Origin of the sequence: Roseburia sp. OM03-7AC (assembly GCF_003462625.1) — a bacterium.
Taxonomy (GTDB): domain Bacteria; phylum Bacillota; class Clostridia; order Lachnospirales; family Lachnospiraceae; genus Roseburia_C; species Roseburia_C amylophila.
Window position 1 is genome coordinate 256 of record NZ_QTZJ01000004.1, and the last position, 115,343, is coordinate 115,598.

The 115,343-nt window shown below is 41.4% G+C and carries 102 protein-coding genes, 1 tRNA gene and 2 pseudogenes (1 of these 105 running past the window's edge); 17 read left to right on the forward strand and 88 right to left on the reverse strand.

Annotation, left to right across the window (positions count from 1 at the left end; genetic code table 11):
* Positions 1-612: 612 nt before the first annotated feature.
* The 12 genes from DXB39_RS09600 to DXB39_RS09645 all read right to left on the reverse strand — a co-directional run bounded on the left by DXB39_RS09600 (position 613) and on the right by DXB39_RS09645 (position 19,354).
* Positions 613-1,404, reverse strand: a complete 792-nt coding sequence (locus tag DXB39_RS09600; protein WP_117698818.1) for a sporulation initiation factor Spo0A C-terminal domain-containing protein — start codon at positions 1,402-1,404, stop codon at positions 613-615.
* Positions 1,405-1,518: 114 nt separating this feature from the next.
* Positions 1,519-1,704 (reverse strand): hypothetical protein, encoded by a 186-nt coding sequence (locus DXB39_RS14670; RefSeq protein WP_147326048.1) that lies wholly within the window; start codon positions 1,702-1,704, stop codon positions 1,519-1,521.
* The gene (locus DXB39_RS09605) at positions 1,694-2,962 is read right to left on the reverse strand and encodes a Y-family DNA polymerase (protein ID WP_117698836.1); all 1,269 of its coding nucleotides are present in this window, start codon (positions 2,960-2,962) and stop codon (positions 1,694-1,696) included. The genes DXB39_RS14670 and DXB39_RS09605 overlap by 11 nt, the downstream gene beginning before the upstream one ends.
* Positions 2,963-3,034: 72 nt before the next feature.
* A complete protein-coding gene (locus tag DXB39_RS09610; RefSeq protein WP_117698819.1) occupies positions 3,035-3,541 on the reverse strand; it encodes a DUF2798 domain-containing protein in 507 nt (168 codons plus the stop codon).
* A 123-nt stretch (positions 3,542-3,664) separates the two neighbouring features.
* The gene (locus DXB39_RS09615) at positions 3,665-4,099 is read right to left on the reverse strand and encodes a MarR family winged helix-turn-helix transcriptional regulator (RefSeq protein WP_117698820.1); all 435 of its coding nucleotides are present in this window, start codon (positions 4,097-4,099) and stop codon (positions 3,665-3,667) included.
* Between the two features lie 65 nt (positions 4,100-4,164).
* Entirely contained in the window at positions 4,165-7,593 is a 3,429-nt protein-coding gene (locus DXB39_RS09620; RefSeq protein WP_117841838.1) for an ABC transporter ATP-binding protein/permease, read from the reverse strand.
* Between the two features lie 342 nt (positions 7,594-7,935).
* Positions 7,936-8,079: a hypothetical protein gene (locus DXB39_RS14940; RefSeq protein WP_197420839.1), complete on the reverse strand. Its 144-nt coding sequence runs from the start codon at positions 8,077-8,079 to the stop codon at positions 7,936-7,938.
* 33 nt (positions 8,080-8,112) lie between these two features.
* On the reverse strand, positions 8,113-8,544 hold the full coding sequence (locus DXB39_RS09625) for a hypothetical protein (protein ID WP_117698821.1): 432 nt from the start codon (positions 8,542-8,544) through the stop codon (positions 8,113-8,115).
* Positions 8,545-8,862: 318 nt separating this feature from the next.
* Positions 8,863-11,499 carry a cation-translocating P-type ATPase gene (locus DXB39_RS09630; protein WP_117841837.1) on the reverse strand — a complete coding sequence of 879 codons (2,637 nt, stop codon included), beginning with the start codon at positions 11,497-11,499 and terminating at the stop codon, positions 8,863-8,865.
* A gap of 360 nt (positions 11,500-11,859) precedes the next feature.
* Positions 11,860-16,128, reverse strand: coding sequence for an EAL domain-containing protein (locus DXB39_RS09635; RefSeq protein WP_117841836.1), 4,269 nt, complete (start codon positions 16,126-16,128; stop codon positions 11,860-11,862).
* A 123-nt stretch (positions 16,129-16,251) separates the two neighbouring features.
* Complete coding sequence (locus tag DXB39_RS09640) at positions 16,252-18,015, reverse strand: S8 family peptidase (RefSeq protein WP_117841835.1); 1,764 nt, start codon at positions 18,013-18,015, stop codon at positions 16,252-16,254.
* Positions 18,016-18,121: 106 nt separating this feature from the next.
* On the reverse strand, positions 18,122-19,354 hold the full coding sequence (locus tag DXB39_RS09645; RefSeq protein ID WP_117841834.1) for a CapA family protein: 1,233 nt from the start codon (positions 19,352-19,354) through the stop codon (positions 18,122-18,124).
* 210 nt (positions 19,355-19,564) lie between these two features.
* Between DXB39_RS09645 and DXB39_RS09650 the strand changes: the two genes are divergently transcribed.
* Entirely contained in the window at positions 19,565-20,131 is a 567-nt protein-coding gene (locus DXB39_RS09650; RefSeq protein WP_022244388.1) for an ECF transporter S component, read from the forward strand.
* Between the two features lie 86 nt (positions 20,132-20,217).
* Here the strand turns inward: DXB39_RS09650 and DXB39_RS09655 are convergent, their stop codons facing one another.
* From DXB39_RS09655 to DXB39_RS09670, 4 genes are all read right to left on the reverse strand, one after another.
* Positions 20,218-21,000, reverse strand: a complete 783-nt coding sequence (locus DXB39_RS09655; protein ID WP_117841833.1) for a DUF4097 family beta strand repeat-containing protein — start codon at positions 20,998-21,000, stop codon at positions 20,218-20,220.
* Entirely contained in the window at positions 20,997-21,689 is a 693-nt protein-coding gene (locus DXB39_RS09660) for a DUF1700 domain-containing protein (RefSeq protein ID WP_158564722.1), read from the reverse strand. The genes DXB39_RS09655 and DXB39_RS09660 overlap by 4 nt, the downstream gene beginning before the upstream one ends.
* Complete coding sequence (locus DXB39_RS09665; protein ID WP_117841831.1) at positions 21,686-22,009, reverse strand: PadR family transcriptional regulator; 324 nt, start codon at positions 22,007-22,009, stop codon at positions 21,686-21,688. Before DXB39_RS09665 ends, DXB39_RS09660 begins: the two co-directional genes overlap by 4 nt.
* 354 nt (positions 22,010-22,363) lie before the next feature.
* Positions 22,364-23,005: an HAD family hydrolase gene (locus DXB39_RS09670; RefSeq protein ID WP_117698828.1), complete on the reverse strand. Its 642-nt coding sequence runs from the start codon at positions 23,003-23,005 to the stop codon at positions 22,364-22,366.
* A 128-nt stretch (positions 23,006-23,133) separates the two neighbouring features.
* Here DXB39_RS09670 and DXB39_RS09675 point away from each other — a divergent pair, with 128 nt between their 5' ends.
* Together DXB39_RS09675 and DXB39_RS09680 are read left to right on the forward strand one after the other, a co-directional pair.
* A complete protein-coding gene (locus DXB39_RS09675; RefSeq protein ID WP_022244383.1) occupies positions 23,134-23,373 on the forward strand; it encodes a hypothetical protein in 240 nt (79 codons plus the stop codon).
* Position 23,374: 1 nt separating this feature from the next.
* On the forward strand, positions 23,375-24,625 hold the full coding sequence (locus tag DXB39_RS09680) for an HlyC/CorC family transporter (RefSeq protein ID WP_117698829.1): 1,251 nt from the start codon (positions 23,375-23,377) through the stop codon (positions 24,623-24,625).
* Between the two features lie 32 nt (positions 24,626-24,657).
* Here the strand turns inward: DXB39_RS09680 and DXB39_RS09685 are convergent, their stop codons facing one another.
* The 9 genes from DXB39_RS09685 to DXB39_RS14945 all read right to left on the reverse strand — a co-directional run bounded on the left by DXB39_RS09685 (position 24,658) and on the right by DXB39_RS14945 (position 32,441).
* Entirely contained in the window at positions 24,658-25,437 is a 780-nt protein-coding gene (locus DXB39_RS09685; protein ID WP_117841830.1) for a hypothetical protein, read from the reverse strand.
* A 77-nt stretch (positions 25,438-25,514) separates the two neighbouring features.
* The gene (locus DXB39_RS09690; RefSeq protein ID WP_158565986.1) at positions 25,515-28,196 is read right to left on the reverse strand and encodes an InlB B-repeat-containing protein; all 2,682 of its coding nucleotides are present in this window, start codon (positions 28,194-28,196) and stop codon (positions 25,515-25,517) included.
* 10 nt (positions 28,197-28,206) lie between these two features.
* Positions 28,207-28,842, reverse strand: coding sequence for a hypothetical protein (locus DXB39_RS09700; RefSeq protein ID WP_117841827.1), 636 nt, complete (start codon positions 28,840-28,842; stop codon positions 28,207-28,209).
* On the reverse strand, positions 28,839-29,282 hold the full coding sequence (locus tag DXB39_RS09705; protein ID WP_117841826.1) for a hypothetical protein: 444 nt from the start codon (positions 29,280-29,282) through the stop codon (positions 28,839-28,841). The genes DXB39_RS09700 and DXB39_RS09705 overlap by 4 nt, the downstream gene beginning before the upstream one ends.
* A gap of 5 nt (positions 29,283-29,287) precedes the next feature.
* A complete protein-coding gene (locus DXB39_RS14775; protein ID WP_156454680.1) occupies positions 29,288-29,431 on the reverse strand; it encodes a hypothetical protein in 144 nt (47 codons plus the stop codon).
* 116 nt (positions 29,432-29,547) lie between these two features.
* On the reverse strand, positions 29,548-29,922 hold the full coding sequence (locus tag DXB39_RS09710; RefSeq protein WP_117698834.1) for a hypothetical protein: 375 nt from the start codon (positions 29,920-29,922) through the stop codon (positions 29,548-29,550).
* An 8-nt stretch (positions 29,923-29,930) separates the two neighbouring features.
* Positions 29,931-31,193, reverse strand: coding sequence for a hypothetical protein (locus DXB39_RS09715; RefSeq protein ID WP_117841825.1), 1,263 nt, complete (start codon positions 31,191-31,193; stop codon positions 29,931-29,933).
* Positions 31,180-32,262 carry an ATPase, T2SS/T4P/T4SS family gene (locus DXB39_RS09720; RefSeq protein ID WP_330408398.1) on the reverse strand — a complete coding sequence of 361 codons (1,083 nt, stop codon included), beginning with the start codon at positions 32,260-32,262 and terminating at the stop codon, positions 31,180-31,182. Before DXB39_RS09720 ends, DXB39_RS09715 begins: the two co-directional genes overlap by 14 nt.
* 11 nt (positions 32,263-32,273) lie before the next feature.
* Positions 32,274-32,441 (reverse strand): hypothetical protein, encoded by a 168-nt coding sequence (locus tag DXB39_RS14945; protein ID WP_022244373.1) that lies wholly within the window; start codon positions 32,439-32,441, stop codon positions 32,274-32,276.
* Positions 32,442-32,674: 233 nt separating this feature from the next.
* On the opposite strand from DXB39_RS14945, the gene DXB39_RS09725 reads away from it, so the two are divergent.
* The gene (locus DXB39_RS09725) at positions 32,675-33,547 is read left to right on the forward strand and encodes a DegV family protein (RefSeq protein ID WP_117841824.1); all 873 of its coding nucleotides are present in this window, start codon (positions 32,675-32,677) and stop codon (positions 33,545-33,547) included.
* 283 nt (positions 33,548-33,830) lie between these two features.
* Here DXB39_RS09725 and aspS read toward each other — a convergent pair whose 3' ends face one another.
* From aspS to DXB39_RS09760, 7 genes are all read right to left on the reverse strand, one after another.
* On the reverse strand, positions 33,831-35,654 hold the full coding sequence (gene aspS, locus DXB39_RS09730) for an aspartate--tRNA ligase (RefSeq protein ID WP_117841823.1): 1,824 nt from the start codon (positions 35,652-35,654) through the stop codon (positions 33,831-33,833).
* A gap of 110 nt (positions 35,655-35,764) precedes the next feature.
* Complete coding sequence (locus DXB39_RS09735; RefSeq protein WP_117841822.1) at positions 35,765-37,870, reverse strand: hypothetical protein; 2,106 nt, start codon at positions 37,868-37,870, stop codon at positions 35,765-35,767.
* A 15-nt stretch (positions 37,871-37,885) separates the two neighbouring features.
* Positions 37,886-39,718, reverse strand: coding sequence for an Hsp70 family protein (locus DXB39_RS09740; RefSeq protein ID WP_117841821.1), 1,833 nt, complete (start codon positions 39,716-39,718; stop codon positions 37,886-37,888).
* Between the two features lie 292 nt (positions 39,719-40,010).
* Positions 40,011-41,267, reverse strand: a complete 1,257-nt coding sequence (hisS, locus tag DXB39_RS09745; RefSeq protein ID WP_117841820.1) for a histidine--tRNA ligase — start codon at positions 41,265-41,267, stop codon at positions 40,011-40,013.
* A gap of 108 nt (positions 41,268-41,375) precedes the next feature.
* Positions 41,376-42,869, reverse strand: a complete 1,494-nt coding sequence (hemZ, locus tag DXB39_RS09750; RefSeq protein ID WP_117841819.1) for a coproporphyrinogen dehydrogenase HemZ — start codon at positions 42,867-42,869, stop codon at positions 41,376-41,378.
* A 9-nt stretch (positions 42,870-42,878) separates the two neighbouring features.
* Positions 42,879-43,511: an MBL fold metallo-hydrolase gene (locus DXB39_RS09755; protein WP_117841818.1), complete on the reverse strand. Its 633-nt coding sequence runs from the start codon at positions 43,509-43,511 to the stop codon at positions 42,879-42,881.
* Between the two features lie 70 nt (positions 43,512-43,581).
* Entirely contained in the window at positions 43,582-45,897 is a 2,316-nt protein-coding gene (locus DXB39_RS09760) for a RelA/SpoT family protein (RefSeq protein ID WP_117699158.1), read from the reverse strand.
* 172 nt (positions 45,898-46,069) lie between these two features.
* On the opposite strand from DXB39_RS09760, the gene DXB39_RS09765 reads away from it, so the two are divergent.
* Entirely contained in the window at positions 46,070-46,444 is a 375-nt protein-coding gene (locus tag DXB39_RS09765) for a DUF3783 domain-containing protein (RefSeq protein WP_158552127.1), read from the forward strand.
* Between the two features lie 52 nt (positions 46,445-46,496).
* Here DXB39_RS09765 and DXB39_RS09770 read toward each other — a convergent pair whose 3' ends face one another.
* From DXB39_RS09770 to DXB39_RS09780, 3 genes are read right to left on the reverse strand one after another with little or no spacing between them, the layout of a single operon-like run.
* The gene (locus DXB39_RS09770; RefSeq protein WP_158565987.1) at positions 46,497-46,901 is read right to left on the reverse strand and encodes a hypothetical protein; all 405 of its coding nucleotides are present in this window, start codon (positions 46,899-46,901) and stop codon (positions 46,497-46,499) included.
* A complete protein-coding gene (locus DXB39_RS09775) occupies positions 46,885-47,478 on the reverse strand; it encodes a M48 family metallopeptidase (protein ID WP_117841816.1) in 594 nt (197 codons plus the stop codon). The genes DXB39_RS09770 and DXB39_RS09775 overlap by 17 nt, the downstream gene beginning before the upstream one ends.
* A 56-nt stretch (positions 47,479-47,534) precedes the next feature.
* Complete coding sequence (locus DXB39_RS09780; protein WP_022244363.1) at positions 47,535-47,984, reverse strand: hypothetical protein; 450 nt, start codon at positions 47,982-47,984, stop codon at positions 47,535-47,537.
* A gap of 111 nt (positions 47,985-48,095) precedes the next feature.
* Between DXB39_RS09780 and DXB39_RS09785 the strand changes: the two genes are divergently transcribed.
* Positions 48,096-48,168 (forward strand) — tRNA-Gly (locus DXB39_RS09785).
* Positions 48,169-48,480: 312 nt separating this feature from the next.
* Here DXB39_RS09785 and DXB39_RS09790 read toward each other — a convergent pair.
* The 5 genes and pseudogenes from DXB39_RS09790 to hisA form a co-directional block, all read right to left on the reverse strand.
* Positions 48,481-48,896: pseudogene (locus DXB39_RS09790) on the reverse strand (GH36-type glycosyl hydrolase domain-containing protein); the annotation flags it as partial.
* Positions 48,897-48,971: 75 nt separating this feature from the next.
* Entirely contained in the window at positions 48,972-50,186 is a 1,215-nt protein-coding gene (locus tag DXB39_RS09795; RefSeq protein ID WP_117841815.1) for an LL-diaminopimelate aminotransferase, read from the reverse strand.
* Positions 50,187-50,242: 56 nt separating this feature from the next.
* The gene (locus DXB39_RS09800; RefSeq protein ID WP_117698948.1) at positions 50,243-50,791 is read right to left on the reverse strand and encodes an ANTAR domain-containing response regulator; all 549 of its coding nucleotides are present in this window, start codon (positions 50,789-50,791) and stop codon (positions 50,243-50,245) included.
* Between the two features lie 33 nt (positions 50,792-50,824).
* The gene (glnA, locus tag DXB39_RS09805; protein WP_117841814.1) at positions 50,825-52,153 is read right to left on the reverse strand and encodes a type I glutamate--ammonia ligase; all 1,329 of its coding nucleotides are present in this window, start codon (positions 52,151-52,153) and stop codon (positions 50,825-50,827) included.
* A 19-nt stretch (positions 52,154-52,172) separates the two neighbouring features.
* Positions 52,173-52,952 (reverse strand): phosphoribosylformimino-5-aminoimidazole carboxamide ribotide isomerase, encoded by a 780-nt coding sequence (gene hisA / locus DXB39_RS09810; RefSeq protein ID WP_117841813.1) that lies wholly within the window; start codon positions 52,950-52,952, stop codon positions 52,173-52,175.
* 202 nt (positions 52,953-53,154) lie between these two features.
* Between hisA and guaB the strand changes: the two genes are divergently transcribed.
* Positions 53,155-54,612, forward strand: coding sequence for an IMP dehydrogenase (gene guaB / locus DXB39_RS09815; RefSeq protein ID WP_117841812.1), 1,458 nt, complete (start codon positions 53,155-53,157; stop codon positions 54,610-54,612).
* 125 nt (positions 54,613-54,737) lie between these two features.
* Here guaB and DXB39_RS09820 read toward each other — a convergent pair whose 3' ends face one another.
* The 3 genes from DXB39_RS09820 to spoVAD all read right to left on the reverse strand — a co-directional run bounded on the left by DXB39_RS09820 (position 54,738) and on the right by spoVAD (position 56,638).
* Positions 54,738-55,118 (reverse strand): hypothetical protein, encoded by a 381-nt coding sequence (locus tag DXB39_RS09820; protein WP_197420834.1) that lies wholly within the window; start codon positions 55,116-55,118, stop codon positions 54,738-54,740.
* Between the two features lie 79 nt (positions 55,119-55,197).
* Positions 55,198-55,554 (reverse strand): stage V sporulation protein AE, encoded by a 357-nt coding sequence (gene spoVAE, locus DXB39_RS09825; RefSeq protein WP_117841811.1) that lies wholly within the window; start codon positions 55,552-55,554, stop codon positions 55,198-55,200.
* A gap of 70 nt (positions 55,555-55,624) precedes the next feature.
* Positions 55,625-56,638: a stage V sporulation protein AD gene (gene spoVAD, locus DXB39_RS09830; RefSeq protein ID WP_117841810.1), complete on the reverse strand. Its 1,014-nt coding sequence runs from the start codon at positions 56,636-56,638 to the stop codon at positions 55,625-55,627.
* 68 nt (positions 56,639-56,706) lie between these two features.
* Here spoVAD and DXB39_RS09835 point away from each other — a divergent pair, with 68 nt between their 5' ends.
* Positions 56,707-57,600: a hypothetical protein gene (locus DXB39_RS09835; protein ID WP_022244353.1), complete on the forward strand. Its 894-nt coding sequence runs from the start codon at positions 56,707-56,709 to the stop codon at positions 57,598-57,600.
* A 266-nt stretch (positions 57,601-57,866) separates the two neighbouring features.
* Here DXB39_RS09835 and DXB39_RS09840 read toward each other — a convergent pair whose 3' ends face one another.
* The 12 genes from DXB39_RS09840 to DXB39_RS09890 form a co-directional block, all read right to left on the reverse strand.
* Positions 57,867-58,391 (reverse strand): SpoVA/SpoVAEb family sporulation membrane protein, encoded by a 525-nt coding sequence (locus DXB39_RS09840; protein ID WP_117841809.1) that lies wholly within the window; start codon positions 58,389-58,391, stop codon positions 57,867-57,869.
* Between the two features lie 111 nt (positions 58,392-58,502).
* Entirely contained in the window at positions 58,503-59,564 is a 1,062-nt protein-coding gene (locus tag DXB39_RS09845) for an iron-containing alcohol dehydrogenase family protein (RefSeq protein WP_117841808.1), read from the reverse strand.
* Between the two features lie 187 nt (positions 59,565-59,751).
* Positions 59,752-62,049, reverse strand: a complete 2,298-nt coding sequence (locus DXB39_RS09850; protein ID WP_117841807.1) for a methyl-accepting chemotaxis protein — start codon at positions 62,047-62,049, stop codon at positions 59,752-59,754.
* 145 nt (positions 62,050-62,194) lie between these two features.
* Positions 62,195-64,153 (reverse strand): GGDEF domain-containing protein, encoded by a 1,959-nt coding sequence (locus DXB39_RS09855; RefSeq protein WP_117901608.1) that lies wholly within the window; start codon positions 64,151-64,153, stop codon positions 62,195-62,197.
* Positions 64,154-64,164: 11 nt separating this feature from the next.
* A complete protein-coding gene (locus DXB39_RS09860) occupies positions 64,165-64,482 on the reverse strand; it encodes a DUF3837 domain-containing protein (RefSeq protein WP_117698956.1) in 318 nt (105 codons plus the stop codon).
* A gap of 138 nt (positions 64,483-64,620) precedes the next feature.
* Positions 64,621-65,049 carry a stage V sporulation protein AB gene (locus tag DXB39_RS09865; RefSeq protein ID WP_117841805.1) on the reverse strand — a complete coding sequence of 143 codons (429 nt, stop codon included), beginning with the start codon at positions 65,047-65,049 and terminating at the stop codon, positions 64,621-64,623.
* A complete protein-coding gene (locus tag DXB39_RS09870) occupies positions 65,039-65,683 on the reverse strand; it encodes a stage V sporulation protein AA (RefSeq protein ID WP_117698958.1) in 645 nt (214 codons plus the stop codon). The genes DXB39_RS09865 and DXB39_RS09870 overlap by 11 nt, the downstream gene beginning before the upstream one ends.
* A complete protein-coding gene (locus tag DXB39_RS14780; protein ID WP_156454679.1) occupies positions 65,680-65,835 on the reverse strand; it encodes a hypothetical protein in 156 nt (51 codons plus the stop codon). The genes DXB39_RS09870 and DXB39_RS14780 overlap by 4 nt, the downstream gene beginning before the upstream one ends.
* 64 nt (positions 65,836-65,899) lie before the next feature.
* The gene (locus tag DXB39_RS09875) at positions 65,900-66,775 is read right to left on the reverse strand and encodes a PfkB family carbohydrate kinase (RefSeq protein ID WP_117698959.1); all 876 of its coding nucleotides are present in this window, start codon (positions 66,773-66,775) and stop codon (positions 65,900-65,902) included.
* Between the two features lie 17 nt (positions 66,776-66,792).
* A complete protein-coding gene (locus DXB39_RS09880; protein WP_227700321.1) occupies positions 66,793-67,776 on the reverse strand; it encodes an SIS domain-containing protein in 984 nt (327 codons plus the stop codon).
* Between the two features lie 18 nt (positions 67,777-67,794).
* Positions 67,795-69,039 carry an MFS transporter gene (locus DXB39_RS09885; RefSeq protein WP_158561532.1) on the reverse strand — a complete coding sequence of 415 codons (1,245 nt, stop codon included), beginning with the start codon at positions 69,037-69,039 and terminating at the stop codon, positions 67,795-67,797.
* A gap of 13 nt (positions 69,040-69,052) precedes the next feature.
* Complete coding sequence (locus tag DXB39_RS09890) at positions 69,053-70,609, reverse strand: amidohydrolase (protein WP_117841803.1); 1,557 nt, start codon at positions 70,607-70,609, stop codon at positions 69,053-69,055.
* A gap of 245 nt (positions 70,610-70,854) precedes the next feature.
* Here DXB39_RS09890 and DXB39_RS09895 point away from each other — a divergent pair, with 245 nt between their 5' ends.
* Positions 70,855-71,580: a GntR family transcriptional regulator gene (locus tag DXB39_RS09895; protein WP_117841802.1), complete on the forward strand. Its 726-nt coding sequence runs from the start codon at positions 70,855-70,857 to the stop codon at positions 71,578-71,580.
* A 98-nt stretch (positions 71,581-71,678) separates the two neighbouring features.
* Here DXB39_RS09895 and DXB39_RS09900 read toward each other — a convergent pair whose 3' ends face one another.
* From DXB39_RS09900 to DXB39_RS09930, 7 genes are all read right to left on the reverse strand, one after another.
* The gene (locus tag DXB39_RS09900; RefSeq protein WP_117699203.1) at positions 71,679-72,275 is read right to left on the reverse strand and encodes an ECF transporter S component; all 597 of its coding nucleotides are present in this window, start codon (positions 72,273-72,275) and stop codon (positions 71,679-71,681) included.
* 291 nt (positions 72,276-72,566) lie between these two features.
* A complete protein-coding gene (locus tag DXB39_RS09905) occupies positions 72,567-73,610 on the reverse strand; it encodes an electron transfer flavoprotein subunit alpha/FixB family protein (RefSeq protein WP_117699200.1) in 1,044 nt (347 codons plus the stop codon).
* Positions 73,611-73,637: 27 nt separating this feature from the next.
* Complete coding sequence (locus tag DXB39_RS09910) at positions 73,638-74,420, reverse strand: electron transfer flavoprotein subunit beta/FixA family protein (RefSeq protein ID WP_022244337.1); 783 nt, start codon at positions 74,418-74,420, stop codon at positions 73,638-73,640.
* 81 nt (positions 74,421-74,501) lie between these two features.
* On the reverse strand, positions 74,502-75,656 hold the full coding sequence (locus tag DXB39_RS09915; RefSeq protein WP_022244336.1) for an acyl-CoA dehydrogenase: 1,155 nt from the start codon (positions 75,654-75,656) through the stop codon (positions 74,502-74,504).
* A gap of 27 nt (positions 75,657-75,683) precedes the next feature.
* Positions 75,684-76,556 carry a 3-hydroxyacyl-CoA dehydrogenase family protein gene (locus DXB39_RS09920; protein WP_022244335.1) on the reverse strand — a complete coding sequence of 291 codons (873 nt, stop codon included), beginning with the start codon at positions 76,554-76,556 and terminating at the stop codon, positions 75,684-75,686.
* A 132-nt stretch (positions 76,557-76,688) separates the two neighbouring features.
* Entirely contained in the window at positions 76,689-77,873 is a 1,185-nt protein-coding gene (locus tag DXB39_RS09925) for an acetyl-CoA C-acetyltransferase (protein ID WP_117841801.1), read from the reverse strand.
* 176 nt (positions 77,874-78,049) lie between these two features.
* Positions 78,050-79,300, reverse strand: coding sequence for a cell wall hydrolase (locus DXB39_RS09930; protein ID WP_117841800.1), 1,251 nt, complete (start codon positions 79,298-79,300; stop codon positions 78,050-78,052).
* Positions 79,301-79,492: 192 nt separating this feature from the next.
* On the opposite strand from DXB39_RS09930, the gene DXB39_RS09935 reads away from it, so the two are divergent.
* A complete protein-coding gene (locus DXB39_RS09935; protein ID WP_117841799.1) occupies positions 79,493-80,710 on the forward strand; it encodes an HD-GYP domain-containing protein in 1,218 nt (405 codons plus the stop codon).
* An 87-nt stretch (positions 80,711-80,797) separates the two neighbouring features.
* Here the strand turns inward: DXB39_RS09935 and DXB39_RS09940 are convergent, their stop codons facing one another.
* From DXB39_RS09940 to DXB39_RS10025, 17 genes and pseudogenes are all read right to left on the reverse strand, one after another.
* Positions 80,798-81,121, reverse strand: a complete 324-nt coding sequence (locus DXB39_RS09940) for a hypothetical protein (RefSeq protein ID WP_117841798.1) — start codon at positions 81,119-81,121, stop codon at positions 80,798-80,800.
* A 21-nt stretch (positions 81,122-81,142) separates the two neighbouring features.
* Positions 81,143-81,499, reverse strand: a complete 357-nt coding sequence (locus DXB39_RS09945; RefSeq protein ID WP_199535132.1) for a PoNe immunity protein domain-containing protein — start codon at positions 81,497-81,499, stop codon at positions 81,143-81,145.
* 38 nt (positions 81,500-81,537) lie between these two features.
* Positions 81,538-82,014, reverse strand: coding sequence for a hypothetical protein (locus DXB39_RS09950; RefSeq protein ID WP_117841796.1), 477 nt, complete (start codon positions 82,012-82,014; stop codon positions 81,538-81,540).
* Between the two features lie 30 nt (positions 82,015-82,044).
* Entirely contained in the window at positions 82,045-82,380 is a 336-nt protein-coding gene (locus tag DXB39_RS09955) for a hypothetical protein (protein WP_117841795.1), read from the reverse strand.
* A gap of 31 nt (positions 82,381-82,411) precedes the next feature.
* Positions 82,412-83,119, reverse strand: a complete 708-nt coding sequence (locus tag DXB39_RS09960; protein ID WP_117841794.1) for a PoNi-like cognate immunity protein — start codon at positions 83,117-83,119, stop codon at positions 82,412-82,414.
* 33 nt (positions 83,120-83,152) lie between these two features.
* On the reverse strand, positions 83,153-83,332 hold the full coding sequence (locus DXB39_RS09965) for a hypothetical protein (protein ID WP_199535133.1): 180 nt from the start codon (positions 83,330-83,332) through the stop codon (positions 83,153-83,155).
* A 341-nt stretch (positions 83,333-83,673) separates the two neighbouring features.
* A complete protein-coding gene (gene carB / locus DXB39_RS09970; RefSeq protein WP_117841792.1) occupies positions 83,674-86,880 on the reverse strand; it encodes a carbamoyl-phosphate synthase large subunit in 3,207 nt (1,068 codons plus the stop codon).
* A complete protein-coding gene (locus tag DXB39_RS09975; protein ID WP_022243003.1) occupies positions 86,880-87,950 on the reverse strand; it encodes a carbamoyl phosphate synthase small subunit in 1,071 nt (356 codons plus the stop codon). Before DXB39_RS09975 ends, carB begins: the two co-directional genes overlap by 1 nt.
* Before the next feature lie 331 nt (positions 87,951-88,281).
* Entirely contained in the window at positions 88,282-89,580 is a 1,299-nt protein-coding gene (gene eno, locus DXB39_RS09980) for a phosphopyruvate hydratase (protein WP_117841791.1), read from the reverse strand.
* Positions 89,581-89,787: 207 nt separating this feature from the next.
* Positions 89,788-91,083, reverse strand: coding sequence for a ComEC/Rec2 family competence protein (locus DXB39_RS09985; RefSeq protein ID WP_117841790.1), 1,296 nt, complete (start codon positions 91,081-91,083; stop codon positions 89,788-89,790).
* Positions 91,084-91,206: 123 nt separating this feature from the next.
* Entirely contained in the window at positions 91,207-91,707 is a 501-nt protein-coding gene (locus DXB39_RS09990) for a replication initiator protein A (protein ID WP_117841789.1), read from the reverse strand.
* 492 nt (positions 91,708-92,199) lie between these two features.
* Positions 92,200-94,644 carry an ABC transporter permease gene (locus tag DXB39_RS10000; protein WP_117841788.1) on the reverse strand — a complete coding sequence of 815 codons (2,445 nt, stop codon included), beginning with the start codon at positions 94,642-94,644 and terminating at the stop codon, positions 92,200-92,202.
* Entirely contained in the window at positions 94,641-95,315 is a 675-nt protein-coding gene (locus tag DXB39_RS10005) for an ABC transporter ATP-binding protein (protein ID WP_117841787.1), read from the reverse strand. Before DXB39_RS10005 ends, DXB39_RS10000 begins: the two co-directional genes overlap by 4 nt.
* 176 nt (positions 95,316-95,491) lie before the next feature.
* Positions 95,492-96,757 (reverse strand): sensor histidine kinase, encoded by a 1,266-nt coding sequence (locus DXB39_RS10010; protein WP_117841786.1) that lies wholly within the window; start codon positions 96,755-96,757, stop codon positions 95,492-95,494.
* Positions 96,733-97,422 (reverse strand): response regulator transcription factor, encoded by a 690-nt coding sequence (locus tag DXB39_RS10015; protein WP_117841785.1) that lies wholly within the window; start codon positions 97,420-97,422, stop codon positions 96,733-96,735. Before DXB39_RS10015 ends, DXB39_RS10010 begins: the two co-directional genes overlap by 25 nt.
* 49 nt (positions 97,423-97,471) lie before the next feature.
* Positions 97,472-97,693, reverse strand: a pseudogene (locus DXB39_RS15265) (23S rRNA (uracil-5-)-methyltransferase RumA); the annotation flags it as partial.
* A 122-nt stretch (positions 97,694-97,815) separates the two neighbouring features.
* Complete coding sequence (locus tag DXB39_RS10025) at positions 97,816-99,303, reverse strand: hypothetical protein (RefSeq protein ID WP_117841784.1); 1,488 nt, start codon at positions 99,301-99,303, stop codon at positions 97,816-97,818.
* 259 nt (positions 99,304-99,562) lie between these two features.
* Here DXB39_RS10025 and DXB39_RS10030 point away from each other — a divergent pair, with 259 nt between their 5' ends.
* The gene (locus DXB39_RS10030; RefSeq protein WP_033121501.1) at positions 99,563-99,811 is read left to right on the forward strand and encodes a DUF6061 family protein; all 249 of its coding nucleotides are present in this window, start codon (positions 99,563-99,565) and stop codon (positions 99,809-99,811) included.
* A 49-nt stretch (positions 99,812-99,860) separates the two neighbouring features.
* Here the strand turns inward: DXB39_RS10030 and DXB39_RS10035 are convergent, their stop codons facing one another.
* From DXB39_RS10035 to DXB39_RS10065, 7 genes are all read right to left on the reverse strand, one after another.
* The gene (locus DXB39_RS10035) at positions 99,861-100,886 is read right to left on the reverse strand and encodes a sensor histidine kinase (RefSeq protein ID WP_055228679.1); all 1,026 of its coding nucleotides are present in this window, start codon (positions 100,884-100,886) and stop codon (positions 99,861-99,863) included.
* The gene (locus DXB39_RS10040; protein WP_055228678.1) at positions 100,883-101,560 is read right to left on the reverse strand and encodes a response regulator transcription factor; all 678 of its coding nucleotides are present in this window, start codon (positions 101,558-101,560) and stop codon (positions 100,883-100,885) included. The genes DXB39_RS10035 and DXB39_RS10040 overlap by 4 nt, the downstream gene beginning before the upstream one ends.
* A 19-nt stretch (positions 101,561-101,579) precedes the next feature.
* A complete protein-coding gene (locus tag DXB39_RS10045; RefSeq protein ID WP_055228677.1) occupies positions 101,580-103,652 on the reverse strand; it encodes an ABC transporter permease in 2,073 nt (690 codons plus the stop codon).
* Entirely contained in the window at positions 103,642-104,409 is a 768-nt protein-coding gene (locus tag DXB39_RS10050; protein WP_033121505.1) for an ABC transporter ATP-binding protein, read from the reverse strand. Before DXB39_RS10050 ends, DXB39_RS10045 begins: the two co-directional genes overlap by 11 nt.
* A gap of 77 nt (positions 104,410-104,486) precedes the next feature.
* Complete coding sequence (locus DXB39_RS10055) at positions 104,487-105,674, reverse strand: hypothetical protein (RefSeq protein ID WP_033121506.1); 1,188 nt, start codon at positions 105,672-105,674, stop codon at positions 104,487-104,489.
* A gap of 35 nt (positions 105,675-105,709) precedes the next feature.
* A complete protein-coding gene (locus DXB39_RS10060; RefSeq protein ID WP_055228676.1) occupies positions 105,710-106,417 on the reverse strand; it encodes a hypothetical protein in 708 nt (235 codons plus the stop codon).
* Between the two features lie 10 nt (positions 106,418-106,427).
* Positions 106,428-107,534, reverse strand: coding sequence for a DUF6076 domain-containing protein (locus DXB39_RS10065; protein WP_033121508.1), 1,107 nt, complete (start codon positions 107,532-107,534; stop codon positions 106,428-106,430).
* A gap of 222 nt (positions 107,535-107,756) precedes the next feature.
* Between DXB39_RS10065 and DXB39_RS10070 the strand changes: the two genes are divergently transcribed.
* Positions 107,757-108,377, forward strand: coding sequence for a CHC2 zinc finger domain-containing protein (locus DXB39_RS10070; RefSeq protein WP_243006022.1), 621 nt, complete (start codon positions 107,757-107,759; stop codon positions 108,375-108,377).
* Positions 108,378-108,588: 211 nt separating this feature from the next.
* On the opposite strand, the gene DXB39_RS10075 is transcribed toward DXB39_RS10070, so the two are convergent.
* Positions 108,589-109,962 carry a DNA primase family protein gene (locus DXB39_RS10075; protein ID WP_117841783.1) on the reverse strand — a complete coding sequence of 458 codons (1,374 nt, stop codon included), beginning with the start codon at positions 109,960-109,962 and terminating at the stop codon, positions 108,589-108,591.
* Complete coding sequence (locus DXB39_RS10080) at positions 109,937-110,557, reverse strand: CHC2 zinc finger domain-containing protein (RefSeq protein WP_117767770.1); 621 nt, start codon at positions 110,555-110,557, stop codon at positions 109,937-109,939. Before DXB39_RS10080 ends, DXB39_RS10075 begins: the two co-directional genes overlap by 26 nt.
* 222 nt (positions 110,558-110,779) lie before the next feature.
* Here DXB39_RS10080 and DXB39_RS10085 point away from each other — a divergent pair, with 222 nt between their 5' ends.
* The 5 genes from DXB39_RS10085 to DXB39_RS10105 form a co-directional block, all read left to right on the forward strand.
* A complete protein-coding gene (locus DXB39_RS10085) occupies positions 110,780-111,883 on the forward strand; it encodes a DUF6076 domain-containing protein (protein WP_055303620.1) in 1,104 nt (367 codons plus the stop codon).
* Between the two features lie 125 nt (positions 111,884-112,008).
* Positions 112,009-113,040 (forward strand): hypothetical protein, encoded by a 1,032-nt coding sequence (locus DXB39_RS10090; protein ID WP_117841782.1) that lies wholly within the window; start codon positions 112,009-112,011, stop codon positions 113,038-113,040.
* Positions 113,041-113,063: 23 nt separating this feature from the next.
* A complete protein-coding gene (locus tag DXB39_RS10095) occupies positions 113,064-113,747 on the forward strand; it encodes a response regulator transcription factor (RefSeq protein WP_055303618.1) in 684 nt (227 codons plus the stop codon).
* A 67-nt stretch (positions 113,748-113,814) separates the two neighbouring features.
* Complete coding sequence (locus tag DXB39_RS10100; protein WP_055303617.1) at positions 113,815-114,729, forward strand: ABC transporter ATP-binding protein; 915 nt, start codon at positions 113,815-113,817, stop codon at positions 114,727-114,729.
* A protein-coding gene (locus DXB39_RS10105; protein ID WP_158557451.1) for an ABC transporter permease subunit crosses the window boundary here: on the forward strand, positions 114,722-115,343 show its 5' portion. Its footprint extends 215 nt past the window's final position; 622 of the gene's 837 nt are visible here — the first part of the coding sequence; it begins with the start codon at positions 114,722-114,724; its stop codon lies beyond the right edge, outside the window. Before DXB39_RS10100 ends, DXB39_RS10105 begins: the two co-directional genes overlap by 8 nt.

Genomic DNA, 115,343 nt, shown 5'->3' on the forward strand with positions numbered 1-115,343 from the left:
GCTTCTTACATGCTCTGCTGCCTCTCCATGCATCTCCGACATGGCAGCAATCTCTACAATACTGCTTCTTACCACATCTATCTGTTCTATCCACCGGTCAAGCTGTGCCAGAATCAGTTCCCGAATGCTGGTAATTTCTTCATACTTTACCTGAAATCCCATAACTTTCTCCACTTTTATTATTCTGTTTTTATCCTGTCTGTTATCTATTTTTCCCCTTTTCCATTCGACTTTCAAGGAAAAATATTCGACTTATTTTTGTCTGAAATTCGACTTTTCAGCACCCTATATTCGACTTTTATGCCACTCTTATTTTTATTATTTTTTCTTCCAAATTCCTTGTTTTATGCTGTTTTTCTCAAAATTTCCTTTACCGCTTTCCAGCAGATTCAAGGTCGAGCCAAAAATTTTTTAAGTCGAATTATATATAAAAACCGGTTACACTCATGCACGAAGTACGAATTGGTTGTGCATTTTTACCAATAACTATAACCACAATTTCTTACAATGCAGGGCAACTACGAAAAGCACACTTCGTGAGTTTCTCGCGTAAAAAAAAGAAATCTGAATCTCCTTAGAAATTCAAATTTCTTCTATTTTGTAAGTATTTATTTAATGTAAAACATTCCGCAATCGTCTGACCACACACTGAATATACTCTGTATTCGATGGTTTGTTCTGTATTGAGCCTCTCCATTCTGGATTCTTGAGGTATGATGTCTCCTTATCTGGCTTTGACCATACCCGTTCTATTACATTTCGAATTGATTTTTCCACACCACTTACTGATGTCTGATATACTTGTGCAACCTGCGGATAAACATCATTCGTTATCTGGATTGACGTACCATTGGGAACAGCCAACAGAATCCCAATTGCTCTTGCAAGATATTTGGTTCCTTTTCGGTCCGGCTCAAAACCGCTTTTTATCAGTTCACCCCATGCCAGTACATACTGAATTTCGGTTTCTTCCTGTTCCGTATAGATTACCTTTCTTCCATTATGATATTCGCTTTCTACATCTGCAGTCGTTGGTGCGGTCAGCTTAATTATTTCAATAATTTTCTTTGGTGAAAATAATTCGTTATTTTTCTTATAAACCAAATCTATATCTAACTTATTGATGCTATGCAGAAAATGCTCCGAACCATAATTTGTTGTTACGATAATTTCCGGATGTTTCTTTAACTTCCGTTTCATCTCTATAATGAGATGGATTCCGTCACCTTCTTCTAACTCCAAATTTACAATTACTGCATCTACTTCCTGTTCTGTCAGAATATTGATTGCATCACTCTGCCGCCCCGTTACCGCTACCAATGCAAATTCTTCATCCCGGGCTATTTCTAATGCATATTCCTTGCACAAAAGTTTATCACCTTCTACAAGCATGATTCGAATCATTCTTTCTTTTCCTCCCTCAGCATTCCGATTCAGCTTCCTAGCTGTTTTGTGGAATCTACTCCCTGTATCTATACAATGCTACAGATATATATTTATATCATTTTGTCAAAAAAATCAATACCCTTTCTCTTTTTCCTTCTTCCGCAGTGCTTCCTTAAAGCCCTTCAGGGCATCGAAGGGCATAAACTGCTTGGCACGGTCTTCGATGTCCATTTTCTCTCTTCTCAGATTCTCTCTCTCATTCCAGCCGGATGCGTTTTCCTGCTGTCCGGCTCCCATGGTGTCTCTTCTATACGCCACTCTTATGCCCTCCAATCTGACCGTTTCGTTCTATTGTCGTTGCACTCTCTTCCAAATTCATTCCCTTTAAAATAGCATTCTTACCGTAGCGCTGCTTGATGGAGATTGCTGCACGCTGTGCCTTCACATCCTTCTCTGTCTCTTCCGGATTTGAAAACAAATCAAATTGCTGATAATCTTCTGCCATTACGCCGGTATAAGTCAATGTAATCCGCCGGATATATGCTCCCGGTCTTACAATTCTCCGATAAAGCTGCTCTACATAAGACAGCAGCCGGCGGTTGGAGCTGGTTGCACTGCGCAGCGTTGTGCTTCCCTTCGCCGGTTCAAAGCATTTCTGATTGCTGTAACCGATTACCAGACTGATATGGGATGTTACAAGACCCTGGTCTACCAGGTCAAGGCACAATAAATCTGCCATCTCTTTTACCACCAGTACACCTTCCTCATACTCATAATCCCGCGGCAGCACCTGACCGCTGGAAAAGGATGTATTCTTCGGCCGATATGCCTTGATGTCCGCTATCGTTACCGGTTCTCTTCCCCATGCGTGATCAATTAACAGCTCTGCATCTATGCCAAAAGACTTATATAATAAAGACTCTCTGGCATGGGCAATCTCTTCCATTGTGCAGATGCCCATATTCGATAGACGCTCTACCGTTCCACGCCCCACCCGCCAGAAATCAGTCAGCGGTTTATGTTTCCAGAGTTTCTCCCGGTAGCGTGCTTCATCCAGATAGGCAATCCGGTCTGTCTCATGCTTTGCCATAATATCTAAAGCAACCTTCGCTAAATAGAGATTGGTTCCTACACCACAGGCAGCCGGAATCTTCGTGGTATCTAAAATATCCTGCATGATTGTCCTGCCCAGTTCCACTGCTGTCATCTGGTAGAGATGCAGATAATCCGTCACATCCAAAAATGCTTCATCAATGGAATAGACCTGAATATCTTCTTTTGCAATATATTTTAAATATACGCCATAGATTTCCGCTGCATAATCAATATATAGCTGCATACGGGGTGGTGCCATCTTATATGGAATTTCTTTGGGAATCTGAAAGACACGACACCGGTTGGGAACTCCCATCTGCTTTAACGCCGGTGATACGGCAAGACAGATGGTTTTCTCTGAGCGTTCCGGGTCTGCGACCACCAGCCTGGCAGTCAGCGGATCCCATCCCCATTCCACGCACTCCACCGATGCATAAAAAGATTTTAAATCAATACATAAATAGATTTTATTTCCATTCATATCAATGCCTTTCAAGAACATTTGTTCTTGTTTTATATTAGCACATATGTTTGGATTTTACAAGAGGAATTCTTATACAGGATTTCCACTTTCTGCTTCTAATAATACGGTTCCAACCGGAAATGCTGTCCGAAAAATCTTTCTTACCAACGGACCTGCAATCAGAAGCTGAAACGGCAGTGCCATAATAAAATTCTTTGGAATATTGGTAAGCCAGATAATCAGAAGCATATTCCATGCTCCGCTTTTTACGCAGGCTTCCAGTCCACCGTATAAGGACATGAAAATTACCATCGGAACTACCATACAGCAGGAAACTGCAATCACTTTTTTCGTTGTGCTGCTTTCCGGTTTTACCAGAAAACGAAATGCAAATCCCTTTGCAATTTTAGATACCAGAAACCAATCCAGACACATTGCGCATACATATGCCAGTGGGAATCCCAGCCAGCCTTCTCTTATTACTTCCATATTCAGTGTTCCCATATGCAGTGCTACATTATACATACTCATCCATAACACCATGGAAAAACACATTAACACCGTATAAATCAAACTTTCTCTCTTATGCATTGGCATAATCATTACCTCCATTTTTTATTAAGTCGCAAAGCTACCTATTAGTTCAAAACGAAAGTGAAATCAGAAAAGAAAATTTACACGGTAACTTCCTCCTCTTCCGATTTCACTTTTATTTTATGCTTAGGAAATATTCTGTAACATCATCTCTGTCATTTGCAGAAATGTTTCCATCTGCTCCGGTGTAAAATCCTTACACATTTCTTTTACAACCAGTGCTTCCTTCTTCGCAATCTCCTTATGAATTCCACGGGATTTCTCCGTACAGGATATTTTCTTATAACGCCGGTCATTCTCACTTGGTGCACAGATTAAAAATCCTTTTGCCTCAAGCCTTTTTATAATTCCCGTCATTGTCGGATGTGTCACCTGCTCGATATGTTCTAAGTCCTTCTGATTTACTTCTTCCACTCCATTATCTTCCATCAGACTGACTTCTCCTAATACCCGAAGCTGGACGGCAGTAATTCCGATTTCTTCTGCCCATTCATCCATTTTGCGACGGAATGCCCGGTCTATAATTGCAATCCGAAGTCCAAGCGGCATCTTCACTGCCATAATTTCACTCCTTTTAGGTAGCTTTGCTACTTATTATAAATGTTTTTCAAAAAATGTCAACCTCATTATTCCGTCCGGAGTGCTGTTACCGGGTCACTCTTCGATGCTTTCTTTGATGGGATCAGACCACCCAGAAGTGTCAAAAGGATACTGAGTAAAATCAGCACCAGTGCCGGAACTACCGGAAGCACCGCACTTACATCGGTTGTATTTGCAAGATTATGGATAATCGCATTGACCGGAATAATCAGAAGCAGTGTAAATCCGATTCCAATCAGTCCGGCACACAGTCCGATAATAAAGGTCTCTGCATTAAATACCTGGGAAACGTTCCGCTTCGATGCTCCGATAGCTCTTAGGATTCCGATTTCTTTTCTTCGCTCTAGCACACTGATATAAGTAATGACACCAATCATAATTGAAGATACCACCAGCGAAATTGCCACAAATGCAATCAGTACATATGTGATAATATCCACAATATCGGTTACGGAAGACATCAGCGTTCCTACCATATCGGTATAGGTTATCACCTGCTCGTCCCTGCCTTCCTTTTCCATGCGGTTATTGTATGCATCTAAAATTTCTACCACATGCTCCTTGCTTTCAAAATCCTTCGGATAAATATTAATTCCGCTTGGCACTGCAAAATCCACATAGCCTAATTTCTTTAAGTTATTCTCATAGGTTGTTCCGGTTGCAGAACCCATAGACATCAAAAGCTCTGTCAGCTCATCCTCATTCATATTAATCTGAAATGCATTTAAAAATGCTTCTTCATCCACCTGCATGCCGGATGCCATGGCACTTTGCAGCTTGTTTCCCATCTGTGTCACTGCCTGCTGCATATACTGCTGTATTGCCGTCATCATCTGCTGCTGTACTGCGTCCACATTCATAACATTCGAAAGTCCGGCTGCAATTCTCTGCTGACCATCTGCTGTATTCAGATATGCTGCAAAAGAATCTCCCAATTTTGCCGGGTCAGGTAATCCATTATTCTGTGCATAAGTCTGATAACCTGCAAATAATTCAGAAGACAATTTCTGCATCTGCTCCTGCGTAATCTCAATATTTCCACTACCTGTAAATATCTCAGATGCCCACGCTGTTATGATTCCCTGGGCTTCCTCTGTCTGCAAATATTCTGCTAAGTACTCATCAAATTTCTCCGGGTCGGTATAACCATGGTCTATGACATACTGCTGATATCCACCCATAATCTGCTGGATGAGGCTCTGTATCTGCTCCGGTGTAATAGTTACCATGCCATTTGTCGTAATAATCTCTTTGATATTATCGGATAAAATTTTCCGGGCTTCTTCCGTATTTAAATAGTTCATAAAATACTGGGACAGATTCGAATAATCTGCCTGCGGATTATCCTTTGCATACTGCTGGTAGCCCTCTAAGAGACTGCCTGCAATTGCCTGCATTTCTTCCGCAGAAATTGACTGACCCATGGAAAAAGCATCCACGGAAAATTCTTCGGACAAATCGGCACTTCCCATATCCCCCATAGAATTTTCCAACCCGCTTAAGGCACTTTCATCAAAGGAAAATGCTTTTTCCAATGCTTCACTGTCTACGGTAAACAATGACTGCATATCAAATCCGTTTTCCTTATCTACCTCACCAAACGCTTCATTGGTAAAGACATTTACGGATGGATTTGCAAGCTGCTGTTTTACTATCTCACTCTTTGCCGATTCCTCTGCCACATGCTTTGTCAGAGATTTTGGATATGCAATTCCTGTATTTAAGGATGCGGCATTACTTCCTTCTGCCGGCTGCACCACACCTACAATCGTAAGCTCTTCTCCATCTGCCACCAGTTGTTTCATAAAGTCTTCATTATCCGACTTATCCTTCCAGACCTGATACTCTTCATCATAAGTATAATAATCCGCACTGTTCACCAGTTTAAACTGGATTCCTACCAGATCCTTATAAGTATAAGTTCCAAAATCAGATGGTGTCTCAATATTTTCCTCACTGGCAAACTGCTGTATCATCTCGTCTAATTCCAGCGGGTCACGAAGACCTAATGTATACAGTAAAAAGTCACTAATTCCGCCATTGGAAGTAAGCACCACCACACACTCATTATAATTTTCCGGCCAGCGTCCTTCCTTAATATCATACTGCTTTTCATATAACTTACTGTTTTCCGGCATCTCATAAAAAACATCCGTGCTCATCATGGATGACATCAGACTATTGGAACCAGATGAAGATCCAAGACCTACTGCATCAAAAGATTTGTCCGGATTTACCTGACGTATCCCGTCTTCATTTTCCTTAAAAATCTGCGGACTGATATTATAAGTATACTCCACCGCTGTAGTATACTGCTCAATTCCACTGTCTCCTTCATCAAGATACTTTTTCAAAGCCTCCAGGTCATTAGATGCCATCGTGGAAAACATATTGGTTACCATCTTAATGACTTTTACTTTATCCCCGGAATTTTCTTTATCTGTTTTGGCATTTCCGTCATCACTTTCCGTATTCTTTTCAGAATCTGCCATTCCAAGACTCATGGATGCCAGACTGAATCCCGTACTCTGAATCTGCAGCGGATACTCGGATAAGGTCTCTTCCTCTACATTTTTGATGTATTTATTTACACCGGTAGAAAGAGATAATATCAGTGCAATGCCGATAATTCCAATAGAGCCTGCAAAGGAAGTCAGCAGGGTTCTTGCCTTTTTCGTTTTTAAATTATTAAAGCTTAAGGACAATGCCGTAAGAAATGACATGGAGGATTTTCCCATGTTTTTATGCTCCGGTTCCTTCAACATTGCCTCATCCACTTCATAAGGATTGGAGTCAGCACGAATTTTTCCATCACTTAATCTAACAATTCTGGTAGCATACTGCTCTGCTAATTCCGGGTTATGGGTTACCATAACTACCAGCCGGTCTTTTGCCACTTCCTTCAGCAAATCCATGACCTGCACACTGGTGTCACTGTCTAATGCTCCCGTCGGTTCATCCGCCAGCAGAATATCCGGGTCATTGACCAAAGCTCTTGCAATGGCTACACGCTGCATCTGTCCACCGGACATCTGGCTTGGCTTCTTGTGTAACTGGTTTCCCAGTCCCACCTGCTCTAATGCCGCAACGGCTCGTTTCTTCCGCTCTGCCTTACCGATACCGGAAATGGTCAATGCCAGTTCCACATTTGCAAGTACCGTCTGATGGGGAATCAGATTATAACTTTGAAACACAAAACCAATGGTATGGTTCCGGTAAGAATCCCAATCCCTGTCCTTGTATTTCTTCGTGGATATTCCATTGATAATCAAATCTCCGCTATCATAACGGTCGAGTCCTCCGATTATATTAAGCAACGTGGTCTTTCCCGAACCACTCGGTCCGAGGATTGCCACGAACTCATTATCCCTTAAATTTAAGCTGACATCATCCAGTGCCTTCTGCACCAGACTTCCGGTCTTATATTCCTTATAAATGTGTTGAATCTGAAGCATATGATATTCTCTCGTTTTCCATTTCTTATTTTTCTATTTTACTTTTTCTTTCTCACTCTGTTTTTTATATTACCTTATTCCGAACATTTTTACATCTCACTTTCGAAAAATATCATGGTTTTCATAAAAATTTTAGAAATACCCGTAAGTGCATAACAAAGAATGTGCCTTGGCACATTCTAGCGCCTGCGGCGGTCGCTTGCGACATCTACCTTATACGCCGCAGTGCGCATCCTCGCGGAGTGTTTTTTACTTTACAGGAAAGCAATTTCCTGTAAAGTAAAAAGAGAATTCTGTTTTCTGACCTGCTGCCAGATTCCAGAATCCTCTTTTCTTTATCTTCTAATCAAATAATCCAATGTGATATTTTACCTTCCGGCAAATCTTCCATACCAGAAGTACCGGCATTGCCAGTACCAGATAAGCACAGGAAAGAATTCCTACTCCACCACCTAAGATTATCATAATCCAGATAAAAATATTCATTTCTTACACCTCGCATATTATTATTTTATGTATTTAATATGCGGGTGCCAATGCTTCCTTCTTTCCGTCCGCCTTCCGCTCAAACCTTGCTAACATCAGGCTCCTTAGTACATTATCGCCATGCTTCTTCCGATTCCTCTGAATACGTCCCATAAAAAGCTGTGGCAGCACCACCAACAGCAGCCAGAACATCATTCCAATATTTCTCCTATGGTTCGCCAGTCTACCGCTGCAGCCTAGTGTCAATGCCGCAATGCCTGTATTCTGCATCTGCTCCTCTCTGGATAACATCTTATCCGGAGTATCTAAAAGACGTGCATTCTTTAATTCTATGTAATTTACTGCAAAGGCTTCTTTCTCTGCCGGGGAAACCTGTTCTGTTCTGGTGGATGCGCCTGCAATGGCTACCAGAAACAGGATGCTCCACAGCAGTGCCAAATGCCTGATTATCTTTTTCCGATACATCTGTCTCATTCCTTACCCTGTGATTAAGCTTAGTATATGTCGCAGGACAGCTTCCGTCAAGAGTTGATGCAGCCAGATGGGCTAAGGACAGAGAGAAAAATACAAGCATGAATTTGCGCCGGTTGCCAGCCGAAATCAAACACAATATCGAAATTCTTATGTGCCCTTGCAGATTCCAGTTTGCATCCGCTTCCGACGGACAGATGGGGTGAGCAGTCAAAGCAGCGGAAAGACAATTTATTATCAGAAAAAACACTTTCAAGAACGATAACGCATTTCATCAAAAATTTCTTCCCGGACACCGGCTGCAAATTTGGCTTATTTTTTTAACTCTCTCACTCCTCTGACCATCTGGATGACAACGGTCGGAAGTGCTGCCAGCAGAATAATCTCAATCACAGCAGGACCAGACAATGATTCTACTGAAAATAATCCCCGGAGCAGCGGTACAAAAAGCACCAGTCCCAGCAGCACACTTCCAGACACAAATGCAAGGATACTGTATGGATTTCCGGTAAAGCCCAATGCAAAAATGGTCTTGTTTCCACGACAGTTAAATCCATGGAAAAGACGCGCCAATGTCAGTGTTGCAAATGCCATAGTGGATGCCATTGCCGCACCCTTTCCATTTCCGATATAAAATGCTGCCATGGTGGATGCCGCAATACATAAGCCCTGCAACATAATTCGCCGGAATGTCTCTCCAGATAAAATTCCTTCCGATGCCTGCCTTGGTTTTTCTTCCAATAAACTTGCATCCTGCGGTTCCACGCCAATGGCAATTGCCGGAAGGGAATCTGTCAGCAGGTTAATAAACAGTAAATGCACCGGAGCAAATGGAACCGGAAGCCCCAAAAGGGATGTATACAATACAGATAAAATTCCTGCCATGTTGCCGGAAAGTAAAAATAAAATAGCATTTTTTATATTACGGTAAATGTTTCTTCCGTTCGTTACTGCTTTAATAATCGTAGCAAAGTTATCATCTGTTAATATCATGGCTGCCGCATCCTTTGCCACTTCCGTTCCGGTTATTCCCATGGCTACTCCGATGTCTGCCTGCTTTAATGCAGGTGCATCATTTACACCGTCTCCGGTCATGGAAACGATATTGCCCCTCTTCTGCCAGGCTTTTACAATCCGTATCTTATGTTCCGGTGACACTCTCGCATAAACAGATATTTTATCAATTTTTTCTTCCAGTTCTTTTTCCGGGCAGGCATCCAGCTCTGTTCCGGTTAATGCCAGATCCCCCTCTTCATAGATTCCAATACGCTTTGCAATCGCAACGGCTGTGATTTTGTGATCTCCGGTAATCATTACGGTGCGGATTCCCGCCCGCTTCGCATCTGCTACTGCCTGTATGGATTCTTCCCTTGGCGGGTCTGCCATGGCAGCTAATCCTAAAAAGGTAAGTCCATTTTCCTTTTCCACCGTCAGTTCTCCCCCGGACTTCTTACATGCAAATGCCAGTACCCTGAGTCCATTTTCAGAAAAATGCTGATTCTGCTTCTGGATTTTTGCGATTTCTACATTATCCATCGGTCTTATCTCTTCTTCATATGCCACATTTATGCAACGGTTTAAAAGGACATCTACTGCTCCTTTTGTAAAAATAATTTCTTCTTCGCCACGCAGCCGGTATTTACTGCTCATGCATTTCCGTTCAGAATCAAATGGAATTTCTTCTAATCTCGGAATCATATTTCGAATCGTTTCTTCCTGTATGGTAAGCTGCCCTACATTTTCCGTTCTGTCACGATTCAGGCGGGCTTCGTGAAACATTTCCAACAGGGCAGATTCTGTCGGATCTCCCAGTACTTTTCCATCCGTTATGCTGGCATCATTATTTAAAATGGCATTGTATAAAAAATGCCTTTGCAGGCTGGTTTCTAAGGTCAGCTCATCCGGTTTACAAGTCATACCATTCAGATAAACCTCTTCCACATGCATCTTATTCTGTGTCAGTGTTCCCGTCTTATCGGAGCAGATTACCGATACACAGCCTAAGCTTTCCACAGCTTTTAATTCTTTGACAATGGCATGCTCCTTTGCCATTCTCCTGCTTCCCATTGCCTGCACAATTGTAACAATGGAGCCTAATGCTTCCGGTATTGCCGCTACTGCCAGTGCAACAGCAAACATCATGGCATCAATGACCGGCATCTTCCGGTAAATGCCAAGACAAAAGACCAGTGCACAGATTGCCATAATCAGTATTGCCAGCTTTTTGCTGAAAGAATCAAGACTTATCTGAAGCGGAGTCTTCCGCTCCTTCGTCTGATTCATCAACCCGGCAATCTTTCCTAATTCCGTTTCCATTCCTGTTGCTGTTACAAGTACCTCCGCTCTTCCATATGTTACAAAGCTTCCGGAAAATACCATATTTTTCCGGTCTGCCAACGGTACTTCTTCCGGCAATACTTCTTCATTTTTTTCTACATTGACAGACTCTCCTGTCAGTGAGCCTTCATTGACCTGCAGGGAATAATTGCGAAGAATTCTTCCGTCTGCCACAATCATGTCCCCTGCTTCTAAGATTACATAATCCCCGGGCACAATCTCTTTGGATGCAATCTCCTGACGTTTTCCATCCCGGATAACTCGGGCCGTTGGTGCCGCCAAATCCTTCAAACTATCCAGTGATTTTTCTGCCTTCCTATACTGTATCGTACCAAGAACAGCATTCATAAGTAATACCAGAAAAATTACGATAGTGCTCTCAACATTTCCGGAAAACATGGAAATAATTGCTGCAATAATCAGGATTATGACCATCAAGTCACAAAACTGACTTAAAAACACCTGCAGCAGACTCTTATGTCTGCCCTCGCTCAGCCGGTTCTCGCCTGTCTCTTTTCGTATTCTTTCTACTTCTTCTTCTGTTAATCCTTTTTCCCGAAAGCCAAACATTTCTTCCAACTGCTCTTTCGTACAATTCCAATATGCTTTCATATACGCTTAACCTCCTGCTTTTTATGTTACCGGGTATCAACTATGCGCAACAAAGAATGTGCCTTGGCACATTCCCGCGCCTGCGGCGGTCACTTGCGGCATCTACCTTATGCGCCGCAGTGCGCATCCTCGCGGAGCCTCTTTTACTTTACAGGAACGCAATTTCCTGTAAGCAAAAAAGGAACGAGCACTTTTACCGCATCAAAATAATACGGTAAAAGTCTCGTTCCTCTGCAGTGTATATTCCGGTTATCCCTCTTCAGATAACGTGATGACGAAAAATACAACACCGGCTATCCGGTGCGAACTACTCCCTGATACGCCATCATCATAACATATACCTTTTGTCTCCGTCAATGCCTATTTTTCTGACTCTTCCCAGTAACAACAGGTATCCTTTCCTTTATGCTTTGCTGTATACAAAGCTTTATCTGCCTGCCTGATACTATCTTCATAGTTATAGCTGTCTTTTTTAATCAGGGTGATTCCAACACTGCAGGATACCGGAGTCGGAAGCTTCTCCCGCAACTGTTCCTGCATCCGTGCCAGTCTCTTATCCAAAGTTTTCTTTGAGCAAAATCCTTTAAACAATACTACAAATTCATCCCCACCAAGTCTTCCTATATAATCAGTACGGCGGAAGCTTTCATGAATGGTATCCACAAAAGTACGCAATACTTTATCTCCATATGGATGTCCCTTGGTATCATTAATCTGTTTAAAATTATCAATATCCAATATGAGAAGTGCACACACTTCCCCTTTCTTTGCTTCTTCTAATACATAATGGCTGGTATATTGTTCAAATATCCGCCGGTTCAGTACGTTCGTCAACGGATCGGTATTGGCTGCACGCTCCTGTTCCTGCTGACGGCGTTTCTGTCCATCTATATCCTTAAGATACAGCAGTGCATACATATTTTCCGTCACCTGCTCCTGAAATACATGTACGGTAAGTTCCATCCAGTGGTAACTTCCTCTTGCCATCCTTCTGCGAAGCTGATAATTCACAGTAGCCGTTCCTCTGTTATAATTATAAACCATCTTTTCCTGTTCTAATACATCATAGCAGCCAAACTGGTCTTCCTCTAAGACCAGCTCATCAATATGACGGTTGAAAACCTTCACATAATTTAATGCTTCCCGCTCGCCCTCTGCTACGTAATCTTTCCAGAGTCCACCACTGCTTTGAATCTTACCATTACTCAGGTCTACCTCAGCATATGCCACGGTCTCCGACAGCATTGCCTGATAAAAGTCTTCTCTCTGTAAATACTTTAACTGAATATTCTGATGATCTTCAATCTGATAAATAGTAACTATCCTCAAATTTTCATCCTGTTTCTGGTCTCCGATTTTACAGATGTCCAGGCGGAACCATTCAAACTCATCCTGCTTGTTTTTTAAAAGAATTTCTAATACCTGATCCTCTTTTCTATATTCTACACCGGTAAACGCTGCATGAAATACATCCCGGAAATGGGGATGTACCATTCCATCCTCCCAGCTTTCCGGAAATCCAACCTCTTTTAGCTGATTTCCCTTTAACATAGAACGATTTGTATGGAAATAAATGGTATGTTTCTTCTCATTATACTCCATACGTTCATATTCCTGACTCTTTAAAAATTTTTTCCGAATCATATCATTATTGATACGATGATATCCTTTTAATGTATAGACACCATTTTCCTGATGACCAAGCACTCCAACACAGCGTACTGTCACATTTCCACGTTCCGGATGATTCCAGGTATATTCCATCTCAATAATCTTTCCGGTTGTAATAATATCATGTAATGTATTCTGTACATAATCGTAATAACCATCACTGATGTTATCATACCAGAACCTGAAATATTCCTCGCTGTTCATAATGTCGTCTATGCCCAGAATGCTGCGCATGCTCTTATCCACATACAGACGGTTCTTTCCATTGACCGTATCCAGTTCCAGCGTCCACAGTCCCAGTTTTACAGACTGTAATATATTTTCTTCCTTCAGCATACCCGTCATACGGGCTATCATTTCACTCTTTACATCCATCATTCCGTCACGAATCAGTATATTTGAAATAAAAGGACGTATTCTGGCAATAAAAGTCTTATCATTTGGGCGGTATTTCGGATTATCCACACCAATAAATCCAAATAAATGACCTTCCTTTAACAATGGAAGAAGCATCAGCCTGCGTATTTCCTGATGCACTAATATTTTCCACAAATCCGGTGCTGACTCCCGATACATATCCACATCTTTGATAATAACCGGTCTGTCTTCCTTCAGACTGCCAATCACCAGTTTTACCCGGTCACCCGGTACTGATGCGAGGTAAAGCTGCTGGCTCTGAATCTCATTTTCACACCACTCACAGACATTGCTCCAGCTATCTGCCTCTTTGGAATATAAAAAGATATAGCAGCGGTCTGCCTGATAAAATTCCCCGGTATGATGAAGAAGTTCACTGATGATATCAGCTTCATTTTCTTTTTCTTTCGCCTCTTCCAAGGCTTTCACAATGCCCTTTTCCACTTCTAACTGTTCTTCCAGCCTGCTCATGGAAATATTGATGGTATTCATGTCAATACCTATCTGAAGGCGTGCTGCCTTATTGCCCCAGTTTACTAATTTATCCTTCATCAACATCTGGGTTCCTAAGAATTCATTATTTGCATATCTGGTCAAAAACTTCTTATGCTTTAATTTTGCCATATTACAGTCCGGGCACGGTTCTTCCCTGCCCTCTAATACCTGATAACATTTCTTGCCGGCATAATCACTGACGCCGCTGATTCGTTGTCCGGCAGAGTTCATATAATATAACTCATAGCTTTCCGCATCTATGACATAGACCATCTCTTCTAACTGGTCTAATATTGCTTTATAATCGGTACCATCTCCTGCTTCCGGCAGAATCACTGTGCTATTCCCACAATCTTCCTGCCACCGTTCTTCCTCTACATGGCCAAAAATATACTGTTTTTCAAACAGCTCTTCTTCAATCGGTTTACTGAAATAGAACCCCTGTAAAACTTCAGGTGCAAGCTCTGCAAGTGTCTGTAATTCCTCCGGTGTTTCTACCCCTTCACATACTACCCGGATCTGTGCACTTCTTGCCAGTTCCAAAATATTACGAAGAAGCCGGTAATTGTATGCACTCATATTAATCCGGCTGACAAAGCAGCGGTCAATTTTAATCTCATCAATTGCCAGACTCTTAAGATAACTTAAGCTGGAATATCCGGTTCCAAAATCATCCATGGAAATCTGTATACCACGCTTGCCCCACTGATAAAATAACTGATTGTATTTGGTATAATCCTGTAACTGCATGCTTTCTGTCAGTTCCAGAATAATAGCTTCTCCGGGAATTCCTTCCTGTTCTAATAAATCATAAATGTACTGGCTTAAATCCGGCTGCTGTAACTGTATATAAGAAAGATTAATACTCATACGGAATTCCGGATTATAACGCCGCCACTTTGCACACTGGGCAATGGCTTCCTTTAATACCCATTTTCCCACCTGCACAATCATTCCGCTCTGCTCTAATATTCCAATAAAAAGATTTGGTGACACCACCCCATGATATTTTGAGCGGAAACGGAGCAGTGCCTCTGCTCCCACTACTTCATAATTACTCATCCCAATCTGTGGCTGGAAGAGAAGATAAAATCCATCACACTGGTTGCGGATACTCTTTCTGATTTCTTCTGTTAAGTCAATAACCGACAACTGTTTCTCATAATCTTCTGCTGAGAAAAGAATCAACCGGTTCTTACCGCTCTTCTTGGCACGGTCCAGAGAACTTTCCGCATAGTTAAACAGTGTATTGGCATCCTTGATTCCGGACATCGGATAGCAGACTGCACCTGCTGAAAAGGTACAGTTCTCCATCATCTTCATCTGTATATTCTGGTATACCTCACGCACAGCCTCCATATCATATCCCACAAAATTAACTGCAAACCGGTCACCATCCAGACGATAAATTTTTATGTTTTCATCAATACTATTTTCCAGAAGAGCCGCAATCCTCTTTAAAATAAAATTACCATGGCCTCTTCCATATTTCGTATTGATATTTTTAAAATTATCCACACCAAGAACAAGTAAAACACCTTCTTTTCTGCTGTTCAGCATTTCATCCAGATGTTCCATTAATTTAGTACTATTAAAAAGTCCGGTAAGTGAATCTGTCTTTCCCAAAAGGACAGTATCTGATGTTCTTCCCACCATTACATAAGGAATCCCGGTCTCATCCAGTTCAGCTTTCCCACGACAGCTGATCCAGACCAGATTGCTGTTTCTGTCTACCAGCCGGTATTCCAAATCATGTATCAGGCTTTTTCCAGAGCAGATAGATTCCATATCATTAACCCACTGGTTTAAGTCTCTTTCATATACAATATCTTTCCAGTCATCTATGCCGCAGCTGTTGTTTTCATCCATGCGCAATGCATATCTCTTTGATATATCATTGCTGGCGAAATAAAATTTACCCTCTTTTAAATCTGCCAGAAATAAATAATCATCGGTACTTTCACTTAATAACTGCAGAGTCTGGTAACATTCCGCAAATCCTTTTTTCCCTTTAAACAATTCATCCAGCGTATTCTTCTCCTGCATAGCCCCTCCAAAAAATATATATTTTTCTGTCTATACATTCCTTCCTGCATTATTTAATTGTACATCAAATTATCGTTTTTTACAATATTTATTCAGAAAAGTGTCATAAAAGCACAACCGTATTCATCCGGCATCCGATGGCAGGCTGTCCGCTGCACACAATACACCCCAGCCCAGCCTTGGATTTGGGAAAAAAGAATATCCCGGCAGTGGTCTTGCTCCCCGGATGAGATATGCTTTTATTTTTTCCCCATATAAAAAAGCATCATGTTTCTCTACAATTCCCCATTGCATAAAAAGTGCTGCCGTCCCGGTTACAAATGGCGTTGCCATTGAAGTTCCGCTTCGTACGGTATAACCGCCGCCCGGTGCACAGGATTCAATGTCCACCCCTGGCGCACAGATGTCCGGTTTCACCTGATTGGTCTCTCTGGTGAACCCTCTCCCGGAAAAGGCTGCCACCTGATTATATCTTGCATCATAGGCCCCCACCGAAATTACCTTATAGGCAGTGGATGGAATTGTAAGCGTTGTCTCTTCTGTGGGATATAAAAATCCGGTTGCTTCTCCGATGACCGCAAGGGAAGGCAGCCACATATTATAGGCCCCGGTTACAATCTTTTCCGGTATCAGCGTTATTTTATAGATTCCGCTGTCGATATAATTTTCCACCGGAAGAAAATCAAAATAGATTTCCTGAAAAGGACTGAAAGGGCTTGGTTCTCCAAAATATAATAAAACCTGCGTTCCTTCGATAGTAAATCTCTGGGGGCCCTGCAGCTGCCGGATAATCCCCACCGTTTTCCCACTAGGATGTGTCATCCGGATGGAAAAAATATCCGCATAGGATTTCCAGATTTGTAAGCTTAACGCAGGCTCATATTCTCCTACTGCGAATTCCACTTCCTGTTCTCTTCCCATTACAAGCTGCCCGGAGGTATGCCCTCTGGCACTGCCTTCATTTCCGGTGCCAATCACCAGAACCGATTTCCAGTAATTTGCCATATCAGATAAATAGGTTTCAAGAAGAGAGGTTCCATCATGGGAACCATAGGTATTGCCAAAGCTTATATTTACTGCCACCGGCTGCTTAAGTTCCAGTGCTTTCCGGAGAATATAATCCATTCCAAGCATCAGCTCTGTTGTCCTTGGAAAGGAATTTTTTCCCGGTGTGCCAAGCTTTACCACCAGCAAATCACTTTCATATGCCACGCCCCGGTTTCTTTCATTGGATGATCTTCCATTTCCCGCTGCGATTCCTGCCACATGGGTTCCGTGCCCGGATAAATCCCGGCTGGGGCAGATACGGTACCCATCCTGTATATCCTCCTGCTGCAATGCTTCATTGATTATGTCCCGGTCGTATTCCGTTCCAAGCCTGAATCCCGCCGGTGGATTTCCTGCAATGGTCTGATCCCAGATTGCCAGAATCCGGCTGCTTCCATCTTCCTTTCTAAAATCCGGGTGTCTGTAATCGATGCCACTATCTAAAAATGCCGTTATCACACCTTTCCCACTCAATCCCGTTCCCCCTAACCCCATTTTTCTTGTATAAAGGGACGTAATGCAGGAGGCTCTGATTCCCTGCTGTACAGAGAAAAAGAGCCTCTTTGGTTTTTCCATATATTCAATTTCTGTCCGGTCTGTTACCGCATCCATCAAAGCCTCCGGCAGCCGGATAACTGCATATTCATTGCTCAGTTCTGTAACTTCAATATTCGGAAATATCTCCTCTAATTTTCTGAGACTTCCGGTATATTTTACAATGACTTCCCATGTGTCCGTTTCTTCCTGATATCCTACATTTAAGTTTAAGGACTGCAGTCTTTCCTCTTCCGTTGCATCCAGTGCCAGATTCAGTAAGTTTTCCCGTTTCGAACTGTTCATTCCATCTCCCGGCAATTTCTTTTATTACTACTCTATCGCAATCCGGTATTTTTATGCACTTCTTTTCAGCGTATTGTACCAATACTGTTTCATACTCTGCTGTCTCTTATTGTGGTGTTACGGTTCCGTCATCCTGCACCGTTACGCCAAAGGAAATGCTGTTGATATAGTCATTCAACTGCTGCTGTTCTAATTCATTCATCTGTCTGGTCTTTCCATTTTCTGCCTTTGCTCCCACCAGCTTATAAGAAATTGCACCATCCTTATCCACTACCATTTCCACTGCCATGGTGCGCTCAATGCTGCTGCCAAAAACAAAATTGCCAAGGCTGTAAAACACCGGCTTTCCGTCGATATATTCAATGCCCTGCAGACAATGGGAATGTGCACCAAACACTACATCTGCACCGGCTTCAATATATTTCTGTGCCAGCGTTCTCTGATATGCCTCAGGTTTTTCCTGATGTTCCAAGCCCCAGTGGACATAAACCACCAGCACATCACACTGACTGCGCGCTTCGGCAATGGCATTGACAAACCGCGTTTCATCATAAGTAGAAAGGACTCCCGGTACTGCGCTTTCTACATTCCAGCCGGCAACCGGAAGTACACGGGATGCTGCAAGAAATCCATACTTTTTCCCATTTACTTCTATTACCTGCACTTCCTGCGCCCGCTCTACGCTGTCCCCTGCTCCGGCATATAAAATGCCCTGTCCATCTAATGTTGTAAACGTATCACTCAATGCTTCCCTTCCATAATCGAGGATATGATTATTTGCCAGAGTGACCACGTCCACGCCCATTTCCTTTAATGCTGCTGCATAGGATGGGTCTGTGCGGAAGGTATACTGCTTGTCCTCCATCTGGGTGCCCCGGTTACTAAACGGAAATTCTTCATTTACCATGGTAATATCTGCATTTACAAGCAGCTCTTTCATGCCATTATCTATGACAGCATCTATGCCTCCGGCATCATAGTTTGTTTTAAAAGAATTGGCAAAAAGTACGTCTCCGGTAAACATCAGTGTTGTATCTTCTGTTACATCTGTTGTTTCTTCATTTTTTTCCGTATTCTTATCTGCATCTTCAGAAGCTGCATCCTTTCCGGCTTCCGCATCATTTTTACCGTCAGTTTTATCACTGGTCTTTAAATCGGATTCTCCATTTTTATCCTTGCTGTCTTCTGCCGCTTCTGTCCCTGCTGTTGCGGCAGTCTGCCGGCTGTCCTTCTGGCGGATGCTTCCACCGTGATGGGCTGCATATATCATTGCTGCACCCAGCAGAATCACACACACTATAGAAACTATATATAATGCAATCCGAACTTCTTTCTTCATTATTTTATCTCCTTTTTTGTAGTCATGTTTCCGTGACTATTTTACCAATGAATGAGCATTTCGGCAATCGTTAAAATTTGTATACTCCTTTTGCCTTCAAGCTGGCATGGTCACATTTATTATATCTGGCTATTTTAATCAAACCACTTTTTTCATATGATAGGGAAAACGATTTGCAGATCACATACCAGAGAAAGGATTTACTTTATTATGAAAAATACAAAGAAAATGGTTACTGCGGCCTTGCTTGCTGCATTTACCTGCATTGCAACTATGATTATTAAGATTCCTACACCAACTTTTGGATATATTCATTTAGGAGACGGACTGGTACTCCTATGTGGTATTATCTTAGGACCTGGAATTGGTGCACTTGCCGCTGGTATCGGCTCCATGTTTGCTGATATTTTCTCCGGCTATATGACCTGGGCTCCTGCCACTTTAATCATCAAGGCTCTGACCGCATGCATCGCCGGACTTCTGTTCCACAAACTGCGTCTTAACATTTCTTCCAAAGCTAACCGCAGTGTCCGCGTTGTTATCGGCGGTATCGTAGGTGAGGCTCTTATGGTACTTGGCTACTTCCTGTTTGAAGCAGGTCTTGCTGCATTTGCCAGCGGTTCTTTCTCCTCCGCTGCTCTTGCTACCGGAATTGCTTCTTCTGCTGCAGGTATTCCATTCAATATCGTCCAGGGTGTTGTCGGCATTATTCTCTGCCTGATTCTGCTCCCGGTTTTAAGTAAAATCAATGATGTAAATGAGTGGGTTTCCAAGTAAATAATTTTATAAAAAATGATAGCAGGCAATGTCTTTTCACATTATCTGCTATCATTTTTATGCTGGCAGCCCGCAAAGGGTGTTTCTCATCGTTTTTCAAAAATCACATCAATATTTCCCACATCACAACTTACATCCATATCATAATCTGCGTCATTGTCGATTTCTTTTTCTCTGCCAAGTCCGGAAACGGAAATATCTCCTACTTTTATAGAACCAACATCACAGCTTAAACTATAATTGTAATCCTGCTGCTCTCCGGTTAATTTCAATTCCATATTTCCCACATTACAATTGGCGTCTAAATCACCTTTTACTTCACCGGCAAAATCAAGATTTCCGGCATCCACATCCAAGCTTGCATATGCTGTCGTCAACAGTCCTTCTTTTATATCAATATTTCCTGCTCCGACTTCAACTGAAAGTTCCTCTAACTCAAGCTGTTCCGGCACTTCAATAACCACCTGTAAACGATGCACTCCATCTCCCCAATATGCTGCATGGGAATTTTCGCTGATTGTTAAAGTTCCATCTTCCAATGCAGTCTCTATCTCTGCATTTTTAGAAGTTGTTATTACCTTAATCTCTTTGCCTTTTCCTTTGACTACTTTCAACATTCCTGCATCCATATCGATATCAAGTGATTTCACATCTTCCGGTGCAAATGCAGTCTCTTCTGTACTGGCTGTTCCTTTATCCTGTCCTTCCCAGTCAGTTATATCCCAATGAAATGCAAATTTATTATTTTGCACTGCTTCTACAAATTCCCGCATGGTTCCACCGGTTGCAATTCCAATTCCTAATACCACGCAGCCTAAAAGAAAGCAGCCTAATGCAATACCAAAAATAATTTTTAATGCTTTTTTCATGCGCAAGCGCCCCCTTTCTTCTTAAATAATGACTGCCATAAGTTTGCAATTCCTTTTGCCAACCATGGGAGAAACTTTCCACATACCAAAACCAGAAGTCCGGCTGCGCATAATCCGATTGCAAGCATCAGAAGTCCGGCTGCCATAGAAATAAGACCTAGGGAAATTGTGCCTGTTACCAGAATTGTAATTGCTACACCTGCTACCGCTATTCCGCCGATTACACAGCCGACTGCAATTCCAAATAGTCCTCCGGTAATTCCCAATAAAGTTCCACCAATTGCCACTAAAATACTTCCCCAGATTGGTGAAGTAATCACCAGCAGAATAATCAGCAAAATATTTCTTGTAGTATTGTCTTCCTTCTGGATCGTTCCGTTATAATTCTGCTGCCCCATATTCTGGCTTGCACCGTTATAATTCTGCTGTCCCATACTCTGGCTTGCACCGTTATAATTCTGCTGATTACCGGAAGATGCTGTCTCACTATTATTGCATCCTGGGAAATCTGCCCGGATGGTTGCTGCCACTTTTTCCGGAGATTCTAATTCCCGGATTATCTTCTCTTCATTTTCTTCTCCTGCATCCTCAAAGTAGCTGGTATAGTATGCAATTGCTTCCCGTTTTTCCTCTTCCGGAATTCCTTCTAATAACTGCTCCAGCCTTCTCATAAACTCCTGTCTGTTCATATCTTCTCCTCTCTGGAAAATAATTCTGTTATTTTCGAAGAATAATTTTCCCATTCCTTCCGATAATATGTTAATCTTTCATTTCCATTCCCAGTTATCTTATAATACCTTCGATTTCTGCCCCCACATTCTCTGTCGTATACTTCCAGACAACCGTCCTTCTGCAATCTTCGCAACACCGGATACAGCGTTGATTCTGACACTTCAATGGCTTTCCGCACATCCTGCGTAATCTTATAACCATAAGTACCTTCCTCATCCTTTGATACTACAGCTAAAACAATTGCATCCAGAAGTGCCGCGCCTGTATTAAATACCATGCAATCACTCCCTCCAGATTTTCATAAATATAATATTATTTTTAATGCATTACTATTTTATATTCAATACTATATATCATATAATATTATTTGTCAACCTATAAAACCTGTCACTGGCAGCCTTTTACGAATGCGGGCAAGAAAAAAGAATGTGCCTTGGCACATTCCCGCGCCTGCGGCGGTCGCTTGCGACATCTACCTTATACGCCGCAGTGCGCATCCTCGCGGAGCGTTTTTTACTTTACAGGAAAGCAATTTCCTGTAAAGCAAAAAAAGAGCCTTGCTTCGTTCTTTTCAAACAACCAAGACTCTTTTTCTCTTATTTCTACATTCGTTTCCTGTTTTCTATTTTAATTATTTTCCGGCAAATACTTTTTCTACCACTTCCGGAAGCTGTGACAAATTTTCAATTTCCGGTACTTCATCATCAATTGTGCCAAATCCATATGCTGCATGGATAAAAGCGACTCCTGCCTTTTTGCTGGATTCGTAATCGCTCTGGATATCTCCCACATACACTGCATCGGTAAGTGCATTCCGGGATACTACCAGGGCTATATTATCTTCTTTCTGTTTTTCATTATTTCCATAGCATTCTATATCCGAAATATATTTTCCTAAGTTATAATAAGAAAGAAAAGCCTCGATATATCCGCTCTGACAATTGCTTACGATATAAAGTTCATATTTTTCCTTCAGCTTTGCAAAGGTTTCTTCCACACCCGGATATAACACCGCACCATGCCCGGACAGATATTCATTTTCATATTCGCCACATTTATCTAAAAGTTCCATCCGCTCTTTTTCCGGCATATCCGGGAAAAATTTTGCTGCAATAACATCCATTGTTTTTCCCATGATTCCACGAAAATCCTCTACAGTCAGAGGTGTACGGTTCACTTTTTCCTGTTTTAATATTTCATTCCAGGATTCTGCCACACCGACTGTAGAATCCCACAGAGTTCCATCCATATCAAAAATTATTCCCTGCTTCATTTTTCTTTCCTTCTTCTATTTTTCTGTTTTCTATTAGTTTTCTATTAGTTTTTGAATTTTTTGTTCAATTTTATTCCTACATGGTGTATAATACCATTATTATAAAAAAAATTGCAAGGAGATTTCTTATGAGTCAGGAAAAAGTTGACCGTTATAAAGAACAAAAGAAAAATCGTAAAAAAATAATGAAACAGGAGAAATGCAAGCGTTATCTGGGTTATACCGCTACCGTTGTTGTCATTGCACTTATCATAGGCTGGGCAGGCTTCTCCATTTATAAAAATCATGAAGCAAATAAACCGGTATCCTATACAGAGGTAGATTTAAGTGCTCTTACGGATTACTATTCCAATCTGCAGGTGGACTAATTTGAGTGGAACAGATATCATCCAATTAGTAAGTCTTGTCATACTGATTCTTTTATCAGCATTCTTTTCTTCTGCTGAAACCGCCCTTGTAACCGTTAACCGGATTAAGATGCGGACCTTGGCAGATGAAGGAAATGTAAGGGCAAAGCGCGTGCTTGCTATCACGGATCATTCATCTAAGATGTTAAGCGCTATTTTAATCGGAAATAATATTGTAAACTTATCCGCCTCTGCTATTTCTACAGCACTTGCCATCCGCATTTTCGGAAGTGTTGCTGCCGGAATATCAACTGGAATTTTAACTGTTTTGATTCTGATTTTCGGTGAAATCACTCCAAAAACAATTGCTACCATACATTCCGAAAAACTGGCATTGGCGTACTCCGGAGTTGTCAGCTTTCTTATGAAGGTTCTTACTCCTGTCATCTTTATTATTAATATGCTTTCCCATGGCTTCTTAAAGCTCCTGCATATTAATCCTGATGCCAAGAAGCAGACCATGACAGAAGCCGAGCTTCGTACTATCGTAAATGTCAGTCACGAATCCGGTGTTATTGAGAATGAAGAACGCAATATGATTAATAATGTGTTCGATTTAACTGATTCTGAAGCAAAAGAAATTATGGTTCCCCGCATAGATATGACTTTCGTAGATGTCAATGCCAGCTACGAAAAATTATTAGAGATTTTCCGGGAAGCCAAATATACAAGATTACCAGTATATGAAGATACCACGGACAATGTCATTGGTATTTTAAATGTAAAGGATTTATTGCTCTATGATGACCGGACGAATTTTTCCATCCGCTCTATTATGCGGGAACCGTTCTTTACATATGAGCATAAGAATACTGCTGAATTATTAAAAGAAATGCAGGCTTCTTCCCTCAACATTGCTATCGTATTAGATGAATATGGTGCAACTGCCGGTCTTGTTACTTTAGAGGATTTATTAGAGGAAATTGTAGGCGAAATTCATGACGAATATGATGCCAATGAAGAAGCTGATATTACTGCTTTAAGTGAAAAAGAATACCTGGTCAATGGTTCCATGAACCTTTATGATATGTGCGAAAAACTGGGGATTCATTTAGAGTCAGAAGATTATGATTCCATTGGCGGCTATATCTTAGAACATTTAGACCATCTTCCGGACGAGGGAGAATCCATTACCACAGAAAATGGAATCCTGCTCCGGGTTGAAAAAATGGATAAGAACAGAATCGAAAAGGTATATCTGAAAACTCCTTAGGGAGTTTTCGATATACCTTTCTTTTTCTATCATCAGTCATCTGCATACGGAATATGATAACTGAATTTACTTAATCTTACATGATATGCGCCATCATAATTTCCCACAAAAGTTGTACTTACCAGTCTGGTATAATGTAATTCATACAATTCCTTGTCCACTCTTACTGCATCTGCAATATCATAATCCATCGGCCAGTAATATCCCATAGTTCCATCATCAAAACTCATCACTGTCCAAAGCGGATACGGGCATGGATTTGCTGGTTTTATTTCCTCTGCCGGCTGTTCTGTCGGTGTCGTTGCCGGAGTTTCTGACGGTGTATCTGATGGTGCTGCCGGAGTTTCCGACGGTGTATCTGATGGTGCTGCCGGAGTTTCCGATGGTGCATCTGATGGTGCTGCTGGAATTCCACCGACAGGTTCCTGTCCCCCGGATGTCGTTGCGTTTTTCTGAGCTGAAGGGGCCGGCCCTCCTGCAGTTGATGCCGGCTCTGTTGGTTCCTTTCCCGGTGTCACTTCCTGTGTTCCCTTTTTATCGGTTTTCTCATTCTTTCCCTCGGATTCATCCGGCACTTCCTGCTTTGCCAACAGAACCTCTTCTTTCTTCTGCTGAAATACCTCCTGCAATGCTTCCGTCTTACATACCACAACTCCTGTTGCAGTATGCTCCTCTGCTTCGTGGAATTTTCCTATGGATGTTTTGTTTAAAACATGATTACTGCTCTTCTGTACGAAAAATGTACCACCAACTACAGCTGCCACTGTAAGCAGACAGCCTGATAAAATCAATATTTTTTTCTTTGGATTCAATTTTTCATAACTCCTTTCACTTTTCTCCAACTATACCATAAGTCATTTTTATTGTGCAACCAATTTCTTCTTTCTTTCTAAATTTCGGCATATTCACCGATACAATGGATAAATTTGTTCCGAAAACGCTCTATTTCCGTCATTTTCCCAGTATTATGCTGCAATTCATATTCTTTCATCTCATTCATCTGTTGATGTGATAAATTCCAGACTTCTAAAGCCGTATTCCTTTGCAATGCCTCTTCTAACTGTCTGTAATTTTCTTCTCTCCTCCAAATAGAATCCTGTGTTATGGTATCAAGATATTTTTCACTGATAAATCGAAACGTTTTTTCTTTGTCCTCCACCTGTTGCGAGGTAGTATCCACCAGATAAACGGTAACCTGTTTTCTGCTGACATTGCCAACTGCATCTTTTGCATAATAAGTAATCGTGGTGGTTCCTTCATGCGCAAAGTTCTTCCACTCTTCTTCCGTATAATCTTCCACGCAAAAAACAGTATTCTTCTCTTCATCTACTCCGCTCTCTAAGATACCTTCCGGATTATCTTCTGAGCTGTTTTCTCTGTCCTTTGCACATGCCTGCTGCAAAAGTATTTCCTCTGTAATCCTGCCGCTTCTTGCATCCGTCAAACTATAATACTGATCTTTTGCCTCAATAACAGGACTCTCATCCCACTGTGCATATAATCTCTGTTCCCCTGCATGGCAAAAAACATCTTCTTCCCCGATAAGTTCTTTTTCCTGCCATATTACATCCGGCTTTTTATCTTCCTCTTTGTCCTGTTCTGTATCCGGCTCTGTGCTCCATCCTAAGAAAAGGAAGTTCTCCCGCACGGCGTCTGGCATTTCTCCATAGGGTGTCCCATAATATCGGCTCTCCTGCTTTGTCTCTTCTCCATCGATCAGGCCTCCATTTCCATCAAAAATGATTGGAAAGCAATAGCAAAAATCCGTATCTGCTGTTGCATAGCCATCCAGACTGTCATATGCATAAATTGAAATCAGATGCCTTCCATATTCATTCTTATGTTTTACAGCAGAGGTATAATAACGGTAATTATAGTTTTGCCCCTCTATAAAATAGTCCCCTTTTTCTCCTAATTCTGACATCTGCCATTCTGCCGTCAAATCATCCTGACCCTGGTTTTCACTCCACACCGCAAAAGCAGTCTTTTTAATTCCATCTCCGCCATCCCGCACAAAGACATATGTATAGAATCCATCCGTTCCATTCTGAATCGATATCGTCCGCTCTATAACCGGTGGCTTTGATTTCTTCCAGATGGCATAAAAGGTCTGATTCTCCGTTACCACTACCTTATCTCCTGAATTATATACCGGCTCTTTAGCATCTTTCCTGTCTGCCCAGCCGGCAAACGCATACCCACTGCGCTTTGCGGATGGAAGTATTACTTCTGCATCCTTCCATTGTGCCTTTAATAGAACCTCTCCCTTATGCTTTGAAGATAAATTTAATACCTGTGCCTTATCTTCGTATACAGAAAGTTCCGATAACGCTTCCGGCACACCGATTGTGCCTATTCCCTCTCTATGCTCATTATATCCATGATTTATCCAATGTAATAAATATGACTCACGCCGGCTGCCAAATGCCTGTTTTAAATCTTCCCCTCCATATTTCATATAATCCGTCAATCGAAAATATGGACTGGATATTCTTCGTTCCCTGCCCTGTATCACATACTGATAGAAATGTTTTACTAATGCTGCCTTATTAAACCCGAAACTTTCCAGTAAATCCTGATTTGCTTTTGCATAACAGGGGGCATCAAATGCATACCACGGAAATTCTATTCCGTTATAATAAAAACTGTTATGATCTTCCCACCCGGCAAAGGTGCTTTCCGCGGTAAGTTTCTCTGCCTCAGATGTTCCACCATTTCCATCCAAGGTTACTGTATACTCTTTCTTATACTGATTCTGCTGTAATTGAATCGGTTTTCCATACAGCACATCCGGTTGAGAAGCAACCGTTCCGCTGGTAGCCCCATTTCCATCATAATGAATGGTATAACGATTTTCGAGATAATTTACTTCGATATTATCATTATGCCATGCGCCATCATCTCCCCAGGGTGTCATTCCACATCCGTTGGTGTCCACCACAAAACTACAGGTTTCCTCTTCCATACTCTCAAAATAGGTCTGATAACAGTCACTGGTCGACACTCCCTCAAAATGATGCCCCAGTTCCGGCAATCGAAAAGTAACCGGAAGATGATATTCTCTTGCTCCGATTTCAGAAGTTGCATTATCATGTCTGGTATAATATACCTTGTCCTCTAATGTAATGCCAAGCTCATCACCACCAATGAAATACATCTTATAATAGATTCGATAATTAATGCCATTGGGATGGCGTTCTCCTATATTACAGTCAATCCGGTAACGGCCCGTTCTTCCACCTGCATTGTCACGGACTGTCAATATGAAATACCCATAATTCTTCGGATACCAGGTCTGGGCACTTCCGTAAGCAGATGAAGTCAATTCATCCGTCATTTCTTCCAACTGCTTGGTTTCTTCTGTTTCTAATACTTCTGCTTCTAATACTTCTGCTTCTAATACTTCTGTTTCTAATACTTCTGCTTCTAATACTTCTGCTTTTTCAGATTCTGCCACCTCAGTTTCTTCTACCGTTTCCGCACTTATCATCTGAATACTGCACGGACTCATAAAAAGAATCATGCATCCGCAAAGGAAACGGCATACTCCCTTTCGCACCTTCTTTTTCATGCTTACCCCCCTATTCAAATACTGCATAATATGTCTGATTTTCTTCTACACACTGTGTAAAATCCGCGAGATAATCCTTGCTGTCCCGCCACTCTAAAAACTTCTTTTTCAAATCATCACAAACCGGTTCTGCCGGAGAGGTACAGTAATCCCCCTTTTGTATTTCCAGCTTCTTATAATAAGATTTTCCCTGTTCCATTTCTTCCCTGGAGCGATAAAAGATTACCGTCTGCATTGCCACTTCTTTTTCCCCTTTCTCCGTTTCTTCTCCATTCCCATCGTCATCTGTAAGAATTGTACGGCAGCACTGTATGCTGCCCTCTTTCCCTCCCGGATACGAAAAATACTCTTCCACTTCCACAGAAAGTAATCCTTTTTCTGCATCTGCTGCAATCATCCGAACAGTTAATTCTGAATCGGAATTCATCTGCGGAACCAGATTTCGAATCAGTAATGTCCTCATATCTTCGGAAGTATAATCTCTGTCTGCATCCGCCTGTACCATCTGCAATGTTGTTTCCATTGCTTCGGTAAGACTCTGTTCTAATTCTTCTTTTCGCACATTCTTATGCTGCATGGTCAGCAGCATCACTACAAAAAGTATGACAATGCCACCGGACAATACCCCAAATACCATATGTTTCATATACCGCCTCCATTTACCGGAATCCGGAAACGGGAAACCGTCCGCTTTTCATATGCATCTTCTGCCCGCACCTCTATTTCATAGATTCCTGCCTTTTCATAAATATCTTCTACTGTTTTTCCTGCCTGATTTCTGATATCAGTTATCTCAATCTTAAGTTCCTTTCCATCTGCATCCACTGCGTGAAACAGTTCTGATAACGCTATCTTATCTGCAATCGTTAAGATGCGATGATCTTCATAGATAATCACCGGAACCTGACGGCTATGAATATCTTTTAACATTTTTCCGTCCATATTATTTCCAACATCTGCACCGGCTGCCGGACGTTCCATCCCACTTCCAGTTATGCGAAATCCCCATAAGCATAATATCAGTAACATTGCCGCCACTAATACGGTAATTACTGTCTGTCCATATTCTTTCCATAATGTTTTCATTTGTTTTACCCCAATGCCCCCTGTGCTCTGCTTATCATTTCATAAAGATAACCTCCCTGTGAAAACAGTCCAAATAAAATTCCTGTCATAACAATGACTGCCAGAACCGCTATCACAAGTCCACCATATTCTTCCATAAAAAAATGCATTTTTATCCCCTTACCGGACATAACCAAGCAAATACCACAACACTCCGATACAACCACTTCCAAGTACTGCATAGATGATTGCCTGTCCATAATCCTCCATAATTTTTCTCATAAATCTACCTTCCAAATCCCCGGATACTATGCTCCGTTTTACTGTGAAATGGTCCCATCCGGTATGCGTAATGCAATATCACTTCCGCCATGGTTACCTCCTTTTCTACGGGCGGCACGTTTCCATTTTCACATACAGTTATAGCTCCGGAATCCTCATATAAATTAACCTGCAGCTGATAGCCCAATTCATCAGCCTGCTTTATACAGGCATTTATTACTTCCCGGTTATAATTGCTGTTTTCCAGTTCCACTACCACATCCGATTTAAAATTTCTTGCCTGACAAATCTGCGCTTCTGCTGCAACAATACCTATTCCAACTGTTGACAGCAGCATCATCAGAAATATTCCAAGATATGTTTTTATTACCTGTTCCATCTAATCCCCTATCTATGTACGCTTGCTAAAAATACCACCAGAAATGCCGTCATATCAATCATCATTTTTCCTGCTCCAGTCAATGCCGGGGCTAAAAACAATGCATATAATCCAGCCAGTGAATCCTGATTTTGTTCTCTTTCTGCCTTATCTAAAAGTTCCTGATTCCGTTTTAAAATCTGACTTAACTGCTTTTCACTGTTTCCATATCCGCCGTTGGATAATGCATACAACATCCGCATAGCAGAATGCACATCCGGTAAATCATAATCTTTTAAAAAATTAAGATATGGTTCCAGACTCTCCGGATTCTGTGAAAGTTCTTCCAGCATATCATCCACTGCCGGTCTTAGAACCTCCGGTGTCTGCGGCCGGATACGATAGAATGCCACCTGCACATTTTCAGTCTGAAGCAATAAAGAAATGTCCATTAACCACTGCGGAAATTCCGTTTCCATTTTCTTTCTCAGATACTTCCGGTAGAAATTACTGCGCACTCCTTTATGGGACTGCACATAACGATATTTCTTTTCATCCCCTTCTCCATAAGATTCCCTTTCCTTCAACCAGTTGCGACAGGTACGCTTCATTGCCCGGAAGCAAATCAGCATATCCAGGGACAGAAAAAGAATTGATGCAATCTGGCAAACCAAAAGTTGCGATAATTCAATATCTTTTGGCAGCAAATGATTCGTTATTGCACATACCAGAATGGATAAACCCACCGCTAAGAATACATTTCTTCGATATTTCTTACAGTCCTGCTGATGCAGTCTGACCCGTTCCATCCACTTCTGCAAATCCTCCAAAAGCAATTCCACCGTTGTCTCGTATGCTCCGCCATACTGTTCTACCATCAGAAAATACGCATGAATCTCTTTCATTCTGCGATTTTCATACTGCTGCTCAATCGCATCTAACTCTTCTTTCATATTGCTGTCATATTCTTTTCGTAAATGAAAGATTGCAGTTTCTATCTGTTTTCGCATGGCTCCCGGTTCAAACAATGCACAAACTGTCTCCAGTGCAGATAAGATTTTCGGATTCTGCAAAAATGCATACAGCATCTGCTCCATATACAATTCTGCTTCCTGCAGACGGGTCTGTTGCTTCTTTTCTTCCTTCAACACTTTATCCATATGCCACATAACAAGAACAAATACAATACTACAGCAGATATATCCCTGCCACTTAAGCTGTAATAAAAATGCTGCCAGCAGCAATAATCCATAACAGCCTCCATAGGCAACGAAACGCTCATTCTTTTTCATATTCTTCTCCTTCCAGACGATGTTGTATCATCGGATTATCAAATGGCTCGGAAATTCCATGCCGCTTCATACGCGCAATCAGCCCTTTTGGAAGTTCTCTCACCATAAGATTACCATCCACCACCTGCATATGTATTTCATTTCTTCCTTCTTCTCTTACAAAGAAGCAGACCTGATCTATATAACGGTACAATTTTCCTTCTGCACTCATTTTCTTCCGCAGCAGAATTCCAACATCAACATAGCTGTATACATCATTTTCCATGCGGTCTGCATCCATACGGCTCTCCATCATATTCAAAATACGGTCCGGAATTTTACGCACATCATCCGTATGAAGCGTGGTAAATCCACGGATTCCGGTAGACCAGCATTCCAGTAAAGACTTTACTTCCGTAGAACGTGCCTCCGATAACATAATCCAGGATGGGTTCTGTCTGAGACATGTCTTAATGGCTTTGGTATAATCAAAATCCGGATTAATTCGCAGTTCCACACAATCTTTTCCGGGATTAATCTGACTGTAATGCCATTCTGGATTATCCTCTATCGTAATGACACGCTCTCCTGCCGGAATAAACTGCGAGAAAAATTTTGCACATTCTGTCTTTCCCGCCCCCGGTTCTCCGCAAAAGACAAAATTCATTTTTGCAGCCACACAATTGGTCAGCAATTCCAGTACCGGAACAGCTACATACTCATCCTCCACCATCCTTTTTACCTGCATACGCAACATTGGCATTGACTTACGGATACAGATACTCCTGCCGGATATGGCAACAGATTCATGCACAATACTGATACGCAGCGTGTTGGTCTCCGCCTCCAACAAATTATTTTTCTTGTTAAAAGGCTTGCTCACTTCATTGGCAATCCGATGGGAAAACTGCTCTACAAACTTCTCTGTAATGCCATGACTTCGAATCAGATAGCGTTCATTTTCTACATCTGTAATCCACAACTGGTTTCCGTTATAGTCAATATCTGTAATCTTATCATTCCGAACATAACGCCAAAGGGGGCCAAAATAATCCGGCTCCATCCGGATACCCAGTTCCTGTCTGTCCAAGTCATCCCCTCCTATGGTGTTCCGATGTTATTTCCAAAGTTATCAATTAAGTTCTTAAATGCATCATAAACGGGGCCACTGGTTCCATTTCCCATAATTGCTGTCACAAGTGCTGCTAATGCTGCAATCGCAACTACTGTTATAATTACCCCACCATACTGTTCAAAAATTTCTTTCAAATAAGAAAACCCCTTTCCATACTGAATTTCGTTTCACTGTTTGGAATATTTGGGAGGAAACTCCCGGATAAAAAAAGATAAATAAGATGGCTCTAATCATACCTGCTTTTTCTTTTTTTGTAAATATATTTTTTCATTTTTATAAAAATTTTACATTTTCATTTTTCATTATGCTATAATAAAAAAGGTATGATTTTATGCCACAATTTTATATAAGAACTACAGGAGGACACATGAATAAATTTATTATTACCACCGACACTACCGCAGATTTGCCGGCAGATTATGTAGCAGAACATAATCTTGGCATGCTGTCACTCACTTATACTATAGACGGCAAAACCTATGACTGGGAACATCCAATGGATGTCAAAGAATTCTATGCAAAGATGCGCTCCGGCTCTCTGCCTACCACCTCTCAGGTCAACCCGGAAACTGCCCGCGAAATCTTTACAAAAATTGCCACGGAAAATGACTGTGATATTCTTCACATTGCCTTTTCCAGCGGACTCAGCGGCAGCTACTCCAGTACAAAAATTGCTGCAAGTGAAATGGAAGAAGATAATTTCCCACATAAAGTCGTTGTCGTAGACTCTCTCTGTGCTTCCATGGGAGAGGGACTTCTGGTTCACAAAGCTGTCCAGATGAAAGAAAATGGTGCCACTTTAGAAGAAACCGTAAAATGGCTGGAGGAAAATAAACTACATCTGGTACATAACTTTACGGTAGATGATTTGTTCCACCTTCACAGAGGCGGACGTGTTTCTAAAACCGCTGCGGTTCTTGGTACCATGATTAACTTAAAGCCGGTGCTTCATGTAGATGATGAAGGTCATCTTATTATGGTTTCCAAGGTTCGTGGACGTAAAAAATCCCTGATTACCCTGGTTGACAATATGGAAAAGCAGATGGGCTCCTACCGTGACCAGAATGATATCGTATTTATCAGCCATGGTGATGCTTTAGAAGATGCACAGTTTGTTGCAAATCTTGTAAAAGAACGTTTTGGCATCGACAGCTTCTTAATCAATTATGTCGGTTCAACTATCGGTGCACATTCCGGTCCTGGAACGATTGCATTGTTCTATATGGGTGAATATCGATAAAACGCCAGCAGATACGAAGCGGTCAAAGTCAGCTTTTTACGGATGTCTGGCAAAATATCTGACAACTACGAGAAACACGCTTTGCGAGTTTCTCGAGTTATCGCGGTGCTCGCCAAAATCTGCTGAGAAAAGAAATTCGCTCAGGCAAGCCTGGCTCTTTCTTTTCTCTCAGATTTTTTCTCGCTACTCGCGTAAATCAAAAAAGAGTTATTGTACCACGATTTAAAATTCTGTGATACAATAACTCTTTTATTTATGTGAGAAACATGCTTTATCTGTTTCTTTATTTTTCTGCAGCTTCTTCTGCTTCTTTTTCTTCTACTTCTTTCTCATCCACTTTGATGCACAGTTCCTCTAACTGCTTCTCATCTACGATATCCGGGGCATTGGACATAAGATCGGATGCATCCTTTACTTTCGGGAATGCGATGACATCACGGATGGAATCTGCATGTACCATATGCATAACCAGACGGTCAAGACCATAAGCCAGTCCTGCGTGTGGTGGTACACCATAGGAGAATGCATCCAGAAGGAATCCAAACTGCTCATGTGCTCTCTCTTTTGTAAAGCCAAGAACCTCAAACATTTTCTCCTGAATATCACTCTGGTGGATACGGACAGAACCACCGCCTAACTCGGTACCATTTAATACGATGTCATATGCTTTGGCACGTACTGCACCCGGATCTGTATCAATCTTATCCCAGTCCTCTTCCATTGGCATGGTAAACGGATGATGCATTGCCATATAACGATTCTCTTCGTCTGACCACTCCAACAATGGGAACTCTGTAATCCAGAGGAAATTATACTGGTTCGGGTCTAAGAGGTCTAATTCTTTGGCAATTTCAAGACGAAGTGCACCTAATACATTCCATACAATTTTATTCTTGTCTGCTGCAAATAAAAGCAAGTCTCCCGGCTTTCCGTCCATTGCTGCTACCAGATTCTTCAATTCCTCTTCTGTCATGAATTTTGCAAAGGATGATTTATAGCTGCCATCTTCCTGTACAGAAAGATAAGCAAGTCCTTTTGCTCCATAGCCTTTTGCAAACTCTACCAGCTTGTCAATCTTCTTTCTTGGCATTGCGCCCTGTCCTTCTGCATTGATACCACGGACAGAACCGCCCTGCTCTAACGCACTGGTAAATACACCAAAACCGCAATCTTTTACAATATCAGATACATCCTTTAATTCCATTCCAAAACGGGTATCCGGCTTATCAGAACCAAAACGATCCATTGCTTCCTGCCAAGGCATTCTCTTAAGTGGAAGTTCTACATCTACACCGATGGCTTCTTTGAAAATGTATTTTAACAGACGCTCATTGACATCTAATACATCATCAATATCTACAAAAGAAAGCTCCATATCTGCCTGGGTAAATTCCGGCTGACGGTCTGCACGTAAATCCTCATCACGGAAACATTTTGCAATCTGGAAATAACGGTCATATCCGGATGCCATCAGAAGCTGTTTAAAAAGCTGCGGTGACTGTGGCAGCGCATAAAAACTGCCTGGATGCACACGGCTTGGCACCAGATAATCTCTTGCACCTTCCGGTGTAGACTTACAAAGAACCGGTGTCTCAATCTCTAAGAAACCTTCTTTTGCCATAAAATCACGCATCAGATATGCCACTTTACTACGCAGCATCAGGTTACGCTGGATATCCGGTCTACGTAAATCAAGATAACGATATTTTAAACGAATCTCATCTTTCGTCTGGCTGTTCTCTTCAATCTGAAATGGCGGTGTCTGTGATTCTGAAAGAATACGGATACTCTCAGCAATTACCTCAATATCACCGGTCTTTAAATTCTCATTAACTGCTGCAGAACGCTTCTGCACGGTTCCTTCGACTGCAATAACAAACTCGCTACGCAGTGTTCCTGCTTTGGCAAAGCCTTCGCTTCCTACCTTTGGCTCGTCGAATACAAGCTGCAGAATTCCGGAACGGTCTCTTAAATCTATGAATATAAGACTTCCTAAATTTCTTCTTTTCTGTACCCAGCCCATGACGGTAACTTTTTCTCCAATATTGGCATTGGATACTTCTGTACATCTATGGGTTCTGTGTAATCCCTGCATGGATTCTGACATTTTCTTATCCTCCTAAAAATCGTGTATCTTTTCCTTCTATACCTAATTGGATATTTTACCACATAGCAGGCAATCCGTCAAAATAACTTCTATGGATTTTATGAATTATTTTAGAGAATTATGGTCTGTTCTGTATCGCATGGTATAAACAAATAGCCATCTACTTCTAATACACCACTTAAACTTTCCATTCCTGATTCTACCTTTTGAACCGTCTGCTTCTTTGAATTCCTTCCATCCATCTGAATATTAACGGTGATACTTTTTTCAGAAAAAGTAGCATCATTTTTATTTATTACTATCACACAGCCACAATCATCCGGTACAACGGTTATCGTAAATACGCCTTTTTCTTTTGTACATGTTACTTCCGGCTGTGTTTTTTCTGCCTGATAAATAACTGAAATTCCATTGTCTTTCTTTGCTACTGCCGAATATCCATCCGAATCTTTTGCTCCATTATACCAGTCTGTTATGAATGGCAGAACGAAAACATTGTCTTCTGACAGATTCTTCTGCTTTAATATATCCGTTACGCCCTCTTTTTCCTCACCTTTTATCGCATCCAACTGATGATACAAATCCTGTGGCAATGCAGAAGCAATGATTTCTATCTTATACTTCTGTTCTATATTTGAGATGGCATCTTTATCTATTCCACTGCTCTTTACACCATCCTCTATAAGACTTTTTACATCCAAAACATTTTCATCCGGGAACCACACCGTATAGCGTCCGTTCCATGCACCATTTTCTGTTATCATCTCTTCCTCTGCAATTGTTGTGTCATTTTCCTGCCAGTCCATTCTCCACTGACTTTCCTCTTCAAAAAATGCTTCTAAATCACCCTGATATAATGCATGATAAGCAGGTGTTGACATGTCAAAACGCTCATAGGCAAAAGCCGGTTCACAGGAAGTCAGATACATCATTCCTTCTGAAATACCAAGCGTATTTTCCAGTTCTTCCTTTAATGCCTGTTCAATTTCTGCCTGCTGGAAATTGTCAAAACAGACTATTCCCCAATACGCACCAAAGACTTCCGGATTCCCGCTTTCTACGCGTCCCCAGGAAAATACTTTTTTATCCGGTTGTGAGGAAAGCTGACCTTTATAATAGCAATAATAATTACTTCCCTGTTCCAATATTACCGGCTGTAACACAAGGTCCTCTGCCTGAACGGTTCCTTCTCCATATTTTTCATTCAGATAATTAGTTATCTCTTCTTTAAAGTCATCCGCAGAAAGCAGTTCTCCGATTGCAGGAGTATTTGAAGTTCCTCCTTTAGAAGCATCCCTATTATAATCCTTACTTCCACCTCTTGTGGATGAATTACTGCTGTTTTCATTTTGTGGAACATTAGATGAACTGATCGGTGCCGACGAATCATAAGACTTTTCTTTTGTTGTATCCGGCTTGTTAAAAATAAATAAGCTGACAAAAAATACAGCCAAAAGAGCTACACTTACTGCAGTCATCTTCCATACAATAGAATATTTTCCATTCCAGAATTTACTGGCACCGAATGATTTTTCCGCTTTAAAAAGGCACATTGCCTGTACGGTATGGGACTCTGATAAAATTCTTTCACCCATGGTACGTCTCAGCAAATCTTCCCTTTTCTTTAATTCACTTCCGATGTATTTTGCCGCTTTGGCACATATTGAAGTATTTCTTAAAACCGCCTGCATTTTCTTCCAGAAATCTATCTGCCCGGCATATAGATTCCAGTGTTCATGCTCCATAAGCTTCTTCCAGCATTTATAAGACTGAAAATATCCGGCATCAATCAATTTTTTAAACTGCTCTTCATATTCTTCCTTCAGTTTTTCTGGAGAAATAATCGTATTATCTTCAATCCGTCCAAAGATTTCTTCATACTCTTTCTGACTTTCTTCCGTTTCCACAGTATGATTTGTTTCCTCTGTGGTCTCTGCCTTTTGAATCTCCGGTTCCATTTTCGGTTGCGCATTTATTTCCTGCTGAGTATTTATCTCCTGCTGTGTTTTTTCCACCTGCTGTAACGGCTGTGCATAGACTGCTCCATTTTTCGCATAATTCATCGCAGTTCCGTATGCATCGTACAAATTTTTCCAGCCAGCCTCATCTTCCTCCGGATGGCATTCCCTTACTTTTTTAGCAAATGCAGCTTTAATCTTTTTCTTATCCTTTGCTATTTCTATACCAAGAATATCAAATGCTTCATCAATTCTCATTTTCTCATTTCCTCCCTAGCTTGTATAATATGGTCCGTTCCAGGTCTGATTTGTCTCCTGTTCCGCTAATTCATCTTCCTCTGCATCCTCATCTTCATCATACCAGTCTGAGAAATTATTCATCTTCTCCCACGGTTCATTTACCTGCTGTAAATATTCCTCTATCCGGTTTAAATATGCTTCAAAAGAACGGCGTGCTTTCTTTATGTCAAGTTCATTTTGATATATCAGTATTTCTGTAAAATACTGCATTCTACGTTCAATTTCTTCTCTTATATTTCCGGTTGTCTCCTGATAAAGTTTCTTTGCACGCTCCAATACCAGTTGATTTTCTTCTTCTCCCTGCGGTTGAAATTTTATCTTCTCTAATTCTGCAACTGCCTTTTCTATTTCTTCTTCACTCATGCCAGTCTCTTCATTTACAATAACAAGTCGCTCCTCTTTTCCTGTGGACATAATCGTTACATCTACTACCAGTATTCCATTAATATCATATGTAAACCGCACTTTAATTGCTTCGGTACCACTTCGTACGGTTTCTTCATTTTGCGGTAATTCTACCTTCAATTCACCCAGATGCAGATTATCTTTTGCATACAACGCTTCTCCCTGATTAACATCAATCAATACGCTTTTCTGCCTTGGGCTTGTGGGATAATATATTTTTTCCCTGCTTGCCGGCAATGCGCTATTACGCTCAATAATCACATCATTATAACTATCCTTCGGATGTGCCCGGTTATATACGGATGTTCCCAGTGAAAACGGACATACATCCATAAGAAGCATATCCTTTACCTCTGTATCACGTTCCTTTATTCCTGCATAAGTTCCGGCTCCAATTGCAATCATCTGGTCCGGATTCATCAGACAAACCGGTATTCCCTTTAAAATATGTTTTATATACTTATGCACAACCGGCATCCTACAGGATCCGCCAACCAATACCACTTCATCTATCGCATCTTTTGCTATCTCTGCATCTGCAAGAACTTTCTGTATCGGTTTTAACATTCTTTGAAACAAAGCTTCTGTCAAATTGATTAATTCTTTTCTGGAAATTGTCATCTGACCTTCTACGCCAGGATAAGTCACTTGCATTGTTGCCATTTCTTCTTCTGTCAGCATTTGCTTTGCTCTATTAGCACTCTCCAAAATGGCAGCCTGCTGCTCTTCTTTCATTTCTGTCCAATCCAGTTTATTCTTCTGAGCAAATTCCTGTGCGATATATAAATCAAAATCATTTCCGCCCAGGTGGTTATCTCCACTGACCGCCTTTATTTCTATGATATTTTCAAAACACTCTACCAGCGAAACATCTAATGTACCACCACCAAAATCAAATACCAGCATGGTGCTCTCTTCTTCCTTCCGCATCTCATGACAGGCAAGTGCAGCTGCTGATGGTTCATTAATAATTCTTTCCACTTTAAGTCCAGCAAGAACTCCCGCATTTCTTGTGGCTCTTCGTGCCATATCATTAAAATAGGCAGGAACACTAATTACTGCTTCTTCCACCGGTTCTCCCAGATAACGCTCTGCATCTTCTTTTAATCGTTTTAAAACCATTGCAGACAATTCCTCCGGCTTATAATCTCTTTCTCCTAACCGGTACGTTTTTGCTGTACCCATAAAGCGTTTAAAAGAAGCCACTGTTTCCTCCGGATGTGTTATCATTCTCTCCTTTGCCACTTTACCGACATATGTAATTCCAGCCGGTGTAACACTAACCACACTTGGTGTCAATAATTCTCCAAATGAATTTGGTATTAATTGTGCATGTCCCTCTTCCCACACGGCTACCAGACTGTTGGTTGTTCCTAAATCAATTCCCACAATTTTGCTCATAATCCCTTCTCCTTTTCTTCCCAGACCGAAAAAACTGCCATCAGCAGTTTCTTACGGATACCTGACAACTTCATAACTACGAAAAATGCGCTTTTTCTCGCTACTCAAGTAAAAAAGAATGTGCCTTGACACATTCTCGCGCCTGCGGCGGTCGCTTGCGACATCTACCTTATACGCCGCAGTGCGCATCTTCGCGGAGCATTTTTTACTTTACAGGAAAGCAATTTCCTGTAAAGTAAAAAAACAGCATCAAAAACATCTCTGCTTCCGACGCTGTTATCTTTCACTTCTCTTATTTGTTAAAAAACTCCACAAATTCTTCATAACCCTCTGCCGTAAGCTTCTCCTTCTGGAACTTCTTGTTCTTATTCATACGAACCACTAATACCTGGGTTCCTTCGGAACGTTCCTTCTGAGCCTGTGCAATTACCTCCTGCAGCTTATCAGCCGGATATCCCTTTTCGATAAGATATGCCTTCTTCGCTGCCTGTCCCGGAATCTTAAATCCGCTCTCTAAGAGCAGAAGAATGATTCTTTCAAAACCGATGGAAAATCCACATGCAGGTACATCGTTGCCGGTAAATCTTCCAACCATCTTATCATAACGTCCGCCACCACCGCAGCTTCCGCCAAACTCCGGCATTGCAATTTCAAAAATAGTTCCGGTATAATAACCCATACCACGCACTAAAGTCGGGTCAAATACCATTTTAAAGTCTGCTGCTTTGGTTGCTTCTACGCTGTCGATAATCTCTGTCAGGTTCTGCTTTACTTCTTCCTCTAAGAATCCTGCTTCAATTAATGTATCACATAAGGTAACCAGTCCGTTTTCGGTACCTTCTGCTTTTTCAAATAAGGATAAGTACTTATCGACCGCTTCTTCTGCAAAGCCTTCCTTTTTCAGTTCTTCTGCGACTCCGTCCAGCCCAATCTTGTCCATCTTGTCTAAGATGATAAATACAAGGTCGTAGCTTTCTTCCGGAAATCCGCTGTAAGCTGCCATTGCTTTTAAAATACGGCGTTCATTGATTCGGATTTCAAAATTCTTAAATCCAATCCTGCCGAGGGTTGTAGTTGTTGCAAGAATCAGCTCAATCTCTGCCAGATTGGACGGCTCTCCTAAAATGTCAATATCGCACTGCATGAACTGACGATAACGCCCTCTCTGAGGACGGTCAGCACGCCACACATTTCCCATCTGTAATGCCTTAAACGGGGATGGGAGCTGGTTACTGTTATTGGAATAGAATCTTACCAGCGGAACGGTAAGGTCGTAACGCATACCAAAATCCACTACATCTTCTTCTTTTTCTGCTGTCTCTAAGTTCAGCTTTTCACCACGTTTTAATACTTTGAAAATGAGTTTTTCATTTTCTCCACCCTGTTTGCTGGTGAGGTTTGCAATATTCTCCATACAAGGAGTTTCAATTGGTGTAAATCCAAAACTCCGGTAGGTCTCTTTGATTACATTCTGCACATAATCACGAATCTGCATCTCCTCCGGTAAAATATCCTTCATGCCTGTAACCGGCTTCTTACTCAATGCCATGAAATTTCCTCCATTTTCCGAGATAAGCATTTTATCTATTTTTCTTATTATATATTTGTATTCATACAGAACTATTATATTTTTCGTACCCTGATATGTCAACCGCTTTTATTCCTTCGTAAAGAGCCTGCTCTTGCGCTCTATCATCTCATCAATTCTTGCGATATACTGTGCCACATCCTTGACATTCTCGGCACGTTCAATCCGGTGTGTGCCATCGGGATTTGGCTGTACCCAGACACGCTTCGTGGATGCACCAGCACCACAAGCTACAATACTCTGTTTCTCTTCCATAATAAGAACATTGTATACACCGGCTTTTCCCGGTGCTGCGTAGCCGACGTTTTCAAAATTTCCCGCCATGTTCTTCTGACGATACAGATAATATGGGAAAAGTCCCATTTCTTCTGCCACTTTGGAAGTCAGTGCGATATGGTCTGCGGTATTGACAATTTCAAAATCCTGATAACGCTCTCTTTGTATATTCAGCCTTGCTGCACGCTTGATGGCAAGGGAGTGAACCGTCAGATTATCCGGTGCTAACTTCCGGATTACTTCCATGGTATCTGCTACATCTGAAAGACTCTCTCCTGGAAGTCCTACGATTAAATCCATATTGATATTATCAAATCCAAGTTCTCTTGCCAGATTAAAGCTGTCTATTGTCTGCTGCACGGTATGATGCCGTCCAATCAGATCCAGTGTCTCCTGTTTCATGGTCTGTGGATTAATGGAAATTCTGCTGATATCATGATTGCGAAGCACCATAAGCTTCTCTTTTGTAATACTGTCCGGTCTTCCGGCTTCCACTGTAAATTCCACTAAATCAGATAAATCAAAACTACATTTAATTTTTCGAATCAATCTGTCTAACTGTTTCGGATTTAATGTGGTCGGTGTTCCACCACCGATATAAATGCTGTTTAATTTCTTATGTGCAAATTTGACCGCTGTATAATCCAGTTCCTTTTCCAGTGCATCCAGATATTCATCCATACGATTCTTCCAGGCTGCCAGGGAATAGGACGTAAAAGAACAGTAAAGACATGTGGTCGGACAGAATGGAATTCCAATATAAAGGCTGTAGCCTTCTTCGTAGTCTAATTTGTGTAAAAGTTCCAACTCCCGCTCTGCAATTTCAATACTGAGCTTTATCTTCTCATCGGAGGTAAAATACGTTTCCTTCATATAGCGGGCAATTTCTTCCTCGCTCTTACCCTCTTCTAAAAGTGCCATCGGAATCTTGGTCGGGCGGATACCGGTAAGATTTCCCCACGGAAGTTCCACTCCGGTATATTCTGACAGCAGCTGATACAGCGTCCGTTTCAGGCTGTTCTTTGTCTCCTTGCGGTTTGTATCATCTACTGCTACTCGTTTTGTAATTCCGGTCTGATTTTCATTTTCTTCTGAAGGCTCTACCTTTTTCCAGGAAAAAATGATTTCTTCCGGTGCAAACTGTACATCCATGTGATAATGTACCGGCTCTTCTTTTTTCTCCTTATCCTTCGTGGAAACATATACCTCTTCCTTCGGATAAAATGCCTTTACCAGCGAATGGATATCATATTCAAATTCTGCTTTATCTAATAATACTGTTATCATGGTTCGTCCTTATAAATACGGATTATGCATCCGCTCATAGCCTATTAAAGTGCTTTCGTCATGTCCGGTATACACGGTCACATCATCCGGCAGCGGCATCAGTTTTTCTCTGATTGCCCGGATTAAATCCGATGCACTTCCTCTTGGGAAATCGGTTCTTCCCACAGATTCCTGAAACAGCGTATCTCCGCTGAAAAGAATCTTCTCATCTGCAATATAATAGCAGCATCCTCCAATGGTATGCCCCGGTGTAAAAAATACACGGATGGAAAATCCTGCAAGATTTAATACTTCTTCGTCTTTTACGAAAACATCTGCACGATAGACCTTATGCTCTCCTATCATCCCGCAAAGGTTAAGTCCCGGGTCTTCCAAGGTCTCCCTCTCTGCCTCATGGGCATAAATGGAAATCTGGTATTTATCTGCAAGCGCTTCTGCTGCTCCTGCATGGTCAAAATGTCCATGGGTCAGAAGGATTGCCACCGGTTTCGCTCCGGTTTTCTCAATCTGCTTTTCAATCAACTGTGCCTGGTCTCCCGGGTCTACCACAAGAAGTTCTCCTGTCTTATGATTTACCAGAAGATAGCAGTTGGTGCAGACTGGTCCCACAATATATCGTAATACTTCTGTCTGTTCTGTCATAATTTTCCTCTTCTATAATAACTGTCTTTGAATGCTTCATAAATCAGCAATTTATTCTGCTAATATTTTATCAGCCGGTAGTACGTTCAATATCAATCACGCTCTCTACCTGACGGATTTTTTCTATTAAGCTGCTCAATTCCTCTTTCCCTTTGGTATTAAAGGAAATAGAAATGGTCGCAACACCCTGTTTGCTGGTCTTGGAATTAATGGAACTGATATCAATTTCCCGTTCGGTGAAAATTCTGGTAATATCTACTAAAAGTCCGGTACGGTTATTACCAAATATTTTAATCTCAGCAAGATAAAGTCCATTGTCACCATGCTCTGCACCCTGCTGCCACTCTGCATCAATCAGACGCACTTTTTCCAGCTCGGAAAGGTTCATGATATTAATGCAATCGGTACGATGAATAGATACACCACGGCCTCTTGTGACAAATCCTACAATTTCATCTCCCGGCACCGGGCTGCAGCATTTGGAAAAATGCACTGCCACATCATAAAGTCCTTTTACAATGATACCACTCTTGGATTTCTGTGGAACTGCCTTATCCTTATTCTCGGAAGACACATTGTTCAATACATCCTCATCGGTAAGCTGGATTGGGTGGTCTTTCCGGTACTCCTCCAGCATCTTATTCACGACCTGACCTTCTTTCAGTCCGCCGTGTCCTAAGGTTGCCAATGCGGAATCCCAGTCATGGAATCCATATTTCCGCATAACCTTACTCTGATATTCCGGTTTGTTAATATCCGTAAGATTAATGGATTTTGCCTTACAATACTGGGCAATCAGTTCCTTGCCCTTTACGATATTTTCTTCTTTTAACTCACTCCGGAACCACTGGTTAATCTTATTCTTTGCCTGTGTGCTCTTAACTATATTTAACCAGTCTCGGCTCGGTCCCTTGGAATTCTGGGACGTGATAATCTCAATACGGTCACCGTTCTGAATCTCGTAATCAATTGGAACTAATTTACCATTTACCTTGGCTCCAATCATCTTATTTCCAACTGCCGAGTGGATACTGTACGCAAAGTCTACTGGTGTGGAACCCGTTGGCAGATTCTTTACATCTCCGGACGGAGTAAAGCAGAATACGGTATCGGAAAAGAGGTTCAAATCACTCTTTAACAGGCTCATGAACTCTTTATTATCTGACATGTCTTTCTGCCATTCCAAAATCTGGCGCAGCCAGCTTAACTTCTCTTCCTCTGATTTGGTGGTAGCCACTGTGCCGCCGTTATTGGCAGCTTCCTTATATTTCCAGTGGGCAGCGATACCATATTCTGCGGTACGATGCATCTCAAAGGTACGAATCTGAATCTCAAACGGCTGTCCGGTCGGTCCAATCAGTGTGGTGTGGAGGGACTGATACATATTCGGCTTTGGCATAGCGATATAATCTTTAAAACGTCCCGGGATTGGTTTATACATCTCATGGATGACACCCAGTGCTGCATAGCAGTCCTTGACATTATCCACGATAATTCTTATGGCAAATAAATCATAAATCTGGTCTAAGGTCTTATGCTGATTGACCATTTTCTTATAAATGGAAAAGAAATGCTTTGCTCTTCCGTCAATCTGTGCCTTGATTCCTGCATTTTCAATATGTTTACTCACTTCTTTTACAAGGCTCTGCACATAATCATCACGGACACTCTTACGAAGTGCAACCTTTTCTACCAGATCATAATATGCTTCCGGCTCCAGATACTTTAAGGAAAGGTCATCTAATTCGATTTTAATTTTAGAAATACCAAGACGCTGTGCAATCGGCGCATAGATGTCCATGGTCTCTCTTGCTTTTTCCTTCTGCTTCTCCGGCGTCATATATTTTAACGTACGCATATTGTGCAGCCGGTCTGCCAGCTTGATTAAGATAACACGGATATCCTTTGCCATGGCAAGGAACATTTTTCTTAAGTTCTCTGCCTGAACCTCGACTTTATCCGCATCATAAGATAACTGACCCAGCTTCGTAACGCCATCCACCAGAAGGGCAATCTCTTCTGAGAACTCGGAAGCAATTTCCTCTACTGTCATGACGGTATCCTCTACGACATCATGAAGCAGTCCGGCTACGATAGTCTCTTTATCCAGCTCCAGTTCCGCTAAAATAATTGCCACACACAACGGATGAATGATATATGCCTCACCGGATTTTCGTACCTGTCCCTTATGTGCCGTATCCGCTGTCTTATATGCCTTTTCAATCAAAGAAATATCTGTCGACGGGTGATATTTCTTCACGCTGGCAATCAGCTCCTGATACAGGCTCTCCGGACTGACGAATTCCTGCATGGTCTTTATGTTGTCATCCTTAGACACCACTTCATTTTCTAATTCTTCTAATTCTTCTGTTGTAATATCTGCCATAATTCACACCAACTTTTTTGCGTTTTATCCCACTTTTAACTATGATTTTTCATTATAATAAAAAATATATAAAAATGCAATCTTTTATACTTGCCATTTTCCCCCGGAAACCTTATACTTTATGGCTGAATGGCAGATTTTTTCTACCTCTTTAAGAAAGGAGTTTTCCCTTATGCATCCAGTTTTATTATTTTACAATTTAGAAAACAGCAAAGGCAGAACATTAAAAATGCTCTGCCTCCGGTTAAAAATAAAAATCCGTATTATCACCAAAGAACAATATAACCAGACTTTAGGTGCCCTCGCAGGGATTGATGGCTTCCCTTTGAAAGAAGAGGTCTATACCGGCGATGGTTTCACCGACGAAATGCTGGTATTCAAAGGCTTTGATAATGCTCTTTTAGACCGTTTCCTGGTGGAATTTAAAAAGCTTCATCTTACCAGAATCGGTCTGAAAGCCGTTCTCACGGAGCACAATATCAACTGGGATTCCATTGCACTTCATGAAGAACTCTTAGCGGAAGATAAGAAAATGCATGAAAATTAATCTTCTCCTGCAATTTCTATGGTGTATGCTGCCTGAAAGCATGCACCCTGTGCTAACGCATGTCCCCATTCCCTTTCTTCCAAACTTCCGTTAAAATGCTCTTTATCGCATCTTCCAAACCAAGGTTCAATGGCTGCATATGGTGCATTCTTCTTCTCTGCTGACCAGAGTCCAAATAACGGAGCTTCCGGGAAATACACATTTTTTCCTTGCCGGTATCCTTAATGTTCCATGTGATTTCCAGTCTGTTGCCATTCATATGATAGATTAATTCCATCTCATAAGTCTTTCCCTGATAATGATAGACTCCGTCTTTTAAACTTCCAACAATCGGAAACAGGTTTGGTGCACTCCGTTTGTAATACTCCGGATTGCTGCACCACATGTACTCAATGTTACTTTTCTTTCCAAGCACAGATTTCAGTTCTGCCCCAAGAGACTCAACTTCCACCTTCATGCTCGCGTTTTCCATGGAATAACGCATATTCTCTCAACCTTTTTTCTCGTATTCTATGATCTGACATCACAGTATCCAGCACCTGATAAAATCGTCTGCTGTGATTTGCTTCTACCAGGTGTGCCAGTTCATGAGCAACAACATATTCTGCGCATTCTAACGGAAGGTCTGCCAGTACTTTATTCAAAGTAATGGATGCCTTTACCTTGCAGCAGCTTCCATAGCGGCTGGTCATGCTGCGGAATCTGACCGTTGGCATAGAAATATGATAAGCCCGAAACAGTTCATACTCCCTCAGCAGTATATCTCTTAAATACTGCTCTTTCTGCCGGTTCCACTCCAGTGCATCCACATCTATCCTCTGCTGATTTGCAAGCTTCTTTTGCATCATGCGGATCCACTCCGCCTTGCTCTGCACAAATGCATCCACTTTCTTTTTGCTCATGCGATAGGGCATCGTTACTGCTACTACGCCATTGGCTTTTACCCGGATGATAATATTCTTTACTTTTTTTGGTGTCAGTTCATATTGTATTGTATTCTCCATTCCATTATTATAGCTTTTTGGTCCCGGCACTGACAAGCCTTTTTCTTGTTTTCCTTTTGCTATTTCTGTCGTATCATTTTATACTGTTACTCCGCCTCTGTCTCCGGGGCAGCCGCTGCTTTTTCCAGGGCATCATCAATGGCGTGAATCAGCACCATGGACGTATACTGGTTATCATCGGAATAGCTGAGATTATCCGTTGACTGATTTTCATATATCTGTTCTTTCAAATTATCCAGTGCCGGCTGCATCAACGGATACATTGCGGTTACAGTTTCATCGAGATTTACCAGCGAAATGGAATTGATTTTATTCTCATCCACCACAACCTCCACATCCACGGTTTTATCATTAAATATGATGGAAGACGTATATACCCCTGCCACATATTTCATGGTCTCCCGGCTCTCCTCATCTTTATCCGGAGAAAACATATAGACCAACAATAATACCAGTAATATTCCAAGTACCGCAAAAATTCCTGTGTAAATCAGTTCCTTCATATGAAGCACTACAATCTTTGTCTTTGCACTCAAGGGAGTCCTCCTGCTTTTCTGCTTATTGTATTTTATGTGAAAACTTTTCTAATATTACACTTGACAAACCCTTTTTCTTATAGTATAGTAAATTTCGTGCTCAGCACAAATGCGATAGTGGCGTAGTTGGTAACGCGCGACCTTGCCAAGGTCGAGACCGCGGGTTCGAGCCCCGTCTATCGCTCTATTTTTTTGGATGCTGTAAGCCTTGATTTATGCGGGTTTACAGCATTTTTCTAATTCTTAAATTCTTGCTTTCTTAACCAGATTTTCGCTATTTTGGGTTAAGAAAATGTCTTTCATTTAATGCCTGTTTTGCAACCGCTAAATTTGTTCCTACATAATAGTTCTTTTCTGCAACCTTTGGTGTGTTTCCAAATATGGTTGATGCTAAAATAATGTTTCCGTTTGTCGCATTTATTACTTCCGTAAGAAGGTTTTTTAGGAAAAGAATACTTTGATAAAATTTTTAACCTTTCTGTCATTTCATGTGCCAATCGTACATCTTCGGGTAAAATTTTATCTTAACAACTAAGGTCTGCTCTGCTGCAATTCCTTTGTAATCACAGCTGTATTTGGAATAACTCATTCCATGACGGCAGGTATATTTTGCTTCATCCAGTGATTTGCCAACCGGCTGCCAGGAAACACTCCAGTAATCTCCGTCTTTTTCATCGCGGATATATACATAATGTCCCGGACGATCCATTGGAACTCCATTCGCCCGGAATCTTGTTACACGATGATACTCCGGTGTCTTGTAAAACATATAGCCCCCGCTGTATGATTTACGACCACACAGGTATCTTTTACGCCAAGGTAGTTTGTCCAGGATGCCGGCAAATCCACCCGGTCAATTACATATTCTCTTTTCTCATTGTCAAAATGTCCGTATTGCCTGTTATATCGGATGCCAAAAAGGGACAGCAATTAAAATCACTGTCCCTTCCATATTTCCATATTTTCGTATATCCTTATGATACTGACTTATAATGCCTTAATTCTCTCTAATGCTGCAACTGAATTCTCATATGTTCCGAATGCTGTCAGTCTGAAGTATCCTTCTCCGCTTGGTCCGAATCCGGATCCCGGTGTTCCTACTACATTGGCATTTTCTAAGAGGTAATCAAAGAAATCCCAGGATGTCATCTGCTCCGGTGTCTTTAACCAGATATATGGTGCATTTACACCACCGAATACTTCGAAGCCTGCTTCTTTCAGACCGCTCTTAATTACGCTTGCATTTTTCATGTAATATGCAACCTGTTCTTTTAACTGTGCTTTTCCAGCTTCGGAATATACTGCTTCACCGGCACGCTGTACGATATAAGGTGCGCCGTTGAATTTGGTGCCGTGACGTCTTGCCCACATATCATGTAAAGATACGCCATTGCATTTCAAATCCTTTGGTACTACAGTATATCCAAGACGTACTCCGGTAAATCCTGCATTCTTTGAAAAGCTCTTAATCTCGATGGCACAGGTCTGTGCTCCTTCACATTCGTAAATGGTATGAGCCACATCTGCTTCTGAAATGTATGCTTCATAAGCACCATCATAGATAATCAGTGCGCCTTCTTTATTGGCATAATCTACCCATTCCTGTAACTGTGCTTTGGTGATGGTTGTTCCTGTCGGGTTATTTGGCAGGCACAGATAAATTACATCCGGTGTCTCCTTCGGGAATTCCGGCACGAAATTATTTTCTCTGGTACATGGCATATAAATTACATTGCTCCACATCTGGGTATCCGGGTTATATGTACCGGTTCTTCCAGCCATAACATTGGAATCCACATATACCGGGTATACCGGGTCACATACAGCAATTCTTACATCCGGTCCGAATAATTCCTGAATATTTCCAGAATCACTCTTTGCTCCATCGGATACGAAAATTTCATCTGCTTCGATTGCACATCCTCTTGCCTGATAATCATTTTTTACAATAGCATTACGCAGGAAATCATATCCCAAATCCGGTGCATATCCATGGAAGGTTGCAGGATCTGCCATCTCATCAACTGCCTTATGTAAAGCCTCAATAATTGCCGGAGCGATTGGCTGGGTAACATCCCCGATTCCAAGACGGATGATGTTCTTATCCGGATTTGCCTGGGTAAATGCATTTACCTTTTTGGCAATGGTACTAAATAAATAGCTTCCTGGTAATTTCTGGTAGTTTTCATTAATCTGATACATAATATCTCCTTTTCTTCTCTCTAAATAATCTACTATATTTAACCTATTTTTCATACTTATGCATGCATAAGGCTCAAAATCATCTGTGCCGTCTCGATGAGTCCGGTTCCATTATCCATACTCCGTTTCTGGATATACCGGTGTGCTTCTTCTTCACTCATGTTATTCCGTACCATCAGAAGTTCTTTGGCATCCTGTAACATGCGTTTTTCCTCTTCGCTCCGTACCTTCGGTTCCATACGCCGTTTCTTACGCATTCTGGTAATAGTATAAGACATGGTCTCTACCGTCTGTATCAGTTCGTGCACCTTAAGCGGCATGGAAAGGCACATAATATCAGCAACTTCGTGCTCATTGCAGATATCCGGCGAAGCAACGAGAAGCATCTGAAATGTAGCAGGAATATATTCATGCAGTTCAGTATACATCATGTCCACAAATCTTGGACTGCAGACCAATATACCTCCATCTAACGAATTCGCATACTGCAATGCCTGAGCCCCTGTTGTGACTGCTGCATCTACATGAAATCCACTGCGCACAAGTATATTTTTTATACTTTTGGCGTTTTCTATCTTAGGGAATGCAACAATAACATTAATCAAGTTCTTATCTCCTGTAGCATTTTCTTACATCAACTAAATCTTATACAGATACTCATCAATCTCCCACTGTGTCACCTGGGCTCTGTAGTCCGCCCACTCAGCCTTCTTGGCTTCTGCATATTTCTCTGTAATATGTGGTCCTAAAACCCCTTTGATATAATCATCGTGTTCGAACTCTTCGATTGCTTCCATTAAATCTCCCGGAAGTGATTCAATACCCTTTTCCACTTTCCTGGAAAGTCTCATTTCAAATACATTTTCTCTTACCTCTTCCGGCGGCATAATCTTATTTTCAATTCCATCTAAGCCTGCTGCAAGGCATACTGCCAATGCCAGATATGGATTGGCTGCCGGATCCGGACATCTTAATTCCACCCTGGTTCCTGCCCCTCTGGATGCCGGAATACGAATCAGCGGACTGCGGTTCGTTGCAGACCATGCAATGTAAATCGGTGCTTCATAGCCCGGAACCAGTCTCTTATAAGAATTTATCAGTGGGTTGGTGATAGCGGACATACCTTTCATATGTTTCATTATTCCGCCAATGAAATAATATGCTTCTTTGCTCAAACCAAGTTCACCGGATGGGTCATCAAATATATTTTTTCCATTCCGGGAAAGTGACATATTAATATGCATGCCGGAACCGTTGATTCCATATTTTGGCTTTGGCATAAAGCTTGCAAATAAGCCATGACGCTTTGCAATGGTCTTAACTGCCAGTTTAAAAGTCATAATCTTATCGGCTGTTGCCAATGCTTCATCATAACGGAAATCAATTTCATGCTGTGCCGGTGCTACTTCATGATGGGATGCCTCGATTTCAAATCCCATATCCTCTAAGGTCAGCACCATATCACGTCTTGCATTTTCACCTAAGTCTACCGGTCCTAAGTCAAAGTATCCTGCTTTCTCATGGGAAATGGTTGTGGGCTGACCATTGTCATCGGTATGGAATAAGAAAAATTCACACTCTGGTCCTACATCAAAGGTATAGCCCATCTTTGCTGCACGCGTAATCTCTTTCCGCAATACGTATCTTGGGTCTCCTTCGAAAGGTGTTCCGTCTGCACAATAAACGTCACAGATAATTCTTGCAACTTTTCCCTGCTGTGGTCTCCATGGGAAAATAGTAAATGTGTCTAAATCCGGGTAGAGATACATATCGGACTCCTCAATCCGGACAAAGCCTTCTATGGATGAACCGTCAAACATACACTGATTATTCAGTGCCTTCTCTAACTGACTTCGTGTGATTGCTACATTTTTTAAGGTTCCAAACATATCCGTAAACTGAAGCCGGATAAATTCCACATCTTCTTCATCTGCCATACGGATAATATCCTGTTTTGTATACTTCATACTGCCGCTCTCCTTTTCCTTATACTTGATTTATATACTGCAGAACCTCTTTATATGCCATTCTGCCGCCAAACAGGTCTAATGCACTGCCTATCGTCACATTAAGCCTGCCTTTTCCATGTTCTTTTAACTGCTTTAAATCTTCAAAACTGCCGACTCCTCCAGCATATGTAATTGGGATTCTGCCCCAGTCTCCTAACATTTCTGCCAGTGGGACTTCAATGCCGGATGCTTTTCCCTCTACATCTACTGCATGTACTAAAAATTCATCCGCATATTCCTTTAATTTATCTAATAACTCCGGCGTGATTTTCTCTTCGGTAAATTTCTGCCAGCGGTCTGTCACTATATAGTAGTCGCCATCTTTTTTCCGGCAGCTCAAATCCAGAACCAGGTGCTCTTTTCCTACTGCTGCAAGAATTTTTTCCAGATTATTATAATTTACTTTTCCATCCTTAAATACATAGGATGTTACAATTACATGACTGGCTCCTGCCTCAATAAATTCTTTCGCATTCTCTGCATGAATGCCGCCGCCAACCTGCATACCGCCCGGATAGGTGTGAAGTGCAAGCAGTGCCTGACGTTTCGTTTCTTTATAATAAGAACTGTCTGCCGGATTCAGCAGAATGATATGTCCGCCACAAATCTTATCTTTTTTATAAAATTCTGCAAAATAAGCGGCATCCTGCTCCGCCACAAAATTCTCTTTTGCCTGATTTCCTTCATCTTTAAGGCTTCCGCCCACAATCTGCTTGACCTTGCCATTATGGATGTCTATGCACGGTCGAAATTCCATCCTTTTTCCCCCTCTGTTTGAAAAAAGGACAACGTTCACCCTTGGTTGACCCCGTTGTCCGTTTAAAAGAATAACATATTTTTATATAAAATGGAATAGTTGTTTTAACAATTGACAGTATATTATTTTTTTGCTAGAATTGAGAAATTAAAGGCTTTATTATATTACACACTTTTTAATAAGAAAGAGAGGAAACGAGAAAATGGGTAAAATTATCGGTGAAGGAATTACATTTGATGATGTTTTGCTGGTTCCTGCATATTCGGAAGTTACTCCTAATATGATTGATCTTACCACTTACCTGACTAAGAAAATCAAATTGAACATTCCAATGATGAGTGCTGGAATGGACACAGTAACTGAACATCGCATGGCAATAGCTATGGCAAGACAGGGTGGTATCGGAATCATCCACAAAAACATGTCTATCGAGGCTCAGGCGGAGGAAGTGGACAAGGTAAAACGTTCCGAAAATGGAGTTATCACAGACCCATTTTTCTTATCCCCAGATCATACATTAGCTGACGCAGAAGATTTAATGCACAACTTCCGCATTTCCGGAGTTCCTATTACAGAAAACGGTAAATTAGTCGGCATCATCACTAATCGTGATTTGAAATTCGAAACAGATTATACAAAGAAAATTAAAGAAAGCATGACGTCCGAAAGTCTTATTACTGCTCCGGAAGGAATCACATTAGACGAAGCGAAAAAAATTCTCGCTAAGGCAAGAAAAGAAAAGCTTCCAATTGTTGATAAAGATTTTCACTTAAAAGGTCTTATCACTATCAAAGATATTGAAAAACAGATTAAATATCCATTATCCGCAAAGGATGACCAGGGCAGACTGCTTTGTGGTGCTGCTGTTGGTATTACTGCTAACATGATGGACCGTATCGATGCACTGGTAAAATCCCATGTCGATGTAATCGTTGTAGATTCCGCACATGGACATTCCTTAAATATCTTAAATGCAGTTAAGAAAATCAAAGCTGCTTATCCTGATCTTCAGGTTATCGCAGGTAACGTAGCAACCGGTGAAGCAACCAGGTCTTTAATTGAAGCTGGTGCTGATGCTGTTAAGGTTGGTATCGGACCTGGTTCTATCTGTACTACCCGTGTGGTTGCAGGTATCGGTGTTCCTCAGATTACTGCTGTCATGGATGCCTTTGCAGTTGCAAAAGAATATGGTATTCCAATCATCGCCGATGGTGGTATCAAGTACTCCGGAGACATGACCAAGGCTTTAGCCGCCGGTGGTAATGTATGTATGATGGGAAGTATGTTCGCAGGATGTGACGAAGCTCCTGGAACCTTCGAATTATATCAGGGAAGAAAATACAAAGTTTACCGTGGTATGGGTTCTCTTGCAGCTATGGAAAATGGAAGCAAAGACCGTTACTTCCAGGAAGGTGCTAAGAAACTTGTTCCGGAAGGTGTTGAAGGACGTGTGGCTTACAAGGGAAGTCTTGAAGATACCGTATTCCAGTTAATCGGTGGTATCCGTTCTGGTATGGGTTACTGCGGATGTCCTACTATTCCAGAATTACAGGAAAGAGGCCGTTTCGTTAAGATTACTGCTGCTTCCTTAAAGGAAAGTCATCCACATGACATTCATATCACAAAAGAAGCACCAAACTACAGTATTGATGACAAATAAGTTTTTCACCAAGAGAAACAATTTTATATGAGTCATCGTGGTACTCATATTATACAAAACAGGATTGAAAACTTTTCATTGAGTTTTCAATCCTGTTTTTTTCATTTAAAAATCTTTATTCAAAACTATCTTGCTGTTTTTGCATTATTACCATTTCCATTGGTTCCGGTTGTTGCATCATCCACAGCATCTTTAATTCCGGTTCCGGCATCATCTACTGCATCATCCACACCATCTACAATATCTTCTGCACCATCTACTACTCCGTCTGTCACATCATTTACCACACCGTCGCCATTATCTCCATTGTTTGTGGTATTGTCACGATTATTCTTGTCATTTGTGTTATTCTTATTGTCTGTGTCATTCTTATTGGTAGTATTGTTACTTCCTGCTCCGTTTTCCGTGGTATTTTCCTCATTTCCATTTCTATTACCACAGGCTGCCATACTGCCAAAGAGGCACACTACCATCATGGTCAACACCAGTTTTCTTAATTTCTTCATGTTCAATATCTCCTTTTTATTGATTTCAAGTTTATTGTTTCCAACCTATCCTTTTCTATGCATCTTCTGTGTGGATTTTCTACTTTCTCATCTTTGGTTCAAATATCAGGGATGCCAGATAGGCAAATACCAATGCAGCAGAGATTCCTACCGCCGTTGCCGTAAATCCACCCATGAAGATTCCGATAAATCCATTGGCATCAACTGCTTCCTTAATTCCCTTAAACAGCGTATTGCCAAAGCCTAACAATGGCACCGATGCTCCCGCCCCTGCAAATTCCACGAAAGGCGGATATACACCGATTGCTCCCAAAACAGCTCCGGAACATACCAATAGCACCATAATCCGTCCCGGCTGCATTTTCGTCTTTTCCATTAAAATCTGGCAGAGGGCACATATCAGGCCTCCTACCCAGAATGCATTCACATAATCCATGTGTTCTTTTCCTTTCTTTCATCATTCTTATCAAAACTATTATTACTTTTTATTATATACCAGGCTTTTGTTACGGCACATACTCAAGCATTACTCCATGGGCAATTCCCGGTACATTTTTCCCTTCGTTATAACTTACTGTGGAAAGCAATGCTCCGGTTGGCACAAATAACACCTTTTTCCATTCCCCTGAAATAATCTTCGGAAGATAATAGGCAGATAAAACAGAAGCACTGCAGCCACAGCCACTTCCGCCAGCATCCGTATCCTGTTCTTTTGCATCAAAAATTTCGATTCCGCAATCTGAATGATTGTTCTCGATGTCATAGCCCTTTTTCTTTAGCAAATCAAATAGGATTTCCTGTCCGACAGTTCCTAAATCCCCTGTTATAATACGGTCATATTCTTCCGGCTTGCTTCCAAAATCCGTAAAATGTGCTGCTATGGTATCTGCTGCTGCCGGAGCCATCGCTGCTCCCATATTTAAGGAATCATGAATTCCATAGTCCACAATTTTTCCGGTGGTGATTCCACTGATTTTTACATGAGTCCGTTGGGTGGACAATACATAGGCACCACTTCCGGTAACCGTCCAGGTAGCCGACATGGGACGCTGATTCCCATATTCCAGCGGAAATCGGAACTGTTTCTCCGCGCTGGCAAAATGACTGGATGTAATCGTCAGGACATTTTCTGCAAATCCTGCCGCCACACACATCGCTCCAAGTGACATGGATTCCCCTGCCGTGGAGCAGGCGCCATACACTCCAAACAACGGAATTTCAAAGTCGAGAAGTCCAAAGGATGTTGCTATGGTCTGACCCAACAGGTCTCCTGCAAAAATATAACGGATTTCTTCCGGCGCAAGCCCAGATTTTCCCAATGCCAGGGTTGCTGCTTCCTTCTGCAAGGTACTTTCTGCTTCCTCCCATGACTCACATCCAAATTTGTCATCATTTCCAATCACATCAAAATACTCTCCCAGTGGTCCTTCTCCTTCTTTCTTTCCGACCACCGATGCCGAATTTAAAATAAAAGGAGTCTTCGCAAAGCGAAGACTCTGTTTTCCCTTTACCTCAGACATGTCATCACTCCTTTTTGTGATTAGCATGTCCAGGTTCCGGCATTTTATGTATTTTTCAGAAATTTTTCATGTTTCTTTTCTTTACTTCTATCTACGGTTATGCTGTAATAAATCCATGGCAGCAATTAATTTCAACATTTTTCAATATTTCCATTGAACTTTTTGAGAAAGGAGAAACTGACATCTATAATAAACTATTATCTCATTATAAGAATCTTACGGAGCAAATCTCTGCCATTCAGGATGAACTTTCCACTCTGCCACCCGGCACTCTTTATTGTACCCACAATGGCAACTATACCAAGTGGTATCATCAACTTCTATCCCAACAGTTTTATATTCCCAAGAAAGAGAAAAATTTTGCTCAAGTCATGGCCCGGAAAAAATATTTAGAACTAAAACTGCAGTCCCTCTCTTTTGAGCGACAGACAATCCGCACCTGTATTGACACCCTTGCCTCACATCCTTCTAAAATTGAAACTCTTTTTCAAGAATCTTCTCCCTATTGTGAATTATTTCACACTGTCCTCCAACCCATTTCCACAGAATTAAATCAATGGATGAATGCTGATTTTGAATACAATATCAAATACCCGGAACAACGGATTCACAAATCTGCTTCCGGTCTGATGGTCCGTTCCAAATCAGAAGCACTGATTGCAACACTGCTCTCACATAACCGTATTCCTTTTCGTTATGAATGTGCACTGTGTTTAGGCGAAACTACCCTGCACCCTGATTTCACGCTTCGTCATCCTAAAACAGGAGCATTTTATTACTGGGAGCATTTTGGTCTGATGGATTTTCCTTCTTATCGAAAGAATGTCTTTTCCAAGCTTCAGCTTTACACCGCACATAACATTATCCCATCCATTCAATTAATTACTACTTATGAAACAAGTGAGCATCCCTTTGATTCTGCTTATGCCGAGCAATTAATTCATTACTATTTTGGGGATTAGCGGGAAGCTGACTTTGTGAATTTGTTTTTCTTCTCCTTTTGGGCAAAACTCTCTTGTTTCTCAACGATTTTGCCCAATTTACCGCGGGACACGGCTCCTCTTCCTTGATAAAATCTTGCTTTTCTACTTCTTTTGGGCAAAACACTCTTATTTCACAATGATTTTGCCCAATCTACCACCGAACACGGCTCCTCTTCCTTGGTGAAGTCTCTCTTTTCTTCTCCTTTTGGGCAAAATTCTCTTGTTTTTGAACGATTTTGCCCAATTTACCTCGCTATCAGCTGATATATCCAGTATATGACCCCAAGTAGCCAGCTTGTAAAGATTCCATAAAGGATTACCGGACCCGCAATGGTAAAAATTTTGCAACCAATCCCAAAGACCTGACCTTCCTTTTTGAATTCGATGGCAGGAGCCGCCACTGAATTGGCAAATCCGGTGATTGGAACGAGGGCTCCTGCCCCGCCAAATTTTGCAATTGATGGATAAATATTAAGACCGGTAAGAATTACGCTCATGAGGACAAGGATCATACTGCACCAGCCGCCGGAAGTATCTTTATCCAGTCCTGCGTTCTGTGCAATATTTAAAATCACCTGGCCAATACAACAAATAATTCCGCCGGTCACAAATGCTTTTAACATTTTCAGGGCAAGATTATGCGTTGGTGTTACCTGCTTTACATATTCGTTATATGCCTGGTTTCTTTCCGCAACATCCTGCTCCTGTACTGTTTTATTCAGATTTTCATTTTTTTGCCGCATATCTTTTTCTGATTCACTTTTTGCCATGCTAAAACCTTCCTAAATAATATAATATTTTTCTCTTAGTATGGCAAAAATTGTTTCTTTTATACATACACCGGCAGCTTCTTACGGATGCCCGGCAGTTCCTTATGAATGTCAGTCAACCAATATACGATTTAAGATTTCATCTTCTCTCACCAGGCGTTTTGCTTCTTCCCGGTATTTTTCTTCGTGAAGGTAAGTGTGACGGAATGGCTTAATAGACGGTGCCAAATCAATTGCCGCAAGGAAATCGCTCTTTTTCATCTGAAGTGTTGCTGCAAAATCAAAAAATCCGGTCTCTTCCAATACGGTCTGTACCCGCACATATCTGTGATTGTGCACCTTGCTCATGATATAGGTTGCAATGCCGACCTGAATACCGTGTAACTGTGGCACTTCCAATAATTTGTCCAGTGCATGCGAAATCAGGTGCTCGCTTCCACTGGTCGGTGCGCTGCTTCCGGCTATTTCATTGGCAATTCCGCTCATGGCTAGAGAATCCACCAGTTCTTTTAAAAACAATTCATCTTTGATGCTCTGATATGGAGTCCGGACAAAACTGTTCACCGCTTTCTTCGCTATCATAACCGCAAAATCATTTACCGTAGAGTAACCACATTTTTCCTCATAAATCCAGTCATATAATGCTGTGATTTTTGAAATCATATCTCCAATACCGGAATAAATAAATTTCTCTGGTGCCGTGCGGATAATCTGCGTATCAACCACAATGCCATAAGCCAGTTTTGCCGGAACCGAAGTTCTCTTGCCATGCACCAAAAGGGAGGCACTGGCACTGGAAAATCCATCACTGGAACTGGAGGTCGGAACGCTGATAAACGGAATGTTTCTTAAAAATGCGGCATATTTTCCAGCATCGATTACTTTTCCGCCACCAATTGAAATGACTGCCTGCGTTTTATTCGGCATGGAAAATGCAAGCGTTATAATATCATCAATATCAACGGTATCCAGTTCGCTATACTCCAATACTGTAATTTCTTCTTTTTTCAGTGATTCCATTACAGTCTCACCAAACATATCAATCAAACCATTTCCAAGGAAAATAACTACCTGCTTTAGACCTTCTCCCTTTAAATAACTTCCCAGTTGATTTAACGTGCCATTTCCGACTTTCAGAATTGCCGGAACTGAAATTGCTTTTCCTGTCTGCATATTTATTTCTCCTCTTTTCTATCTCAACTTCTTAGATTTCTCAAACTTTTGAAATACTCTGACTTTTATTATATGTATTCTATGCCATAATATCAAGCTCGCCCTGCAGAACCTGTCACTGGCAGCTTCTTACGGATTCTTTGCGAAAAAAACGGCAGCCAGAAACCTGACTGCCGAATTATATTCCTTACTGTACCTTGAAGATACTTACTGATGTATCCAGATCCTCTGCATCCATCTGAAGCCGTTTTACCGCATCATTTAATACTTCTACTGCCTGTAACTGTTTCTCTGTACTACGGGCAAGTTCTTCAGATGCAGATTCTGTCTGGTTAGAGGTTGTTGAAATACTTTCGATGGCATTCATGGTATCTTCTTTTGCCTGTTCGATGCCCCCCACACTCTGGGTAATCTTCTCAACATCCTCTGCCAGCTTGCTTACCTGCTGACTGATATTCTTAAATACATCAACGGTATTATTCAATGCTTCTGTCTGGAATGCAACGCTCTCGCCTGCAAGCCCAGCTGTCTCGATGGTAGCTGCCAGACGTTCCTGAATATGATTGATAATCTCACCAATCTGATTACCCGCATTTCCGGACTGTTCTGCCAGTTTACGGATTTCTTCAGAAACTACTGCAAATCCTCTTCCTGCTTCACCGGCTCTCGCCGCCTCAATTGATGCATTTAAGGACAAAAGATTAGTCTGTTCTGCAATCTCATTGATTGTTCCGATGATACTGTTAATTGCAATAGATTCTTTGTTCAGTTCTCTGATTTCCCGGATGATGGTCTCTGTTACTTCCGTTGTACCCTGAACTTTTTCACCAAGGTTTGCTACGATAACCATACCATTTTCAATTGCTTCCTGGGCTTCCTGGGCAATTTCGCTGATTTCATCAGTATTCTCATGTACAACATTGATTCTTTCTGCCAGACCATTCATCTGCTCCAGACAACTTTCCGTATCCTGTGCCTGCTGGGAAATACCACTGTTGATATAATCCACTGCTTCCGTGATATCCTTTGTTACTTCCAATAAAACTTCGGAGTTGGTTCCTACCTGGACTGCCGAATCAGAAACATGACCACTGACATTGGTCATCTTGAGAATCAGATCCTTCATACTGCCAATCATATTGGTAATGCTGGATGACAACACATTAAACTCATCCTTACGCTTCATGCTGATCTGTCCGGTCAAATCTCCATCGGAGGTCTTCTTTAAGACACGGTTAACCTTACGGATTGCTTTGGAAATTCCGCTTGCAAGAACGGAACCTACCACGATTGCAATAACTGCACATATTGCTACGGCAATTAACGTATATCTGAGAATCGCCTGTGCACCTGCCATAATCTCTTTCTGCGGAACCATGGCACATACCAGCATATTCGTACCTTCAATCCTGCTGTATGTAAACAGATAATCTGCGCCCTCATAAGACACTTCTTTAGAACCCTGCAGATTTTCTCCTGCTAATGCTTCCTGATAAAAGTCCGTATCTGTAAATTTTATATCACTATCTCCACTTAACACCTGGCTTCCATCCTCTAATACAAAGCCCTTGATGCTGTTATCACTAATCTGTGCATTGTCTAATATATCCTGGATAAAGCTTGTCTTAACATCAATGATGATATATCCAACAGATTTATTGCTATTATTCTTAAGAACGGTAACAAGAGATAATGCATACTCATCACTGTCATATCCGGTGACTTCATCAATGGCTGGGTGGCTGCTGATCCACATACTTCCCATACCAATCTCAGACTCTACATTCTTTCCTTCTTCCGACTCAACAAACGCATTATATACATCTCCACGGATTGCACCCTCTTCACTGCATGCTGTTCCACTCTTCGCACAAACTATAATGTGATCGATGAATTTGTCTGCAGTAGATTCATTGCTCAATGCAACCTTTGCATCCATCAGCATAGACTCTGACTTTACTTCTGAACCTGTATAATAACTTGTAATTGCAGAATTAATAGAAAGACGTGTTGCCATCAGTTCAATATTCTCAAAACCAAGTCCGAGATACTCTTCCAATGTACCAACACTGGTATTTGCAGAAGCCTCGTATGTACTATTCAAGGTAGTACTGCACTTTGAATAAATCATAAAACCGATGATAACAAACAGGATAACCGGAATCATAAATGCCCCGATTAATTTCACCTGAATGCCACGAAGCCCCATTCCCTTATCCTTCGCAGCCTTTCTACTGTTGCCTGTTTTCTTCGGCTGTGGCTTTCTTTCCGTCTGTTTTGCCGGTCTTTCCTTCTTAATCCGTTCTTTCTTCGGTTTTCTTACCTTTTCTTTCTTTAACTTTTCCTTTTTTGGCTTTACTTTCTTAAGCTTCTCTTTCTTTACTTCCAACTGCTTTCTTTCTTCCCTTTTTTCTACTTTAAGCTGCCGAGTTTCCTGCATTTCTTCTGACTTTTCCTGACGAATTTTCTGCTTTCTTGTCTTCATCCGTATTACCCCGTTTTTCCAATTGTAAGCATATCTTTCTCCCCGCTGTTTCTGTCCGCTCTTTACGTCTTCATTTGCATGGAAACGTTACCATATGATTTGCTTTATTCTAGCATATTTTCGTTTGTTTTTCAACACCGGCTTATTACGAATTCTCGAAATTTACATTACGGCAGACTGTCTTGCGCCGTTTCTTTTTTTCCTCATACAGATATTCATCAGCATGCTTAAACATCTCAATAAAATCAATCTTCTTTTCACAGACAAATTCTACTACTCCAACTGAAATTCCAACATAATACGGTTTCATGGAATGTTCATTGTACTGTTCACATTTCTGGTGAATATTGTAAATGAGCTGTTCCTTCTCTTCCATCTCACTATATCTTACAATGCCTGCAAATTCGTCCCCTCCGAATCTTCCCACATCTCCATACTGTCCAAAGACTTCTTTTACAATTCCTGCTGCTGTCCGAATCGCGCAGTCTCCTTCCGCATGGCCAAAATTATCATTGATTTCCTTTAAATGGTCAAGGTCAGCTATCATAAGACAGGCTTTTTTCCCTAAATTGTCCTGATTAAACCGGACCAGACTCTCCATCAGTCCCCTGCGGTTATAGATTCCGGTCAGTTCATCATAAATTGCAATAAAATTTAATACTTCATTCTTTTCCCGCAGCCGGTCATGATATTTTTTCTGTTTAATATTTGCTTCCAGAAAACGGAGAGATGTTCCAAGCTGCAATGCCAGTATATAATAAAAAGAAATCTCTTCCGGTTCAATCTCAAGCATCAATAGTCCGTACTGCCGCTTTCCATCAATTAATAGAAAGCTGATATAAGAAAAATGATCTTCACCGGAGCTGCAACAATCCGGTACACCAAAGCTTCCATCTATATATGGACGTTCCTTTTTCTCAAATACCTGAATATTTTCCCTGTATTGGCGCATAGTTAAATACATCCTTTGGGGCATCTTCCATTTCTGTCCCTTTTCGTAGGTAACCGGCTGCTCCAACAGATAAAGCAGGGAACTGCGTATACCCAGATGATAAAATACTTCTCCACTTTTCCGGTAGAAAGATTTCTCATTCTCTGCTTCCTGCATCAGGTCCCGGATCAGAAATGGGCCAAGCCACGATTTATGCTGAAAAAGCCTTAATTCATCAATAATATGAAGCAGCTCTGTTTTCTCATCTGCCTTTTCTTTCGCTCTTCGTGTTACTTTGCAGCCACAGGATTCCCGGATTATAAGTTCTGCATCCAACCGGACAGATTCCACCGGTCTGCCTGCACAGATATCTACTGCCTTTTCTACCGCTATCTGCCCCATTTTATAAGCATCCTGGGAGACAGTCGTCAATGGTGGATTACTATAACGCGCCCTCTCCACATCATCAAAACCGGTAATCAAAATGTCTTTTCCTATCCGGAGTCCATGGGCTTTGCATACACGATAACACGCCACTGTCATTTCATCATTAGCTGATATAATTGCTTCGGCATCCGGATTGTCCCTTAGCAGCTGTTCTACAAGATTATCCACGAATTCCGAATAATCTCCCACCGCCATCATTTCCGGCGTCACTGGCAGATGATGTTCTGCCATAACATTTAAAAATGCTGCTTTCCGCTCTATGGCATCCTGATTGTCTTCCGGTCCCCCAAGATAAACCAGATGCTTTAAATGATGTTCTATAATAAGATGCTCCACACATTTTTGCATACCACCATAGTTATCCACCATGACATAGATACCCCGTGGATCATCCGTCGCATCTTCTAACAGTACATATGGTATTCCCGCAAATTTATCCAAAAATGCCTGTTTATCTTCATTTTCCTGAAAAATGCAAAGAGAGCCATATGCAATAATCAATACATCTACTTTTGCTAATTTTGCATAATCATAGACGGTATTATACTGATAATCAAAATCCTCCAGTGCAAATTTCTGGTTGAAACGCACACTCTGCGTTCCCAGAAAATAAATCATATTAACATCCATCCCGCTTGCTGCTGCCCGAATCCCCCTCATCAGGTCCTTCGGATGTGCTGTATGCACATTTCCAATCAATACCCCAATTGTAAATTTCTTCCCCATAACATCGCTTCCTATTCCTGCCACAAACGCTGTTCTGTCTGTCCCTCCTGAAATAATTCACGCATTTGTTCATCTAGTTTATCATCCGGTTCGTAATCTTTTAACATCCGAATCAGATGCTGCTCCCGCACATCATCTGTCAAATAGTCTGCCAGCATCCGGTTGACCTCTTCAATTAACTGCTGTGGTTGTAAAATCTCTGTTGCCATATTTCCGGTCAGTTTGTATGCAAGACCTGCCGCATAATAGAATTCATAGTTTCCCATCATGATAGATGCCTGCAGATTACATTTGATTACAACACTCTGACGTGCAATTGACTGTATCATTTTTTCACTTCTTCCTTACGGATTTTTATATTTTCATTTTATAACATTCCACGAAAAACATCAACCCTAGCCGCATATTGTCCTACAGACTTCTCCTGTAGATTCCCCTATCGTTTAAGGAATTGCCTGCCCTGTGATTCAGGAATCCGACAGCTGTCTTATGAAATAGGAAAGTGCCCCAGCCATTTTTCCAAATGCCATAAATAAAAGAATCACCCACAATCCGGTCTTTACTTTAAGCCGCCGGAATATAACCGGAAAAGTCTTTAATATTTCAGCCAGTGCAACTGCTACACAGCCCACAAAGAAACCGGCACAGATACCGTATACTCCTAAGAAAATATGTCCCAATGGAATTCTCATTGTAAGAAAGACCGACAAAAGATTGCCTCCGATTCCACCCAGCACGATCATATTTTCATATAGATAAATCCTTCCTGCCGTCTTGGATTTACCAATCATCCGCGGGATGATATTAAGCATGATCAGGAATGCAAAGGTTCCACCTGCCACTGCTGCACCGGCAGTCAGTCCAATCAGGCCTAAGAAAATATGTCTAATCCACATCAATGGTCTTACCTCCACGTCCACAGTTGGCAATATAAGTATCATCTACATCTTTCTCATACTTACGCATTTCCACCTGAATCGGTGTCGGGTCATTGGTTATTTTACTGTTGCCAAAGTGATTAAAGAAAATGATAACACCAATCGGCAGACCAATACTGTAGCAGATTTCCAGTTCTGTAATCCCCGATGACTCCTTCCCCATCACCTGATAATAGAGTTTCTGGAAAAGCTCTGTCACTGAAATATCATTATTAAATGCCATAATCGTAAATGCTGCCCCGAAGAAAATCAGGATACATAAAATGCTGGTTTTGATAACCTCTGATGCTTTGCCCGGCTGTAGTTTGGGCTCATATTCTATGACGAAATCCGCTTCTCCTTCATTGGTAATATTTACATTCGGATACTGTGCCTGTATCATTTCAATTATTTTTAATGAAGTCATCACCTGAACATATTCTGTCTTTTTCGCCTTCTGTGGAAAGGAATAAATCTTCATCTGCTTTAGCTGGCGTATCATTGCGGTATCTGTTCCGGTCATCTTTGCAACATCCGACAATCTGACATTGCGGTCTCTGACCACGGAATTCTTTTCGATTTTAATATAAAGACTTGTCTGCTGACTGCTCATGAAAATGGCATCCTTTCTATAAATCTGGTTACAAATGTTCCTTCTCCTTTTGCACTTTTATCACCATTCTCATTCGCATAATAAAGAATGCCTCCTATCACTGCAAGAATCACCAGTGAAAGGAGGCAGATACGATACGTTTTATATTTCATGCCATTCCTCCTTGCTTACTGCATTTTCCGGAATAGTATGTGTTACGATTCGTTTTTTATTCTTTTATTTTGTTTTTAAAGCATCTATCTGAACTTCCTTTCCATGTCCAAAAGCACCCTCCATTTGGCATACTTTTGCTGCAAACTTTGCAGCCTCTTTTATACTCTCTTTGATTGAAACATTATCATCTATACCTTTTTTCTTACGGTCAAGATAACCTACCATAAAAGTTGTAATAAGTGAGTCTCCTGCACCCATAGTATCTATTGCTTTTTCAATCGGATATGCCGGTTGCTCAAAAAACTCATTATTTGCATAAAGCATACAACCTTTTGCGCCTCTGGATGCACACACAATTTTCGGTCCATAAGAGGCTACTTTCTTAAGGTGTTTTTTTACTTCATCATCCGTTCCATCAAAGGAGCAAAATGCATATGTTACTAATGGTGCTATTTTTTCATAATATTCCGGTTCAGAATCATCCGAGAAATCAAAAGATAATGGAAGTTCGGCTGCTTTAATCTTTGGAAGCTGTGACTCCATATAACAGTAATTTCCACTGTGTACCAGATCAAATTCTGCAAGATATTCCAAGTCAAATTCATCCAGATCATAAATATGTCTGCTCCGGACTCCACCTTCATTATAATCTAAGAATACACGGTCACCATCTTCTAAGGTACATCTGGAATAACCATTTTCTCCCTCAATTTTCTTACACTTTACCAGTTCAATCTGTTCTTCCCTCAACGCAGAAATAACATGATCTGCATTTTTATCAGTACCAAAATAGCCCATATAGGCACACCTTTTTGCACCAAACATTTTGGCATACACAGCAAGATTTACACAATTTCCACCTGGATACTGTACATTCTCGTGAGTATAAATATCTACCACGTTATCCCCAAAGCCTACCACACTTACGTCATATTTCATACTGTTTCTCCTTTCGTCTAGTACTCTACAACTCCCATATACCGGCGCATATCCAATGGGTGTCCGCTCTTATTCTGAATTGCAGTACGGTATAACACGCTCATTTCATAGAACAATGGAGCATTAAAATAATCTACGCAGGAATCATCTATTGCATCCATTCCACAATCTGCTGCATCAATAATCTCATATTTTTCCGCATATTTATTTAAAAATACTTCTGCTCTTTCATCAATCATTCTTGTTTTTCCTACCGATTTTAAGAGGATATAAATATGGTCTTTATCTGTTACCTCAAATGGTCCATGGAAATATTCTGCGGAATCAAGATAACAGCAGTCCATCCACTGCATCTCCTGAAGAGAACAGATTGCAAATCCGTATGCCTGTGCATATGCAGAACCGGATGCCATAATATATAAAAATGGTGCATTATAATAATGTTCTGCAAAATTCCATGCCTTATTCTGAAACTTCTTTGTTGCATTACGGATAATTGCATCGCATTTAGTGATTCCATCCTTCATTCCTTCATAAAGTTTATACTCCGGCTCCTGTCTGTGAATCAACTCATTTATAATACTGTAATTTAATCCTAATGGTCTATCCTTCTGTAATGTTTCCGGCTCCCAATCATAGACAATTGCATGGAATTTTTCACTGTCGCAGGCACTGCCCGGTGTATGTGTATATGTAATTACAAATGCACCTTCCTTTACACCAAGTTCTGCTGCTTCTACCGTTTCTTTTGTATTTCCACCATGTGAACAGATAATGACAACAGAGTGTTTTCCAAGTTTCTTTGGAGGGGTTAAAACAAATTCTTTACTGGTAATCCACTCTGCTGTCATGGTGGATGATTCTCGGTTAATAAAGTAACATGAAGAATAAAGGTCAACCAGAGAGCCTCCACAGGCCACAAAATATACTTCACTGATTGTTCCATTTTCCTTTTCAATTATATCAACAAATTTTTCTACGTTAAATTCTGATGCATGCATTTTTAAATACCTTCTTTCTTAGTTATTTTTCTTAATCAGTTTTCTCATTAAAATTGTTATAGCCATACCAAGTACAGCAGTTCCCATCAGGAAGCCAAAAATCATTGGATAAGCATTATTTCCAAATTTATCCATCCACTTTCCAAAAATTATATAGTAAAAAGAATCTGGCAAATATCCGATAATAGATGCAATTCCAATTACAGTTCCTGCATATATCGGTTTAAATTTACATTCCTGTAATCCCGACCAGATTACTCCGTAAAGCATCATACCAATTGCACTTGGTAACAAAGAAACAATTGTTGCCAGTACCGGACTGATGTTGGATGGCATTATCAATACTCCACCATAAATCACAATTGTAATTCCAAATGCAGTAATATACCATTTTGTAGAAGATTTAAAAATCTTATCTACGATAATTCCACCAATCGGACATAAAAGGTTCATAAGATTACTTCTCACAATACTGATAAAAGATGAATGTACCAACGGTATACCAAGTACATCCGTCAGATATGGTGAAAAATAGGATACACTTGTATACAGACCATATGCACATAATACCATCAGTGAAAAGAGCCAGGTCATCGGATTCTTTAACGCTTCACCGACATATTTAATTTTAAATTCTTCATCAGAAGATTTTGTCTGTGTAATACTTTTTTCTTTAAAAAATATCATTGTCAGAATTAAAGCAACTGCTGTAAATGCTACCATTGCCCATACTGCAATACTAAAGGAAGTAGATGGGTCATCTGATAAACGGCTTACCTGTAAACATACTGCATTTAAAATTGCAGAAATAATACCTGATGCAGCATAATAAATTCCATAACACATTCCCTGCTCTTCTGCTGTGCCAACCTGACCTACTGCTTTGGTTATTGCTGCCCAGAATACAAAAATTGTAGACACACCAAGTCCAGCCCATAATACGCAGGCTACTGCAAAATTCATGGTAAGTGCATAAATAATTCCGATAACTACAGAACCCAGAATAGAGCCTACTAGACATTTTTTCACAGACCACTTATCAGCTAATATTCCACCGGGAATCAATGTAATCGTATTTGCTGCCGCATAAATTGTCATTAAAATTCCTGACTGGGTATTTGTAATTCCCATAGCTGCAATCTGCTGATCATAAAACACATATCTGATATAAGGGAAACAATACATAACTGCATTTACAAGTCCCAGAATAAAAAGTACCCATAACGTTTTTGCACTCAAATGTGCTTTTGTTTTGTCACTCATCGCAAAACCTCCTTTACCTATTCTCCATTTCTTTATAAACATCCTGTCCAGCACATATGGTTCTTAAAACATGTGCCTTTCGAATTTCTTCAATATCTGTTTTGAGAAGATTCCTGTCAAAAACTACTATATCAGCCTGCTTACCGCTTTCCAGCGTTCCTAATATATGTTCCTGTTCCATGGCATACTGGCTTCCAATTGTCCAGGTTTTTAACATTTCCGGTATTGTCAGACCATTTTCCGGCTGAACCGGTTCTTTTCCATCTGCGGCATAGGTTCCGCATCCATAATAAATTGCCTCAGGTATATCCGGTATTAACATCGGAAGATCCGTTGCACCACTTAAAATCACACCATGATCTGCCATTGAACGATAATTCATATAACGGCTCCGCCTGCTACCAAGTTTTTCATCATAGTCTTGTTTCCAATTTTCACAGGAATCCAACTTATAAACCTGTGTATAAATCTCACCAAAGACTCCAAGCTGTGCCATTTTTTCTTCGTCCACTGCACCCGTCAATTCCAAATCAGTAATTCCATGTCGATTCTTTAATCTTCCATTTTCCTTTTCACATTTATCATAAATCTGAAGAATTTTATGGAAGGAACCATCCCCTTCAGAATGCAATGTAAATCTGAATCCTTCACGGTCTGCTGTAAGTACATCTTCTTCTAATAATGCATAATCAATATTCTTTTGGCAACAATAATCTTTTCCCTCATATGGCTCCATCAGATCTGCCTCTTCTGAGACAATCAATCCATCTGTCATCTGATTATAACCGGAAAACCTTAAAAAATCAGAATGATATTTCTTCTTCATTTCTTTTCCATATGCTAAATCCATTTTCTTTCCTACTGGTTGTGACATAAAGGAAATCCGAAGGCTCAATTCTGCTTTCTGTTCTAATTCAGCCAATATATCTGTAAATCCATAAAAATTATCAAATCCCATTTCTTTTACAGATGTTATCCCATGGCTGTTTAACATAGACATATATGCCTTAAACTGTGGAATAATAAAATCTCTATCATTCAGATAAATTTTCATAATTTTATAAATTGCCTCTGAACTTCCGCATGTATCTGGTGTAAACCCAAACACTTCTTCTGCAACTTTGTTCATAGCACAATACCCATGTCCGGCAGTAAATAAAATAACCGGTCTTTTAACCTGTTCCAATTCACCTCCCTTATTTATTTTTTCTGCCAGCTCCGGTTGTAAATGATTTCCAAATAAAACGACCGTCTCCGGATTCATTTCCAGATTTTCTGATAACCGTTCAACTATTTGTTTCAGATTAACTGCTTCTGATAAATCCACACCAAGATAATCCACTACATATCCTGTGAAAAATGTATGGGTATCACCAAATCCCGGGCAAATGGTTCCCTCTCCATAGTCCACAACTTCAGTAGATTCACCCACCAGTTCATTTGGGATATCTCCACATCCGACTTCAAGAATCTGTTTTCCTTTTATTGCCACATATCCTGGATATGCCTCTTCTGAAACAGAATCAAAAATACAGGTTGATTGAAATATCTTGTCTGCTTCTTTTTGCATTTTTCCACCTCCTTTTGTTAAATTGATTATATCATCATATAACGTTATATTGCAATATTGTTTCTTTTTCTCAAATCACTTTCAGCATTCTCAACATTTTATTATCTATTTTTTATACTTTCCCTTTACTTTTTATTACTTTTTATACAATTTTTCACATAATCTTTTCAATATAATGTTTTTTAAATTCATATTGTCATGCAAAACATTATATGTTATTATAATGTTTGTGAGGTGATATTATTATGAAATTGAACACAACCAGTGATATACCACTGTTTGAACAGTTAAAAAATGATTTACTCGAACAAATAAAAAAAGGAATTTATATTTCCGGTCAGCAAATCCCGACAGAAACTGAATTGTCTGAACTATATCATGTGAGCCGTATTACCATAAGGCGTGCAATTACTGAATTATGTAATGAAGGGGTCTTAATTAAGAAACAGGGAAAAGGAACCTTTGTAAAAGAGCGGAAAATTTTTCGTAAACTGGAACATACTCTCAGCTTTTCTGATGCATGCAAAACCAACCAAATGGAAGCTTCTACTATTGTAACAAAACGTGAAGTCATACCATATGAACAGTATCATCTTGATAATGCTGAACTCTTTGAGGGCGATTCTATTGTTTATATCCAACGTATTCGATATGCAGATGCAACACCTATTATGATTGAGAACAATTATTATCCATGTCACAAATTTTCATTTTTGCTGACAGAACCTTTAGATAGCTCTCTGTATCAGCTATTTCGTGAAAAATATGATATCTGCATTGGTTGTTCACAGAATTCTTATATTGATGCAGTAAAAGCCTCAACGGAACAAGCCAATCTTCTTCATATTTCACCCGGTGACCCATTGTTTCTTTTTCATACAGAAATGTATGATATTCACAATGAGCTCATCCATGTTGGATATGAATATATCTGTGGCAGTAAATACCGTTTTTGTTATGACAATTCATAACTTCATTCTTATATTCAGCAAATTTCCAGCATACAAAATGCTCTGTTTTCTAATTATGAAAACAGAGCATTCCTCTTTTTATCTGAAGCAGATATTCTTTATTTATTTTTCATTGCAACCTGCAATGCCTTGGTAATTGCACTTCCTACCACGAAGCAGGCTGCTGCTTCAACCAGTCCGTTGACACCTACAAAGGCAATGACAAAACGGAATGGATTTAATCCGCCTGCCAGTGACTGTATGTAATCGGAGCTGAAGAAAAAGATTACCAGTGTTGACATGAAGAAAAAGGTATTTAAGATTGGACCTGCCAGGTTGGCAATTAAAATCTTCCAGTTCTTCATTTTCGGAAATTTGGATAATCCCTTATAGATAAGTCCGGTCAACCAGCCCATCAGAATTCTTGATACTACACATACCACGAAGGTTCCAAATGGATTGATGCCAAGGAGTACTGCTCCAAAAGGACTCATTCCAAAGCACTGGATAAAGCTTGTGATTCCAAATACTGCTCCTAATACTGCTCCACCCAATGGTCCTAAAATAATGGCACCAATTGTAACTGGAACTACAATCAATGTAATTTCCAGACCAAGTGTCTTAATATAACCAAGTGGGGTAAAAGCCAGAATCAGAATGATTGCAACCAACAGAGCCATCTCAACGAGTTTCACTGTTCTGCTACTTCTATTCATAGTCTCTTCCTCTTTTCTGCATCTGTCTGCCGATGCCGCAATATTATTTGTCTGCCACACTGCCAAAACAGTTTCCTGCAAACCTTGTTTAGAATACCACTTTTTTCCACTGTATACAATGTATGTACCAAAAAAAATACCTGCGGTTTAACTACAGGCAACATACTTTGCAAATTTCCCGTCAGGTGCATAAAAAGGGCATCACACAAATCTTCCGGTTTGCATGACACCCTTTTATCACACATCTCAAATGAGACTCATCCAAGATGAAATATTACATCCGTAAACGGATTATTTTGCAGCCATTTCCTCTTTTAAAGCTTTTGTAAGAGCTGGAACGATCTTGTTTAAGTCTCCCACTAAACCGTAATCTGCAACGTCGAAGATAGGAGCATCTTCGTCTTTGTTGATTGCGATGATGAGATCAGAATCTTCCATACCAGCTACGTGCTGGATTGCTCCGGAAATACCGATTGCAAAGTAAATCTGAGGACGAACTGTCTTTCCTGTCTGACCTACCTGTAAGTCAACTGGAAGCCATCCATTCTCTACAACTGCACGGGAGCAGCTTACTGTTCCACCAAGAACTTCTGCTAAGTCCTCTAACAGTTTGAAGTTTTCTTTAGAACCAACTCCACGACCACCGGATACTAAGATCTTAGCGTCCATAATGTTTGCTGTATTCTTAACTTCTTTTACGATATCCATGATTTCAACATATCTGTTGTTTGGTGTAAATCCTGGATTGAACTCGATAACTTCTGCTTTTGCACCTTTGATTGGAGCAATTTTCTGCATAACGCCTGGACGTACAGTAGCCATCTGAGGACGGTTATCCGGACAAGCAATTGTTGCGATGGTATTTCCACCGAATGCAGGACGGGTCATCAGTAACTGATTGTGTTTCTGCTCCTGGTTTCCAACCGGATTGATTGGAAAATCACCAATCTCAAGAACAGTACAGTCAGCTGTCAGACCTGTTGCAACTCTTGCAGATACAGTAGGACCAAGGTCACGACCGATTGCTGTTGCACCAACTAACATAACTTCTGGTTTGAATTCATTGATTACAGATGCTAATGCATGTGCATATGGCTCTGTTCTATAGTTCTTCAGTTCCGGATCATCTACTACGATAACTTTATCAGCGCCGTACTCAGCAAGCTGATCTGCAAGACCTTTCACATCAGAACCAATTAATACTGCAGTTACTTCTGTATTTAAATCTTTTGCAAGTTCTTTGCCCTTTCCAAGTAACTCAAAAGCAACACCATTTAATGTGTTGTCTACCTGCTGCGCAAAGACAAATACTCCTTTATACTCTTCTAAACCCATTTTATTCACCACTTTTCCTTATTTTTATTAGATGATATGTTTCTCTTTGAATTTGCCAATTAAGTAAGATACTGCTTCGTCGGTATCGAGAGCAACCTTCTCGCCTGCACCTTTACGGACTTTGTCAGATGCTTTTGCGATTTTGGTCGGTGAACCTTTCAGACCAAGGTTAGAATCATCTACGTCTTTAAGGTCAGCTCTGCCCCATACAGTTACTTCTTTGTCAAATGCATCGAAGATTCCGCCCGGAGTCATGTAACGCGGCTCGTTTAATTCAGATAATGCTGTCACCAAGCAAGGCATTTTTGCTTTTAATACATGATATCCATCTTCAAACTGACGCTCAACGATTACGCTGTCACCTTCTACTTTGATATCCTGTGCATAGGAAATAACCGGAAGTCCAAGATGCTCTGCGATCTGAGGACCAACCTGTGCGGTATCTCCATCGATAGCCTGACGACCTGTGATAATTAAATCATAGTCAAGGTTTCTTAATGCACCAGCGATTGTAGTAGAAGTAGCCCAGGTATCTGCACCACCTAATACACGGTCTGTTACAAGGATTCCCTTGTCAGCGCCCATTGCCATTGCTTCACGAAGAACTTCATCAGCCTTTGGAAGTCCCATGGTAAGTACAGTAACTTCTGCACCGTACTGATCTTTTAATCTTAATGCTGCTTCCAGACCTGCTTTGTCATCTGGGTTCATGATAGTGAGCATTGCAGCTCTATCCAAAGTACCATCCGGATTAAATTTTACTCCGCCTTTTGTATCTGGTACCTGTTTTACACATACAACTATTTTCACGGTATATTCACTCCTTATATTTTTAATTTGTGTGCGCCATGATTTTTCGTTTAAAATCCTTTTGCGCCGATCTGTCAGAAACTATTTTAATAATGCGCCAGAAATAACCATTCTCTGAACTTCGCTTGTTCCTTCGTAGATCTCTGTAATCTTAGCATCACGCATCATACGCTCTACATCGTATTCTCTGATGTATCCGTATCCACCGAATAACTGAACTACTTCTGTAGTAACTGCCATTGCGGTTTCTGCTGCGAATAATTTTGCTTTTGCTGCTTCTACAGAATATACCTTCTGTGTTGCTTTAGCCATAGCAGCTTTGTAAACCAGCATCTGAGCTGCTTCAATTCTGGTTGCCATATCAGCAAGCTTGAACTGGGTATTCTGCTGCTGAGCGATAGAACGACCAAACTGTTTTCTTTCTTTGGTGTATGCAACTGCTCTGTCTAATGCACCTTCTGCAATACCAAGTGCCTGAGCTGCGATACCGATACGTCCGCCATCCAGAGTATGCATAGCGATTGGGAATCCTTTTCCTTCCGGTCCTAACAGATTTTCCTTTGGAATTCTGCAGTCTTCAAAGATTAACTCGTATGTAGATGATCCACGGATACCCATTTTCTTTTCTTTTGTTCCGAAGGAGAATCCAGGAGCTCCCTTGTCCACGATGAATGCAGAGAAGTTCTTCTTCTTTCTTCCTCTCTTATCTTCGGTAACACTTGTGATTGCGATTACAATATAAACGTCTGCAACTTTACCGTTTGTAATAAAGCATTTAGATCCGTTTAATACCCACTCATCACCATCTAATACAGCCTTGGTCTGTGCTCCCTGGGCATCTGTACCAGCACCAGGCTCTGTTAATGCGAATGCGCCAAGCTTCTCACCTGTTGCAAGTGGCTTTACATATTTCTGTTTCTGCTCTTCTGTACCGTAAGTCATAATTGGGTCGATGCAAAGAGAAGTATGTGCAGATACGATAACACCTGTTGTACCACAAACTTTAGATAACTCTTCTACACACATAACATAGGTTAATGGGTCACATCCCTGTCCGCCGTACTCCTTTGGTACCGGAATTCCCATGAAACCAAATTTTGCCATTTTATCAACTGTTCCCTGTGGGAATACTTCTGTCTCATCAACTTCCTGAGCCAGAGGTTTTACTTCGTTTTCTGCGAAATCTCTGAACAGAGTTCTCGCCATTTCATGTTTCTTATCTAAACTGAAATCCATGTTCTGAAATCCTCCATAAATTTTATTTTACTGAGCGTCAACCGGGGTCTTTGTACGGTCAGCGTTGTATACATAGAATCCTTTTCCGCTCTTAGCGCCGAGGTTACCACCACGAACCATTTTACGGATTAATGGACATGCACGATATTTGCTGTCGCCTGTCTCGTTGTAAAGTACATCCATGATTGCAAGGCAGATGTCAAGACCAATGAAGTCACCTAACTCAAGAGGTCCCATTGGATGATTTGCACCAAGCTTCATAGCTGCGTCGATACCTGCGATATCAGATACACCTTCCATTTTGATAAATGCAGCTTCGTTAATCATTGGGATTAAGATACGGTTTACTACGAAACCTGCAGCTTCATTTACCTGTACCGGAGTTTTTCCGATTTCTACAGAGATTTTCTTAATAGCTTCTACTGTTTCAGCAGGAGTATTTACACCAGCGATAACTTCGATTAATTTCATTCTGTCTGCCGGGTTGAAGAAATGCATACCTACCATTGGACGGGTAAGACCATTTCCGATTTCTGTAATAGAAAGACTGGATGTATTAGAAGCAAAGATACATTCTGGTTTAGCAATCTTATCAAGCTCCTGGAATGTTGTCTTCTTAACGCCCATATCTTCGAATGCTGCTTCTACGATTAAATCGCAGTCTGCGCAAAGATTCTCTTTTAAACCTGGTGTGATTTTAGCAAGGATTCCGTCAACAGTTTCCTGTGTCATTTTTCCTTTTTCTACCAGTCTTGCATATCCTTTTGCGATTTTCTCTTTTCCGCCATCAGCCCATTCCTGCTTGATGTCGCAAAGAGCTACTTCATATCCTTCTACCTGAGCAAATGCTTTTGCAATGCCCTGTCCCATGGTACCTGCACCAATAACGCCAACTTTCATGTTAGTCCTCCTTAAAAATTTATGTATTATATTTACCCGAAAACGAAAGCCTTCTGGGTTATAACTTGCAACGCAAGACCCGAGAAGCGTTTTGCACTTCCCGGGTATATTTACTTATTCAGAAAGAGTGAATTAGTCTCTCTCAACGATTGTTGAGCAGCCCATTCCACCACCGATACACAGAGTAGCAAGACCTTTCTTAGCGTCTCTCTTCTGCATCTCATGAAGCAATGTAACTAAGATACGGCATCCAGATGCTCCAACAGGATGTCCAAGTGCGATTGCACCACCGTTTACGTTTACCTTAGACATATCAAATCCAAGATCTCTTGCAACTGCGATTGACTGAGCAGCGAATGCTTCGTTTGCCTCGATTAAGTCGAAATCATCGATAGACATTCCGGTTCTTGCAAGAACTTTCTTTGTAGAAGCAACAGGTCCAACACCCATGATTTCCGGCTCAACTCCGCCAAGTGCTCCTGCAACCCATGTAGCCATTGGTTTAACACCAAGCTCTTTTGCTTTTTCTTCGCTCATAACAACGATTGCTGCTGCGCCATCGTTGATACCGGAAGCGTTACCTGCAGTAACAAGTCCGCCCTCTTTACCAGAGCAGCATCTTAATTTGCTTAATGACTCAGCAGTTGTGCCTGGACGTGGTCCCTCATCTGTGTCAAACATAACAGTTTCTTTCTTAACCTTAACAGGTACAGGAACGATTTCGTCTTTGAATCTGCCTTCAGCAATTGCTTTTTCACATTTCTGCTGGCTGTTTGCTGAGAACTCGTCTAACTCTTCACGGGTAATTCCGTATTTGTCACATACGTTCTCTGCTGTAATCATCATATGATAATGATTAAATGCGTCTGTTAATGCATCATTTACCATGGTATCGATAATTGTTGCATTGTTCATACGATATCCAAAACGAGCTTTTGTCATAGCGTAAGGTGCCATAGACATGTTCTCCATACCACCTGCAACAACGATGTCTGCCTGACCAGCCATAATCATGTTTGCAGCTTCGTTTACACATTTCAAACCAGAACCACAAACTACGTTTAATGTAAATGCAGGAACCTCGATTGGTAAACCTGCTTTGATAGAAGCCTGACGTGCAACGTTCTGTCCCTGTGCTGCCTGGATTACACATCCCATCATTACTTCATCAACCTGTTCTGGTTTAACACCAGCTCTGTTTAATGCTTCTTTGATTACGATTGCGCCTAAATCTGCGGCTGGAGTATTGCTTAAAGCTCCTCCCATTTTACCGATTGCGGTACGACATGCGCCTGCTAAAACTACTTTCTGTGCCATTTTCTCGTCTCCTTCTGAATTAAATTTGCCTTTTACTATTGTTATTTTTTTAACAATCTTTTGTAAAAAAAATAAAAGAAAGCCTTTCCGGCTCTTTCCCGACAATCTGATGTTATCATAGAAAGGGGATTTTTGCAAGTGAAACTTGCTTTATTGAGCCGGATTTTCAGCTTTCCTTAATAAAATACATGGTTTCCGATTACAGTTCCATTAATCAGTCCGTTGTTTCTGCGGAAATATAAGCAGTTTAAGGTTCTTGTGCCTGCTAACACTTCTGTTGCAGCCTGCACACAGGACGCATCTGCCCCGGATGAAAGCACTACTGCGAAACGACCGCTGGCTACCGGTGAGAACTGCCCGCTCTGATAGATGACACCTACCACGGTATCCGGGAAATAACTGCTGTCCACACGGTTCATGACCACGCTTCCAACGGCAAGCTTCCCTTCATAGCTTTCGCCGCCTGCTTCGCACTGGATCAGTGCTGCCAGCATGGCAACATCACTGGCATTCACTGTCCCGCCACCGGAAGCATCGCTTCCTGTGGTATTATCCCCGGTGGATGTCCCATCCGGATTTGCATTATTATCTGAAGCAGCTGGCTGCTGACTGTTAATAAGTTCCTCTTCCTGACGCTTAATCTCCTCCTGACGGGCAGCATCTTCTTTCGCCTTCTGTGTCTCTAATTCTTCCTCATAGGCTTTCTGTCTTGCGATTTCCGCATCTGTGTCTGCTATTTCTGTCTCTGCATCTGCAACATCCGACTTTGCTGCGCTTATTTTTTCCTGCTGGGCTGCCACCAGACTGTCTGCCTTGCTCTTCTGCTCCTGCTTCGTCTGTTCTGCCGCAAGCAGTTCTTCTTTTGCCGTCTCTAAATCTTCCTTCTGCTGTTTTAATTCAGCCAGTGTATCCTCATAATCAGAAAGCTCCTGCCTGTCATAATCATAAATGGATTTGGCATATTCCATCCGGTTTAAAAAATCCGAAAAGGAGCTTGCTCCAAGCAGCAGCTCCAGGTAAGACTGATTGCCATTTTCGTACATATATTGTACTCTTTTCTTCATGGCTTCGTACTGGCTCTCAGAACGTGTTGTCAGCTCTGCAATCCGGCTTTCTGCTGCTTCAATCTCCACATTTTTCGCCGCAATTTCATCCTGGGTATCCGCCAGTTCGTTGCTGATTTCCTGCAATCCATTATTTAATTCCGTCAGTTCATCGGAAAGATTTATCTGATATTCTTTCAAGGAATCAAGCTGCGACTGCTGTTCCTCTCTCTGACGTTCCAGCTCTTCCACGCTGCTTCCGGTGTCCTTAGATGCCAGATCCACTCTTTCCTTGGTACCGGTGTCTGCCTGCACCGTCATCTGTATCATCAGAAACAGTATCAGCAATGCGGAAAACATACGTCGTTTACTGTTTTTCTTCATATCTTTATCCTCTTTTATGGATTTATCACGCCTCTTGTTTTCTTCCTTTATTATAGACGGCTTTCTTATGAAAATGCAACGAAAAACTACACTTCTTTTTCAATCCCAAGATTGTTTTTCCTCTCTGCTTGTGCTATATTTGAACTAGGAATTTTAACGGAGAAAAACATATTTTGTAAGGAGGTAACCGCTATGCTATTTATACGGACAGATGACTTAAAACCCGGCATGCGTCTTGCTAAACCTATCTATAATAAATTGGGCGTCATGCTTTATGACCGCGACACCAGACTGACCCGGCAGGGTATCGAAAGTATCCGGAATTTCGAGCTGATTGGTATTTATATTCTGGAGCCTGCCGAACCGGTTCCGCCATTATCCGACGAGGATATTGCTTTCGAACAGTTCCAGACCATTTCCATGTTCCAGCTTCGCGACTGCATGGATATGATTCGTAAAGGCAGACAGCCGGACAAGCTTCCAACGCTGGTCTCTTCGATTCTGTCCCAGTATGGCCGTCTTGACCACAAGCTGAACTTTGCGCAGAATTTAAGAAGCTCTGCGGATTATGTATACAAGCATTCCATCAGCGTTGCTATTCTGGTCGCCATGCTGACTCACCAGTTAAATATGCCGGATGATTTTCAGCAGACCTGTGTAACGGCTGCTCTGCTCTATGATTTTGGCTGGCTTTTAGTTCCGACCGAGCTTGCTGAAAAAACGGATCCTTTAACAGAAGAAGACGAAAAGAAAATCCTTGCCTGCCGTATCAAGAGCTTAGATTATCTGAATCCGCAGACTCACAGTATAAAGTTATCACCGGATGCTTTAAGAATCATTACCCAGTTTATTACACTCTCCGCTCCGGAAGAGGCTGCTGACCCATCCAAGATTTTCCGCAGCAGCGGCACAAAGCTTTTACAGGTTGCAGATGCCTTTGACCGGATGACCGCCATGAGCCTAACCAATGAGCCGATTTCCGAAATCGTTGCCATGAAATATTTGCAGGAGTTTCCGGAAAAATATGATACAAAGATTGTCCGTGCACTTTCTCTTTGCATCCACATTCTTCCAAGAGGTGCCTGTGTAGATTTATCCAATGGCGAAAAAGCGATGATTCTTGAAGATAACCCGGAGGATTATTCCAAACCTCTTATCTTACAGTTTACTAATAATGAAATCTTTGATTTGCGTGACCCGCACATCTATGACATTATCCAGATTCAGGATATTATGAAGACCATGGATAACCGGATTGCCATTGATGAAAATACTTTAAAGCATTTTACCTCAGACAAATATATCAAAGATGTAGCCGACCGTTTCCGCAAGCGCCAGAATCAGGCTGCCGCAACAGCCGCTGCCCAGCCGGCACCAAAGAAAAAGGCTGCAAGAAAGAAGCTGGTGTAGGATTATCAATACAGAATAGCCCACATATGTTCAATCCAAGAAAACCTTGAACATATGTGGGTTTCTTTTAAATGGGACAGCTATTATTTAATATTTAAATTCTTCATATAACATTCTGTCTAAGCTATGTTCAGTCAAAAAAAAGAATATCATATCGCAAAACAGTCTCAAATTATCTTTCTCGACTACATAACTTAAAGAGTTTAAAATTCCCTTTTCTCCCTCAACCTCATACTTTATCTTTCTTTCCTGAATTTCATCTTCAAATCCACATATTCCCATCGGAACAACAACATTATACCCTTTATAATTAACATAAACTCTACATTTACTTTCTTCATATTGAACTTTCAATGAACATAAGTCGTTTTCCCAAATATCAAATTTTTCTTTCTTTTGGATTCTCCACATTTCATTTTCTCCACGGGAATTTTATTTTTTGTAATGGACCAAATCATATGGATAATATGGTACATCTTTCAAATTGCTGTCATCTAAATTTAATATTTTTGCAATAGCTCCTGCTTCAAAACTCCAATAGCCATAATATATATTCTGGCTGCTTTTATGAGCCTCATAACACTCGTATTCTTTATTATACCAGTCCTCTTTCAAATATTTCTCCAATAAATCTGATTTATCTCTTTCTTTAACTAACTCTTTCATTATTTGAAATATGTCTGGTCTTACTTCTCCGCCATTTACTTTTTGGGTTAATTTTAAAATCCTGGCTGTATCTTCCGCTATGAATTCGTCGAAATATTGTTCACTTTTAATATAATCTCTCATTCCCTGATTTTCTCCATTTGGTATGCACCACTGTATCATTAGATAACTTTATTTTCCATTAATGCTTTTTCTATTCGCTGCACCTTTTTCGCATCATCCAGAGTTTTCCACGCATGATGTGTCACATTGGGCATCTCCACACAAATAATTTTTTCCGGCTCAGCCATTAAATCTTCAAAATCATCCGCGGCGCAATAGATGCATTTTTTATGGTTCATTGCAAAGTCAATCTCACCTTCCTGTATCCTGTCACAAGTCATGCCAAATATATGATTAATTATATTTTGCAATTTTTCTTCTGAAAATTCTTTTTGATGCAAATTTAAAATAGATTTCACTTTATCAATAAAATCATTATAAACATCATCCTTCAACAAATTAATATATGCATAACTCATACCGTTATGAAATAGCACTAATCTCTCACCATATGAAAAATCTGATAAATAATAAAATTCATTAATTTTCCCACAATTTGTGCATTTAGCAGCTTCTCTTCTTACTTTTATTTTCATATTCATCCTATAATATATTTTTTTGCTTTATCACCAATTTGCTCGATACTTTTCATTTAAAACAGAATCCATATGATTATCAACCAAAAAGAAATATATTTCATCTAAAAACTTTTCTTTATCCTCTTTTTTAATAACAAAATGTTTATCAAATCGGTCGTTGCCTTCCATACGAACATCTTCTATTGATGCCAACTTTAAATCTTCACCAAACTCCCATACCAACATAGGTATTGTCAAATTAAATCCCTTATAGTTGATATATATTTCATCATTCTCCATCAATTCAAAAACTTTTATCTTTAAATCAATGTCTCTGTTTACATATATTATATAATTCTCTTCCGTTAATTTATCCCACAACATATAAAACGCCTTTTATATCCTCTAATCCAGATTAGATACTATTGCTTTTATAGTGAACCAAATCATATGGATAATACGGTACATCTTTCAAATTGCTGTCATCTAAATTTAATATTTTTGCAATAGCTCCTGCTTCAAAACTCCAGTAACCGTAATACAATTTTTCTTTTGCTTTATGAATATCGTACCATCCCATATTTTTATGTCCCACATACCAATATTTTTCCAAATATTCTTTTATTTTTTCAACTGCTTTTTCTTTATTTGCAACAATATCCGTCAACTTATCATATGGAAAGCCAAAAGAATAGTCTCCTTCCAGTTGTTCTATGCTTCCATGCATTTTGTAATTAACAAAAAATTCCAATAAAGCATCTTTCCGATTATATTGAGTTACCAAATCCGACAATATACCAAACTTTTCTCTACTTACATCGAATAAAATTGCAAGTGCCATCATCCACAGCATATCAATATAGCCAGAATTACCATTCCAATACAATGGCATATCATTTAATAACTGTATAAAATCATTTTCTAATTTTTCTATATCTTCACCACTAGAATATCTTGCAATAAGTAATTCAAATTGTATAGCATCAATCTTTCTTTTTACCGAATAAATTCTATCTTCTCTTACCTCATTATTTTCTAACTTATTTTGAAAATTTTTTATTCTTCCTGTCTCTTCCAAAATATATTCCCTAAAATATTTTTCATTCATTACTGTATCACGCAATGTCTGTTTCTCCTTAGTAGTGCTTCTTTCATATCATCGCCAACGATGCGCTTTTAAGAATTTATCCGGAATTCTTAACTTCAGTTCTCTTTCTAATTCTTTAAAAAAGACATCAAAATCAGCTTCTTCCCACCATTGTTGTGAGTTACTTAATGCCACTGTTCTTTCTCCATATAATATGCAGCATCCAAATCTTCCTCTTTCATAATTCAACCTTATTGGTCTCCTTAAAGACCTGCTATTCTATTTTTATTGCCCTATATCATTTGGGATTATCACCGGAGAATTCCGGTATCTATGAATTGTCCTATCTGATTATTTCATATCATTTTCCATAGCTCAGTACTCCCGCTGATTCTTCAGCAACTACCTATCAGATTAACCATTTTACATTTCTTTGTCAATTGTCATTTTTATTCAAATTATGTTTCCGCTTTTGTATATATTATATAAACGCTGCCTGCGCCTGCTACCGGCAGCTTCTTACAGATGCCTGACAGCAAAAATTTCAGCCCCATGTGTTCCACTCGAAACACATGAGGCTGTTTTTTCTCTTAAATATTCTTCACGGTTGCAATATCTACCAGAGTAAGCTCTGACTGGGCATTCTCCAAGCTGGTTGCCAGTGCATTGGCTGTATCCATTGCCGTGATACAGTATACGCCGGTCTCAATTGCATTACGGCGAATTAGGAATCCGTCACGGTTCTTATCACCATTTCCCTGGGTAGGAGTGTCGATGACAAGGTCAATCTTATGTCCTAAGATTAAGTCCATAACGTTTGGTGACTCCTGGGTAATCTTATTGACACGCAGTGCATCTACGCCATGCTCCTGTAAATATTTTGCAGTACTTCTGGTTGCATAAATCTTGTAGCCTAAGGCTGCAAAACGTTTTGCTACGCCGACTGCTTCCGGCTTGTCCGCATCTTTTACCGTCATAATCATCTGCTTATATTTCGGAAGCTGAACACCTGCTCCTAAGAAAGCTTTATATAAAGCTTCATCAAAGGTCTTGGCAATTCCTAAGCATTCTCCGGTGGACTTCATTTCCGGTCCAAGGCTGATTTCTGCTCCACGCAGTTTCTCGAAGGAGAATACCGGCATCTTGATTGCGATATAATCTGCGGTTGGTGCAAGTCCCGGTGTGTAGCCCATTCCTTTGATGGTATTTCCAATGATAACCTTGGTTGCCAAGTCTACGATTGGAATACCGGTAACTTTACTGATATATGGTACCGTTCTTGAAGAACGTGGATTTACTTCGATAACATATACCTGCTCGTCCATTACGATAAACTGGATATTAATCAGTCCCACTACATGTAATGCCTGAGCCAAACGCTTGGTATATTCTACCAGCATTTCTCTTACTTCATCACTGATGGTCGGTGCCGGATATACGGAAATACTGTCTCCGGAATGTACTCCGGTACGCTCGATATGCTCCATGATACCTGGAATTAAAATATCTGTTCCATCGCATACGGCATCTACTTCGATTTCCTTACCCATCAGGTATTTATCAACCAGAATCGGGTGATCCTGAGCAATACGGTTGATGATTCCGATAAATTCTTCAATCTCTTCATCATTGTATGCAATCTTCATACCCTGTCCGCCCAATACATAGGAAGGACGAACCAGTACCGGGTAACCCAGACGGTGTGCAACTTCTTTGGCTTCCTCTGCGGTAAATACAGTTCCGCCTGCTGCTCTTGGGATTCCGGTCTTCTCTAAGATTTCATCAAAGAGCTCTCTGTCCTCGGCAGCATCTACATCTTCTGCCTTGGTTCCAAGAATCTTGACACCCATCTTCATTAAGCTTTCGGTCAGCTTGATTGCGGTCTGTCCACCGAACTGAACAACAGCTCCGTCCGGTTTTTCTAATTTTACAATTGCCTCAACATCTTCCGGGGTCAACGGCTCAAAATACAGTTTATCTGCAATATCAAAGTCTGTTGATACAGTCTCCGGGTTGTTATTTACGATAACTGTCTCCCAGCCTTCCTTGGCAAATGCCCAGGTGCTGTGTACAGAACAGTAGTCGAACTCGATACCCTGTCCGATACGGATTGGACCGGAACCTAATACCAGAACTTTCTTCTTCGGTGTTGTCTCTTCTGCTTCGTTTTCACTGCCAAATACGGAATAGTAATATGGAGTGGATGCTTCAAACTCTGCGGCACAGGTATCAACCATCTTAAAGGCTGCTACGATACCATTTTCGTAACGCATGTCATGAATTTCTTTTTCACTCTTTCCGGTAAGATCTGCAATGACTTTATCCGGGAATTCCATACGTTTTGCTTCTTTTAAAAGCTCTACGGTAAGTGGTTTTGTCTTTAAATCCTGCTCCATCTCAACTAAGATAGCCAGTTTGTCAATAAACCATTTATCAATCTTTGTAATCTCATGAATTTTATCATAAGATACGCCACGACGCAGTGCTTCTGCAATAACCCAGATTCTGCGGTCATCTACTACATGTAACTGCTCCTGTAACTCCTCATCAGAAAGCTTGCTGAAGTCATAGGATAAAAGACTGTCTACATGCTGCTCTAAGGAACGGATTGCTTTCATCAGGGCACCTTCAAAGTTATTGCAGATACTCATAACTTCTCCGGTTGCTTTCATCTGTGTTGTTAACGTACGTTTTGCAGTGATGAATTTATCAAATGGAAGTCTTGGGATTTTTACTACGCAGTAGTCTAACATCGGCTCAAAACTTGCATATGTCTTTCCGGTAATTGCATTCTTGATTTCATCTAAGGTATAGCCCAGTGCAATCTTTGCAGCAACTTTTGCAATCGGATATCCGGTTGCTTTGGATGCTAATGCAGAAGAACGGGATACACGAGGATTAACCTCGATAACACAATATTCGAAGGTTTCCGGATGCAGTGCGTACTGTACGTTACATCCACCGGTAATATTTAATTCGGAAATAATATTAAGTGCAGAAGTACGCAGCATCTGGTACTCTTTATCACCTAATGTCTGGGAAGGTGCTACTACGATAGAGTCTCCGGTATGTACACCAACCGGGTCAATGTTTTCCATATTACATACAGTAATACAGTTTCCATTGGCATCACGCATTACTTCGTACTCGATTTCCTTCCAGCCTGCGATACAACGTTCTACCAGTACTTCTCCGACACGGCTCAGACGAAGTCCGTTGGATAAGATGTCGATAAGCTCTGTCTCATTATGTGCGATTCCGCCGCCGCTTCCTCCTAAGGTATAAGCAGGACGAAGTACAACCGGATATCCGATGGTATTGGTAAATTTGATACCATCTTCTACATTGTGTACTACCTGGGATGGTGCACATGGCTCACCGATTTTTTCCATGGTATCTTTAAATGCCTGACGATCCTCAGCCTTAAAAATTGTCTCAGCAGTTGTACCAATCAGTTTGACACCATGTTTCTCTAAGAATCCGGATTCTGCTAACTCCATACCAAGGTTAAGACCTGCCTGTCCACCTAAGGTAGGAAGGACGCTGTCCGGTTTTTCTTTTATGATAATCTGCTCTAATACTTTTGCAGTTAATGGCTCGATATAAACTTCATCTGCAATATCCTTATCCGTCATAATGGTAGCAGGATTGGAGTTCACCAGAACAACTTCGATTCCTTCTTCTTTTAAAGAACGACATGCCTGTGTTCCTGCATAGTCAAACTCTGCAGCCTGTCCAATGACAATCGGACCTGAACCAATTACTAATACTTTTTTAATATCTTTATTCTTAGGCATTATTTCGTTCCTCCCATCATCTCAATAAAACGGTCAAAAAGGTAAGCAGAATCCTGTGGTCCCGGACATGCTTCCGGATGGAACTGTACGGTAAAAATGTTCTTTCCGACATACTCTAATCCTTCGTTGGTTCCATCGTTTACATTTACAAATGCCGGTTTTGCAATTTTCTCATCCAGGGTATTGGTATCTACTGCATAACCATGGTTCTGGCTGGAAATGTATACACGGTTGGTCTTTAAATCCTTAACCGGATGATTTCCTCCACGATGACCATATTTCAAATGATATGTGTCTGCACCGGTTGCAAGTGCCATCAGCTGATGTCCCAAGCAGATTGCAAAAATCGGTGTGTCGGATTCATATAATTTACGAATCTCTGCAATAATCTCCTTGCACTCCTTCGGGTCTCCAGGTCCATTACTTAACATGATTCCGTCCGGATTGGTGCTTAAAATTTCTTCTGCTGTGGTGTGTGCCGGATAAACGGTAACTTCACAGCCTCTTTTATTTAATGACTGGGCGATGTTTCTCTTAGCACCAAGGTCTAACAGTGCTACTTTTTTGCCCTTTCCAGGCAATACGCTTTTCTCTTCACAGGTTACTTTATCTACCACATTTCCTGTGGTGTAGGCCTTTAATTTTGGAATAATCTCATCCAGATTGTAATTCTCATCTGTTGTAATCATTCCATTCATTGTTCCCTTTTCACGTAAGAGCTTGGTTAATGCTCTGGTATCAATTCCTGCAATTCCCGGTATATCGTATTTTTTCAGAAAATCCTGAATGGTTCCTTCGCAGCGGAAATTACTCGGCATTCTGGATAATTCTCTTACAATATATCCATCTACCCATGGACGTCCTGACTCCATGTCCGGTGTAATTCCATAATTTCCAATCAAAGGATATGTCATTACTACCGCCTGTCCTGCATAAGATGGATCTGTCAGTACCTCTAAATACCCTGTCATCGACGTATTAAATACGATTTCACTGATGACTTCCCGTGTTGAACCGATGCTGGTTCCGGTAAATACATTGCCATCTTCCAATATAAGAAAAGCTTTCATTTGTTCACCCTGTCCTTTCTATTCTTCCGATACCTGCGCAAAAAAAAAGAGTCAGTCATCTCTTTTTCCTTCCTTTTGCATAAAAAATGCACCAAACCTGCACAGGCTACCTAAATTGTAAAAATTCTACCATATCGGGAAGGTTTTTTCAACCTTTTTCGCAAAACAAATAGTCACTAAGTTTGATGCATATTTATCCATTTTTTATGCATTTCTTCTTTTTCCCTCTATAATAACCACCCTTCCATTTTCCCGGCACATCAAAAGAAGCCGCATTACTGCAGCTTCTTTGACGTTTGTTAAAGAATATCATTTATCTATAGGAGTACGATTATTTCACATTAAAAGCTTTCATTCCCGGATATACTGCGCTTTCGCCCAATTCCTCTTCGATGCGGAGTAACTGGTTGTATTTTGCAACACGCTCACTACGGCTTGGTGCCCCGGTCTTAATCTGGCAGGTATTCAATGCTACTGCCAAATCCGCAATCGTGGTATCCGCTGTCTCTCCGGAACGATGGGAGCTGATTGCTGTATAGCCAGCCTTATGCGCCATCTTGATTGCCTCTAAAGTTTCAGATACAGAACCAATCTGGTTTAACTTAATCAGGATTGCATTTCCTGCACCCAGTTCAATTCCCTTGGAAAGACGTTCTGTATTGGTAACAAATAAATCATCACCAACTAACTGCACCTTGTCTCCAAGTCTTGCTGTAAGTTTCTGCCAGCCTTCCCAGTCTTCTTCATCCAGACCATCTTCAATGGAGATAATCGGGTATTTCTCGCATAATGCTTCCCAATGTTCAATCAACTGCTCTGCAGTATATTCCGTGCCAGCTTTCGGAAGTTTATAAAAACCTTTGCCTTTTTCGCTCTTCCACTCAGAAGATGCAGCATCCATGGCAATCTTAAAATCTTTGCCCGGTTCATAACCAGCTTTCTTGACTGCCTCTAAAATAGTTTCGATTGCTTCTTCATCTGATTTTAATGCAGGTGCAAACCCGCCCTCATCACCCACTGAAGTGGCAAGTCCACGTTCTTTTAATATAGAAGCAAGTGCATGGAATACCTCTGCACACCATCTTAAGCACTCTTTGAAGCTTGGTGCGCCTACCGGCATGATCATAAATTCCTGCACATCAAGACCAGACGATAACGCATGGCATCCGCCATTTACAATATTCATCATCGGTACCGGAAGACGATTGCCGGAAATTCCACCAAGGAAACGATACAGTGGAATATCTAAAGAAATAGCTGCTGCTCTTGCTGTTGCAATGGATACTGCAAGAATTGCATTGGCTCCCAGTCTGGATTTGTCTTTGGTTCCATCTGCCTTACGCATTGCCGCATCAACTGCATAAATATCAGATGCATCCATTCCTGTGATTGCATCATTGATAATTGTATTGATATTTTCTACCGCCTTCGTTACCCCTTTGCCAAGATATCTTGATTTATCTCCATCTCTTAATTCCAGTGCTTCAAATTCTCCGGTTGATGCACCACTTGGTGCAGTTCCTCTTCCCACTGTACCATCTGCAAGATATACCTCTGCTTCTACAGTAGGATTTCCTCTGGAATCCAAAATTTCACGTCCGACTACTTTTTCAATCTCTAAGTAATTCATGTCCTATACTCACCTTTCCTCTTCACATTTTGTCAGATACAGGACTTTTCCTCCCGGAAGAATATTTCTTCCGGTGAATATGGATATTGCCGTCTCCATATTCTTAAGGAGTCCCTATGATTCACACGAAGTTAGTTATTTCTAACTTCAATTATTGTATACTAACTTTATAAAAAGTGCAAGGTGCTTGGCGATTAGGTTTTCTCATTACTGCGGCGGATTACATCTTGAGCATGGTTCCAGTCCCATACTCTTCGCCTCTGACAAAGTCACCTCATGGTCACTCTTTTTTAAATAAGAACAGCCTGCCGAATGATATTTTGAACCGGTGTCTGTAATATGTACCATAACAGAACTGCTTTCGCCGGCTGAACTGCCGGCTGTACCGGCAGCTACACCAGCATCACTGCTGTCTGATGATGTAGTGCTGTCTGCTGTGGAATTATTTGCTGTACTATCACTGCTTCCGGTAGGTTCTCCTGCTTTCCAGCTTTCTGATGGAGAACAGTTCCATGTTATATTTGTACCATCCGATGTTGCTACGATTGTACCCTGTTCATCGGTACGGAACACGGATATGCCTGCTGCCCGCAGCCGGTTCAGCACCTCTGCATGAGGGTGGCCATATTTATTTCCTTCACCGGCACTGATTACCACATAAGCCGGTGATACCTTATCCAAAAACGCCTGACTTGTGGCTGTTTTACTTCCATGATGCGCCGCCGCATAGACATCTGCCGAAATATCAATTCCATTATTTAAAATGTCCTCTTCCGCTTTTTCTTCTGCATCTCCGGTAAAGAGGAAGCGGTTGTTGCCATTCTGCACCAGCACACCCACCGACCAGTCGTTCATGTCATTTCCATAGTCTGCATTTGGCGCCACAATGGTAAAGGTTGCTCCTCCAAGGGTATAGGTCTCTCCTACCACCGGATAAGTAGTCTGATAACCCTTGGACTTCATTGCCTGCACCACATCATCATAGGTTCTGGTGTCATTTGCCACATCCGGCATGATAATTGTATCGCAGTCAAATTTATAAATTACTACATCCAGTCCGCCAATGTGGTCTGCATCCGGGTGTGTTCCTATGACATAATCCAGTTTTTCTACACCCTGGCTCATAAGATAGGACTGTACCGTTGTTCCTTTGTCATTATTGCCGGCATCTATCAGCATGTAATGACCATCACAAGCTATCAAGGTAGCGTCGCCCTGCCCTACATCTATGAAATGCACCTGCATCTGTCCGGCGGAACTGCTATCTGTCTTATAGGTATTACTGATGACTCCCTCGGTAACAAAATCCTCCGTATCACCGTCCGACTCTGTATTGGTATTGGTCTCAGTTTCTGTTGCGACCTGCGATTCTGTGGCAGCGGAACTTTCCCTACCAGGATTTTCTTTCTTATTATCGGAATGATTGCCGATTGCTCCGGCTATCATCAGTACGAAAACAATAATTGCTATCCATAATTTCTTATTTCCAGATTTGGATTTCATTTTCCTAACTCCTCCATTTTTCTTAAAAATTCTTTTCTATTATAATATTTTTTTTATGTTTTTTCCACAGAAAAACACTCCAGCCTAAGCCAGAGCGTCATCCCACTTCCATATTAAACTACCTTAATTTACTTCATAATATTTATTTCTTTTATATTTCTCAGTTACTTTACTAGGTGCCACATTTCCGACTCCTGCACAGCCATTTTTTCGGCTAGATGATGGTTGCTTTTCTGACTCTGTTATCGCCATCTTTTCAAACGCCTTATTATCAACTGGCTGTAAACCTATCTCATCAGATGGAATCTTTACATATAAATGATTAAGTTTTGAAAATCCACCGAATCTGCGAACCAATAATCCCTCATCATCTAATTCTTTCAATGTTGTTTTTACAGAAGATTTGCATTTGCCGATTTGAACAGACAATTCATCTATTGGAAATATCAGATAAACGTTTCCATACTTGTCTATCCAGCTATTCTTTCTCGATATCCGCGCCTGGTCATACAAAATCATATAAAGGAATTTTGCAGTTTGAGAAATTCGCAGTTTTAGCAAAAACTTCGGAAACCGGAAGTACTGAATCATCTGCTCTGACTCCTTCATGTATTCATATTTCATTCTTTTCTCGCCTCATTTCTGTTTCTAACTGTTGTAAAAATCATTTTTATGCCGGCTAAAAAATGTTCTTACACATATATAAAAGATGAAGGGCATAAACACAGGCTCTTGATAAAAATTTTTTATTTTTCCTGCAAAAAAATACCCTTTCATTAATACGAAACGCTGAAAGGTATTTTTACAGCCCCTGAGGAAAACTTTTTTACTTTTTCAGTTAATTGAATATTTGAAAACAAAAAAAACACTCACCTATTCCAGTGATATGTCTTATCAAAATTTTCTTATTTTGTTGTCTGTGACGCTTACTCAGAAACGCTTGCGTATCTGCTAAAATGTAATCGCCTGCAATTATATTTTCACGTGGGTGTGGGGGCGCTTTCTGCCCCCACTCAGAAAATATTGCTAAAATACAGTTTAGATTTACCATACATACAAATTGGAAGTTATCTATTTCTCCTCTTCGTTAAGACCTAGTCCACTACATATTACTTGCTATCCCTGATACCTTATTCTTTCAACCAGCGTTTCCTTTTTCAGATTACTGCTTAAAACGCAGGAAAGTACAATCTGCAACAGACCAACCAAAAAAATCATAATACAAATTGGTACGATTGGAACATGATAGATATTCATTCCAAATATTCCATTATGTTTTGCATAGGAAAAAAGTGTATAGCCGAGCGGCAGACCAATAATCAAAGCTACGCATATGGTGCCAACCGTAAAAATCAGTCCCTGTAACTGCAGACATAAATTTAATTGTTTATTTGTCATACCCACAGCCTGTAATATACCATATTCCTGCTTTTTTGTCGTAATATTCATGATCATGGTATTCGCCATATTCATAAACCCGATGAGTCCCACAACCGCCATAAACAGATAACAGCCAAGCTTCATCATGCTGCTTGCAAATTCGGCAGATTGTAACTGCGCATGATAAGTATCCATTTTTATATGCGAAGTATTAGAAATCAAAGTATTCAGACTTTGTTCTACAGATGCCACATCTTTTTTATCACAGTCCACCCACAGATAGCCATAGGCTGTTCCTCTCGGATTCATGGAACGATATACACCTTCCGGAATGACAAGATAAGTGTCCGCACTTACAAAAGATCCTGCAATCTTTCCCTGATAGGTATAGGTTCCACTTCCATTCTCAAAGTCAAATGCAATGGATTCACCCGGAGCATATCCATCTTGTTCCATCCACGTTGACCAGCCAAAGAAAATATCACCATTCTTTACCGCCTGATCATAGTCCATAGAGCCAATATCCCCTTCTTGGCGCATAAAATCAAAATCCTTTTTACTCACAATAGTAGCCGGATATCTTGTTCCGTTCAGATTTACAGAGACAATCTCTCTCGTCATGACATCTGTTACTCCCGGAATGCTTTTGATTTCTTCAATCAGCGAATCATTCAATGGATCATCCGTCAGAATCGTATCCAGATTATTCTCCGGATATCTTTCATCATACTCAGCAGAATAGTCAAGCTGCAGTTCAAATTGTCCATGATTAACGGAAAGACGTGCTTCATGCTCCGTGTCAATATTTCCCACATAATTAGAGATAATCACAAACAGTACGCAAGAAAAACCCATTGTGAGGATAGTACCAATAGTTCTTTTGGGATTACCCGTTACATTTGCCATTGCCATAGAAAACACGGTGACATTTTTTCTGCCATTTCGTTTTCCTTTTTTTTGTGTTTCTGCATTTTCTAAATACCGTGTTGCTTCGATAGGTGAAATCCGTGAAACAATTTTCATTGGTTTACGCAGTGCCAAAGCAACGGTAAGAAATGATACGAAAATACAGAGAAGCATAACAGGCAGGGAAAACAGAAGCACCTGCTGATTTTGGGCTCCCATAGAGCCAGTTTGGGTTGATACAAGGTTCCCCTGTTCTACCAGCCAGTTAAAACCGCATTTTGCAATCAGAAAACCAAGAAGCAATCCAACCGGTATTGAAAAAAATGTCAAAAAAATGCCCTCTCTGAAGATCAGTTGTTTCATCTGCTTTTTTGTCGCTCCCAGAGCCTTGATTTTTCCATACTCCTGTATCTTGTTGGCAATACCGACCTGAAAAATATTATAAATGACCACAACAGAGAAAAGTACAATTGCAAGAATCAAAACCCCGCATACCGCAATCGTCTCATAACTCGGCTGCAAGACCCATTGCAAATAGAGATCATTGACAATAACGTTTTTTTCTTCGATCCCACAAGATGCTGCAATCTGCTTTATAACCGGTTCAATATTATTCATAGATACATTTGCAGAATCATTTAAAGTAAAATAAATATTATACTGTCTGTCATTCTCTGCGACGTGCTCATCATAAAACTCCTGTGACCCGAAAGCAACATAAGATGCCTCGATGGTATACTCATCCCGGTCATATAGGATTCCGCTGACAACAAATTCTTCCGGCTTATATTCTGACCGCATCCCTGCACGGTAATCCAGTGTAACCGTATCTCCGACCTTTACATCATCATATCCCATTGCACGAAAAAAAGCTCTTCCGGCGGCAATTTCCTGCATTTTTTCCGGATACTTTCCTTCCTTTAACTCATATTCATTATTATAGGGAAGCATTTTTCTTACAGTCTCATCCATGCAGACAAAACCGCCTTTTTCGTTGCCTTTTATGATGCCTTCTGTACACATAATTCCTATTGTATCTATTTCTGCACGGCGGTTTACTTCTTTTAACTGCGAGGCATCTTCTGCGACAAACAAACCATAATTGCTTCCATATGAGCCTGCCGCCTGACTTTTCTGTAAACGGATCATTCCATTTCCCACAGTACTGATAATCACAAGCAGCATCGTAGTCAGACATATGGACATCATAATCAGTATACTTCTTGTCTTGTTCTTTTTGTCATTGCTATATGCAATCCTGCTTATTGTCTTCATCTGAAATCCACCACCTGTCCGTCCTCAATTACCAGAATACGATCAGCGACCTGTGCAATTTCGTCATCATGGGTAATCATTACAATTGTCTGTCCATATTTTTTTGCTGTCATCTTAAGCAGGGCGATTACCTCATCACTGGTCTTGGAATCAAGATTTCCTGTCGGCTCATCTGCAAATATAATTTCCGGACGATTCACCAGTGCTCTTGCAATTGCTACTCTCTGCTGCTGTCCTCCGGATAACTGATTTGGCAGATTGTAAATCCTCTTTTCAATCCCCAGAGTTGCAATGATATCATTTACATACGCTTCATCCACTTTTCTTCCATCCAGCCCCAGTGGCAGTACAATATTTTCCCAGACATTAACAGATGAAACCAGATTAAATGCCTGAAAAACAAATCCGATTTTTCTTCTGCGGAAAACAGCAAGGGCATCTTCCTTCATCCTGTATAAATCTTTCCCCGCTAAAGTAACACTGCCTTTTGTCGGAGTATCAAGCCCTCCAAGCATATGAAGTAATGTACTTTTACCGGAACCTGACTTTCCAACAATTGCGACAAATTCTCCCTGCTCAATCTGAATGCCCACCTGATTAACCGCTTTGACCTGATTCTCACCTGCGCCATAAAACTTACAAAGCTGCTTGGTTTCTAATATCACACTCATGTGTTGCCTCCTTTTCAATTCTGTAAAGTGTACCTTTTCAGCACACTTTCTTTGCCTGTTTATATATTTGGTCATTCTCAACCTACATCCAAATTGTATCAGGATAATCTTTCATTTCACTTTCAAAAAACGAGCAGAAGTCTTACAGAATTGTAAGATTTCTGCTCACTTAAAATTTAACCAACATATGGTAATTGAATCACAAACATGCTTCCTTTTTTCTTTTTGCCGGAGGTTACCGTAATCGTACCTCCGTGTTTTTCGATAATTTCTCTCGATAGAAAAAGTCCAATTCCTGTACCACTCTTTTCCATGACCTCCTTGGAACTTCCTCGGTAAAATCGTTGAAAAATTTTGTGATACTCATTCTGCGGAATACCAATTCCCTGATCCTCAATTTCCATTCTTACAAGATCGTTTCTTTTTTGTAACCGGATAAATATTTTTGAACCACACGGACTGTACTTGATTGCATTATCTAAAACGTTAATCACAGCTTCACCAAGCCATCTTTTATCCTGCATAACCATGCATGTTTCCAGCTCTTTTGCATAGTCAAAAACGAATTCCATTTCTTTCTCATCCGCTTTAGGATAAGTACAGTTCACAGCAGATATGACAGTATCCATAAGCGGAAGTTTTTTCTTATTAATCTGAATCAGTCCAGTTTCCATCTTGGATATTTCAAGAAGCGACTGCAATAATGTCTCCAGTCCATCCAGAGCACTCCGACAACGGATACGAAACTCCTCCTGTTCTGTGGCACTTAAGTCATTCTGCATCAGCACACTAAAACATGTATCCAAAGCTGCAACCGGTGTCTTTAACTGGTGAGAAATATCAGAAACCATTTCTTTCGTGTTCTCTTTTTCTGCCCTTGCTTCTTCCTTTAGCAACTGAATATGATGTCCGATTGCTTCAAGCTGGTCATTCAATTTTTCCAGTTCTGCATGATTTTCCGTTTTCAGTAAATCATCAAATTTATTTTCACGGAATCTGATCAGAATTTCTTCCAACCGGTCTAAAATTTTTTGATGACACGCATCTTCTTTTTTCTTCCAATAAAGTAAAAAAGTCAAAAGAAATACGCATATCACAGTGCTTACAGCACCGGTCACCATAACCTGATGCCGGAATTGCGAATAAAATGCATTCCCTTTATTCCCCCAGTATCCATATTGCTCCAATAATCGCCTTCCCTGTTCGTTCGTTTCAATATCCTTATCCTTAAGCAATTCCGAAACAGCATCCAGCCCGGAAAATTCTTCCTTTGCAGCAATCTCTGCCATAAGATTCATTTTATATTTATAATCTTCATAAAACACATACGTGGTAAAGCAATTTAATATTGCAAACAATAATATGACAGGTAATACCAGGGAGAGCACTACTGTAATCTTCTTGCGATATCTCTTTGTCACTGCCTTACCTCCTGATTCCATATATACCCAAGACCTCTGATATTCTTTATATAGACCGGTGCAGCCGGATTGTCTTCGATTTTCTCACGGAGTCTTCTGATATTGACAGCGATTGTATTTTCATCCACAAAATCCCCTTCCAGATCAAACACATTTTCCAATATTTGTGTTTTTGAAAGAATCTTTTTCGGATTCTGAAGAAAAAAAGTCAGCATTTTCAACTCCGTTTTTGTCAGACTGATTTCACGACTCTTTATCAGGACTTTCATTTCTTCTGCAATAAATACGATATCTCCCGAAATCATCTTGCCGACTTCCGTTTTCTCCTGTCTGCGGCGGAAATGTGCTTCTATTTTCAAAAGAAGTACCGAAAGACTAAACGGCTTTGTAATGTAATCATCTGCCCCTGCTTCATATCCCATAACCTGATCCATCTCCTGATCTAGTGCTGTAAGGCAAATAATGTATGTATTATAATTGCATCTCATCCACCTTACAAATTCCAGTCCATTCCCATCCGGAAGATTCACATCACAAATAGTAACATCCACATTATGATCACTTGCAATTCTTTTCGCTTTTTTCACTGATTCTGCTGAAAAAACCTCATATCCGGATTTTTTCAGCGAGAATGTAATTCCACGATTTAAATTTTCATCATCTTCAACCACAAGTATACCTGGCATAGCATATGCGCCTCTCTTTATTAACTATTCTCCTCGTTGCAACGCACAAATTCTTTCCAACTTCAATTCTGCATTTTCTCTTTACCTGCGAAATATACAGATTGGAAACCTTCATGCCGGCATTATGTTCAGCCACATACTTCTTTATCTCATCATATGTAGCCTTAGTCTCTGCAGATGTTATATCCATATCATCAAGTTCAATCGTGACATTAATGTAATCATCCGGCTTTTGTTACAATTGGGACAAAAGAACCACAGTCTCAATATTCCCCTGAACTTTGATTTTATACTGCATAGCGAAAGTATGCAATAGGTTTTCAAAGTGGGGTAAAATTTTACCCACCTCAAAATTAACCCTATATTGTAACGTATTCCATGACAATGTTCTTTTTATAAATTCACTATACCACTAGATATCCAGTTTACAAACGTTTTTCGCAATATTGATTTGTATAAAACATATTTTCGTTGAAACTCAAAATATAATGGATCGCTAAATGGATTGACATCAAATTCAAACTCAAAAAACGAAAAGTTTCCTGCATGAAACAATTTTGAGCGAATACCATATAGAGAATCAAGTTCTTCTCTGGTAGCATCTGAATTATATTTCATTACAAAATTTGTAAATCCTATGTTACCCTCCGTTTTTGACAAAGCTTCAATACTGGCAACCATAAAAGATATTTCAATAGAGGCATCATCTGTACCTAACACCTTACTTTTATTATAAAGCCTGCAAGCATTTCTGAAATATTTATATTTTTCAGAGTCTTGCTTCTTATACTTGCCAATACCTCTAAAATAGTTTCTGATTTGTCGAGGTATTTTTATTGGTTGATTGGAATAATGAATTTCGGCATCAATTTCTTCTTGATATTCATCCGTATTTTTCATTCGCTCCTTAATTTTATAAATCCGATGGCTGCTAAAAGTTTCCTCTATTGATGATACATTTCCAGTTTTCATCTGAACCAATTGAGGTCCATTATTTGGATTAATAGAAAAGTAACCATTCATAAAGTTACATTTCTCAACTTCCTTTTCCGGACATAGCCCGTTCATGTTATCTTTTATAATCAATTTCAATTCTGGATCATAAAATGCAGTTCTAAAACGTTCACCAAATAAACATTTTTGAGTACCTATATATTTAGTTCTTATAAAATTCATAAATTTTGATGTTGGTTCATAAAAACCAATGTCTAACAAGACAGATAAGAAATTACAAAACTCTGACACCGTATTGTTTGCTAAAGACCTTGCTCTTTCGAAATTTCGTTCCTCAAGTTCTATATCAAAACATACTATATGCTCTGTCATTGGCTCATCTTTTGGTATTATATTTAGAGTATGAAAAGCAATTTTATAATCTCCATTGAATTCATAATATCCATAAATAGGTGTAGTATTATAAATTATTTTGTAATTTCGTAATGTGAATTTACTTTTTTTCTTATTTACTGCATCTAATAATCGTCCCTTTATCTCTTCATGATAAAAAAGTTTCAAATCCAACTCATAGTTAGTTGTATCGCTAGAATCTTCCGGTTCTACACTAAGTTCTATTTTATGAAGTAGTTTTTTATCATACTCGATTTTTATATGAATAATCACCTGATGCTCACGAAACACTCTATGAGTAATACACTCTAAGGTAAACATTCCTTTACCCTGATCATTCAAGACTAATGTTTCTTCATCAAATTCCATCAATAATTCTTGTAAATCTTTGATATAATTTTCTTGCATTATATCGTAGTTTAATTCTTGGGTAAAATTGTACATTTCATCACCTCCAACCTTACATTTCTTCAATCCCATCTTGTAGTAACTAAGGCTCAATAATACTTTTGCGAAAAAGTTTCCTTTCGCCAAAATGTATATCTCCCGTTCTCCAATGCCTATCCCCTGGGGTAAACCTCCGGTTATATCATCACTCTACGGAAACAGAAACACACATCCATTTTATTCCAAAAATCGCAGAAACCTTTGGCTTAACAGTGATAAGGAACTAATTTACTTATCAACTGTTAGCTGACGGTTTCCGGGGTGCATACGGACAAATCCCGTCTGATTTCTAACAGGAAGTCAGACGGGATTTTCGCTTTATATTACGAATTATGGAGGACATACCATGAAAACCTTAATATCTTGTGCCTACAATATGGATAATTGCTGTGTGGAAGTGAAATTCAGCGACGGCAGTATGATTGCGATTGACACTATCGTCGTTGAGAACGAGATTGCTGACAATATGTATCAGCGGTCAGAGCTGGATTATTTGATCTACAACGCTCCTTTGGAGTATGCAGACCTTATCTTGAACGGCGATCCCGAAACCTATTTGAAAACTGTAACAGAATACAAGCCTTGGGATAGCTGACAACACGCTGCCCGCAGGAGAAAATCCTGCGGGCGTTTTTCTGTTTATATTATTTCCCTCCGTTGGATCTCAATTTAGGAAAGAAGATGACAATCTTGAAGCTCTTTCCCCACTGGGAAGCTGCTTCCAGATGAAGATTTAGATCGTCGGCCATCTTCTTAACCAGGTAAAGTCCCATACCGGTAGCCTTCTTTCTGCTGTCAGTAGAATCCCCGGTAAAGCCCTTTTGAAAAATGTACGGCAGATTATATTTTTTTACGCCAATGCCGTTATCTTCAACAGAAAGGATATCTGCAGTCTCCGAATGTATCACGGAAATTGTAAGCATGGGACTATCGCTGCTATATTTGATGGCATTGCTAACGATTTGTCCCAACATAAACTGAAGTCCTCTACGGTCTGTATAGACTGTTTCAGATTGCAGTTTGTTGAGAATGACAAAATGCTTCTCTTCAAGAAGTGGGGCATAGTCCTCCAGAACTTCACCCAAGCAGTCATTCAAATTGACATCCTCAAATCGGTAATCCTTTGTACTGCTCTTCAACCGGGCATAGTACAGCATCTGCGTGACATCCTCCTGAAGCTGACTGCGGACATAATCCAGCTTTGCTTGCAGGGAAGGAGAGATTTCATCGTTCCGGTTATCCAAGAGCATGGTCAGCAACGATAGGGGCGTTTTCGCTTCATGTGCCCAGCCCTCCACGTATTCTTCATAGTCCCGTAGGGCATCCGCCATATTGTTACTCTCGTTTTTGTATTCCCGTAAAACCGAAGCCAAAAATCGGACAGATTCTCCTTCTTTCTGACTAATGGCACTGAGCAGCCGTTCTTCATTGCAGATGGTAGGATCACTGAGGAAATCTCGGAACAGTTCCATGTGGGTGTTCTCCCTCTTGTTTAGTACAAACAGAATCGCTGAAAACAAAAGGATGCTCGTCAGAACTACTAACCCGATCAAGGTTTGAAATACCTGAATGTCAGAAATCCAAAGAATGACAGCGCAAAAGCAATCCACGCCCAGCAGCAACAGAAGCCAGGGGTAGTACCGTTCTATCATGTGCCAAAGCTGCTTCATAGAGACACCTCCGCTTCCAAACGGTAGCCCATTCCTCGAACTGCAACGATTCGCTGCTTCATTTCAAGGGCGGACATCGTTTTTTTCAGCCGGGTTAGGTTAACCTGCAAGGCATTTTCATCTATGTATTCCGTGGTTCCCCATAGTGCCATGCAAAGCTGCTCCGTCGTGACCAGAGCATCGCCGCCGGACAAAAGAGCGACCAACAGTTTTCCCTGATTTTTTGGAAGCACCACAGAGGTATTATGAATATAAAGCGTGTAGGTCTGCTGGTCTAACAGGAAATCTGGTCCCTCTATGAGATTGGTACGGCCTTCATACCTTTTGAGAATATTGGATACCCTGGCAAGAAGTCGATCTTTTCTGCACGGCTTCGTCAAATATTCATCGGCACCCAACTGGAACGCTTGCAGTTCATCCTTTACCTGATCTCTGGAAGTCAGCACCAGGACGGGGATAGCAGTTTTATTCTTTAGCTCCTGGCAGATTTGAAAGCCACTGATCTCCGGCAAGTTCAGGTCTAAGATCACAAGGTCAGGGCGGAGGGCTGCCAAGAGCCGAGCGGCATCTTCAAACTCGGTAATTGCCTCCACAAGATAGCCGTCCTTTTGGAGCATATCGCAGAGTTCTTCCCGCATATAGACTTCATCTTCCACAACAGCAATTCTTTTCATGACAGCACCTCCTTCCAAATTATTCTTCTCTCTGCGGCTGCATCAGTGTCAGCAAATACCGATCACTGGAGCGCTTGACCACTCTCATATAAATATATTCTATCACGCAAAGTAGTAAAATCATAGCAGCAGATACAAGCAGCATTTCAGACACTGTCCCACGGGTTCGGGACGAGAGTATCCCTGTAAATAACGCCCTGACTCCAAACAGACTGCTGACAGCCGCAACCAATACAGGAAGTCCCATAAACCAGGTAATTTGCTTTCCAGCAGACTGGCAAAGGGTTTCGTAAGTAGCTCCCAGGCGGATCAGGGTCTGGTATCTGCGCCCGGTTTTCTGCTGACTCATCAGGAACTGAACACCCACGATGGTGTTGGCAACTACCAGGAAAACAATCGCAAGATAGAGGGTAATATAACTGGATGCTATGGTGTAGAAAAGCTGACGACCTATATTCTGAAGATAGCTTTCATATTCAATGCCAGTTTCGTCCAGCTTCTCGTTCAAATCCAAATATGCAGTCATAAGGCTATTTCCATCCAGAGCCTGCTCACTGAGCACCGCATTGACATAGGTATCATACATTCCCTGGCTATAATATAGGAATGCTTCATCCGGAAGAATCAATGCAAAGGACAAGGTTATAGAACGGTCCGTGACCAAATTCACAGACTGAACCTCTCCTGTAAGATGAATCGGACTACCATCCAGTTCCACCTTGGGCTGTCCGGCCAATACTTGGTTCAGCATTGCGGTACGACTTACCGTAGTAAACTCTGTATCAATATAGACAGCGGCCTCCTTTTCGCCTAATTGGAGAGCCGGTTTGCCGGACAATTCCAACAAACGATTATAGTCCGATAAACAAATCAAATATGGGTATGTGGCATAACCAAGATTGTTCAGAAGGACATCCCGGTCTTCCGACTGGGGCAGGCTCCGAAGAGAGTCCATAACAGCGTCCATGCTGTAGGCATTATCATAATCTTCTGTGGTGCGAATACGCCCAACCCTCATTTCAAAAAGCTCTGAAAATTGATTTTCCAAACCGTTTTCTTTCAGGGCTGCCTTTATATTCGGAAGAACCTGCGATGAATCTTCTGCAGTATGATCTTCAAAAGTATAGTCGATTACATGGCCAGAAGACAGGCTATTCGTTCCTGCAATTCCTACGCCCGCACCAAAACAACACAGCGCCGCCAGAATCAGCAGGGAGCTGATGGCCATGGAGGTTGACTGATGAATAACATTCTCCTGAATCTGCCGGAAGGTAAATACATGAAGCTGCTTATTTCCTTTTCCTTTCTTAACAATCAAAGCAATCAGCGCACGCATCCCATAGAAAAGCAGCATCGTACCAACTATGCCCAACAGCAAAGTCAGTCCCATCATACTTACCTTTGTCCATGCAATTCCCTGAATCGCCATGTAGTAAGCCACTGCCAACATCACACTTCCGCATATAGCAGCCAGTCCATAGATAACAGATGGCATTTGCTTTTTGGGGCGGTTCGTTGGCTGGGATAGCAAAGTACCGATCTCCTGGCGGCTGATTCGTCCACTCAAAATCAGAAGTGCCGTCAGCTTAATTGCCAGAAATCCTGCCAGCGTCCATTCAATTGCAGACCAGGATAAAGAAAACTGATGACCGATGATCCCCATGCCTACCAGCTTGGCGGTGACAAGACTGACAATTTCTGAAAGCACCACAGCCACAGGTAAGCCTATGAGCATGGCAAGAATACTGGTCAGGAAATCTTCCGCCAGAAGCATACCAAACAGTTTACTTCTACGCATCCCCAACATTAGATAAACACCAAACTCATGCCGTCTGCGCTCGAACTGATACTTGCAGGCAAAATAGATCAAAAAGAACAGAATACCGAGGGTCATCCCATAAAACGCAGGAATCAGAAGCAGGAGTTTGTCAACTGCGTCACTCTCCATTTTCTGCAAAAAGAGCATCACATCTTGAGTGGAGATGGAAAGAATCATGTAAAAGGCAACAATAGAAATCACCAGGGAGCTGAAAAACAGACCGTTTTCCTTTCGGCTGCGGTGGCTGTTCCGAAGAATGAGATTAGAGAACATTTGCGCTGCCCCCTCCCAGTTGCGCCATCACCTTCAGGATGCGCCCGTAGAACTCCTGCTGGCTTTCGTCTCCACGCCGAAGCTCATGAAAGATCACGCCGTCCTGGATGAACAGAATGCGCTTGCAAAAGCTGGCGGCATTGGAATCATGGGTTACCATCAGGATCGTAGCTTGTTCGTCACGATTCAGGCCGGACAGCTTCTCCATAAGACTTCTTGCGTTCTTAGAATCCAGCGCACCCGTCGGTTCATCGGCAAGGATCATTTGGGGATGTAAGATCAGAGCCCTTGCTGCCGCAACACGCTGACGCTGGCCGCCGGACATCTTGGACGGAAACTTATCCAGAACATCAGTGATTTCCAGATAGTCAGCCAACTGCTTCAGCCGCTGGCTGCTTTCTGCTTCGGATACCCCATGCAAGGAAGTCGGGAGCAGGATGTTTTCCCTGCCAGTCAGGTTGTCCAGCAATTCAAAGTTCTGGAATAGATAACCAACTTTTTTGCCACGGTACTCTGCAAGAGCCTTTCCCTTGAGGGATTGCAGAGTATCGCCTTCCACCTGAATGCTTCCACCTGTGGGTTGAATCACAGTCGCAATACAATTGAGCAGTGTGGATTTACCGGAACCGCTGCTTCCCATAATGCCGAGAAACTCTCCCGGCATCACCTGGAAGGTGATCCCATTCAGTGCCTTTGTTTGACTTGGCACATTGCCATAGATTTTTGTTAAATTTTCAATATTCAAAATGGGTTTCATGTGAATACCTCCTATCATTTGTAATAAAATGATAGCATGGGAACACAGCAAATACCACTTACAGTGGTTGTAAGGATTCAAGATATAAGTGGCGGCTCAAGGGGGACGAGCATATATTTTGTAAGAGCATCAGGCGACAATGATAAAATATACCGGATCGCCTCCTTGGCAAACCAGTTCGTTTTAATTGTATCCCAATCAGCAAGTCGGATAATCTCTGCTGTGCCGTTCTCAAAATCAACTGAAATTTCGCCCCATTCGCCGTCGCAGTCTGCTTGATATTCGTAGATTGCGGCGGCGATTTTCTTTTTGCGCTTGGTTTTGGTTTTCTGTTTCAGCCGGACAGCATGGAGCGCACCTTCGGCAACCAGCAGTTCTGTCAGTTTGTCCACCGCTTTCCGGTAGGCTCGCTCTGCACCGCTGGCTGTGCTGCCCTCAAACATAATCGCCAATTCTTCAAAAGTGGGGCGGTTCTTCCATGAGCCAACTCGCCCGCAGGTCATACAGATTGCTAACCGTTTTTCGAGCAAGGTCTGTTCCCGGTAATTCAGCTTCTCAAATGCCCGCTGTACCTTTTCTGCTTGTATGCCGTTCCAGAGGATATCGGTATAGTTCCAGCTATCGTCAAGGGCTATATCCTCGCCTGTTTCCTCGCCGTCCTCGTCCGTTATATAGAACGGCTGCTGGTTGCGGATTCCACGGACAACTTTCAGATATTCTTCCGCAAGAGCAAGGTCGCAGTTATACTTCTTGGAAAACTGGTTGACCGCATCTTTGGTGTTATGGTACAGCCACGCCATTGATCGCACCATTTTGTAATTGGTCAGAGAGGATACCGACCATTTTTCTTCGCCCATGCGGAAACGGAGCATAGAATCCCAGATGAACGGATAGATGTATGTAGCATACTCCGCACCCTTGGCAGGATCATAGTCCATCAGCTTTTGGAGCATTTGCTCCCGGCAGGAGATCTTTATATCGATAAATCGGTCTGTGTCGTACAGATTGCCGCCGTCCACACTGAGAAAGCCTTTGATGCGCTTGTTGAGCTGCGTTTCGTAGTGGTGCAGAAAGAACGAAAAATATAGCAAATTCTTTTCCCGCAAAGCAGACAGGATATATTCATTCAGACTGTCCACCGCTGGCGGTTCCGGTTCCAGTTGGAAGATGCGCTCTGCCACATAGGGGATGATGCCGTCACCGTGTGGATTAACTTGGTGCTTCGGTATGTATCCGGTCATGTTCCACGAAAAATCATTTAGCATAGCGCACCTCCCTTCTAAGTAATCAGCGGGAATAATTAACCATAATTCCAAGTTTGTCTTGCAGCATTTATATTATCCAGAAGAACAGATGCAGGATTTGCCTCGTAATAGTACGTGCTCATATCCAAAATGCCTTCTTCCATTTCACCCCACTCTGCTGTGCGAGAAACAAAGATTCTATTATATACACACCAATCGCATGTGGTGGTGAAAGCAGCAATATCTGCAAAGTCTTTTGGAAATACAATTCTTCTTCCATTTGATGTTGGCTTAAGATAGTTCTCCATTATTTCTTTGAAATTCTTCAGATCATAATCCGTAGCGTTTTCCAAAGCTTTACAGACAATCAATTCTTCGTGCGTGAATTCTGTAAGTGTTTCTAAATGGTTTGCAAGAATTAGACCATAAATAACGCAAACCTTTGGGCATTCTGCATTTACGGTTTGTTTGAACAGATTGGCTACGATAATAGCCTTTTCCGGGCTGGAGTTTACATAGTTGTAAAGCTCGTTCAATCTTCTTTCGAGATTAAAGCCAGATGCAAGACCGTTCAGTAGATGGCCGAGTTTGAAGGTATTGTATTCAGATAGAAGATCATTTCCTATTCCGCCTACAATTCCCGCAACTGGGTTTACTACGCCCAACACACCAATAGAGCCAGAACGGATTATTTTGGTCATAGGATTGTCCATAACCCGGCTAAGCGCATTCCCAATATCAGTTAAATCATATTTCTGTGCCATTACATATTCCTCATTTCGTCCGTAATTTTGCTTCTTTCTTCAAAGCAGCCTGTCCCATCTCTTTTTCGTAATCACCTTTGGCATAGGCGACATTGCTCAGCGCTCGAAGCATTTTATCCTTTGCCAGCTTTTTCATAACCTCTGCAAGATCAGCGTCCAGAGTACCACGCTTCACATAGCGGTTTATGGTGTTCAGCCGTTTCTCATAAATCTGTTTCACCGGATGATCGTCCGCAAGCTCCCGTTGTTCTCTGCCTTTCAGGTTGCCGATCTGTCGGCAAGTGCGGTGCAGCTTGTCCCCCGGTGCATAGCCGCCGCAGTATTTGGTGTGCCTTGCGTTGGTGGTGAGGAACCACTTGCCGCAGATTTTGCATTTTTTCGGGGCATGACCAACACATAAGCCCTCAAAAAGATCAGACCGGAACATCCCTACAAAGGATACATAGTGCATCCGCTTGACCAGCTTCGCAACTTTTTCGCCGGGACGGATGACCGATATATACTGAACGGAATTATTCAAAGTAGACATCCAGGCATTGCCCTCCGTGATAGAGAACTCCGGCGGAAAATAGTCGCCGAACATTTTTGCAAAACCCTCTGCGGTGCGTTCTGCTTCATTGCCGTCTGATTTTTCTGCAAAATCAAGCATGGCCGTTTGGTATTCCCCAAGGGAGTATGCCAGATGCCCGAAAACTGCGGTATAGCGTTGGAGCATCATCGCATCGGCAAAGTTCTGGATTTCTTCAAATTGCAAAGAATTGGTTGCGGCTTTTATGGCAAACTCCACATATTTCAGCGCATTGTCCACAGTAAAGACTTTTTCAATCCGTTCTCTGTGCTTTGAGATATTCATATAGGAGAACGGCGGTGTTTGACTGAGAATATCAAGCATCGTCAGAGCAGCTTCCGTTGCAATAGGACAGAGTGCAGAAGCATCCTGTCCGGCGTTTAATATTCCAAGCAGCAGATTGATTTTCTCGCATTGCTCGTTCATCTTTGCGATGGTATCCGCAGGGACATTCAGCGCATCACAGGCAAGAGCGCCGACAGGAAGTGTTTTTCCCTCATATATGACCGTATCCTGCCAAAAATCCAATGTCATCAGTTCTTGGTTCATGCTTGCCCCTCCTGTCCTGTTTTTTCATTTTCTTAATTCTATCATGCTAATGTAAAGAAATCTACATCTATCCATAAGTTGTCCTGTTTTTTGAAACGGGGTTGTCCTCCGATTAGCCTGTTTTTTGAAAAATCCGGCATAACCATAGTAGAAGGAGCCAAACCCCTGCCAATCACGGCGGGTGTTTCGTGCTTTCTAAATACTATGAACGGAGGTTTTTCTATGACAATCTATGAAATCATCAAGGCGGCAATCAGCGTAAAGCAAGCCGCAAAACACTACGGGCTGAATGTCAACCGCAATGGTATGGCTTGCTGCCCGTTCCACAACGACAGGCATCCGAGCTTGAAGCTGAACGAGGATTATTTCTTCTGCTTCGGCTGCGGAGCCAAGGGGGATGTAATCGACCTTGTGGCAAGACTGTTCGATCTGAGCAGTTATGAAGCAGCGCAAAAGCTGGCTGCGGACTTCGGGCTTGACCCGAAACCGCCCACTGCCGCAGCTATGGTCAAGCCAAAGCGTCCCTATATCCGTCAGTTCCGGGAGAATGAAATGCTGTGTTTCCGGGTGCTGACGGATTATCTGCATCTGCTGGAAGATTGGAAAATACGATACGCACCCAAGACACCGGAAGATGCTCTGGATGACCGTTTTGTGGAAGCCTGCCAGATGCTTTTGATTTACAATTCGGTGCAAAGGCTACTCCCCAAAGCGGAGCAGATGCACCGAACAGTGAAAAATCTGCTTTCTCCAAAATCGCTTTCATTTTGTGAGTGCGATACTCTGTCCATACAGGCATATATCCCACTTTGCTGTTCCGTGGGATTTTGTCTGAAACAGTGAAAACACCCATTGTTTCGTAAACTGGGTGCATGGTTTGGAGAAGCACGATTTGGTGAAATGGTTTCGTCCTGCGGTCAAGAACTTTGCTGTTTCCATTACCATTGATTTTCAATGCCCGAAAACAGGTCAGTTCTGACAGCTGATTATTCCTATAAAAAAGGAAAACAGGTAAAACGCTGTGTACATACATACAGAAAACGAAAGACAGGAATCAGTCCTGCCATTCCTCCGGTACGTACGTACATGGCGAAACGTCGTAAAACCCGTTTATATTAGGTCGTGCCACAGCTTCCACACCCATAAATCCCCATACCCGCCGTCCGGCTGAGTTGGTGATGTTGTTGCAATGCTCCAAATTAAATTTCTTTGCATTGGCAACCATGGCATCGCTGAAGCTGCGGGATTTCAGAGGGGCAAGGGAGTTTTCCTCACACCACAGGCGATAGATAGCGTAAAAGTCCTTGGAACTGATGGACGCATCCGCCTTGCGCCGGATATATCCCTCGGAATCCATGAAGTCAAAAATGTTGTTATTGTCACGCTTGACCGCTTCCCGGTTTTCACGGATGCGGTCGCTCTCCGTAAACTTAAAGTTGTTGGCAACAAGCCGCTGCAAGCCTTCAAATGCCCAGAGGAAAATCCCCTCGGCTTCGGCTTTCATCTTCTCTGCAAGATTGGGATCGTCGGCTCTGTCCACGGGCTTTTCCTTGGTAGTCAGCACAAGCTGTCTACGGTAAAAACCATCGCTACGGTCATACAGGGCTTGCAGATCGCCATTGCTGAATGCCATCAACCGGGCGAACATCCAGCCCTGATAGCTCTGTTTACCTTTGCGTTCCAAATCCATCTTGCCCTGTGCGGTTACAATGGATTTTACATAGTTGGTCTGGCGCAGAGCTTCCATCCGCATATCATCATCCACGCACAGCAGGATGTGTTCCAGATCGGCACGGGCGAAGCGGTTTTCGGAAATTTTACCGATACTGCCGTCTTTCATATTCGTGCCGAATATGGTGGACAGCACTGCACCGATTTGAGATTTGCCCTCGCCGCCGTTGCCCTTAATCACCATCATGCGCTGCCCCTTGTTGGAGGGAATCAGGCAGTAGCCGATAAACTCCTGCAAGGTGGGAATATCTTCTTCATAGAGCAAACCGTCCAAAAAGTTCAGCCACAGAGCAGGTGCAGCAGCGTTTGGATTGTAGGAAACAGGCAAGCGGCTCTGTACGATTTCCTTTTTCCCCTCGATAAATCTTCCATCCAGCATGAGCGTTCCGTTGGCAACATGGATGCGGTCAGGCTGGGGAGGAAGATCCTCAACCATGGCTTCCAGTTTCAGCAATTCCATGATGTTTTTGATCTTCTGCGGTACGCTGCTGATGGTGTAGCTTTTCAGCTTTTCGTAGACCTCGCCCCGCAGGACAATATCATCCGTTACCCGTCCATTGGGCGTAAAGAAAGCCCTGTTTGCAAAGATGATTCTGCTCTCTTGCAGAAATTCTTCACAAAACAGAGCTTCATTGATATTCTGCCCATCAAACCAGACAGGCAAATTCATATCAGGCGTTTTCCGGTTCTTCGCCATGGTGTGCCACCTCCTTTTTCTTTCGTGCAGTGTACTCTTTCAGAAAGTCGATATACCCGTCCTTCATCAGTTTGTCCACAACAGCTACACGCTGTTCCAATTCGCCCACGGTCAGCACATCTGCCATATATTCGATATGGCAGTGCATCTGGCAGGCTTCCACAAAACGGTCATCATAAGGCTCGTCCGGTGTCTTTGGTGCATAGCGCACTTTCCAATCCTCCAACAGATGCAGATAATCCGTCAGCACCCGGAAACACAGCATTTCATCCTCCCGGAACTGACGGATATAGGGACGCTTTGGCTTGACCATAGCTGCGGCAGTGGGCGGTTTCGGGTCAAGCCCAAAGTCCGCAGCCAGCTTTTGCACTGCTTCATGGTTACTCAGATTGAACAGCTTTGCCACAAGGTCGATCACGTCTCCCTTGGCTCCGCAACCGAAGCAGAAGAAATAATCTTCATTCAGCTTCAAGCTCGGATGCCGGTCATTGTGGAATGGGCAGCAAGTCATACCGCTGCGGTTGACTTTCAGCCCATAGTGCTCGGCAGCTTGCTTCACGCTGATCGCCGCCTTGATGTTTTCATAGATTGTCATAGAAAAACCTCCGTTCATAATAGTCTGGAAAGCACGAAGCACCCGCCGTGATTGGCAGGTGCTTCGCCCTTTCTACTATGGTTATGACGGATTTGAAAAAAAGCAGGCTAAAAGCAGGACAACCTCATTTCAAAAAACAGGACAACTTATCTGATGATGTAGATTTCTTCACATTTGCATGGTATAATTAGAAAAGTGAAAAAACAGGACAGGAGGGCAAGCATGAATCAAGAACTGATGACATTGGATTTTTGGCAGGATACGGTCATATATGAGGGCAAAATATTTCCTATCGGTACTCTTGCCTGTGATGCGCTGAATGTTCCTGCGGATACCCTCGCAAGAATGAACGAGCAATGCGAGAAAATCAATCTACTGCTTGGAATGTTAAACGCCGGACAGGATGCTTCCGCACTCTTTCCTATGGCAAAGGAAGCTGTGCTGACAATGGTGGATATTCTCAGCGAAACGCCGCCGTTCTCCAATATGAATATTCCAAAACATAGAGAACGGATTGAAAAAGTCTTTACTGCGGACAATGCGCTGAAATATATGGAGTTTGCCATAAAAGCCGCAACTAATTCCTTGCAGTTTGAAGAAATCCCGAACTATGCCGATGCAATGATGCTCCAACGATATACTGCTGTATTCGGGCATCTGGCATACTCCCTTGGGGAATACCAAACCGCAATGCTTGATTTTGCGGAAAAATCAGACGGAAATGAAGCAGACCGTACCGCAGAGGGCTTCGCCAGAATGTTCGGCAGCTATTTCCCGCCGGAGTTCTCTATCACGGAGGGCAATGCCTGGATGTCTACCCTGAACAATTCCGTTCAGTATGTATCGGTCATCCGTCCCGGCGAAAAAGTTGCAAAGCTCGTCAAGCGAATCCATTATGTATCCTTTGTGGGGATGTTCCGGTCTGATCTCTTTGAGGGCTTGTGTGTCGGTCATGCACCGAAGAAATGTAAAATTTGCGGCAAATGGTTTCTGACAACCAACGCAAGGCACACCAAATACTGCGGCGGCTATGCGCCGGGGGACAAGCTACACCGCACCTGCCGACAGATCGGCAATCTGAAAGGCAGAGAACAACGGGAGCTTGCAGACGATCATCCTGTTATCCAGATATACGAAAAGCGGCTGAATACCATAAACCGCTATATCAAGCGTGGCAAACTGGATGAGGATTTAGCAGAGGTTATGAAGAAACTGGCGAAAGATAAGATGCTCCGGGCAAAAAGTAATGTCGCTTATGCCAAGGGAACTTATGAGAAAGAAATGGAACAGGTTGCTTTGAAGAAAGAAGCCCAAAAGTGCATTTGAATTTGTTAGGAGGAACAGTCAATGAAAATAGGATTTTTGTTTTTCTTGGTTTTCTGTATAATTGCAATTTTTGCGAGTAAGAAAAAGAAATAAATTTGAAATTGGACGTTGAAAGGAGGTGCGCTATGCTAAGTGATTTTACATGGAATATGACCGGATACATACCAAAATACGCTGTCAATCCGCACGGTGATGGTATCATTCCCTATATGGCAGAGCGCATCTTCCAACTGGAACCGGAGCCGCCAGCGGTGGGCAGTCTGAATGAATATATCCTGTCTGCCTTGCGGGAAAAGAATTTGATATATTTCTCGTTCTTCCTCCACCATTATGAGCCACAGCTCAATAAGCGCATCAAAGGCTTTTGGGGTGTGGATGGCGGCGATCTGTACGATACAGACCGTTTTATAGATATAAAGCTCTCCTGCAGGGAACAAATGCTCCAAAAGCTGATGGACTATGATCCTGCCAAGGGTGCGGTCAGCGAGTTTTCCAAAAAGTATAACTGTGACTTTGCCCTTGCGGAAGAATATCTGAGAGTTGTTCGAGGTATCCGCAATCAGCAACCATTCTATGTGACAGATGAGGACGGCGAGGAAACGGGCGAAGATGTTGCTCTTGATGATACTTGGAACTACTCCGACATCCTCTGGAACGGCATACAGGCAGAAAAGGTGCAGCGAGCTTTTGATAAGCTGAACTACCGGGAACAGACCTTGCTTGAAAAGCGGCTGGCAATCTGCATGACCTGCGGGCATGTCGGCTCATGGAAAGGCCGTCCCACCTTTGAGGAACTGGCTGTAATGTTTGAGGGCAGCACTGCCAGCGGTGCGGAGCGAGCCTACCGCAGAGCAGTGGACAAACTGACAGAATTGTTGGTTGCCGAGGGCGCAATCCATGCTGTCCGCTTGAAACAGAAATCCAAGACCAAACGAAAAAAGAAAATCGCCACCGCAATCTACGAATACCAAGCAGACTGCGACGGCGAATGGGGCCAGATTTCATTTGATTTTGAGAACGGCACATCAGAAATAGTCCGACTTGCCGATTGGGATACAATGAAAACAAACCGCTTTGCGAACAAGGCAATAGCCTACCTTCTAAACTGCGAAAACGAGAAGTTGCCAAAGGAAACGATAGTAGCGTTTGAACTATAAAAGGAAATTGACGAGGAACGAGAATGAAAACAATCGCAATCATAGATGATGATATTCATATTGGAGATATGCTGAGAGAAGTGCTGGTGCAAGAGGGCTATTCTGTTCTTCGTGCATACTCCGGCACAGAAGCGTTATATCTTCTTTCACAAAACAAGCCCGATTTGGTGCTGCTGGATCTGATGTTGCCGGGATTGTCTGGCGAGGAAGTTCTGCCCCACATTGAGAACATTCCTGTTATCGTTCTCAGCGCAAAAGTAGATGTGCAAGACAAGGTAAATCTTCTGCTGGGCGGTGCGGCAGATTACATGACCAAGCCTTTTGATACAAAGGAGCTTCTTGCCCGTATCACTGTTCAGCTCCGCAAGGCAGAACAACATGGCGAAACCAAATCTCTTTCCGTTGGCGATTTGGTTTTGGATATGGTTTCCCTTTCTCTGACAGTACAGGAGCAGCCTGTGAAGCTGACCCGAACGGAGTATGCCATCTTAAAACTGCTGATGGAAAATCCCAAACAGGTAATTTCAAAGAGTGTCCTGCTTGACAGAATCAGTCTGGACACACCCGACTGCACCGAGCGTTCTTTGAAGCAGCACATCAGCAATCTTCGTAAAAAGATGCAGGATGTCAGCGGTGTAGACTATATCGAAACAGTCTGGGGAATTGGTTTCAAATTGGCAGAACAAAAAATCTTGACCAAATCTTGACGTTTTTCTTGACCACTTTCTTGACTTTTGTTTTGTAAACTTAGGTCAGCAAAGGAGGTAATACAATATGAACTATATTTTGCAAACAAACAGCCTGACAAAAAAGTATAAAAACTTTCAGGCATTGAATGGTCTTACTATGAATGTTCCCAAAGGTTCCATCTATGGCTTTGTGGGAAAGAACGGCGCTGGTAAGACAACCCTGATCCGCTTGATCTGCGGATTGCAGGAACCGACTTCCGGTAGCTTTTCTCTGTACGGCATCCGCAATGACAGCAAGGATATTATCAAATCCCGCCGTCGCATGGGTGCTGTGGTGGAAACACCGTCCATCTACATGGATATGACTGCGGAGGAAAATCTGAAGCACCAGTATCTCATTCTTGGTCTGCCATCATTTGATTGTATTCAGGAATTGTTGAAGCTGGTAGGTCTCGACAACACGGGAGAGAAAAAAGCGAAGAACTTCTCCCTCGGTATGAAGCAGCGTCTGGGCATCGCTATCGCATTAGCCGGTGATCCCGACTTTCTTGTTCTTGATGAGCCTGTAAATGGTCTCGACCCTCAGGGTATTGTGGAAATGCGAGAACTGATTTTGAAGTTGAACCGAGAAAAACAGATTACAGTTCTTATTTCCAGTCACATTCTGGATGAACTTTCCCGTCTGGCTACTCATTACGGTATCATTGATAATGGTCGCATGGTGAAGGAACTGAGTGCAGAAGAACTGGACACAGTTTGCCGCAAGTGTGTCCGCATGGAAGTGACCGATACTTCTACTCTGGCTCGTGTGCTGGATTCCATGAATCTGGAATATAAAATTATCTCCGCAACAACAGCCGATGTGTTCGCAAAGATCAATGTGACACAGCTGACCGTTGTACTGGCAAAGGAAAACTGCGAAGTGCTGTCTATGCAGGAAAAAGATGAAAGTTTGGAGAGTTATTACATCTCTCTGGTTGGAGGTGATAATAATGCGTAAACTTTTTCGAGCAGCCTTTTACCGTACAGAGAATAAAAAAATGATTCGAATAGAATTAGTGATTGCTGTATTGCTTTCCGCATTCATCATCCTCAACGGTTACTTCCAGACGAATTTGACTAATGCATACATCTATAAGCTGGTCGCCCGTTTTTTTGGATATTCACCCCTGATGGGACCATTTATCGCCGTATTTGCCGCATATTTGTGGGGAACAGACTATGAATATGGAACTCTGCGCAATAAACTAATCTGCGGACACACTCGTGAAGAAGTTTATTTTTCCAATCTTCTCCTGACCATATGTGCTGGACTGAGTACTGCACTAATCTGGTTGATAGTTAATGGGATGCTGGGTATTCCGCTACTGGGTACGGCAAGCCTGAACCTCTCTTTGGGAGAGATGGCATTTTATATTTTTTCAAGCCTTTTGATGGTCGTTGCACTCTCCAGCGTATGTTGTCTGTTGGCAAGTCTGGCGGAGAACAAAAACTCAGCGACACTTCTTTGTCTGGGAGCTGTAGCTGCAATGGTCATAATCGGGATGCTCCTTTATGATCGTTTTGCAGAACCAGAGTTATTGGATGGATGGATGTGGAGTGATACAGACCCAA

Coding starts and splice junctions, on each gene's coding strand:
- hisS (WP_117841820.1), bottom strand. CDS start 41,267: ATGGCATTGAGTAAGAAGCCGGTTACAGGCATGAAGGATATTTTACCG.
- carB (WP_117841792.1), bottom strand. CDS start 86,880: ATGCCTAAGAATAAAGATATTAAAAAAGTATTAGTAATTGGTTCAGGT.
- hemZ (WP_117841819.1), bottom strand. CDS start 42,869: ATGATAACAGTATTATTAGATAAAGCAGAATTTGAATATGATATCCAT.
- DXB39_RS09915 (WP_022244336.1), bottom strand. CDS start 75,656: ATGGATTTCAGTTTAGATAAGAAACATGAAATGGCGAGAACTCTGTTC.
- DXB39_RS09795 (WP_117841815.1), bottom strand. CDS start 50,186: ATGTATCAGATTAATGAAAACTACCAGAAATTACCAGGAAGCTATTTA.
- DXB39_RS09715 (WP_117841825.1), bottom strand. CDS start 31,193: ATGAAAAAGAATGAGCGTTTCGTTGCCTATGGAGGCTGTTATGGATTA.
- DXB39_RS09605 (WP_117698836.1), bottom strand. CDS start 2,962: ATGAATGGAAATAAAATCTATTTATGTATTGATTTAAAATCTTTTTAT.
- DXB39_RS09950 (WP_117841796.1), bottom strand. CDS start 82,014: ATGAAAATAAAAGTAAGAAGAGAAGCTGCTAAATGCACAAATTGTGGG.
- DXB39_RS14775 (WP_156454680.1), bottom strand. CDS start 29,431: ATGCATTTTTTTATGGAAGAATATGGTGGACTTGTGATAGCGGTTCTG.
- DXB39_RS09845 (WP_117841808.1), bottom strand. CDS start 59,564: ATGCAGACAGGAAAAGCAATTTCAGTTCCGGCAATTCTGAAAGTCGGA.
- DXB39_RS10070 (WP_243006022.1), top strand. CDS start 107,757: ATGACAATCTATGAAATCATCAAGGCGGCAATCAGCGTAAAGCAAGCC.
- DXB39_RS09705 (WP_117841826.1), bottom strand. CDS start 29,282: ATGAAAACATTATGGAAAGAATATGGACAGACAGTAATTACCGTATTA.
- DXB39_RS09650 (WP_022244388.1), top strand. CDS start 19,565: ATGAAAAATACAAAGAAAATGGTTACTGCGGCCTTGCTTGCTGCATTT.
- DXB39_RS09710 (WP_117698834.1), bottom strand. CDS start 29,922: ATGGAACAGGTAATAAAAACATATCTTGGAATATTTCTGATGATGCTG.
- DXB39_RS09770 (WP_158565987.1), bottom strand. CDS start 46,901: ATGAAGGTGGAAGTTGAGTCTCTTGGGGCAGAACTGAAATCTGTGCTT.
- hisA (WP_117841813.1), bottom strand. CDS start 52,952: ATGGAATTTCGACCGTGCATAGACATCCATAATGGCAAGGTCAAGCAG.
- DXB39_RS09985 (WP_117841790.1), bottom strand. CDS start 91,083: ATGAAATCCAAATCTGGAAATAAGAAATTATGGATAGCAATTATTGTT.
- DXB39_RS09890 (WP_117841803.1), bottom strand. CDS start 70,609: ATGCAAAAAGAAGCAGACAAGATATTTCAATCAACCTGTATTTTTGAT.
- DXB39_RS09700 (WP_117841827.1), bottom strand. CDS start 28,842: ATGAAACATATGGTATTTGGGGTATTGTCCGGTGGCATTGTCATACTT.
- DXB39_RS09855 (WP_117901608.1), bottom strand. CDS start 64,153: ATGGGGAAGAAATTTACAATTGGGGTATTGATTGGAAATGTGCATACA.
- DXB39_RS09975 (WP_022243003.1), bottom strand. CDS start 87,950: ATGAAAGCTTTTCTTATATTGGAAGATGGCAATGTATTTACCGGAACC.
- DXB39_RS09640 (WP_117841835.1), bottom strand. CDS start 18,015: ATGAACAGTTCGAAACGGGAAAACTTACTGAATCTGGCACTGGATGCA.
- DXB39_RS09620 (WP_117841838.1), bottom strand. CDS start 7,593: ATGCTTCAGATTCAACACATTTATAAGGAATATAAGACCGGAAGTCTG.
- DXB39_RS09880 (WP_227700321.1), bottom strand. CDS start 67,776: ATGCATGCATCAGAATTTAACGTAGAAAAATTTGTTGATATAATTGAA.
- DXB39_RS09850 (WP_117841807.1), bottom strand. CDS start 62,049: ATGAAGACAAGAAAGCAGAAAATTCGTCAGGAAAAGTCAGAAGAAATG.
- DXB39_RS09925 (WP_117841801.1), bottom strand. CDS start 77,873: ATGGCACAGAAAGTAGTTTTAGCAGGCGCATGTCGTACCGCAATCGGT.
- guaB (WP_117841812.1), top strand. CDS start 53,155: ATGGGTAAAATTATCGGTGAAGGAATTACATTTGATGATGTTTTGCTG.
- DXB39_RS10055 (WP_033121506.1), bottom strand. CDS start 105,674: ATGCTAAATGATTTTTCGTGGAACATGACCGGATACATACCGAAGCAC.
- DXB39_RS09725 (WP_117841824.1), top strand. CDS start 32,675: ATGAATAAATTTATTATTACCACCGACACTACCGCAGATTTGCCGGCA.
- DXB39_RS10050 (WP_033121505.1), bottom strand. CDS start 104,409: ATGAAACCCATTTTGAATATTGAAAATTTAACAAAAATCTATGGCAAT.
- DXB39_RS10010 (WP_117841786.1), bottom strand. CDS start 96,757: ATGGAATCAGGAGGTAAGGCAGTGACAAAGAGATATCGCAAGAAGATT.
- DXB39_RS09870 (WP_117698958.1), bottom strand. CDS start 65,683: ATGAGCAGTCAGCAGACAAGTCTTTATATTAAAATCGAAAAGAATTCC.
- DXB39_RS09935 (WP_117841799.1), top strand. CDS start 79,493: ATGCTATTTATACGGACAGATGACTTAAAACCCGGCATGCGTCTTGCT.
- DXB39_RS09840 (WP_117841809.1), bottom strand. CDS start 58,391: ATGGCAAAAAGTGAATCAGAAAAAGATATGCGGCAAAAAAATGAAAAT.
- DXB39_RS10045 (WP_055228677.1), bottom strand. CDS start 103,652: ATGTTCTCTAATCTCATTCTTCGGAACAGCCACCGCAGCCGAAAGGAA.
- DXB39_RS10035 (WP_055228679.1), bottom strand. CDS start 100,886: ATGAAGCAGCTTTGGCACATGATAGAACGGTACTACCCCTGGCTTCTG.
- DXB39_RS14940 (WP_197420839.1), bottom strand. CDS start 8,079: ATGAATATTTTTATCTGGATTATGATAATCTTAGGTGGTGGAGTAGGA.
- DXB39_RS10065 (WP_033121508.1), bottom strand. CDS start 107,534: ATGAACCAAGAACTGATGACATTGGATTTTTGGCAGGATACGGTCATA.
- DXB39_RS09865 (WP_117841805.1), bottom strand. CDS start 65,049: ATGTGGATTAGACATATTTTCTTAGGCCTGATTGGACTGACTGCCGGT.
- DXB39_RS09755 (WP_117841818.1), bottom strand. CDS start 43,511: ATGACAGAACAGACAGAAGTATTACGATATATTGTGGGACCAGTCTGC.
- DXB39_RS09600 (WP_117698818.1), bottom strand. CDS start 1,404: ATGATTCGAATCATGCTTGTAGAAGGTGATAAACTTTTGTGCAAGGAA.
- DXB39_RS09675 (WP_022244383.1), top strand. CDS start 23,134: ATGAGTCAGGAAAAAGTTGACCGTTATAAAGAACAAAAGAAAAATCGT.
- DXB39_RS10095 (WP_055303618.1), top strand. CDS start 113,064: ATGAAAACAATCGCAATCATAGATGATGATATTCATATTGGAGATATG.
- DXB39_RS10075 (WP_117841783.1), bottom strand. CDS start 109,962: ATGGCGAAGAACCGGAAAACGCCTGATATGAATTTGCCTGTCTGGTTT.
- DXB39_RS10085 (WP_055303620.1), top strand. CDS start 110,780: ATGAATCAAGAACTGATGACATTGGATTTTTGGCAGGATACGGTCATA.
- spoVAE (WP_117841811.1), bottom strand. CDS start 55,554: ATGGATTATGTGAATGCATTCTGGGTAGGAGGCCTGATATGTGCCCTC.
- DXB39_RS09945 (WP_199535132.1), bottom strand. CDS start 81,499: ATGAGAGATTATATTAAAAGTGAACAATATTTCGACGAATTCATAGCG.
- DXB39_RS10060 (WP_055228676.1), bottom strand. CDS start 106,417: ATGGCACAGAAATATGATTTAACTGATATTGGGAATGCGCTTAGCCGG.
- DXB39_RS10000 (WP_117841788.1), bottom strand. CDS start 94,644: ATGAAGACAATAAGCAGGATTGCATATAGCAATGACAAAAAGAACAAG.
- DXB39_RS10080 (WP_117767770.1), bottom strand. CDS start 110,557: ATGACAATCTATGAAAACATCAAGGCGGCGATCAGCGTGAAGCAAGCT.
- DXB39_RS09905 (WP_117699200.1), bottom strand. CDS start 73,610: ATGGGTTTAGAAGAGTATAAAGGAGTATTTGTCTTTGCGCAGCAGGTA.
- DXB39_RS09940 (WP_117841798.1), bottom strand. CDS start 81,121: ATGTGGAGAATCCAAAAGAAAGAAAAATTTGATATTTGGGAAAACGAC.
- aspS (WP_117841823.1), bottom strand. CDS start 35,654: ATGTCAGAATCCATGCAGGGATTACACAGAACCCATAGATGTACAGAA.
- spoVAD (WP_117841810.1), bottom strand. CDS start 56,638: ATGTCTGAGGTAAAGGGAAAACAGAGTCTTCGCTTTGCGAAGACTCCT.
- DXB39_RS09665 (WP_117841831.1), bottom strand. CDS start 22,009: ATGGTATTTAATACAGGCGCGGCACTTCTGGATGCAATTGTTTTAGCT.
- DXB39_RS10015 (WP_117841785.1), bottom strand. CDS start 97,422: ATGCCAGGTATACTTGTGGTTGAAGATGATGAAAATTTAAATCGTGGA.
- DXB39_RS09625 (WP_117698821.1), bottom strand. CDS start 8,544: ATGTATCGGAAAAAGATAATCAGGCATTTGGCACTGCTGTGGAGCATC.
- DXB39_RS09760 (WP_117699158.1), bottom strand. CDS start 45,897: ATGGCAGATATTACAACAGAAGAATTAGAAGAATTAGAAAATGAAGTG.
- glnA (WP_117841814.1), bottom strand. CDS start 52,153: ATGAAGTATACAAAACAGGATATTATCCGTATGGCAGATGAAGAAGAT.
- DXB39_RS09740 (WP_117841821.1), bottom strand. CDS start 39,718: ATGAGCAAAATTGTGGGAATTGATTTAGGAACAACCAACAGTCTGGTA.
- DXB39_RS09990 (WP_117841789.1), bottom strand. CDS start 91,707: ATGAAATATGAATACATGAAGGAGTCAGAGCAGATGATTCAGTACTTC.
- DXB39_RS09655 (WP_117841833.1), bottom strand. CDS start 21,000: ATGAAAAAAGCATTAAAAATTATTTTTGGTATTGCATTAGGCTGCTTT.
- DXB39_RS09630 (WP_117841837.1), bottom strand. CDS start 11,499: ATGAAAGCATATTGGAATTGTACGAAAGAGCAGTTGGAAGAAATGTTT.
- DXB39_RS09955 (WP_117841795.1), bottom strand. CDS start 82,380: ATGTTGTGGGATAAATTAACGGAAGAGAATTATATAATATATGTAAAC.
- DXB39_RS09820 (WP_197420834.1), bottom strand. CDS start 55,118: ATGAAGAAATTAAGAAAACTGGTGTTGACCATGATGGTAGTGTGCCTC.
- DXB39_RS09860 (WP_117698956.1), bottom strand. CDS start 64,482: ATGATACAGTCAATTGCACGTCAGAGTGTTGTAATCAAATGTAATCTG.
- DXB39_RS09690 (WP_158565986.1), bottom strand. CDS start 28,196: ATGAAAAAGAAGGTGCGAAAGGGAGTATGCCGTTTCCTTTGCGGATGC.
- DXB39_RS09885 (WP_158561532.1), bottom strand. CDS start 69,039: ATGAGTGACAAAACAAAAGCACATTTGAGTGCAAAAACGTTATGGGTA.
- DXB39_RS09930 (WP_117841800.1), bottom strand. CDS start 79,300: ATGAAGAAAAACAGTAAACGACGTATGTTTTCCGCATTGCTGATACTG.
- DXB39_RS10030 (WP_033121501.1), top strand. CDS start 99,563: ATGAAAACCTTAATATCTTGTGCCTACAATATGGATAATTGCTGTGTG.
- DXB39_RS09900 (WP_117699203.1), bottom strand. CDS start 72,275: ATGAATAGAAGTAGCAGAACAGTGAAACTCGTTGAGATGGCTCTGTTG.
- DXB39_RS14780 (WP_156454679.1), bottom strand. CDS start 65,835: ATGAAATATAAAACGTATCGTATCTGCCTCCTTTCACTGGTGATTCTT.
- DXB39_RS09835 (WP_022244353.1), top strand. CDS start 56,707: ATGTTTCTTTTCTTTACTTCTATCTACGGTTATGCTGTAATAAATCCA.
- DXB39_RS10040 (WP_055228678.1), bottom strand. CDS start 101,560: ATGAAAAGAATTGCTGTTGTGGAAGATGAAGTCTATATGCGGGAAGAA.
- DXB39_RS09895 (WP_117841802.1), top strand. CDS start 70,855: ATGAAATTGAACACAACCAGTGATATACCACTGTTTGAACAGTTAAAA.
- DXB39_RS09670 (WP_117698828.1), bottom strand. CDS start 23,005: ATGAAGCAGGGAATAATTTTTGATATGGATGGAACTCTGTGGGATTCT.
- DXB39_RS09765 (WP_158552127.1), top strand. CDS start 46,070: ATGCATCCAGTTTTATTATTTTACAATTTAGAAAACAGCAAAGGCAGA.
- DXB39_RS09610 (WP_117698819.1), bottom strand. CDS start 3,541: ATGCCAATGCATAAGAGAGAAAGTTTGATTTATACGGTGTTAATGTGT.
- DXB39_RS09660 (WP_158564722.1), bottom strand. CDS start 21,689: ATGAACAGACAGGAGTTTATGAGAAGGCTGGAGCAGTTATTAGAAGGA.
- DXB39_RS09920 (WP_022244335.1), bottom strand. CDS start 76,556: ATGAAAGTTGGCGTTATTGGTGCAGGTACCATGGGACAGGGCATTGCA.
- DXB39_RS10090 (WP_117841782.1), top strand. CDS start 112,009: ATGCTAAGTGATTTTACATGGAATATGACCGGATACATACCAAAATAC.
- DXB39_RS10100 (WP_055303617.1), top strand. CDS start 113,815: ATGAACTATATTTTGCAAACAAACAGCCTGACAAAAAAGTATAAAAAC.
- DXB39_RS10005 (WP_117841787.1), bottom strand. CDS start 95,315: ATGAGTGTGATATTAGAAACCAAGCAGCTTTGTAAGTTTTATGGCGCA.
- eno (WP_117841791.1), bottom strand. CDS start 89,580: ATGAATTACTTAGAGATTGAAAAAGTAGTCGGACGTGAAATTTTGGAT.
- DXB39_RS09615 (WP_117698820.1), bottom strand. CDS start 4,099: ATGGCAGTGAAGATGCCGCTTGGACTTCGGATTGCAATTATAGACCGG.
- DXB39_RS09645 (WP_117841834.1), bottom strand. CDS start 19,354: ATGAAGAAAGAAGTTCGGATTGCATTATATATAGTTTCTATAGTGTGT.
- DXB39_RS09875 (WP_117698959.1), bottom strand. CDS start 66,775: ATGAAATATGACGTAAGTGTGGTAGGCTTTGGGGATAACGTGGTAGAT.
- DXB39_RS09735 (WP_117841822.1), bottom strand. CDS start 37,870: ATGAGAATTGATGAAGCATTTGATATTCTTGGTATAGAAATAGCAAAG.
- DXB39_RS09635 (WP_117841836.1), bottom strand. CDS start 16,128: ATGCAGGAGAAGAATACGCTGGATGAATTGTTTAAAGGGAAAAAAGGA.